This is a genomic window from Streptomyces sp. NPDC053665, from assembly GCF_055585285.1.
This window is the reverse complement of sequence record NZ_JBVJKK010000008.1, coordinates 1-114,081: the sequence shown is the minus strand read 5'-3', so window position 1 is coordinate 114,081 and position 114,081 is coordinate 1. Positions and strand designations below refer to the sequence as shown.

The 114,081-nt window shown below is 73.0% G+C and carries 97 protein-coding genes, 1 pseudogene and 1 riboswitch (1 of these 99 only partly in view); of the genes and pseudogenes, 70 read left to right on the top strand and 28 right to left on the bottom strand.

Annotated elements, in window-relative coordinates; all coding sequences use genetic code 11:
* The 12 genes from alaS to nusB form a co-directional block, all read left to right on the top strand.
* On the top strand, positions 1–2,018 hold the 3' portion of the coding sequence (gene alaS / locus ACZ6ZN_RS28530; protein ID WP_398110700.1) for an alanine--tRNA ligase. Its footprint begins 655 nt before the window's first position; only the last 2,018 of its 2,673 coding nucleotides appear in the window; the start codon falls outside the window, past its left edge; its stop codon occupies positions 2,016–2,018.
* Positions 2,019–2,033: 15 nt separating this feature from the next.
* A complete protein-coding gene (gene ruvX / locus ACZ6ZN_RS28525) occupies positions 2,034–2,498 on the top strand; it encodes a Holliday junction resolvase RuvX (RefSeq protein ID WP_451877218.1) in 465 nt (154 codons plus the stop codon).
* A 121-nt stretch (positions 2,499–2,619) separates the two neighbouring features.
* Positions 2,620–4,326 (top strand): endolytic transglycosylase MltG, encoded by a 1,707-nt coding sequence (gene mltG, locus ACZ6ZN_RS28520; RefSeq protein ID WP_469650655.1) that lies wholly within the window; start codon positions 2,620–2,622, stop codon positions 4,324–4,326.
* Positions 4,327–4,336: 10 nt separating this feature from the next.
* Positions 4,337–5,164 carry a shikimate dehydrogenase gene (locus tag ACZ6ZN_RS28515; RefSeq protein WP_451877220.1) on the top strand — a complete coding sequence of 276 codons (828 nt, stop codon included), beginning with the start codon at positions 4,337–4,339 and terminating at the stop codon, positions 5,162–5,164.
* A 51-nt stretch (positions 5,165–5,215) separates the two neighbouring features.
* The gene (locus ACZ6ZN_RS28510; protein ID WP_469650652.1) at positions 5,216–5,557 is read left to right on the top strand and encodes a hypothetical protein; all 342 of its coding nucleotides are present in this window, start codon (positions 5,216–5,218) and stop codon (positions 5,555–5,557) included.
* Positions 5,558–5,699: 142 nt separating this feature from the next.
* On the top strand, positions 5,700–6,884 hold the full coding sequence (gene aroC, locus ACZ6ZN_RS28505; protein WP_398110705.1) for a chorismate synthase: 1,185 nt from the start codon (positions 5,700–5,702) through the stop codon (positions 6,882–6,884).
* The gene (locus ACZ6ZN_RS28500; protein ID WP_469650648.1) at positions 6,881–7,396 is read left to right on the top strand and encodes a shikimate kinase; all 516 of its coding nucleotides are present in this window, start codon (positions 6,881–6,883) and stop codon (positions 7,394–7,396) included. Before aroC ends, ACZ6ZN_RS28500 begins: the two co-directional genes overlap by 4 nt.
* Positions 7,393–8,484, top strand: coding sequence for a 3-dehydroquinate synthase (gene aroB / locus ACZ6ZN_RS28495; protein ID WP_469650646.1), 1,092 nt, complete (start codon positions 7,393–7,395; stop codon positions 8,482–8,484). Before ACZ6ZN_RS28500 ends, aroB begins: the two co-directional genes overlap by 4 nt.
* A 165-nt stretch (positions 8,485–8,649) precedes the next feature.
* Positions 8,650–9,555, top strand: a complete 906-nt coding sequence (locus ACZ6ZN_RS28490; protein ID WP_469650643.1) for a Pro-rich N-terminal domain-containing protein — start codon at positions 8,650–8,652, stop codon at positions 9,553–9,555.
* Between the two features lie 100 nt (positions 9,556–9,655).
* Complete coding sequence (locus tag ACZ6ZN_RS28485; RefSeq protein ID WP_469650640.1) at positions 9,656–10,771, top strand: M24 family metallopeptidase; 1,116 nt, start codon at positions 9,656–9,658, stop codon at positions 10,769–10,771.
* A 49-nt stretch (positions 10,772–10,820) separates the two neighbouring features.
* Positions 10,821–11,387, top strand: a complete 567-nt coding sequence (efp, locus tag ACZ6ZN_RS28480) for an elongation factor P (RefSeq protein WP_333937441.1) — start codon at positions 10,821–10,823, stop codon at positions 11,385–11,387.
* 2 nt (positions 11,388–11,389) lie between these two features.
* Positions 11,390–11,824 carry a transcription antitermination factor NusB gene (nusB, locus tag ACZ6ZN_RS28475; protein WP_184981683.1) on the top strand — a complete coding sequence of 145 codons (435 nt, stop codon included), beginning with the start codon at positions 11,390–11,392 and terminating at the stop codon, positions 11,822–11,824.
* 193 nt (positions 11,825–12,017) lie between these two features.
* Here nusB and bldD read toward each other — a convergent pair whose 3' ends face one another.
* Positions 12,018–12,521, bottom strand: a complete 504-nt coding sequence (bldD, locus tag ACZ6ZN_RS28470) for a transcriptional regulator BldD (RefSeq protein WP_020938842.1) — start codon at positions 12,519–12,521, stop codon at positions 12,018–12,020.
* A 266-nt stretch (positions 12,522–12,787) separates the two neighbouring features.
* Here bldD and pyrR point away from each other — a divergent pair, with 266 nt between their 5' ends.
* From pyrR to ACZ6ZN_RS28400, 14 genes are all read left to right on the top strand, one after another.
* The gene (gene pyrR, locus ACZ6ZN_RS28465; RefSeq protein WP_469650636.1) at positions 12,788–13,354 is read left to right on the top strand and encodes a bifunctional pyr operon transcriptional regulator/uracil phosphoribosyltransferase PyrR; all 567 of its coding nucleotides are present in this window, start codon (positions 12,788–12,790) and stop codon (positions 13,352–13,354) included.
* A gap of 103 nt (positions 13,355–13,457) precedes the next feature.
* Entirely contained in the window at positions 13,458–14,435 is a 978-nt protein-coding gene (locus ACZ6ZN_RS28460) for an aspartate carbamoyltransferase catalytic subunit (RefSeq protein WP_451877227.1), read from the top strand.
* Between the two features lie 5 nt (positions 14,436–14,440).
* Positions 14,441–15,727 carry a dihydroorotase gene (locus ACZ6ZN_RS28455; protein ID WP_398110712.1) on the top strand — a complete coding sequence of 429 codons (1,287 nt, stop codon included), beginning with the start codon at positions 14,441–14,443 and terminating at the stop codon, positions 15,725–15,727.
* Positions 15,724–16,293 carry a PH-like domain-containing protein gene (locus ACZ6ZN_RS28450; protein WP_451877228.1) on the top strand — a complete coding sequence of 190 codons (570 nt, stop codon included), beginning with the start codon at positions 15,724–15,726 and terminating at the stop codon, positions 16,291–16,293. The genes ACZ6ZN_RS28455 and ACZ6ZN_RS28450 overlap by 4 nt, the downstream gene beginning before the upstream one ends.
* Complete coding sequence (gene carA, locus ACZ6ZN_RS28445; RefSeq protein WP_451877229.1) at positions 16,290–17,429, top strand: glutamine-hydrolyzing carbamoyl-phosphate synthase small subunit; 1,140 nt, start codon at positions 16,290–16,292, stop codon at positions 17,427–17,429. The genes ACZ6ZN_RS28450 and carA overlap by 4 nt, the downstream gene beginning before the upstream one ends.
* Positions 17,422–20,730, top strand: a complete 3,309-nt coding sequence (gene carB, locus ACZ6ZN_RS28440) for a carbamoyl-phosphate synthase large subunit (RefSeq protein WP_451877230.1) — start codon at positions 17,422–17,424, stop codon at positions 20,728–20,730. Before carA ends, carB begins: the two co-directional genes overlap by 8 nt.
* Positions 20,731–20,800: 70 nt before the next feature.
* Complete coding sequence (locus ACZ6ZN_RS28435; RefSeq protein WP_469650632.1) at positions 20,801–21,907, top strand: quinone-dependent dihydroorotate dehydrogenase; 1,107 nt, start codon at positions 20,801–20,803, stop codon at positions 21,905–21,907.
* Positions 21,904–22,749 carry an orotidine-5'-phosphate decarboxylase gene (pyrF, locus tag ACZ6ZN_RS28430; RefSeq protein WP_469650629.1) on the top strand — a complete coding sequence of 282 codons (846 nt, stop codon included), beginning with the start codon at positions 21,904–21,906 and terminating at the stop codon, positions 22,747–22,749. The genes ACZ6ZN_RS28435 and pyrF overlap by 4 nt, the downstream gene beginning before the upstream one ends.
* Positions 22,750–23,025: 276 nt before the next feature.
* Positions 23,026–23,349, top strand: coding sequence for an integration host factor (locus ACZ6ZN_RS28425; protein ID WP_003977346.1), 324 nt, complete (start codon positions 23,026–23,028; stop codon positions 23,347–23,349).
* 58 nt (positions 23,350–23,407) lie between these two features.
* The gene (gene gmk, locus ACZ6ZN_RS28420) at positions 23,408–24,001 is read left to right on the top strand and encodes a guanylate kinase (protein ID WP_467738607.1); all 594 of its coding nucleotides are present in this window, start codon (positions 23,408–23,410) and stop codon (positions 23,999–24,001) included.
* Between the two features lie 70 nt (positions 24,002–24,071).
* Entirely contained in the window at positions 24,072–24,344 is a 273-nt protein-coding gene (gene rpoZ, locus ACZ6ZN_RS28415; protein ID WP_003988945.1) for a DNA-directed RNA polymerase subunit omega, read from the top strand.
* A 107-nt stretch (positions 24,345–24,451) separates the two neighbouring features.
* The gene (gene coaBC, locus ACZ6ZN_RS28410) at positions 24,452–25,654 is read left to right on the top strand and encodes a bifunctional phosphopantothenoylcysteine decarboxylase/phosphopantothenate--cysteine ligase CoaBC (RefSeq protein ID WP_398110719.1); all 1,203 of its coding nucleotides are present in this window, start codon (positions 24,452–24,454) and stop codon (positions 25,652–25,654) included.
* Between the two features lie 238 nt (positions 25,655–25,892).
* On the top strand, positions 25,893–27,101 hold the full coding sequence (metK, locus tag ACZ6ZN_RS28405) for a methionine adenosyltransferase (RefSeq protein WP_398110720.1): 1,209 nt from the start codon (positions 25,893–25,895) through the stop codon (positions 27,099–27,101).
* A 194-nt stretch (positions 27,102–27,295) separates the two neighbouring features.
* Positions 27,296–29,449, top strand: coding sequence for a primosomal protein N' (locus tag ACZ6ZN_RS28400; protein ID WP_469650626.1), 2,154 nt, complete (start codon positions 27,296–27,298; stop codon positions 29,447–29,449).
* A gap of 263 nt (positions 29,450–29,712) precedes the next feature.
* On the opposite strand, the gene ACZ6ZN_RS28395 is transcribed toward ACZ6ZN_RS28400, so the two are convergent.
* The gene (locus ACZ6ZN_RS28395) at positions 29,713–30,258 is read right to left on the bottom strand and encodes a hypothetical protein (protein ID WP_469650623.1); all 546 of its coding nucleotides are present in this window, start codon (positions 30,256–30,258) and stop codon (positions 29,713–29,715) included.
* 259 nt (positions 30,259–30,517) lie between these two features.
* On the opposite strand from ACZ6ZN_RS28395, the gene fmt reads away from it, so the two are divergent.
* Positions 30,518–31,450, top strand: a complete 933-nt coding sequence (gene fmt, locus ACZ6ZN_RS28390; RefSeq protein WP_469650621.1) for a methionyl-tRNA formyltransferase — start codon at positions 30,518–30,520, stop codon at positions 31,448–31,450.
* A 641-nt stretch (positions 31,451–32,091) separates the two neighbouring features.
* A complete protein-coding gene (locus ACZ6ZN_RS28385; RefSeq protein ID WP_398110724.1) occupies positions 32,092–33,510 on the top strand; it encodes an RsmB/NOP family class I SAM-dependent RNA methyltransferase in 1,419 nt (472 codons plus the stop codon).
* A gap of 36 nt (positions 33,511–33,546) precedes the next feature.
* Here ACZ6ZN_RS28385 and ACZ6ZN_RS28380 read toward each other — a convergent pair whose 3' ends face one another.
* Positions 33,547–35,688: an MMPL family transporter gene (locus tag ACZ6ZN_RS28380; protein WP_469650618.1), complete on the bottom strand. Its 2,142-nt coding sequence runs from the start codon at positions 35,686–35,688 to the stop codon at positions 33,547–33,549.
* Between the two features lie 155 nt (positions 35,689–35,843).
* On the opposite strand from ACZ6ZN_RS28380, the gene rpe reads away from it, so the two are divergent.
* From rpe to ACZ6ZN_RS28345, 7 genes are all read left to right on the top strand, one after another.
* The gene (gene rpe / locus ACZ6ZN_RS28375; RefSeq protein ID WP_469650616.1) at positions 35,844–36,530 is read left to right on the top strand and encodes a ribulose-phosphate 3-epimerase; all 687 of its coding nucleotides are present in this window, start codon (positions 35,844–35,846) and stop codon (positions 36,528–36,530) included.
* Between the two features lie 78 nt (positions 36,531–36,608).
* Entirely contained in the window at positions 36,609–37,652 is a 1,044-nt protein-coding gene (locus tag ACZ6ZN_RS28370; RefSeq protein ID WP_398110727.1) for a sugar-binding transcriptional regulator, read from the top strand.
* A gap of 21 nt (positions 37,653–37,673) precedes the next feature.
* The gene (locus tag ACZ6ZN_RS28365; protein ID WP_469651052.1) at positions 37,674–38,027 is read left to right on the top strand and encodes a barstar family protein; all 354 of its coding nucleotides are present in this window, start codon (positions 37,674–37,676) and stop codon (positions 38,025–38,027) included.
* 108 nt (positions 38,028–38,135) lie between these two features.
* Entirely contained in the window at positions 38,136–39,578 is a 1,443-nt protein-coding gene (locus ACZ6ZN_RS28360) for a GuaB1 family IMP dehydrogenase-related protein (RefSeq protein WP_398110728.1), read from the top strand.
* Positions 39,579–39,918: 340 nt separating this feature from the next.
* Positions 39,919–41,388, top strand: coding sequence for an amino acid permease (locus ACZ6ZN_RS28355; RefSeq protein WP_451877239.1), 1,470 nt, complete (start codon positions 39,919–39,921; stop codon positions 41,386–41,388).
* A gap of 10 nt (positions 41,389–41,398) precedes the next feature.
* Positions 41,399–41,851 (top strand): Lrp/AsnC family transcriptional regulator, encoded by a 453-nt coding sequence (locus ACZ6ZN_RS28350; protein ID WP_104778814.1) that lies wholly within the window; start codon positions 41,399–41,401, stop codon positions 41,849–41,851.
* A gap of 138 nt (positions 41,852–41,989) precedes the next feature.
* Positions 41,990–43,180, top strand: a complete 1,191-nt coding sequence (locus ACZ6ZN_RS28345) for an MFS transporter (RefSeq protein WP_469650611.1) — start codon at positions 41,990–41,992, stop codon at positions 43,178–43,180.
* Here ACZ6ZN_RS28345 and ACZ6ZN_RS28340 read toward each other — a convergent pair.
* Positions 43,149–43,685: a Repetin gene (locus ACZ6ZN_RS28340; RefSeq protein ID WP_469650607.1), complete on the bottom strand. Its 537-nt coding sequence runs from the start codon at positions 43,683–43,685 to the stop codon at positions 43,149–43,151. The genes ACZ6ZN_RS28345 and ACZ6ZN_RS28340 overlap by 32 nt on opposite strands.
* Before the next feature lie 319 nt (positions 43,686–44,004).
* Between ACZ6ZN_RS28340 and ACZ6ZN_RS28335 the strand changes: the two genes are divergently transcribed.
* On the top strand, positions 44,005–44,793 hold the full coding sequence (locus ACZ6ZN_RS28335; RefSeq protein WP_469650604.1) for a carbon-nitrogen hydrolase family protein: 789 nt from the start codon (positions 44,005–44,007) through the stop codon (positions 44,791–44,793).
* A 48-nt stretch (positions 44,794–44,841) separates the two neighbouring features.
* Positions 44,842–46,539, top strand: coding sequence for a flavin monoamine oxidase family protein (locus ACZ6ZN_RS28330; protein ID WP_398110733.1), 1,698 nt, complete (start codon positions 44,842–44,844; stop codon positions 46,537–46,539).
* On the opposite strand, the gene ACZ6ZN_RS28325 is transcribed toward ACZ6ZN_RS28330, so the two are convergent.
* The 3 genes from ACZ6ZN_RS28325 to ACZ6ZN_RS28315 form a co-directional block, all read right to left on the bottom strand.
* Positions 46,536–47,249, bottom strand: a complete 714-nt coding sequence (locus ACZ6ZN_RS28325; RefSeq protein WP_469650602.1) for a DUF5995 family protein — start codon at positions 47,247–47,249, stop codon at positions 46,536–46,538. The genes ACZ6ZN_RS28330 and ACZ6ZN_RS28325 overlap by 4 nt on opposite strands.
* A 99-nt stretch (positions 47,250–47,348) precedes the next feature.
* Positions 47,349–48,728 (bottom strand): uracil-xanthine permease family protein, encoded by a 1,380-nt coding sequence (locus tag ACZ6ZN_RS28320; protein ID WP_469650600.1) that lies wholly within the window; start codon positions 48,726–48,728, stop codon positions 47,349–47,351.
* Positions 48,729–48,893: 165 nt separating this feature from the next.
* Positions 48,894–50,099: an MFS transporter gene (locus tag ACZ6ZN_RS28315; RefSeq protein WP_469650597.1), complete on the bottom strand. Its 1,206-nt coding sequence runs from the start codon at positions 50,097–50,099 to the stop codon at positions 48,894–48,896.
* 133 nt (positions 50,100–50,232) lie between these two features.
* On the opposite strand from ACZ6ZN_RS28315, the gene ACZ6ZN_RS28310 reads away from it, so the two are divergent.
* The 10 genes from ACZ6ZN_RS28310 (at position 50,233) to ACZ6ZN_RS28265 (ending at position 59,414) form a co-directional block, all read left to right on the top strand.
* Entirely contained in the window at positions 50,233–51,486 is a 1,254-nt protein-coding gene (locus ACZ6ZN_RS28310) for an ROK family transcriptional regulator (protein ID WP_469650594.1), read from the top strand.
* Positions 51,487–51,775: 289 nt separating this feature from the next.
* Positions 51,776–51,906: riboswitch (FMN riboswitch) on the top strand.
* Between the two features lie 143 nt (positions 51,907–52,049).
* Complete coding sequence (locus ACZ6ZN_RS28305) at positions 52,050–52,658, top strand: riboflavin synthase (RefSeq protein ID WP_398110738.1); 609 nt, start codon at positions 52,050–52,052, stop codon at positions 52,656–52,658.
* Positions 52,655–53,296: a nicotinamide mononucleotide transporter family protein gene (locus tag ACZ6ZN_RS28300; RefSeq protein WP_469650591.1), complete on the top strand. Its 642-nt coding sequence runs from the start codon at positions 52,655–52,657 to the stop codon at positions 53,294–53,296. Before ACZ6ZN_RS28305 ends, ACZ6ZN_RS28300 begins: the two co-directional genes overlap by 4 nt.
* Positions 53,293–54,585, top strand: a complete 1,293-nt coding sequence (locus tag ACZ6ZN_RS28295; RefSeq protein WP_451877249.1) for a bifunctional 3,4-dihydroxy-2-butanone-4-phosphate synthase/GTP cyclohydrolase II — start codon at positions 53,293–53,295, stop codon at positions 54,583–54,585. The genes ACZ6ZN_RS28300 and ACZ6ZN_RS28295 overlap by 4 nt, the downstream gene beginning before the upstream one ends.
* Positions 54,586–54,605: 20 nt before the next feature.
* Positions 54,606–55,091 (top strand): 6,7-dimethyl-8-ribityllumazine synthase, encoded by a 486-nt coding sequence (ribH, locus tag ACZ6ZN_RS28290; RefSeq protein WP_398110741.1) that lies wholly within the window; start codon positions 54,606–54,608, stop codon positions 55,089–55,091.
* 34 nt (positions 55,092–55,125) lie between these two features.
* The gene (locus ACZ6ZN_RS28285; RefSeq protein ID WP_028423093.1) at positions 55,126–55,398 is read left to right on the top strand and encodes a phosphoribosyl-ATP diphosphatase; all 273 of its coding nucleotides are present in this window, start codon (positions 55,126–55,128) and stop codon (positions 55,396–55,398) included.
* A gap of 45 nt (positions 55,399–55,443) precedes the next feature.
* Positions 55,444–56,292, top strand: coding sequence for an ATP phosphoribosyltransferase (gene hisG / locus ACZ6ZN_RS28280; protein WP_398110742.1), 849 nt, complete (start codon positions 55,444–55,446; stop codon positions 56,290–56,292).
* A gap of 13 nt (positions 56,293–56,305) precedes the next feature.
* Complete coding sequence (locus tag ACZ6ZN_RS28275; protein ID WP_398110743.1) at positions 56,306–56,761, top strand: PH domain-containing protein; 456 nt, start codon at positions 56,306–56,308, stop codon at positions 56,759–56,761.
* A gap of 248 nt (positions 56,762–57,009) precedes the next feature.
* Positions 57,010–58,341, top strand: a complete 1,332-nt coding sequence (locus ACZ6ZN_RS28270) for a hemolysin family protein (protein ID WP_398110744.1) — start codon at positions 57,010–57,012, stop codon at positions 58,339–58,341.
* A complete protein-coding gene (locus ACZ6ZN_RS28265; protein ID WP_469650588.1) occupies positions 58,338–59,414 on the top strand; it encodes a hemolysin family protein in 1,077 nt (358 codons plus the stop codon). The genes ACZ6ZN_RS28270 and ACZ6ZN_RS28265 overlap by 4 nt, the downstream gene beginning before the upstream one ends.
* Before the next feature lie 55 nt (positions 59,415–59,469).
* Here the strand turns inward: ACZ6ZN_RS28265 and ACZ6ZN_RS28260 are convergent, their stop codons facing one another.
* Together ACZ6ZN_RS28260 and ACZ6ZN_RS28255 are read right to left on the bottom strand one after the other, a co-directional pair.
* Complete coding sequence (locus ACZ6ZN_RS28260; protein ID WP_398110746.1) at positions 59,470–61,332, bottom strand: AAA family ATPase; 1,863 nt, start codon at positions 61,330–61,332, stop codon at positions 59,470–59,472.
* Between the two features lie 430 nt (positions 61,333–61,762).
* Entirely contained in the window at positions 61,763–62,419 is a 657-nt protein-coding gene (locus ACZ6ZN_RS28255; protein ID WP_469650586.1) for a uridine kinase family protein, read from the bottom strand.
* Positions 62,420–62,614: 195 nt separating this feature from the next.
* On the opposite strand from ACZ6ZN_RS28255, the gene ACZ6ZN_RS28250 reads away from it, so the two are divergent.
* The 3 genes from ACZ6ZN_RS28250 (at position 62,615) to ACZ6ZN_RS28240 (ending at position 64,967) form a co-directional block, all read left to right on the top strand.
* A complete protein-coding gene (locus ACZ6ZN_RS28250; protein WP_469650583.1) occupies positions 62,615–63,991 on the top strand; it encodes a peptidase C39 family protein in 1,377 nt (458 codons plus the stop codon).
* A 91-nt stretch (positions 63,992–64,082) separates the two neighbouring features.
* Complete coding sequence (locus ACZ6ZN_RS28245) at positions 64,083–64,235, top strand: SCO1431 family membrane protein (RefSeq protein ID WP_369198651.1); 153 nt, start codon at positions 64,083–64,085, stop codon at positions 64,233–64,235.
* A 75-nt stretch (positions 64,236–64,310) separates the two neighbouring features.
* Entirely contained in the window at positions 64,311–64,967 is a 657-nt protein-coding gene (locus ACZ6ZN_RS28240) for a TetR/AcrR family transcriptional regulator (protein ID WP_398110749.1), read from the top strand.
* A 48-nt stretch (positions 64,968–65,015) separates the two neighbouring features.
* On the opposite strand, the gene ACZ6ZN_RS28235 is transcribed toward ACZ6ZN_RS28240, so the two are convergent.
* Complete coding sequence (locus ACZ6ZN_RS28235) at positions 65,016–66,281, bottom strand: glycoside hydrolase family 18 protein (protein WP_469650580.1); 1,266 nt, start codon at positions 66,279–66,281, stop codon at positions 65,016–65,018.
* Positions 66,282–66,611: 330 nt separating this feature from the next.
* Here ACZ6ZN_RS28235 and ACZ6ZN_RS28230 point away from each other — a divergent pair, with 330 nt between their 5' ends.
* Positions 66,612–67,784: an acyl-CoA dehydrogenase family protein gene (locus ACZ6ZN_RS28230; RefSeq protein ID WP_469650577.1), complete on the top strand. Its 1,173-nt coding sequence runs from the start codon at positions 66,612–66,614 to the stop codon at positions 67,782–67,784.
* Positions 67,785–68,160: 376 nt separating this feature from the next.
* Here the strand turns inward: ACZ6ZN_RS28230 and ACZ6ZN_RS28225 are convergent, their stop codons facing one another.
* Positions 68,161–68,592 (bottom strand): hypothetical protein, encoded by a 432-nt coding sequence (locus ACZ6ZN_RS28225; RefSeq protein WP_398110752.1) that lies wholly within the window; start codon positions 68,590–68,592, stop codon positions 68,161–68,163.
* 268 nt (positions 68,593–68,860) lie between these two features.
* Between ACZ6ZN_RS28225 and ACZ6ZN_RS28220 the strand changes: the two genes are divergently transcribed.
* The 4 genes from ACZ6ZN_RS28220 (at position 68,861) to fxsA (ending at position 73,093) form a co-directional block, all read left to right on the top strand.
* Positions 68,861–69,301 (top strand): Lrp/AsnC family transcriptional regulator, encoded by a 441-nt coding sequence (locus tag ACZ6ZN_RS28220; protein ID WP_004002750.1) that lies wholly within the window; start codon positions 68,861–68,863, stop codon positions 69,299–69,301.
* 117 nt (positions 69,302–69,418) lie between these two features.
* The gene (locus ACZ6ZN_RS28215; protein WP_469650575.1) at positions 69,419–71,035 is read left to right on the top strand and encodes an amidohydrolase; all 1,617 of its coding nucleotides are present in this window, start codon (positions 69,419–69,421) and stop codon (positions 71,033–71,035) included.
* 533 nt (positions 71,036–71,568) lie between these two features.
* Positions 71,569–72,372 (top strand): polyprenol monophosphomannose synthase, encoded by an 804-nt coding sequence (locus ACZ6ZN_RS28210; RefSeq protein ID WP_469650571.1) that lies wholly within the window; start codon positions 71,569–71,571, stop codon positions 72,370–72,372.
* A 145-nt stretch (positions 72,373–72,517) separates the two neighbouring features.
* Positions 72,518–73,093, top strand: a complete 576-nt coding sequence (fxsA, locus tag ACZ6ZN_RS28205) for an FxsA family membrane protein (protein WP_398110755.1) — start codon at positions 72,518–72,520, stop codon at positions 73,091–73,093.
* A gap of 88 nt (positions 73,094–73,181) precedes the next feature.
* Here fxsA and ACZ6ZN_RS28200 read toward each other — a convergent pair whose 3' ends face one another.
* From ACZ6ZN_RS28200 to yczE, 4 genes are all read right to left on the bottom strand, one after another.
* Positions 73,182–73,556, bottom strand: a complete 375-nt coding sequence (locus ACZ6ZN_RS28200) for an RNA polymerase-binding protein RbpA (RefSeq protein WP_003977404.1) — start codon at positions 73,554–73,556, stop codon at positions 73,182–73,184.
* A 266-nt stretch (positions 73,557–73,822) separates the two neighbouring features.
* Positions 73,823–75,166: an MFS transporter gene (locus ACZ6ZN_RS28195; protein WP_469650568.1), complete on the bottom strand. Its 1,344-nt coding sequence runs from the start codon at positions 75,164–75,166 to the stop codon at positions 73,823–73,825.
* A 51-nt stretch (positions 75,167–75,217) separates the two neighbouring features.
* Positions 75,218–75,985, bottom strand: coding sequence for a glycerophosphodiester phosphodiesterase family protein (locus tag ACZ6ZN_RS28190; RefSeq protein ID WP_451877255.1), 768 nt, complete (start codon positions 75,983–75,985; stop codon positions 75,218–75,220).
* Complete coding sequence (gene yczE / locus ACZ6ZN_RS28185) at positions 75,982–76,635, bottom strand: membrane protein YczE (protein WP_469650565.1); 654 nt, start codon at positions 76,633–76,635, stop codon at positions 75,982–75,984. The genes ACZ6ZN_RS28190 and yczE overlap by 4 nt, the downstream gene beginning before the upstream one ends.
* A gap of 101 nt (positions 76,636–76,736) precedes the next feature.
* On the opposite strand from yczE, the gene ACZ6ZN_RS28180 reads away from it, so the two are divergent.
* Positions 76,737–78,236 carry an SCO1417 family PLP biosynthesis transcription factor gene (locus ACZ6ZN_RS28180; RefSeq protein ID WP_398110759.1) on the top strand — a complete coding sequence of 500 codons (1,500 nt, stop codon included), beginning with the start codon at positions 76,737–76,739 and terminating at the stop codon, positions 78,234–78,236.
* Between the two features lie 486 nt (positions 78,237–78,722).
* Here the strand turns inward: ACZ6ZN_RS28180 and ACZ6ZN_RS28175 are convergent.
* Both ACZ6ZN_RS28175 and ACZ6ZN_RS28170 read right to left on the bottom strand, forming a co-directional pair.
* A pseudogene (locus ACZ6ZN_RS28175) lies at positions 78,723–80,372 on the bottom strand (hypothetical protein); the annotation flags it as partial.
* A gap of 52 nt (positions 80,373–80,424) precedes the next feature.
* Positions 80,425–80,619 carry a hypothetical protein gene (locus ACZ6ZN_RS28170; protein WP_030843336.1) on the bottom strand — a complete coding sequence of 65 codons (195 nt, stop codon included), beginning with the start codon at positions 80,617–80,619 and terminating at the stop codon, positions 80,425–80,427.
* Between the two features lie 299 nt (positions 80,620–80,918).
* Here ACZ6ZN_RS28170 and ACZ6ZN_RS28165 point away from each other — a divergent pair, with 299 nt between their 5' ends.
* A complete protein-coding gene (locus ACZ6ZN_RS28165; protein ID WP_398110761.1) occupies positions 80,919–81,311 on the top strand; it encodes an ankyrin repeat domain-containing protein in 393 nt (130 codons plus the stop codon).
* A 300-nt stretch (positions 81,312–81,611) separates the two neighbouring features.
* Positions 81,612–83,030, top strand: coding sequence for a HEAT repeat domain-containing protein (locus ACZ6ZN_RS28160; protein ID WP_469650563.1), 1,419 nt, complete (start codon positions 81,612–81,614; stop codon positions 83,028–83,030).
* A gap of 329 nt (positions 83,031–83,359) precedes the next feature.
* On the opposite strand, the gene ACZ6ZN_RS28155 is transcribed toward ACZ6ZN_RS28160, so the two are convergent.
* From ACZ6ZN_RS28155 to ACZ6ZN_RS28135, 5 genes are read right to left on the bottom strand one after another with little or no spacing between them, the layout of a single operon-like run.
* Entirely contained in the window at positions 83,360–84,229 is an 870-nt protein-coding gene (locus tag ACZ6ZN_RS28155) for a 5-oxoprolinase subunit C family protein (RefSeq protein WP_469650561.1), read from the bottom strand.
* Positions 84,226–84,843 carry a 5-oxoprolinase subunit PxpB gene (gene pxpB / locus ACZ6ZN_RS28150; RefSeq protein ID WP_469650558.1) on the bottom strand — a complete coding sequence of 206 codons (618 nt, stop codon included), beginning with the start codon at positions 84,841–84,843 and terminating at the stop codon, positions 84,226–84,228. Before pxpB ends, ACZ6ZN_RS28155 begins: the two co-directional genes overlap by 4 nt.
* The gene (locus ACZ6ZN_RS28145; RefSeq protein ID WP_398110765.1) at positions 84,840–85,598 is read right to left on the bottom strand and encodes a LamB/YcsF family protein; all 759 of its coding nucleotides are present in this window, start codon (positions 85,596–85,598) and stop codon (positions 84,840–84,842) included. Before ACZ6ZN_RS28145 ends, pxpB begins: the two co-directional genes overlap by 4 nt.
* A gap of 17 nt (positions 85,599–85,615) precedes the next feature.
* Positions 85,616–86,443 carry a putative hydro-lyase gene (locus tag ACZ6ZN_RS28140; protein ID WP_469650555.1) on the bottom strand — a complete coding sequence of 276 codons (828 nt, stop codon included), beginning with the start codon at positions 86,441–86,443 and terminating at the stop codon, positions 85,616–85,618.
* Entirely contained in the window at positions 86,440–87,741 is a 1,302-nt protein-coding gene (locus ACZ6ZN_RS28135) for an MFS transporter (RefSeq protein ID WP_398110767.1), read from the bottom strand. Before ACZ6ZN_RS28135 ends, ACZ6ZN_RS28140 begins: the two co-directional genes overlap by 4 nt.
* Positions 87,742–87,911: 170 nt before the next feature.
* Here ACZ6ZN_RS28135 and ACZ6ZN_RS28130 point away from each other — a divergent pair, with 170 nt between their 5' ends.
* From ACZ6ZN_RS28130 to ACZ6ZN_RS28115, 4 genes are all read left to right on the top strand, one after another.
* Positions 87,912–88,607 carry a GntR family transcriptional regulator gene (locus ACZ6ZN_RS28130; RefSeq protein ID WP_469650553.1) on the top strand — a complete coding sequence of 232 codons (696 nt, stop codon included), beginning with the start codon at positions 87,912–87,914 and terminating at the stop codon, positions 88,605–88,607.
* 78 nt (positions 88,608–88,685) lie between these two features.
* Positions 88,686–90,212: a hypothetical protein gene (locus ACZ6ZN_RS28125; RefSeq protein ID WP_398110769.1), complete on the top strand. Its 1,527-nt coding sequence runs from the start codon at positions 88,686–88,688 to the stop codon at positions 90,210–90,212.
* Between the two features lie 106 nt (positions 90,213–90,318).
* A complete protein-coding gene (locus ACZ6ZN_RS28120; RefSeq protein ID WP_398110770.1) occupies positions 90,319–91,200 on the top strand; it encodes a hypothetical protein in 882 nt (293 codons plus the stop codon).
* A gap of 43 nt (positions 91,201–91,243) precedes the next feature.
* Positions 91,244–95,881, top strand: coding sequence for a hypothetical protein (locus tag ACZ6ZN_RS28115; protein WP_469650550.1), 4,638 nt, complete (start codon positions 91,244–91,246; stop codon positions 95,879–95,881).
* Positions 95,882–95,986: 105 nt separating this feature from the next.
* Here the strand turns inward: ACZ6ZN_RS28115 and ACZ6ZN_RS28110 are convergent, their stop codons facing one another.
* Complete coding sequence (locus ACZ6ZN_RS28110; protein WP_469650547.1) at positions 95,987–96,553, bottom strand: hypothetical protein; 567 nt, start codon at positions 96,551–96,553, stop codon at positions 95,987–95,989.
* 418 nt (positions 96,554–96,971) lie between these two features.
* On the opposite strand from ACZ6ZN_RS28110, the gene ACZ6ZN_RS28105 reads away from it, so the two are divergent.
* Genes ACZ6ZN_RS28105 through ACZ6ZN_RS28090 form a run of 4 tightly spaced genes read left to right on the top strand, consistent with a single transcriptional unit; the run spans position 96,972 to position 101,345 of the window.
* Positions 96,972–99,875, top strand: coding sequence for a nitrate- and nitrite sensing domain-containing protein (locus ACZ6ZN_RS28105; protein ID WP_469650544.1), 2,904 nt, complete (start codon positions 96,972–96,974; stop codon positions 99,873–99,875).
* The gene (locus ACZ6ZN_RS28100) at positions 99,872–100,306 is read left to right on the top strand and encodes a roadblock/LC7 domain-containing protein (protein ID WP_369198626.1); all 435 of its coding nucleotides are present in this window, start codon (positions 99,872–99,874) and stop codon (positions 100,304–100,306) included. Before ACZ6ZN_RS28105 ends, ACZ6ZN_RS28100 begins: the two co-directional genes overlap by 4 nt.
* A gap of 9 nt (positions 100,307–100,315) precedes the next feature.
* On the top strand, positions 100,316–100,711 hold the full coding sequence (locus ACZ6ZN_RS28095) for a DUF742 domain-containing protein (RefSeq protein ID WP_398110774.1): 396 nt from the start codon (positions 100,316–100,318) through the stop codon (positions 100,709–100,711).
* A 28-nt stretch (positions 100,712–100,739) separates the two neighbouring features.
* Positions 100,740–101,345, top strand: coding sequence for a GTP-binding protein (locus ACZ6ZN_RS28090; protein ID WP_451877269.1), 606 nt, complete (start codon positions 100,740–100,742; stop codon positions 101,343–101,345).
* Between the two features lie 71 nt (positions 101,346–101,416).
* Here the strand turns inward: ACZ6ZN_RS28090 and glpK are convergent, their stop codons facing one another.
* Both glpK and ACZ6ZN_RS28080 read right to left on the bottom strand, forming a co-directional pair.
* On the bottom strand, positions 101,417–102,937 hold the full coding sequence (gene glpK / locus ACZ6ZN_RS28085) for a glycerol kinase GlpK (RefSeq protein WP_469650540.1): 1,521 nt from the start codon (positions 102,935–102,937) through the stop codon (positions 101,417–101,419).
* A gap of 19 nt (positions 102,938–102,956) precedes the next feature.
* The gene (locus ACZ6ZN_RS28080; protein ID WP_398110777.1) at positions 102,957–103,754 is read right to left on the bottom strand and encodes an MIP/aquaporin family protein; all 798 of its coding nucleotides are present in this window, start codon (positions 103,752–103,754) and stop codon (positions 102,957–102,959) included.
* A 652-nt stretch (positions 103,755–104,406) separates the two neighbouring features.
* Between ACZ6ZN_RS28080 and ACZ6ZN_RS28075 the strand changes: the two genes are divergently transcribed.
* Together ACZ6ZN_RS28075 and ACZ6ZN_RS28070 are read left to right on the top strand one after the other, a co-directional pair.
* The gene (locus ACZ6ZN_RS28075) at positions 104,407–105,216 is read left to right on the top strand and encodes a M15 family metallopeptidase (protein ID WP_469650537.1); all 810 of its coding nucleotides are present in this window, start codon (positions 104,407–104,409) and stop codon (positions 105,214–105,216) included.
* A 47-nt stretch (positions 105,217–105,263) separates the two neighbouring features.
* On the top strand, positions 105,264–105,797 hold the full coding sequence (locus ACZ6ZN_RS28070; protein WP_469650534.1) for an NUDIX domain-containing protein: 534 nt from the start codon (positions 105,264–105,266) through the stop codon (positions 105,795–105,797).
* Here the strand turns inward: ACZ6ZN_RS28070 and ACZ6ZN_RS28065 are convergent.
* Positions 105,791–108,154, bottom strand: coding sequence for a glycoside hydrolase family 31 protein (locus ACZ6ZN_RS28065; protein ID WP_469650532.1), 2,364 nt, complete (start codon positions 108,152–108,154; stop codon positions 105,791–105,793). The two genes, ACZ6ZN_RS28070 and ACZ6ZN_RS28065, sit on opposite strands and share 7 nt — an antisense overlap.
* A gap of 211 nt (positions 108,155–108,365) precedes the next feature.
* On the opposite strand from ACZ6ZN_RS28065, the gene ACZ6ZN_RS28060 reads away from it, so the two are divergent.
* Together ACZ6ZN_RS28060 and ACZ6ZN_RS28055 are read left to right on the top strand one after the other, a co-directional pair.
* Positions 108,366–110,333 (top strand): acetoacetate--CoA ligase, encoded by a 1,968-nt coding sequence (locus ACZ6ZN_RS28060; protein ID WP_469650529.1) that lies wholly within the window; start codon positions 108,366–108,368, stop codon positions 110,331–110,333.
* Positions 110,334–110,472: 139 nt separating this feature from the next.
* Positions 110,473–111,366: a hypothetical protein gene (locus ACZ6ZN_RS28055; protein WP_469650525.1), complete on the top strand. Its 894-nt coding sequence runs from the start codon at positions 110,473–110,475 to the stop codon at positions 111,364–111,366.
* Positions 111,367–111,453: 87 nt separating this feature from the next.
* On the opposite strand, the gene ptsP is transcribed toward ACZ6ZN_RS28055, so the two are convergent.
* Together ptsP and ACZ6ZN_RS28045 are read right to left on the bottom strand one after the other, a co-directional pair.
* On the bottom strand, positions 111,454–113,124 hold the full coding sequence (gene ptsP, locus ACZ6ZN_RS28050; protein WP_469650522.1) for a phosphoenolpyruvate--protein phosphotransferase: 1,671 nt from the start codon (positions 113,122–113,124) through the stop codon (positions 111,454–111,456).
* Positions 113,125–113,203: 79 nt separating this feature from the next.
* Complete coding sequence (locus tag ACZ6ZN_RS28045; RefSeq protein WP_398110784.1) at positions 113,204–113,653, bottom strand: PTS glucose transporter subunit IIA; 450 nt, start codon at positions 113,651–113,653, stop codon at positions 113,204–113,206.
* Positions 113,654–114,081 lie beyond the last annotated feature (428 nt).

The window sequence follows — 114,081 nt, the reverse complement described above, 5'->3', positions numbered from 1 at the left end:
TCCTCGGCGAACTGCCCAGCAAGAACATCGACACCGGCCTCGGGCTCGAGCGCCTCGCCATGATTCTGCAGGGCGTGCAGAACATGTACGAGATCGACACCTCGATGGCCGTCATCGACAAGGCCACCGAGCTGACCGGCGTCCGCTACGGCGACGCCCAGGCCTCGGACGTCTCCCTGCGCGTGGTCACCGACCACATGCGCACGTCCGTGATGCTGATCGGCGACGGCGTCACCCCCGGCAACGAGGGCCGCGGCTACGTGCTGCGCCGCATCATGCGTCGCGCCATCCGCAACATGCGCCTGCTCGGTGCCACCGGCCCGGTCGTCAAGGACCTGATCGACACCGTGATCGAGATGATGGGCCGGCAGTACCCCGAGCTCGTCACCGACCGCGAGCGCATCGAGAAGGTGGCCCTCGCCGAGGAGAACGCCTTCCTCAAGACGCTGAAGGCCGGCACCAACATCCTCGACACGGCCGTCACCGACACCAAGGCCGCCGGCGGCACCGTCCTGCCCGGCGACAAGGCCTTCCTGCTCCACGACACCTGGGGCTTCCCGATCGACCTCACCCTGGAGATGGCCGCCGAGCAGGGCCTGTCCGTGGACGAGGACGGCTTCCGGCGCCTGATGAAGGAGCAGCGGGAGCGCGCCAAGGCCGACGCCCAGGCCAAGAAGACCGGGCACGCCGGTGCCGGCGCCTACCGCGAGATCGCCGACCAGGCCGGTGCCACCGACTTCATCGGCTACACCGACACCGAGAGCGAGTCCACGATCGTCGGCATCCTCGTCGACGGCGCCTCCTCCCCGGCCGCCACCGAGGGCGACGAGGTCGAGATCGTCCTGGACCGCACGCCCTTCTATGCCGAGGGCGGCGGCCAGATCGGCGACACCGGCCGCATCAAGGTCGACACCGGTGCCGTCATCGAGATCCGCGACTGCCAGAAGCCCGTCCCGGGCGTCTACGTCCACAAGGGCGTCGTCCAGGTCGGCGAGGTCACCGTCGGCGCCAAGGCCCACGCCGCCATCGACGACCGCCGCCGCAAGGCCATCGCCCGCGCCCACTCGGCCACCCACCTGACCCACCAGGCCCTGCGCGACGCCCTCGGCCCGACGGCCGCCCAGGCCGGTTCGGAGAACCAGCCCGGCCGCTTCCGCTTCGACTTCGGCTCCCCGTCCGCCGTCCCGACGGCCGTGATGACCGACGTCGAGCAGAAGATCAACGAGGTGCTCGCCCGCGACCTGGACGTCCGGGCCGACGTCATGGGCATCGACGAGGCCAAGAAGCAGGGCGCCATCGCCGAGTTCGGCGAGAAGTACGGCGAGCGCGTGCGCGTGGTGACCATCGGCGACTTCTCCAAGGAGCTGTGCGGTGGCACGCACGTGCACAACACCGCCCAGCTGGGCCTGGTGAAGCTGCTCGGCGAGTCCTCCATCGGCTCGGGCGTGCGGCGTATCGAGGCCCTGGTCGGCGTGGACGCCTACAACTTCCTCGCCCGGGAGCACACGGTCGTCGCCCAGCTCCAGGAGCTGATCAAGGGCCGCCCGGAGGAGCTCCCGGAGAAGGTCTCCGCCATGCTCGGCAAGCTGAAGGACGCCGAGAAGGAGATCGAGAAGTTCCGCGCCGAGAAGGTGCTCCAGGCCGCCGCCGGTCTCGCCGAGTCCGCCAAGGACGTCCGAGGCGTCGCCGTCGTGACCGGCCAGGTCCCGGACGGCACGACCGCCGACGACCTGCGCAAGCTGGTCCTCGACGTGCGCGGGCGCATCCAGGGCGGCCGGGCCGCCGTCGTCGCCCTGTTCACGGTCGTCAACGGCAAGCCGCTCACGGTGATCGCCACCAACGAGGCCGCCCGCGAGCGCGGTCTGAAGGCCGGTGACCTGGTCCGCGCCGCCGCCAAGACCCTCGGCGGCGGCGGTGGCGGCAAGCCGGACGTCGCCCAGGGCGGCGGCCAGAACCCGGCCGCCGTCGGTGACGCCGTGGACGCCGTCGAGCGCCTCGTCGCCGAGACGGCCAAGTAGGGGACGGGCCGGACCATGCGCAGAGGACGTCGGCTCGCGATCGACGTCGGGGACGCCCGCATCGGGGTCGCCTCGTGCGACCCCGACGGGATCCTCGCCACCCCGGTGGAGACGGTCCCCGGGCGCGACATCCCGGCAGCCCGGCGACGGCTGGGGCAGCTCGTCGAGGAGTACGAGCCCATCGAGGTGGTGATCGGCCTGCCGCGCTCCCTCAAGGGCGGCGAAGGCCCCGCCGCGGTCAAGGTCCGGGGCTTCGCCCAGGAGCTGGCCGGCATGATCGCCCCGGTGCCGGTGAGGCTCGTCGACGAACGGATGACGACGGTGACGGCCAGTCAGGGACTGCGCGCCTCGGGCGTGAAGTCCAAGAAGGGCCGGTCCGTCATCGACCAGGCGGCCGCCGTGATCATCCTCCAGCAGGCCCTCGAATCCGAACGGGTGTCAGGCAAAGCACCCGGTGAAGGCGTCGAAGTGGTCATCTGATCGCGATACGGTAACGTTCCGCGCGATGCGGCGGCGTTCGAACAGCCGCCGCACAGCAAGAGGCGGGACGGGAGCCGGGCCGGAAGCCGCGCGACCGCCGCCTCGCGGCTCTAGGGGATCGATGACTGAGTATGGCCGGGGCCAAGGCTCCGAACCGTGGCATCCGGAGGACCCGTTGTACGGGGACGGCGGATTCGGCGGCCCGCAGGCCCAGCAGGGTCACCCGTCCCCCTACGGAGGCCAGCCGCAGCACTACCCGCAGCAGCCGCAGCAGGGCGACTGGGGCAGCGGCGAGTACCCCGGCTACGGTCACGCGCACCAGCAGTACCCGTACGACCAGCAGCAGTACGCGGCCCAGGCCCACGGACAGCAGCAGTACCCCGGTCAGGGCCAGCCGCAGGACCCGTACCAGCAGCAGCCCTACGGCAACGGCGGCTGGGACACCGGCGCCCACCAGCAGGTCTCGTACCCGGGTGATCCCTACGGGCAGCAGAGCGACACCTACGGGACGGGCCCGCAGGAGTCCTACGGCACCCCCGACGCCTACCCGCCCTCCGAGCAGCCGGCCCCGCGAAGCACCGGGCGGAGCCCGGAACCCGAGGCCGAGACGGACTGGGACCCGGGCCCCGACCAGGGTGAACACGCCTTCTTCGCGGGCGGGGACGACGAGGACGACGGTGGCGACGGCGACGATCCGCGTGACCGGCGCGGCAAGGGCGGCGACAAACGCGGACGCGGCGGCAAGCCGAAGAAGCGCCGCAACGGCATGGCCTGCCTGCTGGTCGTCGTGATCCTCGGCGGCGGCGTGGCCGGTGCCGGCTACTTCGGCTACCAGTTCTACCAGGATCGTTTCGGCGACGCCCCGGACTTCGCGGGCGAGGGAACCGGCCAGAAGGTGTCCGTCGAGATCCCCGAGGGCGCGAACGGCTACGCGATCGGCCGGGCGCTGAAGGCCGCCGGGGTCGTCAAGAGCGTCGACGCCTTCGTCTCGGCCCAGGCGTCCGACCCGGAGGGCCGCAACATCCAGGCCGGCGTCTACACGATGCGGAAGCAGATGTCGGCCGCCAGCGCGGTCGAGCTGATGCTGAGCCCCGAGAGCCGCGACAACCTGATCATCGCCGAGGGCCGGCGCAACGCCGACATCTACCGCCTCATCGACAAGCGGCTGGAGGTCAAGGAGGGCACCACGGCCGCGGTCGCCGAGAAGGACTTCCGCAAGCTCGGTCTGCCCGCCTGGGCGCAGAATCACCCCCAGGTCAAGGACCCGCTGGAAGGGTTCCTCTACCCCTCGAGCTACGGCGTGACCGAGGGGCAGAAGCCCGCGGACGTGCTGAAGCAGATGGTCGGGCGGGCCACCGAGACCTACGACAAGCTCGGCGTCGAGAAGAAGGCCGCGAGCCTCGGGCTCGAGAACCCCTGGCAGCTGATCACGGTCGCCAGCCTCGTCCAGGCCGAGGGCACCAGCCACGACGACTTCCGCAAGATGGCCGAGGTCGTCTACAACCGCATGAAGCCCGGCAACCCCCAGACCAACGGGATGCTGGAGTTCGACTCCACCTACAACTACATCAAGAACCAGAGCAAGATCGACCTCAGCCTGAGCGAGCTGCGGAACTACGACAACCCCTACAACACGTACTTCCACAAGGGCCTGCCGCCGGGTCCCATCGACAACCCGGGCGAGGACGCGCTCAAGGGCGCGCTCGCCCCGACGGACGACGGCTGGTACTACTTCATCTCGCTCGACGGCAAGACCAGCAAGTTCACGAAGACGAACGCCGAACACCAGAAGCTGGTCGACAAGTTCAACGCCTCGCGCAACAACTGAGGAACCCTCCATGGCCGCACCCCGCCGGGCCGCCGTACTCGGCTCCCCGATCGCCCACTCGCTCTCCCCGGTCCTGCACCGCACCGCCTACCGGGAACTGGGCCTGGACGGCTGGACGTACGACCGGTTCGAGGTCGACGAGGCCGGGCTGCCCGCGTTCCTCGAGACGCTGGGACCCGAGTGGGCCGGGCTGTCGCTGACCATGCCGCTCAAGCGGGCCGTGATCCCGCTGCTCGACCGGATCAGCGACACCGCGGCCTCGGTCGACGCCGTCAACACCGTCGTCGTCACGGAGGACGGCCGCCGCACCGGCGACAACACGGACATCCCCGGCATGGTCGCCGCCCTGCGCGAACACGGCATCGAGCAGACCGACTCCGCCGCGATCCTCGGTGCGGGCGCCACCGCCTCCTCCGCGCTGGCCGCACTGTCCCGCATCTGCCCGGGCGAGATCGCCGTGTACGTGCGCAGCGAGGCCCGGGCCGCCGAGATGCGGCAGTGGGCGGAGCGGCTGGAGGTCACCGTGCGCATCGCCGACTGGGCGGACGCCGAGCAGGCCCTGCGCGCCCCGCTGGTGATCAGCACCACGCCCGCCGGGGTCACCGACGCGCTCGCCCGGTCGGTGCCGGAACGGCCGGCGGCCCTCTTCGACGTCCTCTACGACCCCTGGCCGACCGACCTCGCCGCCCGCTGGTCGGCGTACGGCGGAGCCGTCGTCAGCGGACTCGACCTGCTGGTGCACCAGGCGGTGCTCCAGGTCGAGCAGATGACGGGACGCGCCCCCGCGCCCCTGGACGCCATGCGAAAAGCGGGCGAGCGGGCCCTCGCGGGCCGCTAAGATCCGCTCTCGTTCCGCAGGGGGCGGAACAAGGGGAGGGGAACGTCCGTCATGTCCGCAAGCCTGCCGCAGGCGTCCGCGAAGTCCGAGATCTTCGAGGTCGTGCTGCGCTTCCTGCCCGACTGGGTGCAGTTCACGGTGCTCGCCCTGATCGTGCTCGCCCTCGTGGCGTCCTGGGCCGTCAAGATCACGCGCAAGATCGCCTACCGCCGTGCCGTCCGCACCGGCCGGCCGGTGCACGCCGCCGCCCGGTACGGGCAGGGGCGCGGCGCCGACTTCCTCGGGCAGTACACGCCGCAGCAGACGCCCGCGCCGCCCCGGCAGGAATCCGGCGCCGACTTCCTGGGGGCCTACGCCCCGCAGCGCCGCGAGGGCGACAGCGCGTCCGCCTGATGGACCGGCGGCCGGACACCGGGCCCGGGCGTGGGAGGATCGGAGGTGGCGGACCGGAGCCGCGCAGCCGGTCAGGCCGTCGCCGTACGCGAGGACGTGCGTACGCAAGGCAGTACCAGGGCGCGAGCACTGAGGAGCACCGTTGAGCAGGTTGCGCTGGCTGACCGCGGGGGAGTCCCACGGTCCCGCACTCGTCGCGACGCTGGAGGGCCTTCCCGCCGGCGTGCCGATCACCACGGACATGGTGGCGGACCATCTCGCGAGGCGGCGCCTGGGCTATGGGCGCGGTGCGCGGATGAAGTTCGAGCGGGACGAGGTCACCTTCCTCGGCGGTGTCCGGCACGGCCTCACGCTCGGCTCCCCGGTGGCGATCATGGTGGGCAACACCGAGTGGCCCAAGTGGGAGCAGGTCATGGCGGCCGACCCGGTCGACCCGGAGGTGCTGGCGGGGCTGGCCCGCAACGCGCCGCTGACCCGCCCCCGGCCCGGTCACGCCGACCTGGCGGGCATGCAGAAGTACGGCTTCGACGAGGCCCGGCCGATCCTGGAGCGTGCCTCGGCGCGGGAGACCGCGGCCCGGGTGGCGCTGGGCGCGGTGGCCCGCTCCTACCTGAAGGAGACCACCGGGGTCGAGATCGTCTCGCACGTGGTGGAACTGGCGTCGGCGAAGGCGCCCAAGGGCGTCTACCCGGCCCCGGCCGACGTGGAGCGGCTGGACGCCGACCCGGTGCGCTGCCTGGACGCGGACGCGTCGAAGGCGATGGTCGCCGAGATCGACCAGGCCCACAAGGACGGCGACACCCTGGGCGGTGTGGTGGAGATCCTGGCCTACGGCGTGCCCGTGGGTCTCGGTTCGCACGTGCACTGGGACCGCAAGCTGGACGCCCGGCTGGCCGGCGCGCTCATGGGGATCCAGGCCATCAAGGGTGTCGAGGTCGGCGACGGCTTCGAGCTGGCGCGGGTGCCGGGCTCGCAGGCGCACGACGAGATCGTGAACACCGGCGAGGGCATCCGGCGCACCTCGGGCCGCTCCGGCGGCACCGAGGGCGGGCTGAGCACCGGCGAACTGCTGCGGGTGCGGGCGGCGATGAAGCCGATCGCGACCGTCCCGCGCGCCCTCCAGACCGTGGACGTCACCACGGGCGAGGCCGCCCAGGCCCACCACCAGCGCTCGGACGTCTCCGCCGTCCCGGCGGCCGGGATCGTGGCCGAGGCCATGGTGGCGCTCGTCCTGGCCGACGCGGTGGCCGAGAAGTTCGGCGGCGACTCGGTGACCGAGACCCGCCGCAACGTCACCGCGTACCTCGACCACCTCGCCATCCGATGAGCGGGCCGCTGGTCGTGCTGGTCGGCCCGATGGGCGTGGGCAAGTCCACCGTCGGCCGGCTGCTGGCCGGGCGGCTCGGGGTCGCCTACCGGGACACCGACGACGACATCGTCGCCGGGCAGGGCCGGACGGTCGCCGAGATCTTCGTCGACGAGGGCGAGGCCGCCTTCCGGACGCTGGAGAAGGCGGCCGTGCGGCGCGCCGTCGCCGAGCACGACGGCGTGCTCGCGCTGGGCGGCGGCGCCGTCCTCGACGAGGACACGCGCGCGCTGCTCGCCGGGCAGCGCGTGGCGTACCTGTCGATGGACGTCGAGGAGGCCGTCAAGCGCACCGGCCTCAACACGGCCCGCCCGCTGCTCGCGGTCAACCCGCGCAAGCAGTGGCGCGAGCTGATGGAGGCCCGCCGGCACCTCTACGAGGAGGTCGCCACCGCCGTGATCGCCACGGACGGCCGTACGCCCGAAGAGGTCACCGAAGCCGCCCTGGACGCACTGGAGTTGAAGAAGGCATGAGCGAGGCAGTCACCCGCATCCAGGTCGCCGGCACCGCGGGCACCGAGCCCTACGAGGTCCTGGTGGGCCGTCAGCTGCTGGACGAACTCGGCGGGCTGATCGGCGACCGGGCCAAGCGGGTCGCGGTCATCCACCCCGAGGCGCTCGCCGAGACCGGCGACGCCCTGCGGGCCGACCTCGCCGGGCAGGGCTACGAGACCGTCGCGATCCAGGTGCCCAACGCCGAGGAGGCCAAGACCGCCGAGGTCGCCGCCTACTGCTGGAAGGCGCTCGGCCAGTCCGGCTTCACCCGCACCGATGTCGTCGTGGGCGTCGGCGGCGGCGCCACCACGGACCTCGCCGGGTTCGTGGCCGCCACCTGGCTGCGCGGGGTGCGCTGGATCGCCGTCCCGACGACCGTGCTGGCCATGGTCGACGCGGCCGTCGGCGGCAAGACCGGGATCAACACCGCCGAGGGCAAGAACCTCGTCGGCGCCTTCCACCCGCCCGCCGGAGTCCTGTGCGACCTGGCCGCGCTGGAGTCGCTGTCCGTCAACGACTACGTCTCCGGGCTCGCCGAGGTCATCAAGGCCGGCTTCATCGCCGACCCCGTGATCCTCGACCTGATCGAGTCCGACCCCGAGGCCGCCCGCACCCCGGCCGGACCGCACACCGCCGAGCTGATCGAGCGCTCCATCCGGGTCAAGGCCGACGTGGTCTCCTCGGACCTGAAGGAGTCGGGCCTGCGGGAGATCCTCAACTACGGGCACACGCTCGGCCACGCCATCGAGAAGAACGAGCGCTACAAGTGGCGCCACGGCGCGGCCGTCTCGGTCGGTATGCACTTCGCCGCCGAACTGGGCCGCCTCGCGGGCCGGCTGGACGACGCGACGGCCGACCGGCACCGCACCGTCCTCGAAGCGGTCGGGCTGCCCCTGCACTACCGCTACGACCAGTGGCCCAAGCTGCTGGAGACCATGAAGGTCGACAAGAAGTCCCGCGGCGACCTGCTGCGCTTCATCGTCCTCGACGGGCTGGCCAAGCCCACGGTCCTGGAAGGGCCCGACCCGGCCGTCCTGCTCGCCGCGTACGGCGAAGTCGGCCAGTAAGTCCTCCCGCGCGCCTGCCCGCCCCGAAGCGCCGTGCGCGTCCGGGCACTTCGGACCGCCCCCGGCCGTTCACACAGGGACGACCGGGGGCGGTACCGTTCGGTAGCAGCGGGTACCGCCCCCGCTGTCAGCGCCTATCGCCTGTACGAGACGGAGTGGCACCGGATGCAGCACGCAGTGGGTTCTCCGCTGCCGCCGCCCCATCAGCCGGGGCACGGACCGGCCGTCGGCTGGTCCCCGGCCGCACATCACCCGGGGCCGCAGCACCCCGGCGCGCAGCAGGGCCCCGCGCCCGTACCCCCGCCGCCCCCGGCGCCGGGCTACCCCGCGCCGCCTCCTGGTCCGGCCGCGCCGCCTGTTGGTCCGGCCGCGCCGCCTCCTGGTCCGGCCGCGCCTCCCGCGCAGGCCTCCGCGCCGGTGGTGCCGGAGACCACCGGCCATGTGCGGCTGCCGCCCGGCGGGCCCGTCGCCGTGCCGAGCGCCCCGCCCGCCGCGGCGGCCCCCGACCCTGCGGGCACGACCCTCGCGGTGCTGCTGATCGGCCCGGCGGGCGCGGGCAAGACCAGCGTCGCCAAGTACTGGGCGGACCACCGCCGGGTCCCCACGGCGCACATCAGCCTCGACGACGTGCGCGAATGGGTCCGTTCCGGCTTCGCCGACCCGCAGTCCGGGTGGAACGACAACTCCGAGGCCCAGTACCGCCTCGCCCGCCGCACCTGCGGATTCGCCGCGCGCAACTTCCTGGCCAACGGCATCTCGTGCATCCTCGACGACGCCGTCTTCCCCGACCGCCCGGTCGTCGGTCTCGGCGGCTGGAAACGCCACGTCGGCCCGGGCCTGCTGCCCGTCGTGCTCCTGCCGGGGCTGGACATCGTCCTGGAGCGCAACGCGGAGCGCTCCGGCAACCGCCGCCTGTCGGACGAGGAGGTCGCCCGCATCCACGGCCGCATGGCCGGCTGGTACGGATCGGGCCTGCCGATCATCGACAACTCCCAGATGGACGTGCCGGAGACGGCCCGGGTGCTGGACGAGGTCCTCGCCCGGTCCATAGCGAGCCCGCCCCAGTGGTAGCGCCACCCCGGGGCGGAGCCGTGCGGGCGGCACCCACCGCGCTGCCCCACTCGGCCTCTCCCGAACGGCGCCCGGCGGCCGAAGCTCATACGCTCGGTTCATGTCAGAGGTGTACGCGGCCCGCCGGACGCGTCTGAGGGAAATCTGCAACGCGGGCGGCAGCGCGGCGGCGCTCGTCTCCCGCCCCGCCAATGTGCGCTACCTCGCGGGTGCCGCCCCGCCCGGCGCCGCCCTGCTGCTGGGGCGGACCCCGCAGGAGGACCTCCTGGTCTGTGCCGGCCCGCCGGCCGACCGCCCCACCCAGGAGCGCCCCGACGAGGCGCTGCGCGTGCGGACCCTGCCGGGAGCAGCCGCGGGCGATCCGGCCGTCGCCGCGGCCGGCGTCGCCGCGGAGCACGGCACCGACTCGCTCGCCGTCGAGGAGCACCACCTCACCGTGGCCCGGCACCGGGCCCTCGGCTCGGCCGCCCCCGCCCTGCGCCTGGCCGATCTCGGCGGCGCGGTCGAGCAGCTCCGGGTCGTCAAGGACGAGGAGGAGATCTCCTCCCTCCGCATCGCCGCGGAGATCGCCGACCAGGCCCTCGGTGAACTCCTGGAGTCCATCCTGGTCGGCCGCACCGAGCGCCACCTCGCCCTCGAGCTGGAGAGGCGCCTGGTCGACCACGGGGCGGACGGTCCGGCCTTCCCCACCTCGGTGGGCACCGGCCCCCACTCGGGCCGCCCGGGTCACCGGCCCACCGACCGCCGGGTGGAGGAGGGCGACTTCCTCTCCGTGTGCCTCGGCGCGACGTACCGCGGCTACCGGTGCGAGATCGGCCGCACGTTCGTGATCGGCACCGCGCCCGCCGACTGGCAGATCGAGCTGTACGACCTGGTCTTCGCAGCCCAGCGGGCCGGTCGGGAGAGTCTCGTCCCCGGCGCCGCCTGCCGGGACGTGGACCGCGCGGCCCGCCAGGTGCTGGACTCCGCCGGGTACTCCGAGGGCCTCACGGCCCTGACCGGACACGGCGTGGGGCTCGAAATCGACGAGGACCCTCAATTGAGTCCCGCGGCCATGGGTAAACTGGACGCTTGCGTGCCGGTCACCGTCGAACCTGGGGTCCACCTCCCGGGCCGGGGTGGTGTCCGGATCGATGACACGCTCGTCGTCCGCCCCGAGGCGGACGGCGGACCCGAGCTACTCACCATCACGACCAAGGAGCTGCTCGCCCTGTAGGCAGGTGCGTGCCCCGGGGTCGTACGTCAGTCCAGGAGATTCCGCAACCGTGGCTTCCACGAACGACCTCAAGAACGGCATGGTGCTCAAGCTCGAAGGCGGCCAGCTCTGGTCCGTCGTCGAGTTCCAGCACGTCAAGCCCGGCAAGGGCCCGGCCTTCGTGCGCACCAAGCTCAAGAACGTGCTCTCCGGCAAGGTCGTCGACAAGACCTTCAACGCCGGCGTCAAGGTCGAAACGGCCACCGTCGACAAGCGGGACATGCAGTTCTCCTACATGGACGGCGAGTACTTCGTCTTCATGGACATGGAGACGTACGACCAGCTGCACGTCGACCGCAAGGCCGTCGGCGACGCCGCCAACTTCCTGATCGAGGGCTTCACCGCCACGGTCGCCCAGCACGAGGGCGAGGTGCTCTTCGTCGAGCTGCCCGCCGCCGTCGAGCTGACCGTGCAGGAGACCGAGCCGGGCGTCCAGGGCGACCGCTCCACCGGTGGCACCAAGCCCGCCACCCTGGAGACCGGCCACCAGATCCAGGTCCCCCTCTTCATCACCACCGGTGAGAAGATCAAGGTCGACACCCGCTCCAGCGACTACCTCGGCCGGGTGAACAGCTAACCGTGGCTGCCCGCAACACGGCCCGTAAGCGCGCCTTCCAGATCCTCTTCGAGGGTGACCAGCGCGGCGCCGACGTCCTGACGGTCCTCGCGGACTGGGTGCGGCTCTCCCGGGCGGACACCCGACAGCCGCCGGTCAGCGAGTACACGATGGAGCTCGTCGAGGGCTACGCCGAGCACGCGAAGCGCATCGACGAGCTGATCGCCCAGTACTCGGTGGGCTGGACGCTCGACCGCATGCCGGTCGTCGACCGCAACATCCTGCGGCTCGGCGCCTACGAGCTGATCTGGGTCGACGGGACCCCGGACGCCGTCGTGCTCGACGAGATGGTGCAGCTGGCGAAGGAGTTCTCGACGGACGAGTCGCCCTCGTTCGTCAACGGCCTCCTCGGCCGGCTGAAGGAGCTCAAGCCGTCGCTCCGCCGCGACGAGGTCTGAGGACCGAGCACACACGCCGGAGGGCCCGCAGCGGTGACGCTGCGGGCCCTCCGGCGTTTCCCCGGCCCGTCCTGTCGTCCCGGACGGCTCCACGGCCCCGTACGACACCGCCGGGGTGGCCGCGAACCATCTGGTTCCGGCCACCCCGGCGGCACGTTTCTGCTGTGGTCGGGTCCGCTGCCCCGGGGAGGGGTTAGGCGTCCTCGTGGGTCGCCACGGCGCGGCGCGCGTCCGCGTCCAGCACGCCCCAGCTGATCAGCTGCTCGGTGAGGACCGAGGGGGACTGGTCGTAGATGACGGCGAGTGTGCGCAGGTCGTCCTGGCGGATCGAGAGCACCTTGCCGTTGTAGTCACCACGCTGCGACTGGATCGTCGCCGCGTAGCGCTGGAGGGGGCCCGCCTTCTCGGCGGGGACCGTGGCCAGCCGCTCCAGGTCCAGGACCAGCTTGGGCGGCGGCTCGGCGGCGCCGCCCGGGGTGGTGCCCGGCAGCAGCTCCTGCACCGGAACGCCGTAGAAATCCGCCAGCTCGGCAAGGCGCTGCACGGTCACGGCACGGTCGCCGCGCTCGTACGAACCGACCACGACCGCCTTCCAGCGGCCCTGGGACTTCTCCTCGACACCGTGGAGGGAAAGGCCCTGCTGGGTGCGGATCGCCCGGAGCTTGGCCCCGAGCTGTTTGGCGTATTCGCTGGACATATAGCTCCCCGGCACTGTGTCGACGCGTCTGGCGTGGGTGCCAGCCCGCGCGGCTGGTAACTCACTGTGAGGTTACGCAGCGTTACTCTGCCGCGTCAAGCCGAATGGTCCGCACCGACTCTTCCGTGGTAGCGGCCGTGCATTGCGCCGGATGGGTGATCCATGGGGCCCGTTCGGGTGACGGCGGGGACCTGCTACCGTGGATGGCGCAATCCCGACGTCCTTTAAGGTCCGTCCCGTGAGGCGGAGAAGGAGGTCCGTTTCGTATGGACACGCACGACTCGCAGTCCGATGCCCGGCCCGTTCTGGAAGGGCCCGACATCGCACGGGTGCTGACCCGTATCGCCCACGAGATCGTCGAACGCGCCAAGGGCGCCGACGACGTGGTGCTCCTCGGCATTCCGACCCGGGGCGTCTTCCTCGCCCGCAGGCTCGCCGACAAGCTCGAGCAGATCACCGAGCGCAAGGTTCCGTGCGGCTCGCTCGACATCACCATGTACCGCGACGACCTGCGCATGCACCCGCCGCGTGCGCTGGCCCGCACCGAGATCCCCGGTGACGGCATCGACGGCAAGCTGGTCGTCCTCGTCGACGACGTGCTCTTCTCCGGCCGCACGATCCGCGCCGCCCTCGACGCCCTGAACGACATCGGGCGCCCGCGCGCGGTGCAGCTGGCGGTCCTCGTGGACCGCGGCCACCGCGAACTGCCCATCCGTGCCGACTATGTCGGCAAGAACCTCCCCACGTCGTTGCGGGAGACGGTCAAGGTCCAGCTCGCCGAGGAGGACGGTCGCGACACCGTGCTGCTCGGTGCCAAGCCGGCCGCCCAGTAGCACTCCGGGCGTACGCCGCCGCCGTACGCCGGTTCAGTGCGCGTGCCCGCGCGCCCGTCTGCCCCGAACCTCCCGTTTTGAACTGCCTTACGGAGCCTGACAGATGCAGCGTCATCTCATCTCGGCCGCCGACCTCACCCGCGACGACGCCGTCCTGATCCTCGACACCGCCGAGGAGATGGCCCGGGTCGCCGACCGGCCGATCAAGAAGCTGCCGACCCTGCGCGGCCGCACGATCGTCAACCTCTTCTTCGAGGACTCCACCCGGACCCGGATCTCCTTCGAGGCCGCCGAGAAGCGACTGTCCGCGGACGTCATCAACTTCTCCGCCAAGGGCTCCAGCGTGTCCAAGGGCGAGTCCCTGAAGGACACCGCCCAGACCCTGGAGGCCATGGGCGTCGACGCCGTGGTCATCCGGCACGGCGCCTCCGGAGCCCCCTACCGCCTGGCGAACTCCGGCTGGATCGACGCCGCCGTCGTCAACGCCGGCGACGGCACCCACCAGCACCCCACCCAGGCCCTGCTGGACGCCTTCACCATGCGCCGCCGCCTGATCGGGCCCGACGCCGGGCTCGGCCAGGACCTCGGGGGCAGGCGCATCACCATCGTCGGCGACGTGCTCCACAGCCGGGTCGCCCGCTCCAACGTGGACCTGCTGCACACCCTGGGCGCCGAGGTCACCCTCGTCGCCCCGCCGACCCTGCTGCCGGTCGGCATCGAGACCTGGCCGTGCGAGGTCTCCTACGACCTCGACAGCACCCTGACCAAGTCGGACGCGGTGATGATGCTGCGCGTCCAGCGCGAGCGCATGAACGCCGCCTTCTTCCCCACCGAGCGGGAGTACTCGCGGCGCTACGGACTCGACGGCGACCGCATGGCGCGGATGCCCGAGCACGCCATCGTGATGCACCCCGGGCCGATGGTCCGCGGCATGGAGATCACCGCCGAGGTCGCCGACTCCGACCGCTGCACCGTCGTCGAGCAGGTCGCGAACGGAGTGTCCATCCGGATGGCCGTCCTGTACCTGCTGCTCGGTGGCAACGAGCCCGCCGTCACCAACCCCCGCACCGAGGAGAAGTAAGACAGATGAGCAAGATCCTGATCCGTGGTGCGAAGGTGCTCGGCGGTGCCCCCCAGGACGTCCTGATCGACGGCGGGACCATCGCCGAGGTGGGGACCGGCCTGAGCGCCGAGGGCGCGGAGGTCGTCGAGGCCGAGGGCAAGGTGCTGCTGCCCGGCCTGGTCGACCTGCACACCCATCTGCGCGAGCCCGGCCGCGAGGACTCCGAGACCGTCCTCACCGGCACCCGCGCCGCCGCCTCCGGCGGTTTCACCACCGTCTTCGCCATGGCCAACACCTTCCCGGTCGCCGACACCGCCGGCGTCGTCGAGCAGGTCTGGCGGCTCGGCAAGGAGCACGGCTACTGCGACGTGCAGCCCATCGGCGCCGTCACCGTCGGCCTGGAGGGCAGGAAGCTCGCGGAGCTGGGCGCCATGCACGAGTCGGCCGCCGGCGTCACCGTCTTCTCCGACGACGGCAAGTGCGTCCACGACGCCGTGATCATGCGCCGGGCCCTGGAGTACGTGAAGGCCTTCGGCGGTGTCGTCGCCCAGCACGCGCAGGAGCCGCGGCTGACCGAGGGCGCCGAGATGAACGAGGGCGTCGTCTCCGCCGAGCTGGGTCTCGGCGGCTGGCCCGCGGTGGCCGAGGAGTCGATCATCGCCCGGGACGTCCTGCTCGCCGACCACGTCGGCTCCCGCGTCCACATCTGCCACCTGTCCACCGCCGGGTCCGTCGAGATCGTCCGCTGGGCCAAGTCCCGCGGCATCCAGGTCACCGCCGAGGTCACCCCGCACCACCTGCTCCTCACCGACGAGCTGGTCCGCTCGTACAACCCCGTCTACAAGGTCAACCCGCCGCTGCGCACCGAGCGCGACGTGATGGCCCTGCGCGAGGCCCTCGCCGACGGCACGATCGACATCGTCGCCACCGACCACGCCCCGCACCCGCACGAGGACAAGGACTGCGAGTGGGCCGCGGCCGCCATGGGCATGGTCGGGCTGGAGACCGCGCTGTCGGTGGTGCAGGAGACCATGGTGGACACGGGCCTGCTGGACTGGGCCGGCGTCGCCGACCGGATGTCCGTCAAGCCCGCGCAGATCGGACAGGCCGCCGGCCAGGGCCGTCCCGTCTCGGCAGGTGAGCCCGCCAACCTCACCCTGGTCGACACGGCATACCGTGGGCTGGTGGACCCCGCGGGCTTCGCCTCGCGCAGCCGCAACACCCCCTACGAGGGCCGTGAGCTGCCGGGCCGTGTGACGCACACGTGGCTGCGGGGCAAGGCCACGCTCGTCGACGGGAAGCTCACGTGACACCTGTACTCCTGCTGGCCGCCGAGAAGGAATCGGCGGAAGTGACCGACTGGGCCGCCCGCATCGGCTGGGTCGTCGGCCTCGCCCTGTTCGTCGCGCTCGTCTACTGGCTGATGCGCGAGGGCTGGAAGTGGCGCGGCACGCTCCAGGGCGACCTGCCCGAGCTGCCCACCGCCCCGGACGAGCCGGGCCCGGTTCGCCTGACCACGACCGGCCGCTACCACGGCTCCACCACCGCCGGGCAGTGGCTCGACCGCATCGTCGCCCGGGGCCTGGGCGCCCGCAGCCGCGCCGAGCTGACGCTGACGGACGCCGGCCTGGACGTCGTACGCCCCGGGGCGAGCGACTTCTTCGTGCCGGTGGCCCGGCTGCGCGAGGCCCGGCTCGACAAGGGCATCGCCGGCAAGGTGCTCACCGAGGGCGGCCTGCTCGTCGTCACCTGGGAGCACGGGGACCGGCTGATCGACTCCGGCTTCCGCTCCGACCACGCGGCCGGGCACCGCGAGTGGGTCGACACCATCAACGCCATGATCGAGAAGAACACCAGGGAAGGCGCCGAACGATGACCACCTCCACCAGGGGAGCCAAGACTCCCGCCGTGCTCGTCCTGGAGGACGGCCGGATCTTCCGGGGCCGCGCCTACGGGGCCGTGGGGGAGACCTTCGGCGAAGCGGTGTTCTCCACCGGCATGACCGGCTACCAGGAGACCCTCACCGACCCCTCCTACCACCGCCAGGTCGTGGTGATGACCGCCCCGCACGTCGGCAACACCGGCGTGAACGACGAGGACGCCGAGTCCCGGCGCATCTGGGTCTCCGGCTACGTCGTGCGCGACCCCGCGCGCGTGCCGTCCAGCTGGCGCTCCCGGCGCACCCTCGACGAGGAGCTGGACGCGCAGGGCGTCGTCGGGATCTCCGGCGTCGACACCCGCGCCCTCACCCGCCACCTGCGCGAGCGCGGCGCCATGCGCGTCGGCATCTTCAGCGGCGACGCCGTGCGGGACGACGCGACGCTCCTCGCGCGCGTGCAGGAGGCCCCGCAGATGAAGGGCGCCGACCTCTCCGCCGAGGTCGCCACCACCGAGGCGTACGTCGTCGCGGCCCAGGGCGAGAAGAAGTTCACCGTCGCCGCCGTGGACCTCGGCATCAAGGGCATGACCCCGTACCGCATGGCCGAGCGCGGCATCGAGGTGCACGTCCTGCCGGCCACCGCGAGCGTCGAGGACGTCTACGCCGTGAACCCGGACGGCGTGTTCTTCTCCAACGGCCCGGGCGACCCGGCCACCGCCGACCACCCCGTCTCCGTCATGCAGGGCGTCCTGGAGCGGGGCACCCCGCTGTTCGGCATCTGCTTCGGCAACCAGATCCTCGGCCGCGCCCTCGGCTTCGGCACCTACAAGCTGAAGTACGGCCACCGCGGCATCAACCAGCCGGTGCAGGACCGCACGACCGGCAAGGTCGAGGTCACCGCGCACAACCACGGCTTCGCCGTCGACGCCCCGCTCGACGAGGTCGCCGACACCCCGTTCGGCCGTGCCGAGGTGTCGCACGTCTGCCTGAACGACAACGTGGTGGAGGGGCTCCAGCTCCTCGACCGCCCCGCCTTCAGCGTCCAGTACCACCCCGAAGCGGCAGCGGGCCCCCACGACGCCGCCTACCTGTTCGACCGCTTCGTCTCCCTGATGGAGGGCCAGCGTGCCTAAGCGCACCGATATCCAGTCCGTCCTGGTCATCGGCTCCGGCCCGATCGTCATCGGTCAGGCCGCCGAGTTCGACTACTCCGGCACCCAGGCGTGCCGCGTGCTGAAGTCCGAGGGCCTGCGGGTCATCCTTGTGAACTCCAACCCGGCGACGATCATGACCGACCCGGAGATCGCCGACGCCACCTACGTCGAGCCGATCACCCCCGAGTTCGTCGAGAAGATCATCGCCAAGGAGCGGCCCGACGCGCTGCTGCCCACCCTGGGCGGCCAGACGGCCCTCAACACCGCGATCTCGCTCCACGAGAACGGCGTCCTCGACAAGCACGGCGTCGAGCTGATCGGCGCCAACGTCGAGGCCATCCACAAGGGCGAGGACCGCGACCAGTTCAAGGTGGTCGTGGAGGAGGTCCGCAAGAAGATCGGCCACGGCGAGTCCGCCCGGTCCTACATCTGCCACTCCATGGACGATGTCCTCAAGGGCGTCGAGGAGCTCGGCGGCTACCCGGTCGTGGTCCGTCCCTCCTTCACCATGGGCGGCGCCGGCTCCGGCTTCGCCCACGACGAGGAGGAGCTGCGCCGCATCGCGGGCACCGGCCTCACCCTCTCGCCGACCACCGAGGTGCTCCTGGAGGAGTCCATCCTCGGCTGGAAGGAGTACGAGCTGGAGCTGATGCGCGACAAGCACGACAACGTCGTGGTCGTCTGCTCCATCGAGAACTTCGACCCGATGGGCGTGCACACCGGCGACTCCATCACCGTCGCCCCGGCGATGACCCTCACCGACCGCGAGTACCAGATCCTGCGCGACATCGGCATCGCCGTGATCCGCGAGGTGGGCGTCGACACCGGCGGCTGCAACATCCAGTTCGCGGTGAACCCCGAGGACGGCCGGGTCATCGTGATCGAGATGAACCCGCGCGTCTCCCGCTCCTCGGCCCTCGCCTCCAAGGCGACCGGCTTCCCGATCGCCAAGATCGCGGCCAAGCTCGCCGTCGGCTACACGCTGGACGAGATCCCCAACGACATCACGCAGGAGACCCCGGCCTCCTTCGAGCCCACGCTCGACTACGTGGTCGTGAAGGCCCCCCGGTTCGCCTTCGAGAAGTTCCCCAGTGCCGACTCCACCCTCACCACCACCATGAAGTCGGTCGGCGAGGCCATGGCCATCGGCCGGAATTTCACCGAGGCCTTCCAGAAGGCCCTGCGCTCGCTGGAGAAGAAGGGCAGCCAGTTCACCTTCGTCGGCGATCCCGGCGACAAGCTCCAGCTCCTGGAGCAGGCGGTGCGCCCCACCGACGGCCGCATCAACACCGTCATGCAGGCCATCCGCGCGGGCGCCACGCCCGAGGAGGTCTTCGACTACACGAAGATCGACCCCTGGTTCGTCGACCAGCTCTTCCTGATCAAGGAGATCGCCGACGAGCTGGCCGAGGCCCCCGAGCTCACCGCCGACCTGCTGGCCGAGGCCAAGCGGCACGGCTTCTCCGACACGCAGATCGGCGAGATCCGCGGCCTGCGCGAGGACGTCGTCCGCGAGGTCCGGCACGCGCTCGGCATCCGCCCGGTCTACAAGACGGTCGACACCTGCGCCGCCGAGTTCGCCGCGAGGACGCCGTACTTCTACTCCTCCTACGACGAGGAGAGCGAGGTCGCGCCTCGCGAGAAGCCGGCCGTCATCATCCTGGGCTCCGGCCCGAACCGCATCGGCCAGGGCATCGAGTTCGACTACTCCTGCGTCCACGCCTCCTTCGCACTGAGCGACGCGGGCTACGAGACGGTGATGGTCAACTGCAACCCGGAGACCGTCTCCACCGACTACGACACCTCCGACCGCCTGTACTTCGAGCCGCTCACGCTCGAGGACGTGCTGGAGATCGTGCACGCCGAGCGGCAGGCCGGACCGGTTGCGGGCGTCGTCGTCCAGCTCGGCGGCCAGACCCCGCTGGGCCTGTCGCAGGCGCTGAAGGACAACGGCGTGCCGATCGTCGGCACCTCCCCGGAGGCCATCCACGCCGCCGAGGACCGCGGCGCCTTCGGCCGGGTCCTCGCCGAGGCCGGCCTGCCCGCCCCCAAGCACGGCACGGCCACCACCTTCGCCGAGGCCAAGGCCATCGCCGACGAGATCGGCTACCCGGTCCTGGTGCGCCCGTCCTACGTCCTCGGCGGGCGCGGCATGGAGATCGTCTACGACGAGACGCGCCTGGAGGCGTACATCGCCGAGTCGACCGAGATCAGCCCGTCCCGGCCGGTCCTGGTCGACCGGTTCCTCGACGACGCCATCGAGATCGACGTCGACGCCCTCTACGACGGCGAGGAGCTGTACCTCGGCGGCGTCATGGAGCACATCGAGGAGGCCGGCATCCACTCCGGCGACTCGGCGTGCGCCCTGCCCCCGATCACCCTCGGCGGCTTCGACATCAAGCGCCTGCGCGCCTCCACCGAGGCCATCGCCAAGGGCGTGGGCGTGCGCGGCCTGATCAACATCCAGTTCGCGATGGCCGGCGACATCCTCTACGTGCTGGAGGCCAACCCGCGCGCCTCGCGCACCGTCCCCTTCACCTCGAAGGCGACGGCGGTGCCGCTGGCCAAGGCCGCCGCCCGCATCTCGCTGGGCGCCACCGTCGCCGAGCTGCGCGCCGAGGGCCTGCTCCCGGCCACCGGCGACGGCGGGGAGCTGCCGCTGGACGCGCCGATCTCCGTCAAGGAGGCCGTCATGCCGTGGTCGCGCTTCCGCGACATCCACGGCCGCGGCGTCGACACGATCCTCGGCCCGGAGATGCGCTCCACCGGCGAGGTCATGGGCATCGACTCCGTCTTCGGCACGGCGTACGCCAAGTCGCAGGCGGGTGCCTACGGGCCGCTGCCCACCAAGGGCCGCGCGTTCATCTCCGTCGCCAACCGCGACAAGCGCTCGATGATCTTCCCGGCCCGCGAGCTCGTCGCGCACGGCTTCGAGCTGCTCGCCACCTCCGGCACCGCCGAGGTCCTCAAGCGCAACGGCATCAACGCCACCGTCGTGCGCAAGCAGTCCGAGGGCGTGGGCCCGAACGGCGAGAAGACCATCGTCCAGCTCATCCACGACGGCGAGGTCGACCTCATCGTCAACACCCCGTACGGCACGGGCGGCCGCCTCGACGGCTACGACATCCGCACGGCGGCGGTGGCCCGCTCGGTGCCCTGCCTGACGACGGTCCAGGCGCTGGCGGCGGCGGTGCAGGGCATCGACGCCCTCAACCGCGGCGACGTGGGCGTCCGCTCGCTCCAGGAACACGCGGAACACCTGACCGCGGCCCGCGACTAGCAGCCCCGAGGGGGACACCGGAAACGGTGTCCCCCTCTTCGTGAGGACGTCACGTCCTGGTGAGGACACCATGTACAAGATCTTCTTCCGTCTCGTCTTCAAGCGGCTGGACCCGGAGCAGGCGCACCACCTCGCCTTCCGCTGGGTCCGCCTGGCCGCCCGCGTGCCCGTGCTGCGCACCTTCCTCGCGGCCGCCCTCGCGCCCCGCTACAAGGAGCTGCGCACCGAGGCCCTCGGGCTGCGCATGCACGGCCCCTTCGGGCTCGCGGCCGGCTTCGACAAGAACGCCGTCGGCATCGACGGCATGGCCATGCTGGGCTTCGACCACGTCGAGATCGGCACGGTGACCGGCGAACCCCAGCCGGGCAATCCCCGGCAGCGGCTGTTCCGCCTGGTGGAGGACCGCGCGCTGATCAACCGCATGGGCTTCAACAACGACGGCTCGCTCCGCGTGGCCGCCCGCCTGGCCTCCCGCACGCCGGTCTTCAAGCCGGTCGTCGGCGTCAACATCGGCAAGACCAAGGTCGTCCCCGAGGAGGACGCCGTCGCCGACTACGTGAAGTCCGCGGAGCGCCTCGCGCCCTACGCCGACTACCTGGTCGTCAACGTCTCCTCGCCGAACACGCCCGGCCTGCGCAACCTCCAGGCCACCGAGGCCCTGCGCCCCCTGCTGAGCGCCGTCCGCGAGGCCGCCGACCGCACGGTCTCCGCCCGCCGCGTCCCGCTGCTGGTCAAGATCGCGCCGGACCTCGCCGACGAGGACGTCGACGCCGTCGCCGACCTCGCCGTCGAGCTCGGCCTGGACGGCATCATCGCCACCAACACCACCATCGCCCGCGAGGGCCTCGGGCTGAGGTCCGCGCCCGGCCTGGTCAAGGAGACCGGCGGTCTGTCCGGGGCGCCGCTGAAGGAGCGGTCCCTGGAAGTCCTGCGGCGCCTCTACGCGCGCGTGGGCGACCGGATCACCCTGGTGGGCGTCGGCGGCATCGAGAACGCCGAGGACGCCTGGCAGCGCATCCTGGCCGGCGCCACGCTCGTCCAGGGCTACAGCGCCTTCATCTACGAGGGGCCCTTCTACGCCCGCTCGATCCACAAGGGGCTCGCCGCCCGCCTGGCGACCAGCCCCTACGCCACGCTCGCCGACGCGGTGGGCGCCGACGTGAGGAAGACGGCATGAGTGCCCTGGAACCCTTCGGCGCGCGCCTGCGCCGGGCCATGGACGAGCGCGGCCCGCTGTGCGTGGGCATCGACCCGCACGCGTCCCTGCTGGCCGAGTGGGGCCTGAACGACGACGTCGCGGGCCTGGAGCGGTTCAGCCGCACGGTCGTCGAGGCGGTGGCCGACCGGGTCGCCGTGCTCAAGCCGCAGAGCGCGTTCTTCGAGCGCTTCGGTTCCCGGGGCGTCGCCGTCCTGGAGGCGTCGGTCGCCGAGGCGCGGGCGGCGGGCGCGCTGGTCGTGATGGACGCCAAGCGCGGCGACATCGGCTCCACCATGGCCGCCTACGCCGAGTCCTTCCTGCACAAGGACGCACCGCTGTTCTCCGACGCGCTCACGGTCTCGCCCTACCTGGGCTACGGCTCTCTCGCCCCGGCCGTGGAACTGGCCCGCGAGAGCGGCGCCGGACTGTTCGTGCTGGCGCTCACCTCCAACCCGGAGGGCGGCGAGGTCCAGCACGCCGTGCGCTCCGACGGGCGGAACGTCGGGACGACCATGCTCGCGCACCTGGCCGCCGAGAACGCCGGCGAGCAGCCCCTGGGCTCCTTCGGCGCGGTCGTCGGCGCCACGCTCGGTGACCTGTCGACGTACGACCTGGACATCAACGGTCCGCTCCTCGCACCCGGCATCGGGGCCCAGGGAGCCACACCGGCCGATCTTCCCCGGGTCTTCGGATCGGCCGTGCGCAACGTCGTGCCGAACGTCAGCCGGGGAGTGCTGCGCCACGGACCCGACGCGGTCGCTCTGCGTGACGCCTCGGAACGCTTCGCGGAGGAGATCCGTCAGGCCGTGACGTCCTCCTGAGGCGGTCTGGACCATCGGCGGGACCTCCGGTGGGCGGCCCGGGAGGCCGTTGAATCTGAATACATCCTCAAATCCAGGGCAGTATGTCCTAAATGTCCGTTCACCTGAAGGCTGACCAGGACTTTTCCGCTGTTCTCGCTGACTCCGGCGGACTTGCCCGCTAGTCTCCGACGAGAGAACGGGCAAGCGTGTGTTGCTCGTACCTCCCCAGGTGTGGGGCGACTAGGTTCCTCACCGGTCCGTATCCGACAGTTCGACATCCGAGGTGACGTAGGCGTGGCTCTTCCGCCCCTTACCCCTGAACAGCGCGCAGCCGCGCTCGAAAAGGCCGCCGCGGCTCGCCGGGAGCGGGCCGAGGTCAAGAATCGACTCAAGCACTCCGGCGCCTCCCTTCACGAGGTCATCAAGCAGGGCCAGGAGAACGACGTCATCGGCAAGATGAAGGTCTCCGCCCTCCTCGAGTCGCTGCCGGGCGTGGGCAAGGTCCGCGCCAAGCAGATCATGGAGCGACTCGGCATCTCCGAGAGCCGCCGCGTGCGGGGTCTCGGCTCCAACCAGATCGCCTCCCTGGAGCGCGAGTTCGGCAGCACCGGCTCCTGAACCGCTCACTCCGCGGAAGCGAGTCCCGGGCACTCCGGGATTGCTGGATAATCGCTGCATGGCTGTAACACCCCGGGGGACGTCCCCCGTACCCCCGGACGCACGTCCGCGGCTGACCGTGCTCTCCGGCCCCTCCGGGGTCGGCAAGAGCACGGTCGTCGCTCATATGCGCAAGCAACACCCCGAGGTCTGGCTCTCGGTGTCGGCGACGACCCGCAAGCCCCGTCCCGGCGAGCAGCACGGAGTCCACTACTTCTTCGTCACCGACGACGAGATGGACAAGCTGATCGCCAACGGCGAGCTGCTGGAGTGGGCCGAGTTCGCCGGCAACCGCTACGGCACGCCGCGCGCGGCCGTGCAGGAGCGCCTGGAGAAGGGCGAGCCGGTCCTCCTCGAGATCGACCTCCAGGGCGCCCGGCTGGTCCGGGAGTCGATGCCCGAGGCCCAGCTGGTGTTCCTGGCCCCTCCCTCCTGGGAGGAGCTGGTGCGCCGGCTCACCGGTCGCGGCACCGAACCGCCCGAGGTCATCGAGCGCAGGCTCGAGGCGGCCAAGACCGAACTGGCCGCGGAACCGGAGTTCGACACCACCCTGGTCAACACCTCCGTCGAGGACGTGGCGCGCGAGCTGCTAGCCTTGATGGACGTCGTGTGACCATCGCTGATCGATCCGGTCCTCGCTGATCACCCCGACAGATTCTTTCCCATCCATCGGAAGGTAGAGCGTGTCCTCTTCCATCTCCGCGCCCGAGGGCATCATCAACCCGCCGATCGACGAGCTCCTCGAGGCCACCGACTCGAAGTACAGCCTCGTGATCTACGCGGCCAAGCGGGCCCGCCAGATCAACGCGTACTACTCGCAGCTCGGCGAGGGTCTCCTCGAGTACGTCGGTCCCCTCGTCGACACGCACGTCCACGAGAAGCCGCTCTCGATCGCCCTCCGCGAGATCAACGCGGGGCTCCTGACGTCCGAGGCCGTAGAGGGCCCGGCGCAGTAAGTACGATCTGCAGCTTGACGCTGACTTGTCCACAGGCCCGGCAGGCCGACTGCCGGGCCTGTGGTGTGTGATGGGACGTGTAGGTCGCCGAGGTCCGGGGAGAGACAGTGGACAAGCCGAAGGTCGTACTGGGGGTCAGCGGCGGCATCGCCGCGTACAAGGCCTGTGAGCTGCTGCGGCGGCTGACCGAGTCGGGTCACGACGTGCGCGTGGTGCCCACCGCCTCCGCCCTGCATTTCGTCGGGGCCGCCACCTGGTCCGCCCTGTCCGGCAACCCGGTCTCCACCGAGGTCTGGGACGACGTCCACGAGGTCCCGCACGTCCGCATCGGGCAGCACGCCGACCTGGTCGTCGTCGCCCCGGCCACCGCCGACATGCTCGCCAAGGCGGCCCACGGCCTCGCCGACGACCTGCTCACCAACACCCTGCTCACCGCCCGCTGCCCCGTCGTCTTCGCCCCCGCGATGCACACGGAGATGTGGGAGCACCCGGCCACCCAGGAGAACGTGGCGACGCTGCGCCGCCGCGGCGCCCTGGTCGTCGAGCCCGCCGTGGGCCGCCTCACCGGCGTCGACACCGGCAAGGGCCGCTTCCCCGACCCGGCCGAGATCTTCGAGGTCTGCCGCCGGGTGCTGGCCCGCGGTGTGCGCGAGCCCGACCTCACCGGGCGGCACGTCGTGATCAGCGCCGGCGGCACCCGGGAGCCCCTCGACCCGGTCCGCTTCCTCGGCAACCGCTCCTCCGGCAAGCAGGGCTACGCCCTCGCCCGCACCGCCGCCGCCCGCGGTGCCCGCGTCACGCTCGTCGCCGCCAACAGCACCCTCCCGGACCCGGCCGGCGTGGACGTGGTCCCGGTCGGCACGGCCGTGCAGCTGCGGGAGGCGGTCCTCGCGGCGGCCGCCGGGGCCGACGCCGTGGTCATGGCGGCGGCCGTCGCCGACTTCCGCCCCGCGGCCTACGCCACCGGAAAGATCAAGAAGAAGGACGACCGGGAACCCGAGCCGATCACCCTGGTGCGGAATCCGGACATCCTCGCCGAGATCTCCGCCGACCGCCCGCGTCCGGAACAGGTGATCGTCGGCTTCGCCGCGGAGACCGACGACGTCCTGGCCAACGGCCGCGCCAAGCTCAAGCGCAAGGGCTGCGATCTGCTGGTCGTGAACGAGGTGGGGGAGCGCAAGACCTTCGGCTCCGAGGAGAACGAGGCGGTCGTGCTCGGTGCCGACGGCAGCGAGACCGCCGTTGCGCACGGCCCCAAGGAGGCGCTGGCCGAAATCGTGTGGGATCTCGTGGCCGAACGACTGGCCTGAAGCTGCCTCCAGCCTCAGCGCCGCTCGAAACCGGGTGGATCGGGGCGTGGCGCCTCTGGCCAATGCCGCTCGGAATTGGGCAGAATGCCCGTGCCGCAGGTCACAGCGCTCCCGAGGGACGAGACAGGGGGGCCGTGGCCGAAGCGTGACCCGTAAACTGTTCCACGGACGGCGCCGGGTGCAGCCCCCGCCGTCCGCCACTGATCAGCCAGCAGCCGCTGCAACCCCAGGGAGCGTTGTGTCCCGTCGCCTGTTCACCTCGGAGTCCGTGACCGAGGGTCACCCCGACAAGATCGCTGACCAGATCAGCGACACCATTCTCGACGCGCTCCTGCGCGAGGACCCCTCCTCGCGCGTCGCCGTCGAGACCCTGATCACGACCGGCCTGGTGCACGTGGCCGGCGAGGTCACGACCAAGACGTACGCGGACATCGCGACGCTGGTCCGGAACAAGATCCTCGAGATCGGCTACGACTCCAGCAAGAAGGGCTTCGACGGCGCCTCCTGCGGCGTGTCGGTGTCCATCGGCGCGCAGTCCCCGGACATCGCCCAGGGCGTGGACACGGCGTACGAGACCCGTGTCGAGGGTGACGACGACGAGCTCGACAAGCAGGGCGCGGGCGACCAGGGCCTGATGTTCGGCTACGCGACGGACGAGACGCCGACGCTGATGCCGCTGCCCATCTTCCTCGCCCACCGCCTGTCCAGGCGCCTGTCCGAGGTGCGCAAGAACGGGACCATCCCCTACCTCCGCCCGGACGGCAAGACGCAGGTCACCATCGAGTACGACGGTGACAAGGCGGTCCGTCTGGACACGGTGGTGGTGTCCTCCCAGCACGCCTCCGACATCGACCTGGAGTCGCTGCTCGCTCCGGACATCAAGGAGTTCGTGGTCGAGCCCGAGCTGAAGGCGCTGCTGGACGAGGGCATCAAGCTCGACACGGAGAACTACCGCCTCCTGGTCAACCCGACCGGCCGCTTCGAGATCGGCGGCCCGATGGGCGACGCCGGCCTGACCGGCCGCAAGATCATCATCGACACCTACGGCGGCATGGCCCGGCACGGCGGCGGTGCCTTCTCCGGCAAGGACCCGTCCAAGGTCGACCGCTCCGCGGCGTACGCGATGCGCTGGGTCGCCAAGAACGTGGTGGCCGCCGGCCTGGCCACGCGCTGCGAGGTGCAGGTCGCGTACGCGATCGGCAAGGCCGAGCCGGTCGGTCTGTTCGTCGAGACCTTCGGCACCGCCAAGGTCGACACGGACCGGATCGAGAAGGCGATCGACGAGGTCTTCGACCTGCGCCCGGCCGCCATCATCCGCGACCTGGACCTGCTCCGCCCGATCTACTCCCAGACCGCCGCGTACGGCCACTTCGGCCGTGAGCTGCCGGACTTCACCTGGGAGCGCACCGACCGCGTGGACGCGCTGCGCAAGGCGGCGGGGCTGTAGTCCCGACCGTACGTACGGCACCTGTGTGACGGGGCCCGGCACCCTGCGGGGGGCCGGGCCCCGTCGCGTCGGGTTCCGACGCGGCCGGTTCCGTCGCGTCCGGGCGGCGGGCGCCGGGGCGGGGTGCCGGGTGTCGCGCCCGCGGGGGACCCGGCAGCCGTCGGATGTCAGTGGTGTTTGGTAGGAATGCAGGCGTGAGCAGCGAGAACGAGCAGGTGGACGGCGAGGCGCAGGGCGCCCCGCCCGAGCAGCTCGCGCTCATCCGCGAGAGCGTGCGCAAGGCGAAGACGCCCCGGGCCAAGCCGCGGACCTGGCGTGGAGCCGCGCTCGCCAAGGAACTGCCGGTCGCCCGGGTCCTCGTCGACAAGGGCGTGCTCCACCTCGACCGCTACTTCGACTACGCCGTGCCCGAGGAGCTGGACGAGCAGGCCCGGCCGGGCGTGCGGGTCCGGGTGCGCTTCGGGGCCGGGCGGAACCGGGTGCGGGACGGACGCCGCGAGGGTGGCGGCCTGATCGACGGCTTCCTCGTCGAGCGGCTGCCCGAGTCGGACTACTCCGGTCCGCTGGCCGCCCTGGCCCAGGTCGTCTCGCCCGAGCAGGTGCTGAGCGAGGAGTTGCTCGCACTGGCCCGGGCGGTCGCCGACCGGTACGCGGGCAGCCTCGCCGACGTGCTGCAACTGGCCGTGCCGCCGCGCAACGCCCGGGCCGAGCAGCGTCCCTCCCCCGAGCCGCTGCCGCCGCCCGAGGCCCCCGAACCGGCCTCCTGGCAGCGCTACGAGCGCGGGGCGGCCTTCCTCCAGTCCCTCGCCTCGGGCGGCGCGCCCCGGGCCGTGTGGAACGCGCTGCCGGGTCCGCAGTGGAGCGAGGAGCTCGCCCGCGCCGTCGCGGCGACGCTGGCGTCCGGGCGGGGCGCCCTGGTGGTCCTGCCCGACGGCCGGGCGGTCGCCCGGGCCGACGCCGCGCTCACCGCCCTGCTCGGTGAGGGGAGGCACGCGGTCCTCACCGCCGACGCCGGCCCCGAGAAGCGCTACGCCCAGTGGCTCGCGGTACGGCGCGGTTCCGTGCGGGCGGTGGTCGGCACCCGCGCCGCGATGTTCGCGCCCGTCCAGGACCTGGGCCTGGTCGCCCTCTGGGACGACGGCGACGACAGCCACAGCGAGCAGCACGCCCCGCAGCCGCACGCCCGCGAGGTGCTGCTGCTGCGCGCCGCGCAGGACCGCTGCGGCTTCCTGCTGGGCGGCTGGGCCTGCACGGTGGAGGCCGCGCAGCTCGTCGAGACCGGCTGGGCGCGCCCGCTCGTCGCCGGCCGGGACCAGGTGCGCGCCGCGGCCCCTCTGGTACGGACCGTCGGGGACATGGACCTCGCCCGGGACGAGGCCGCCCGGGCCGCCCGGCTTCCCACGCTCGCCTGGCAGGCCGTCAGGGAGGGCCTGAAGCAGGGGCCGGTGCTCGTGCAGGTGCCCCGGCGGGGCTACGTGCCGCGCATGGCCTGTGCCCAGTGCCGGGCGCCCGCGCGGTGCCGGCACTGCTCCGGGCCCTTGGAGACGCGGGACGGTGGGGCGCTGTGCTGCGGCTGGTGCGGCCGTGAGGAGGCTGCCTGGCACTGCCCGGAGTGCGGGGGGTTCCGGTTGCGCGCCTCGGTCGTGGGAGCGCGGCGGACGGCCGAGGAACTGGGCCGGGCGTTCCCGGCGGTCCCGGTGCGGACCTCGGGGCGGGAGCACGTGCTCGACACGGTGCCGGGTGCGCCCGCGCTCGTCGTCAGCACACCGGGGGCGGAGCCCGTCGCCGAGGGCGGCTACGCGGCCGCGCTGCTGCTGGACGGCTGGGCCATGCTCGGGCGGCCCGATCTGCGGGCCGGGGAGGACGCGCTGCGGCGGTGGATCGCCGCCGCGGCCCTGGTCCGGCCGCAGTCGGCCGGCGGCACGGTGGTGGTCGTGGCCGAGCCGACTTTGCGGCCGGTGCAGGCGCTGGTGCGCTGGGACCCCGTCGGGCACGCGGTGCGGGAGCTCGCCGAGCGGGCCGAGCTGGGATTTCCGCCGGTGTCCCGGATGGCCGCCGTGTCGGGCCCGCCGGAGGCGGTGGCCGACTTCCTCCGGACGGCCGAACTGCCGTCCGAGGCCGAGGTGCTGGGGCCGGTGCCCCTGCCGGTGCCCCCCGCGGGACGACCGCGCCGGGCCGGGGCTCCGCCGCCCGGGGAGCAGTGGGAGCGGGCTCTGCTGCGCGTGCCGCCCGGCCGGGGCGCGGCCCTGGCGGCAGCGCTCAAGGCCGCGCAGGCGGCGAGGACGGCCCGGGGGAGTGGTCAGGGGACGGGTGTGTGGGTGCGGATCGACCCGGCCGACATCGGCTGAGACCCGTCGGGCCCGGACCTGGGGTTGGGTGGGGCCCGGGCGGATCCGGTGGGGGCCTGGACGGGTCCGGTGGGGGCTTGGGCGGGAGCGGGCTGTTCGGCGGAGGGGCGCGGCTGGGGGAGGGTGCCGCCCTTCGGCTGATGGCTGTCGAGGGTGTGTCGCCTGGGTTGGCGCGTTGGCCTGGACACGCGGCTGCCCTCCCGGAGGGGGCCGGGAGGGCAGGAGGGTGAGGCGGTGAGCCGTCGCTGGTCAGCCGTCGCGTGTCAGCCGTTGCGGGGGCCGGGGAAGGCCGTCGGCCGGACCTCTTCGCGCAGCGCCGGGCTCCCGGCGGTGGGCTGCGTCGGCATGGAGCGGGCCGCGGGGACGGTCGGCATCGTGGGGAGTCCGGCCGGCGCGTTGACCGTGCGCGTGCCGGACGGCTCCGGAGTGCGCTCCGGCTCGGCCGTGACCGTCTGCGCCGCCGCCCGGCGGGCGCCGTACCGGCGGTGCACGGCCTGCTTGGTGACACCCAGCGCGGATCCGACGGCGTCCCACGAGAAGCCGAGGGAGCGGTCGAAGTCCACGGCCGCCGTCACCAGGGTCTCGACGCTGTCCCGCAGCTCCTGGGCGAGACGTACCGTCGGGGCGGGTGCGCGTCCGTAGACGACGAAGCCCGTGGACGGGCCGGAGCGGCGCGGGCGGTAGACGTTGCCCAGCTGGGCGGTGAGGGTGCGCAGTGCGTCCACCTGCCGGCGGACCCGCTCGATGTCGCGCACCAGCAAGTGCAGGCTGGCCCGAGCCTGGGCGTCGTGGGTTGCGTGGTCGGCCATGAACAAGCCTCTCGAACCGGCGTTGAAAGGAACGGGCCGCGACTGCGGCCCTCTGTGGTCAACTCTGTCTTGACCAACGCGGATTCGCTCCGCTGGTCACGGTGCAGGGGCGTAGGGGCATATGCGTGCGCCTGTTTGCGCGGGGCGTGCGCCTCGCCCCCGGCGTTCGCCGGCCGCTGTCGGCGGCTTCCCGCGTCCGGCTCATAGACTGGGGCGTCGCCCGTCACCCGCCCCCGCCCCGAGAGGCCCCCAGCACCCCATGAAGCTCGTCTTCGCCGGTACACCCGAGGTCGCCGTTCCCGCCCTGGACGCTCTTCTCGCCTCCGGACGGCACGAGGTGGCCGCCGTCGTCACGCGGCCCGACGCTCCGGCCGGGCGGGGGCGCAGGCTCGTCGCGTCGCCCGTCGCCGAGCGGGCGGCGGAGGCCGGGATCGAGGTGCTGAAGCCGGTGAAGCCGAAGGACCCCGAGTTCCTGGAGCGGCTGCGGGAGATCGCGCCCGACTGCTGCCCCGTCGTCGCCTACGGCGCGCTGCTGCCCCGGATCGCCCTCGACGTCCCCGCGCACGGCTGGGTGAACCTGCACTTCTCGCTGCTGCCCGCCTGGCGGGGTGCAGCGCCCGTGCAGCACGCCATCATGGCCGGTGACGAGATCACCGGGGCGTCGACCTTCCTCATCGAGGAGGGGCTCGACTCGGGCCCGGTGTACGGGACGGTGACCGAGGAGATCCGGCCCACCGACACCAGCGGTGACCTGCTGACGCGGCTCGCGTTCGCCGGGGCCGGGCTGCTCGCGGCGACCATGGACGGGATCGAGGACGGCACGCTCAAGGCGGTGCCGCAGCCCGCCGAGGGCGTCAGCCTGGCGCCGAAGGTCAACGTGGAGGACGCGCACCTGGACTGGTCCGCGCCCGCGCTGCGCGTCGACCGGGTGGTGCGGGGCTGCACCCCGGCGCCCGGTGCCTGGACCACGTTCCGCGGCGAGCGGCTCAAGCTCATCCAGGTCACGCCGGTGCCCGACCGCACGGACCTCGCCCCGGGGGAGATCGCCGCCGGGAAGAACAGCGTGCATGTGGGTACGGGCTCGTACGCGGTGGAGCTGCTGTGGGTGCAGGCCCAGGGCAAGAAGCCGATGCGGGCCGCGGACTGGGCGCGCGGGGTGCGGATCGGGGAAGAGGAGCGGCTCGGAAGCTGACGCCCACCCGGCGGCTCGCCGGGTCCGTCAGCGCCGCCGGGTCCGCTGTCCGTCACCGGCCGAGCACCCCACTGCGGCCCACCCCGCCCGGCCCTGCGCCGGAGAACCCCGCCCCGGCCCCGCCGTCCGGCGGTGCGCCGCGCCTGCCTGCGCTGCGGCCCCGCCGTCCGGCGGTGCTCCGCACCTGCCCTCCCGGCTGCGGCCCCCCGCCGTCCGGCAGCGCGCCGCGCCGCCCGCGTCCTGCGCTGCGGTCCCGCCGTCCGGCGGTCCGCCGCACCTGCCCTCCGCTGTGGGCCAGCCGTCCGGCGCTACGCCGGCAACCTCGGCACCGGCGCCGCCGTCCGGCGGTCCGCCGCGCGTACCCTCCGCTGCGGGCCTGCCGTCCGGCGTTACGCCGGAAACCCGGCACCGGCGTCGCCGTCAGGCGCCGCGCCGCCCGCGTCCTGCGCTGCGGCCCCGCCGTCCGGCGGTGCTCCGCACGTACTCTCCGGGCCCGCCGTCCGGCCCTGCGCCGGAGATCCCCGCACCGGCCCCGCCCCGCCGCCCGGCAGTGTGCCGCACGTGCCCTCCGCCCCACCGCCGGACGGCACCCGGCGTAGGCTGGGGCGCGCATCTCTTCTCACACCCGGAGCACCTTTTTCGTGAGTGAACAGCCCCGCCGGCCCCGCACGTCCGGCAAGCCCTATCGCCGGCCCAAGAAGGACCCCGTCCGCATCCTCGCCTTCGAGGCGCTCAGGGCCGTGGACGAGCGCGACGCCTACGCCAACCTCGTCCTGCCGCCCCTGCTGCGCAAGGCCCGTGAGCAGGGCGACTTCGACGCCCGGGACGCGGCGCTGGCCACCGAGCTGGTGTACGGGACGCTGCGGCGGCAGGGGACGTACGACGCGGTGCTGGCGGCCTGCGTGGACCGGCCGCTCGGGGAGGTCGACCCGCCCGTGCTGGATGTGCTGAGCCTGGGGGCGCACCAGCTGCTCGGCACCCGCATCCCCACGCACGCGGCCGTCTCCGCCACCGTCGAACTGGCCCGGGTGGTGCTGGGCGACGGGCGGGCGAAGTTCGTCAACGCCGTGCTGCGCAAGGTCGCCCAGCACGATTTGGACGGCTGGCTGGAACGGGTGGCGCCGCCCTACGAGGACGACCCCGAGGACCACCTCGCCGTGGTGCACTCGCACCCGCGGTGGGTCGTGTCCGCGCTGTGGGACTCCCTGGGCGGCGGCCGCGCCGGCATCGAGGAGCTGCTGCGCGCCGACAACGAGCGGCCCGAGGTGACCCTGGTGGCCCGGCCCGGCCGCTCCGGCGCCGAGGAGCTGCTGGACGAGGACGCCGCCGTGCCGGGACGCTGGTCGCCGTACGCGGTGCGGCTGACCGAGGGCGGGGAGCCGGGTGCCGTCGCCGCCGTGCGCGACGGGCGGGCGGGAGTGCAGGACGAGGGCAGCCAGCTCGTCGCGATCGCCCTGGCCAACGCGCCGGTGGAAGGGCCCGACCGGCGGTGGCTGGACGGGTGCGCCGGACCGGGCGGCAAGGCCGCACTGCTGGGTGCCCTGGCCGCGCAGCGGGGAGCCCTGCTGGTCGCCTCCGAGAAGCAGACCCACCGGGCCGGGCTGGTGGCGCGGGCCCTGGACGGCAACCCCGGGCCGTACCAGGTGATCGCCGCGGACGGGACCCGCCCGGCGTGGCGGCCCGGCAGCTTCGACCGGGTGCTGGTCGACGTGCCCTGCACCGGTCTGGGCGCCCTGCGCCGCCGTCCCGAGGCGCGCTGGCGCCGCCGCCCGGAGGACCTGGAGGGGTTCGCGCCGCTCCAGCGCGGCCTGCTCCGCACCGCCCTGGAGTCGGTGCGCGTCGGCGGTGTCGTGGGCTACGCGACCTGCTCGCCGCACCTCGCCGAGACCCGGGCCGTGGTCGCCGACGTGCTGAAGCAGTTCCCGGACACCGATCTCATCGACGCCCGCGGGCTGCTGCCGGACGTGCCGGACCTGGGGGACGGGCCGGACGTGCAGCTCTGGCCGCATCTGCACGGCACCGACGCGATGTACCTGGCGCTCATCCGCCGGACCGGCTGACCCCCGCGGGCCGGCGGGCGTCCGCCCCGGCGCGTGTCACCCGTCGGGGCGGCCGGTCGCTGCTCCGGCGGGCTCCCCGGCCGGGGCCCTGCCGTCCTCCCGGGCCAGCCGGTGCGGCCACCACACCTTCGGGCCGATGTCCAGGAACAGGGACGTCACCAGCACCGAGCGCACGATGAACGTGTCGATGAGGACGCCGAGGGCGACCGTGAAGCCGATCTCGGCGAAGGCGACCAGCGGCAGGGTGCCGAGCGCGGCGAACGTCCCGGCCAGGACCAGACCGGCGGAGGTGATCACCGCGCCGGTGGCGGCGAGGCCCGTGACCACGCCCGTCCTGGTGCCCTGGCGGGCCGCCTCCTCGCGGATCCGGGTGGTCAGGAAGATGTTGTAGTCGATGCCCAGGGCCACCAGGAACACGAACACGAACAGCGGGAAGTCGGTCGCCTCGCCCGCGTAGTCGAAGACGTACCGGAACGCGAGCGCGCTGATGCCCAGGGCCGCCGTGAACGACAGGATCACCGTGCCGATCAGCAGCAGCGGGGCGACCAGGGCCCGCAGCAGGGCGCAGAGGATCAGCAGGACGACCACCAGCACCAGCGGGATGATCAGCACGTTGTCGTGCGTGGTCGCCTCGTCCATGTCCAGCAGGGCCGCCGTGCCGCCGCCCACCCGGGCGTCGGCGTCCGGCACCGCGTGCACGGCGTCGCGGACCCGCTCGACCGTCTGTTTCGCGGCCTCGCTGTCCGCCGGGGCCGTCATCGTCGCCTCGAAGAGGACCCTGCCCTCGAAGCCGGGTCTGGTGCCCGGCGGCAGCCCGAGGGACTGCGGCACCACGCCCGGGGTCCGCGCGACCGCCCGGCCCACGTCGACGGCCTGCTCCCGGTCGCTGACCACGACGAGCGGGTCGCCGCTGCCCGCCGGGAAGTAGCGGGCCGACACCTGCTGGCCCGTGATGGAGTCCGGCTCGCCCGTGAAGGCGTCCGCGTTGGGGATGCCCTCGGCCCGCAACTGGATCAGGCCCAGGGAGCAGACCGCCAGCGCGAGCGCGGTGACGGCCCAGGTGGTGCGCGGCCGGCGGGCGATCCGGCGGCCCGTGCGCGCCCAGAAGCCCCGCTCGGTCGGCTCGGCGGAGCCCAGGTGCGGGATCACCGGCCAGAAGATCCACCGGCCGCAGACGACCAGCAGGGCGGGGAACAGGCTCATCATGGCCAGCAGGGCGACGGCGACGCCGATGGCGGCGACCGGGCCGAGGCCCCTGGTGGAGTTCATCTCGGCGGCCAGCAGCACCAGCATGCTCAGCACCACGGTCGCCCCCGAGGCGAGCACGGCCGGTCCCGCCCGGTGCAGGGCCAGGGCCATGGCCTCGTGCCGGTCCTCGTGCCGGCGCAGCTCCTCCCGGTAGCGGGCGACCAGCAGCAGGGCGTAGTCCGTCCCCGCGCCGAAGACGAGCACCGTGAGGATGCCGGCGCTCTGCCCGTTGACCGTCAGGCCCGCGTGCGCGGCCAGGGCGTAGATCAGCGCCTGGGCGGTGAACAGGGCGCACACCACCGAGATCAGGGGCACCACCAGCAGGGTGAGGCTGCGGTAGGTGATGAGCAGCATGACGATCACGACGGTCATCGCCGCGAACAGCAGCGTGGAGTCGATGCCCTCGAAGGCCTCCGCCGAGTCGGCCGCCGTACCGCCCGGGCCCGTGACGTGCACGGCCAGGCCGCCCCCGCTCCCGCCGACGTCGTCGCGGATGGACTCCACCGCGGGGGAGATCCGCTCCCAGCCCTTCTCGTCCATGGTGATCGGCACGAACACCTGCGCGGCCCGGGGATCGGTGGCCCGGTCGAGGACCGGCCCGCGCGTCTGCGCGCCCCGGATGCCGTGGTCGCGCAACTCCCTCAGCTCGCGCACGTCCTGAGCGATCCGCGCCCGGTCCTGGGGCGTCAGCCCGCCGTCCCGCGCGTAGATCACCACCGCCGGGATCTGCTCCGGCCGGAAGTCCTCCGACTCCTGAAGCACCTGGGTCGACTCGGCGGACCCGGGCAGCCACGACGCCGCGTCGTTGTCCTGGGCGTCGGTCAGCTTCATGGCGAACGGGGCGGCGACGAGCAGGACGACCACCCAGAACACCAGCACGAGCCACTTGGCCCGCCGTCCGCAGACGAGGTGCGCGACGCCCTGCTTCATGTCGTCCCCCTCCGTGGAGACGCCCCGCGAGAGGCGCGGGGCCGTGACACGTGCGGCTCCGCCGCGCGGGCGCGACGAGCCAGGTGGGTCCCGCGGCCGGCGGAGCAGCTGGGTCCGGTGCCCACAACCCCCGCGGGGCATGGCAGTCTTAGGACATGGCCGTGCAGATCAACCCCAGCATCCTGTCCGCCGACTTCGCCCGCCTCGCGGACGAGGCGCAGGCCGTGCAGGGAGCCGACTGGCTCCACGTCGACGTCATGGACAACCATTTCGTCCCGAACCTCACGCTCGGGGTGCCGGTCGTAGAGTCGCTCGCCCGTGCGACGGACACTCCGCTGGACTGCCATCTGATGATCGAGGCCCCCGATCGGTGGGCGCCCCAGTACGTGGAGGCGGGGGCCGGTTCGGTCACCTTCCACGTCGAGGCCGCCGCCGCGCCGGTCCGGCTCGCCCGGGAGATCCGCGCCAAGGGCGCCCGCGCCTCGATGGCGCTGAAGCCCGCGACTCCCGTCGAGCCGTACGAGGACCTGCTCCCCGAGCTCGACATGCTGCTGATCATGACGGTCGAGCCGGGCTTCGGGGGACAGGCCTTCCTCGACATCATGCTTCCGAAGATCCGCCGGACCCGCGAGTTGATCAGCAAGCACGGGCTGGAGCTCTGGCTCCAGGTCGACGGCGGAGTCTCCGCTTCCACTATCGAGCGCTGTGCGGAGGCCGGAGCCGACGTCTTCGTCGCCGGATCGGCGGTCTACGGGGCGAACGACCCGGCAGAAGCGGTACGTGCACTACGCACCCAGGCCGAGGCGAACACCGCGAAGGCCACATGGGCGTGCGGCCACTGAGCCACAGCAAAGTGAACGGCTCTCATCAGGGCTGATCATCCGCGCCGGATCTGCAAGGATGAACGGCGAATCCAGAGTGTGAACAGCAGTGAGGAGATCGCCGTGTCGGGTATGTCGGCGGGCCGGTCAGCCATGCGGATGGGACCCGCTGAGCTGGTGCAGGCGGCGGCCATGGCCCGCCGCTTCTACCTCGAGGGCAAGTCCAAGATCCAGATCGCCGAGGAGTTCGGCGTCAGCCGCTTCAAGGTGGCCCGGGTCCTGGAGACCGCCCTCGAACGGGACCTCGTACGCATCGAGATCAGGGTGCCCGCGGAACTGGACGCCGACCGCTCGGACGCGCTCCGCGCCCGGTACGGCCTCCGGCACGCCGTCGTGGTCGAGTCGCCGGCCGAGGCCGAGGAGACGCCCGACCCCGAGAACCTGGGAGAGGTGGCCGCCGACCTGCTCGGCGAACTGGTCGACGAGGGCGACGTCCTGGGCCTCGCCTGGGGCCGCTCCACCATCCACATGGCGGCGGCGCTCGACCGGCTGCCGCCGTGCACGGTGGTGCAGCTGACCGGCGTGTACGACGCCGGGACCGCCGAACGCGGCTCGGTCGAGGCCGTGCGGCGGGCCGCCCAGGTCTCCGGAGGCGACGCCCACCCCATCTACGCCCCCATGCTGCTGCCCGACGCCGCCACGGCCACGGCGCTGCGCAACCAGACGGGCATCGCCCGGGCCTTCGAGCACTTCGACAAGGTCACCGTCGCCTGCGTCTCCATCGGGTCCTGGGAGCCGGGCATCTCCACGGTGCACGACATGCTCAGCGACGAGGAGCGCGCGCACTACGCCTCGCTCGGTGTCGCCGCCGAGATGTCCGCGCACCTCTTCGACGCGGAGGGGCGCCGGGTCGGCCGGGACCTGGGCGAGCGGTGCATCACCGTCAAGGCCGACCAGCTGCGCCGCATCCCCGAGGTCGTCGCCATAGCGGGCGGGCAGCGCAAGGGGCCGGCGATCGACGCCGTGCTGCGCTCCGGGCTGGTCACCAGCCTGGTGACGGACACCTCGGCCGCCGACTACCTGATGACCGCGGGCCCGGCCCCGAAGCCCGCGCTCAACCGCGCCGACCCGGACGGGGCCTGACCCATGGCCGGCCAGGTGCCCCTGCCGCACGACCCGGCGGGCCGGATCGTGCGCGTCCTCGACCTCGACGGGGTCACGGACAAGGCCGGCCTGATGGACCGCTGCGCCCGCGACCTGGCGCTGCCCGACTGGTTCGGCCGCAACTGGGACGCCCTCGCCGACTGCCTGTCCGACCCCGCCCTGTGGCCCGAGGGGGCCGTGGAGCGGGGTCTGCTGGTCGTCGTGCGCGGCTGGCGCGGCTACGCCGAGGCCCGGCCCGAGGAGTGGCAGGTCGCCGAGGAGATCTTCGCCGAGGCCACGGACCGCGGCCCGGGCCTGTTCGTGACCCTCGGCCTTGGAGCATCCTCCGAAGGAGGCCCTGACCAGGCTGGATGATTCGCCCGGGGTCGGGAGCGCCGGTGTCATGGGACAATGAAGTACGTGCTCTTTCCCCCTGGCCGGCCGGTCCGGGGGTCACCTCTGATCGACTGGGATGTGCAGCACGTGCGTTTCCTCAATGACATCCAGCCCGGGTACGACCTGACGTACGACGACGTCTTCATGGTGCCGAGCCGCTCCTCGGTGGGCTCGCGGCAGGCCGTCGACCTCAGCTCCCCGGACGGCACGGGCACCACCATCCCGCTCGTCGTCGCCAACATGACCGCCATCGCCGGGCGCCGCATGGCCGAGACCGTGGCCCGCCGCGGCGGCCTGGTGGTGATCCCGCAGGACATCCCGATCGACGTGGTCACCGACGTCGTGGCCTGGGTCAAGAGCCGGCACCTGGTGCTGGACACCCCGATCATCCTGTCCCCGCACCAGACCGTCGCCGACGCGCTGGGGCTGCTGCCCAAGCGGGCGCACGACGCCGGTGTCGTCGTCGACGAGCACCACCGGCCCGTCGGCGTGGTCACCGACGCCGACCTCTCCGGCGTGGACCGCTTCACGCAGCTCTCCGAGGTCATGTCCCGGGACCTGCTGCTCATCGACGCCGACAAGGACCCGGGCGAGGCCTTCGGCGTCCTCGACCACGCCAACCGCCGCTACGCCCCCGCGGTCCACCCCGACGGCACGCTCGCCGGCATCCTGACCCGCAAGGGCGCCCTGCGCGCCACGCTCTACACCCCGGCCACCGACGACCGCGGCCGGCTGCGCGTCGCGGCGGCCGTCGGCATCAACGGCGACGTCGCGGGCAAGGCCGAGCAGCTGCTGAAGGCCGGTGTCGACACGCTCGTCATCGACACCGCGCACGGCCACCAGGAGTCGATGATCAGCGCCCTGAAGCTGGTGCGCGACCTCGACCCGCAGGTGCCGATCGTGGCGGGCAACGTCGTGGCGGCCGCAGGCGTGCGCGACCTCATCGAGGCCGGCGCGGACATCGTCAAGGTCGGTGTCGGCCCCGGCGCCATGTGCACCACGCGCATGATGACCGGCGTGGGCCGGCCGCAGTTCTCCGCCGTCCTGGAGTGCGCCGCCGAGGCGGCGAAGTACGGCAAGCACGTGTGGGCCGACGGCGGCGTCCGCCACCCCCGCGACGTCGCCATGGCCCTCGCCGCCGGCGCGTCCAACGTGATGATCGGCTCCTGGTTCGCCGGCACCTACGAGTCCCCGGGCGACCTCCAGCACGACGCCCAGGGCCGCGCCTACAAGGAGTCCTTCGGCATGGCCTCCGCCCGCGCCGTGCGCAACCGCACCTCCGAGGAGTCGGCGTACGACCGCGCCCGCAAGGCGCTGTTCGAGGAGGGCATCTCCACCTCCCGCATGTTCCTCGACCCGGCCCGCCCCGGCGTGGAGGACCTGATCGACTCGATCATCGCGGGCGTCCGCTCCTCCTGCACCTACGCCGGCGCCGGCTCCCTGGCCGAGTTCGCCGAGAAGGCCGTCATCGGCGTCCAGAGCGCCGCCGGCTACGCCGAGGGCAAGCCCCTGCACGCGAGTTGGAGCTGACCGCCCGCCACCTTCCTGAACGGCCCCCGCCGACCCGCCCAGCGGGACGGCGGGGGCCGTTCCGCATGCCGGCCGCCGAGCGGGCGGGGACCCCGCCGGAGCCCCCGTGACGCGGGCCGGTGCAACAGTCGACAGCCGCCCTGCAACGAACGCTCACGGCGCCCCCGTCAACGCAATGATCTTGCGGGTATGCGCAAGGTTGCTGCATTTCGGGAGCAACGCCGATCCTCGTAGGCTGTCGCCTCGTACGTGGCGTGGCGGGGACTCCGCTCGGTGGGTCCCTGCTCAAGGGTGCCCGCGGTCCCTGCCGCCCTGACCGGCAGCGAAAAGGAGCCAGCGCGTGCTCGACCAAGGCGCACCCCCGCACAACCCAGGCCAGACAGCCGCCCCCGCGTCCCCCGGCATCGGCGCGCGCCTCATGCGCCGCAAGCCGGTGGAACGCCTGGTCGCGGAGGGTGGGCAGGGCGAGGGAGGATCGCTGCGCCGCTCCCTGGGGCTGTGGCAGCTCACCATGATCAGCATCGGTGCCACCCTCGGCACCGGCATCTTCGTGGTCCTCGGCGAGGCCGTCCCCAAGGCGGGCCCGGCCGTCACGCTCTCCTTCGTCATCGCCGGTCTGACCGCCCTGTTCTCGGCCCTGTCCTACGCCGAGCTGGCCGGCACCATCCCCGTCTCCGGCTCCTCCTACTCGTATGCGTACGCAACGATGGGCGAGCTGATCGCCTGGGTCTGCGGCTGGTGCCTGGTGCTGGAGTACGGCGTGTCCGTCGCCGCCGTGGCCGTCGGCTGGGGCGAGTACCTCAACGAACTGCTCGACGGGACCATAGGCGTCACCATCCCGGCGGCCCTGTCCGCGCCGCCCGGTGACGGCGGCGTGTTCAACCTGCCCGCGCTGATCGTCGTCCTGCTCGCCATGGCGTTCCTGCTGGGCGGCGCCCGCGAGTCGGCCCGCGCCAACACCGTCATGGTCGTCGTGAAGATCGCCGCGCTGGTGCTGTTCTGCGCCATCGGCGTCCAGGGCTTCCGCTCCGGCAACTACGAGAACTTCATGCCGCTCGGCATGGCCGGGGTCAGTGCCGCCGGTGCCACGCTGTTCTTCTCCTACATCGGCTTCGACGCCGCCTCCACCGCCGGTGAGGAGGCCAAGAACGCCCAGCGCGACCTGCCCCGCGCGATCATGCTGTCGCTGGTCATCGTCACCGCGCTGTACGTGCTGGTCGCAGCCGTCGCCGTCGGCGCCAAGCCCTGGAAGGGCTTCACCGACTCCGAGGCCGCCCTCGCCCAGATCATGCGCGAGGTCACCGGGCAGAGCTTCTGGGGCACGCTCCTCGCCTTCTGCGCCGTCATCGCCATCGCCAGCGTGGTGCTGACCGTGCTCTACGGCCAGACCCGCATCCTGTTCGCCATGTCCCGCGACGGACTGGTCCCCAAGGTGTTCGCCCGGGTCCACCCGAAGACCGGCGCGCCGCGCGCCAACACCCTGATCGTGTCGCTGTTCTGCGGCGTCCTGGCCGCCGCGATCCCGCTCGGGCAGCTCGCCGACGCCACCAGCATCGGCACCCTGTTCGCCTTCGCGCTGGTCAACATCGCCGTCGTGGTGCTGCGCCGGACCAAGCCGGACCTGCCCCGCACCTTCCGGGTGCCGCTCTCGCCGGTGCTGCCGGCGCTCGGCTTCGGCTTCTGCGTCTGGATGATGGGCAGCCTGTCCACCGTGACCTGGGTGGTCTTCGGTGTCTGGATGGCGGCCGGGCTCGTGTTCTACTTCGTGTACGGCTACCGCCGCTCCCGACTCGCACCATCCGAGAAGTGATCGACCCACAGTGCTGAACGATCTCGACGAACGCATCGTGCACGCCCTCGCCGAGGACGCCCGCCGCTCCTACGCCGACATCGGCTCGCTCGTCGGCCTGTCCGCGCCCGCCGTGAAGCGGCGCGTGGACCGGCTGCGGGCGACCGGGGCCATCACCGGCTTCACCGTACGGGTGGACCCGGGCGCCCTCGGCTGGGAGACCGAGGGGTTCGTCGAGATCTACTGCCGCGGCAACACCTCCCCGGAGACCATCCAGCGCGGTCTGGAGCGCTACCAGGAGGTCGTGGCCGCCTCGACGGTCACCGGGGACGCGGACGCGATCGCCCAGGTCTTCGCCTCCGACATGCGCCACTTCGAACGGGTCCTGGAGCGGATCGCCGGCGAGCCGTTCGTCGAGCGCACCAAGTCCGTGCTCGTCCTCTCGCCGCTGCTGCGGCGCTTCTCGTCCGGGTCGCCGACGTAATACCCGTGGCCCCCCGCGGGCCGACCGGCCTAGCCTGGGTGCCATGAACCGGCGACATTGATCCACCTGCCGTGCCTCCCGGGGACCGCCCCGGACGCCGTACCCCCGGCGTCCGATCGGTCCTGACGGGAAGGCCCCATGACACTCACGCCCCCGCGCGCGCCCGGCGTCCGCCGGCTGACGCGCACGCTGTACGGCTACGCGTTCCTCGACGACTTCGTCCTGCTCTACCCGCTGTACGCGCTGCTGTTCGCCGACACCGGCCTGCCGCTGTGGCAGATCTCGTCCCTCTTCGCGCTGTGGTCGCTGACCTCGGTGGTGCTGGAAGTGCCCTCCGGCGCCTGGGCGGACGCGGTGTCGCGCCGCGCACTGCTGTGGATCGGCCCGCTGCTCACCGCCCTCGGCTTCACGCTGTGGGTGGCCGTCCCCTCGTACGCGGCCTTCGCCGCCGGTTTCGTCCTGTGGGGGGCCGGTGGTGCCCTCGGGTCCGGCGCCCTGGAGGCGCTGGTCTACGACGAGCTGGACCACCAGGGCGCCGCCGGCGCCTACGCGCGGGTCATGGGCCGGGCCCGGGCCGCCCGGCTGCTGGGCACGGTCGCCTCCATCGGCCTCGCGGCGCCCGTGTTCGCCCGGGGCGGCTACCCGGCCGTCGGTGCCGCGAGCGTCCTGGCCTGCCTGCTGGCCGCCCTGACCGCGACCCGGTTCCCGGAGCACCGGGCCCGGCCGGGAGGCGGCGGCGACGGCTGGGCGGCGACCCTGCGGTCCGGGCTCGCCGGAGTTCGCGGGGACCGGGCGGTGCGCGGCGCGCTGCTGCTCGTCCCGGCCGTGGCCGCGGTCTGGGGCGCCCTCGACGAGTACACCCCCCTGCTGGTCCGGGACATCGGCGTGGCCGACGCCACCGTGCCCTGGCTGCTCATGCTGATCTGGGCGGGCGTCACCGCCGGCAGCCTGCTGACCGGACCGGCCGAGCGGCTCGGCACGGCCGGGCTCGCGGCCCTGCTGACGATCGGCGCGCTCGCCCTCGCCGTGGGCGCCGCGGCCCGGTCGCTCGCCGGGATCGTTCCGGTCGCCCTCGCCTTCGCGGCGTTCCAGCTGGCGGAGGTGCTCGCCGACGTCCGGCTCCAGCACCGGATCGACGAGTCGCGCCGGGCCACGCTCACCTCCGTCGCCGGCCTGGGCACCGAACTGGCGACGGTCGCCACGTTCGGCGTGTACGCGCTGCTCGGCACGGAGCTGGCGCACGCCACCGTCTTCGCCCTCCTGGCGATTCCCTACCTGGTCACCGCCCTGGCGCTGGTCAGAGCGCGGGCCGCCACGGCACGACCGTGAAGTCGCCCGTCCCCTTCCTGACCTTCTCGAAGGGGGCGGAGCTCACGCACTTGGGCAACCCGTCGGTCTCGGCGGGGCTGCCCGTGGCGGCCCAGCTGTAGCCGAGCCGGTCGTGGCGGCCCAGGTCGTGGACGGTGACGCCCACCCGCTTGCCCTCGGCGCCCGGCAGGTCGGACTCGGTGACGACGCCCGAGACGACGGCCACCCTGCCCCCCGTCACCAGGCAGTCGACCTCCACCTCGGCCCGGGCCCCGGAGCCGTCCCGATAGTGGCTGAACGTGAAGGTCCCGGTGGCCTTCGTCGGGTCGGCCCCGTCCGCCGCTGCCAGGTGCGCGTCGAACGTGAACGTGATGTCGTCCCCGGCCGAGCGGTACAACTCGGCGGTGCCGGTGAGCGCGGCGGCCTCCCGCTGCCGGGGCGTGCCGGAGGCCGTCGCGGCGGAGGCCGCCCCGGCGGTGAGCAGCAGTGCGGAACCGAGCACGACGATCTTCGTACGGCGCTTCATTGCGGTCCTTTCCGCAGGTCGTGTGGACGGTCCCCACTCTCCCGGCCCGTGCCCGCCGGGTCGTCGCGCCCAGGGCGGGACCCCGTCTCCGCCGCGCGGCGGGGCGGACGGGACGACCCCCGCCTTCCAGGACGACCCGGGCTCCTCCTCGGGTCGCGCAACGAATCGCCGCCCGGCCCCGGAGGCACGCAACGAACCGTTCAGCAGCGCGCAACGGCTCCTTCTTGTCCCCCCTGGTCAGCCGCCCGTACCGTCTACGTGGCCCCTTCAACGACCTCGTGGGCCCTTCGACCACCCCTCCGCCCCGTGAGGAACACGCATGCGCACCGCCCTGCTCCAGAGCTCCGGCCGCCCCGGCTCGACCGTCGAGAACCTCAAGGTCCTCGACGAGGCCGCGGGCCGGGCCGCCGCCGCGGGCGCCGGGCTGCTCGTCACGGCGGAGATGTTCCTGAGCGGCTACGCGATCGGCGACGACATCGGCCGGCTCGCCGAACCCGCCGACGGCGACTGCGCGGACGCGATCGCGGAGATCGCCACGCACCACGGCCTGGCCATCGCCTACGGCTACCCCGAGCGGGCCGGCGACACGGTGTTCAACTCCGCCCAGCTGATCTCCGCCGACGGCGCCCGGCTCGCCAACTACCGCAAGACCCACCTCTTCGGCTGCTTCGAGCGCGACCACTTCACGCCCGGCGAGCAGCCGGTCGTCCAGGCCGAGATCGACGGCGTGCGCGTCGGCATCCTCATCTGCTACGACGTGGAGTTCCCGGAGAACGTCCGCGCCCACGCCCTGGCCGGCACCGACCTGCTGATCGTCCCGACCGCGCAGATGCACCCGTTCCAGTTCGTCGCCGAGTCGATGATCCCGGTGCGGGCCTTCGAGAACCAGATGTACGTCGCGTACGTCAACCGGGTCGGCCGCGAGGGCGAGTTCGAGTTCGTGGGCCTGTCGACGCTCGCCGGCCCCGACGGGATCGCCCGCACCCGGGCCGGCCGCGGTGAGGACCTCGTCCTCGCCGACGTCGACCCCGCCTTCGTCGCCGCCTCCCGCAAGGCCAACCCGTATCTGAGCGACCGGCGGCCCGGCCTGTACCGGCCGCTCGTCTGATCCCCCCCCGAACCACCCGTCCGTACCCGTGCAAGGAGTCCGTACCCCATGACGTCCACCGTGCCCAACGCCGTCGAGCACGCAGACGCGCAGCAGCCGCCGATCACCATGTTCGGCCCGGACTTCCCGTACGCGTACGACGACTACCTCGCCCACCCGGCCGGACTCGGGCAGATACCCGCGACCGAGCACGGCACCGAGGTCGCGGTCATCGGCGGCGGGCTGTCCGGCATCGTCGCCGCGTACGAGCTGATGAAGATGGGCCTCAAGCCGGTCGTGTACGAGGCCGACCAGATCGGCGGCCGGCTGCGCACCGTCGGCTTCGAGGGGTGCGACGAGTCGCTCACCGCGGAGATGGGCGCCATGCGCTTCCCGCCGTCCTCGACGGCCCTGCAGCACTACATCGACCTCGTGGGCCTGCAGACGCGTCCGTTCCCCAACCCCCTGGCCGAGACGACCCCCTCGACCGTCGTCGACCTCAAGGGCGAGGCGCACTACGCCGAGACCATCGACGACCTGCCGCAGGTCTACCGGGACGTCGCCGAGGCCTGGGGCCGGTGCCTGGAGGAGGGCGCCGACTTCTCCGACATGAACCGCGCCCTGCGCGAGCGGGACGTGCCGCGCATCCGCGAGATCTGGTCCCAGCTCGTCGAGAAGCTCGACAACCAGACCTTCTACGGCTTCCTGTGCGACTCCGAGGCGTTCAAGTCCTTCCGGCACCGGGAGATCTTCGGCCAGGTCGGCTTCGGCACGGGCGGCTGGGACACCGACTTCCCCAACTCCATCCTGGAGATCCTGCGCGTCGTCTACACCGAGGCCGACGACCACCACCGCGGCATCGTGGGCGGCTCCCAGCAGCTGCCGCTGCGCCTGTGGGAGCGCGAGCCGCAGAAGATCGTCCACTGGCCGCTCGGCACCTCGCTGGCGACCCTGCACGAGGGCGGCGAGCCGCGCCCGGCCGTCACCCGGCTGCACCGCACGGCCGGCAACCGGATCACGGTGACGGACGCCCGCGGCGACATCCGCACCTACCAGGCGGCGATCTTCACCGCCCAGTCCTGGATGCTGCTGTCGAAGATCCAGTGCGACGACTCGCTCTTCCCGATCGACCACTGGACCGCGATCGAGCGCACCCACTACATGGAGAGCTCCAAGCTGTTCGTGCCGGTGGACCGCCCGTTCTGGCTGGACAAGGACGAGGAGACCGGCCGGGACGTCATGTCGATGACGCTCACCGACCGCATGACCCGCGGCACCTACCTGCTGGACGACGGCCCCGACAAGCCCGCGGTCATCTGCCTGTCGTACACCTGGTGCGACGACAGCCTGAAGTGGCTGCCGCTGTCCGCGAACGAGCGGATGGAGGTCATGCTGAAGTCCCTCGGCGAGATCTATCCCAAGGTCGACATCAGGAAGCACATCATCGGCAACCCGGTGACGGTCTCCTGGGAGAACGAGCCCTACTTCATGGGCGCGTTCAAGGCCAACCTGCCCGGCCACTACCGCTACCAGCGGCGCCTGTTCACGCACTTCATGCAGGACCGGCTGCCCGAGGACAAGCGCGGCATCTTCCTCGCCGGCGACGACATCTCCTGGACGGCCGGCTGGGCCGAGGGCGCGATCCAGACCGCCCTCAACGCGGTCTGGGGCGTCATGCACCACTTCGGCGGCGAGACCGACCCGACCAACCCGGGCCCCGGCGACCTCTACGACGAGATCGCGCCCGTGGAACTGCCGGAGGACTAGCACCACCGCGCGGGCAGGTCGAGGGGCGTGAGCAGCATGCGCCCCGCGAAGCCCACCGCCGTGTCCAGGCGTTCGGTGAACTCCCCGGCCACGTCGGGGAGTTCGCGCAGGGCCCACAGGGCGCGGGCCGCCGTCCAGGTGGCGTCCCGCGCACGGTCCAGGCTCCAGGAGCCGAGCAGGTGCGTCAGCGGGTCGGCGATCTGGAGGAGGTCGGGGCCCGGCATCAGGTCCTCGCGGATGCGCTCCTCCAGCGAGACGAGAAGATCGCCCACCGCCTCGAACTCGTCCTCCAGCTCGGCCGGGGCGCAGCCGAGCGCACGGCAGGTGTCCACGACGGCCAGCGCGAGGTCGTGGCCGATGTGCGCGTTGATGCCCGCCAGCGCGAACTGCAGGGGCCGCACCCCGGGATGGCGGCGGAACTGGAACAGCGGCCGCCAGCAGGCCGGTGGGCGCCGCTCGTCCAGGGCCGCCTCGACGGCGTCGAGATAGCGCCGCGCGAACCGCACGTCCAGCGTGACCGCCGCGTGCGGGTCGGTGAACCGTCCGGCCTCGACGTGGCGGTCGACCTCCTGCGTCACGGCGAGGTAGACGCGGTTGAAGACCGCCACGCCGTCGCGCGGGTGCAGGGCCGCGTCGAGGGCGCGCATCCGGTGGATCACGGCGTCGACCGGGGTGTCCACGGCTGGGGGGAGTGGTTCGCATCGCGGCATGCGGGCAGAGTCCCAGCTCCGGGCCGGCGGCAGTACCGGCGGGCCCGGCGCTTCCCCGAAACGGGGGAACGCGGCCGGGCGTCACGCGACCTCGGCGGTCTAGGACTTGGCGTCGCCGTAGGAGGAGGTGCCCTCGTCGAGCAGGGGCTGCTGCGTCTTGAGGTGGGCCGGGGCGAAGGCCCGCAGGGCGTGGTAGCCGGTGATCACCACGAGGGTGCCGAGCGCGATGCCGCTCAGCGAGAACGTGTCCGTGAACTTCAGCGACACGTTGCCGACGCCGATGATGATGCCCGCCGCCGCCGGGACGAGGTTCAGCGGATTGCGCAGATCCACCTCGGCGTTGATCCAGATCTGCGCGCCGAGCAGGCCGATCATGCCGTACAGGATGACCGTGATGCCCCCCAGCACCCCGCCCGGGATCGCCGCCACGACCGCGCCGAACTTGGGGCACAGGCCGAACAGCAGGGCGAAGCCGGCGGCGGCCCAGTACGCGGCCGTCGAGTAGACGCGGGTCGCGGCCATCACGCCGATGTTCTCGGAGTAGGTGGTGGTGGGCGGGCCGCCAGCCGCGGTCGACAGCATCGAGCCGACGCCGTCGGCCGCGATCGCCGTGCCCAGCTTGTCGTCCAGCGAGTCGCCGGTCATCTCGCCGACCGCCTTCACGTGCCCGGCGTTCTCGGCGACCAGGGCGATGACGACCGGCAGCGCGACCAGGATCGCCGACCACTCGAAGGACGGGCCGTGCAGGGTCGGCAGTCCGATCCAGTCGGCCTGGCCCACGCCGGACAGGTCCAGCCGCCAGTGGTCGGTGACCTTGCCGCTGCCGTCCGCCGAGTGGATCTTCCCGAAGGCCAGGTCGAAGACCCAGGAGACGGCGTATCCGAAGACCAGCCCGAGGAAGATCGCGATGCGCGACCAGAAGCCGCGCAGACAGACGACCGCGAGGCCGGTGAACAGCATGACCAGCAGCGCCGTCCACTGGTCCTGCGGCCAGTACGTCGACGCGGTCACCGGGGCGAGGTTGAAGCCGATCAGCATGACCACCGCGCCCGTGACGATGGGCGGCATCGCCACGTGGATGATGCGCGCACCGAACCGCCGCACGGCGAGGCCCACCAGGAACAGCGCGCCGCCCACCACGAAGACCGCGCCGGTGACGGTGGCGCTGCTGCCGCCCTGCGCGCGGATCACGGCCGCCACGCCGACGAAGGACAGCGAGCACCCGAGGTAGCTGGGCACCCGGCCGCGGGTGGCCAGCAGGAACACCGCGGTCGCGACGCCCGACATCATGATCGCGAGGTTGGGGTCCAGGCCCATCAGGACCGGGGCCACGAACGACGCCCCGAACATGGCCACCACGTGCTGGGCGCCCAGCCCGGCCGTGCGGGGCCAGGAGAGCCGCTCGTCGGGGCGGACCACGGCGCCGGGCGCCGGTACCTTGCCGTCGCCGTGAACTTTCCAGCGGACGCCGAGATCCATGGTGCGGTTTCGCTTTCGTCGTGCGTGCGAGTGTCCGGACCATTGTCGGGGTGCGCGGGGAGCGGTCGTGACCGGGGCTGACCAGGACGGTCCGTGCCGGTACCGGCCGGTGGGCGCCTGCGGCCGGCTTGACCCGGTGGGGCCGTACCGTGCAGGCCCGCCGGGTCAGGGGCGCGGGTCCGGCACTGCCGTCTCCCGCCGTCCGACCTTGGTCCGCTCACCGGGGCGCAGCACCCCCGCGAACGCCACCAGACCGCACGACAGCGCCGTCACCAGGCAGAACGACACCATCAGGCTGGTCGCCTGGGCCAGCATGCCGATCGCGCTCGGTGCGATGAGCCCCGAGGTGTACGTGATGGTCGCGACGCCGGCGATGGCCAGGCTCGGGTTGGAGTCGCTGCGGCCCGCCGCCGCGAAGCACAGCGGCACGACGACGGCGATGCCCAGCCCCATCAGCGCGAACCCGCCCATCGCCACCGCCGGGTGGTCGGCCACCACGATCAGCAACCCGCCCAGCACGGCGAACACACCGCTCGCCCGCACGGTCCGCACGGCCCCGAAGCGGTCCACGACCCTGTCGCCGGCGATGCGGGCCACCGCCATGGTGAGCGTGAAGCCCGTGGTGCACGCGGCGGCCAGGCCGGCCGAGGTCTCCAGCTGCTCGCGCAGGTACACCGCCGACCAGTCCAGGCTCGCGCCCTCGGCGAACACCGCGCAGAAGCCGATCGCGCCGATGAGCAGGGCGGAACGGGGCGGCAGGGCGAACCGCGGCGGCGGCTCCTCGTCCTCGGCGGGCTGGAGGTCGAGCACCCACTGGCAGGACAGCACACCGGCGGCGGTGAGGACCGCGGCGGCCAGGACGTGGTGCAGCCGGGCGTCCGAACCGAGGTGCGCGGCCAGCGTGCCGGCCGCCGAACCCACCAGGGCACCCGCGCTCCACATGCCGTGCAGGCCGGACATGATGGACCGGCCGAGACGGTTCTCGACCTCGACGCCCAGCGCGTTCATCGCCACGTCGGCCATGCCCGCCGTCGCGCCGTACACGAACAGGGCCAGACACAGCGTCAGCAGGTTCGGGGCGAGGGACGGCAGGACCAGCGCCATCGTCCACAGGGCGATCAGCCCGCGCAGCGCGTTGCGGGCGCCGAAGCGGTGACTGATGCTGCCCGCCAGCGGCATCGCGACCGAGGCGCCCAGGGCGGGGAAGGCGAGCGCGATGCCCAGCTGCCCGGCGCTCACCCCGGCGTGGTCCTGGATCCAGGGCACGCGGGTGGCGAACGAACCGGTGACGGCGCCGTGCACGGCGAAGACCGCGGCCACGGCGTACCGGGACCGCTTCACCTCGCGCAGTTCGTCGACCACGTTGCCCATTCTGCGGTCCCCCTCCGGCTCGCTGCCGTGCTCGTGTCGTGGAGGCGTAAACTATCAGGAACCCTGCCTGATAATAAGAGGGTCTCCGGCGCACCCGGCCGACGGGCGCCGCCGATCTGGGAGGATCCCCGGCATGCCCGCATCCCCGAGCACCGCCCGGGCCATCAACGACCGGCTCGCGCTGCGCCTGCTGCAGCAGGAAGGCCCGTTGACGGCAGGGCAGTTGAAGCAGCTGACCGGCCTGTCCCGGCCGACCGTCGCCGACCTCGTCGAACGCCTCACCGCCGCCGGGCTGATCTCGGTCGTGGGCGAGGCGGGGGAGCAGCGCCGCGGACCCAACGCCAGGGTCTACGGCATCGTCGCCGACCGCGCCCACCTGGCCGCGCTCGACGTCCGCACCGAGGGCGTCGCCGTGACGGTCGCGGACCTGCTCGGGCGGGTCCTGGCCGAGGCCGCGGTGCCCATCGGGGGCGACACGGGGACGGGGCCCGCCGTGGAGCAGGCCGTCTCGCTCGTGGAGCGCGTGGTGAAGGAGGCTGGGGCGGAGCGTCTGCACACCGTCGGGATCGGCGCGCCCGGTCTGATCGACCCGGCCAGTGGCGAACTGCGCGATTCCACCGGGCTGCCGGCGTGGCACCGCCGCCTGGCCGCCGCCCTCCAGGAGCGGCTGCCCGAGACCCGGGTGAGCGTGGAGAACGAGACCAACCTCGCGGCCCTGGCCGAGCAGCGCGACGGCGCCGCCCGGGACCGGGACACCTTCGTGCTGCTCTGGCTGGGCCACGGGACGGGTGCGGCCGTCGTCCTCGACGGAGCCCTGCGCCGCGGTGCCTCCGGCGGCACCGGGGAGATCGGCTTCCTCCCGGTGCCGGGCACCGACGCGCTGCCGTCGTCGACCGACTGCGAGGGCGGCTTCCACTCCCTGGCCTCGTCGGCGGCGGTGGTGCGGCTGGCGGCGGAGCAGGGGGTGCCGCCCGGACCGGGGCGGAAGGAGCCGTCCGCGGAGATGGCGCGGACCGCGGCGGACCTGGTGCGCGCGGCGGTGGAGGACGTACGGCACGAGGGGGGCGAGGCCGGGGGCGCGGTCACGGGGGAGCGGTCGGGTCCGGCCGCCTCCGCGCGGTTCCTCGACGCCCTGGCCGACCGGATCACCGTCGGAGCCGCCTCGGTCGTGGCGGTCCTGGACCCCGGCTGCGTGGTGCTCGGCGGTGAGATCGGCCAGGCCGGCGGCGAGGCGCTCGCGGCCCGCGTGCAGGACCGGCTCGCCCGGATGACACCGCTGCGGACGGAGGTCCGGCCCACCACGCTGGGCGGCGCCGCGGTCCTCCGCGGCGCCCTGCTGACGGCCCGCGACCGCGCCCAGGAGGAACTGTTCACCCCTCGGCGGTGACGTACGGGTCCGCGAGAGGGCTTGGGAAGGCCCGACGGCGGGCAAGGGCCGTCGTCACCGCCGCCGGGCCGGTTCGTGGGGGAGTGCCGACCCTGCGACGACCCTAGAAAGGACTAGACCATTGCGTCAATAGGTGCGGGTCGGCGGGCCCGTCAAGAGCGCTGAGCGGCGCGGGAGTTGCGGTGCCCGTCGCGCGGGGGAAGAGGGCCGGCACGCTCTGTGAGGCAGCCCACACCCTTCACCCCTCTGGACGCCGATCGGGCGTGGCACACTGGCCCTGTATCAACAGCAGCGCACTCCGGGGTCGGTGAAAGTCCGAACCGGCGGTTACAGTCCGCGACCCGATCGCTTCCAGCGACCGGTTGACCAGGTGAAATTCCTGGACCGACGGTTAAAGTCCGGATGGGAGGCAGTGCGCGGCGAGCGGGCATCCGTGCGCGCCGCCCGAGCAGTCCGTCCTGAGGGCGGACTCCGTCCGGCGTCGTCCCCGGTGTTCGTTCGTGTCATCTGTCGTCATCGACAGCCCCGGAGTCCGTGCCCGAAGAGGCAGGAGGACCCGGGAAGTGTTCACCGGAATCGTCGAAGAGCTGGGCGAGGTCACCGCCGTCGAGACCCTCGACGACGCCTGTCGCTTCCGCCTGCGCGGCCCCCTCGTCACCCAAGGCGCCAAGCACGGGGACTCCATCGCCGTCAACGGCGTCTGCCTCACGGTCGTCGACCACGAGGGTGACGAGTTCACGGCCGACGTCATGGCCGAGACCCTCAACCGCTCCAGCCTCGGGGCCCTCCGGCCCGGTTCCCGCGTCAACCTCGAACGCCCCATGGCCGTCGGGGACCGCCTCGGAGGCCACATCGTGCAGGGCCACGTCGACGGCACCGGCGAGATCCTGGAGCGCAGGCCCTCGGAGAACTGGGAGATCGTGAAGATCTCCCTGCCCGCCGACCTCACCCGGTACGTCGTCGAGAAGGGCTCCATCACCGTCGACGGCATCAGCCTCACCGTCGTCGACGCCGCCCCCGACCACTTCACGGTCAGCCTCATCCCGACCACCCTCGACCTGACCACGCTCGGCCACAAGCAGCCCGGCGACCCGGTCAACCTCGAGGTCGACGTCATCGCCAAGTACGTCGAGCGGATGCTCGGCGACCGCGCCCGGGGGGCAGCCGCGTGAACACGCTGAACTCCGAGGCCTTCACCCTCTTCGGCCAGCACATCAAGTGGGCCGACATGATCGGCAACCTCTTCGGCCTCGCCGCCCTCGCGCTCGGCTGGCGGCGCTCCCTCTGGACCTGGCCCGTGCAGTTCCTGGCCGGCCTCATCCTCTTCGGCGCCTTCTTCGGCCACCTCACCGGCAGCGCCGGCAAGCAGGCGGTCGTCATGATCGTCGCCCTGTACGGCTGGTGGCAGTGGCAGCGCGGCAAGGGACAGGGCGAGGACGGCCACATCGCCGTCCGGTTCGCCACCTGGCGCGAACGCGCCGCGATGGCCGCGGCGGCCGCCGCCGGCACGGTCGCGGTGGCGCTGCTGTTCACGGCCTACCCGAAGCTGTCCTGGGACCCCTGGCCGGACGCCTACATCTTCGTCGGCACCGTGGTCGCCATGTACGCCCAGGCCCGCGGCATGGTCGAGTTCTGGTTCGCCTGGCTGCTCGTCGACCTCGTCGGCGTGCCCCTCAACTTCGCCAACGGCTACGCCTTCTCCGGCTTCGTCTACGTCATCTACGGCGCGCTCGTCCTGTGGGGCATGCGCGACTGGTGGCTGCGCTCGCGTCAGGCCGCGCGGCCCACCCTGGAAGGAGCGCCGGCATGAGCACGGCACCGATCCTGTACAGCGCCGACGGCGAGTTCGAGGACCTCGCGCTCGACCCCGTCGAGCAGGCCGTGGCCGACATCGCCGCGGGCCGCCCCGTCGTGGTCGTCGACGACGAGGACCGGGAGAACGAGGGCGACCTCGTCATCGCGGCCGAGAAGGCGACCCCCGAGATCGTCGCCTTCATGATGAGCGAGTGCCGCGGCCTGATCTGCGCCCCCATGGAGGGCGACGAACTGGACCGGCTCGAACTCCCGCAGATGGTCGAGGACAACACCGAGTCGATGAAGACCGCGTTCACGGTCTCCGTCGACGCCTCCGCCGCCCACGGCGTGAGCACCGGCATCTCCGCCGCCGACCGCGCCACCACCCTCCGGCTGCTCGCCGACGGCGTGTCCGGCCCCGGCGACTTCGTCCGCCCCGGCCACATCTTCCCGCTGCGCGCCCGGCCCGGCGGCGTCCTCACCCGCAACGGCCACACCGAGGCCGCCGTCGACCTGGCCCGCCTCGCGGGACTGCGCCCGGCCGGCGCCATCGTCGAGATCGCCGGCGAGGACGGCCGCATGCTGCGCCTGCCCGAGTTGGTTCCCTTCGCCCGCAAGCACGGCCTGACGATCATCTCCATCGAGGACCTGATCGCCTACCGCCGCGACAGCGAGCCCACCGTCCGCCGCGAGGCCACCACCCGGCTGCCCACCGCCCACGGCACCTTCACGGCGCACGGCTACCGCTCCACGGCGGACGGCGTCGAGCACGTCGCCCTGGTGCACGGCGAGATCGGCGACGGCCAGGACGTCCTCGTCCGCGTCCACTCCGAGTGCCTCACCGGCGACGTCTTCGGCTCGGCCCGCTGCGACTGCGGCCCCCAGCTCGACGCCTCCCTGGCCCGCATCCAGGACGAGGGCCGGGGAGTGGTGGTCTACCTGCGCGGACACGAGGGCCGCGGCATCGGCCTGATGTCCAAGCTGCGCGCCTACGAGCTGCAGGAGCGCGGCCGCGACACCCTCGACGCCAACCTCGAACTCGGTCTGCCCGCCGACGCGCGGGACTACGGCGCGGGCGCGCGGATCCTCGCCGACCTCGGCGTGCGCAGCGTCCGGCTGCTGACCAACAACCCGGACAAGACGGACGCGCTCACCCGGCACGGCATCGTCGTCAGGGCGCGCGTGCCGATGCCGGTCAGCGCCGGCGAGCACAACCTCCGCTACCTGCGCACCAAGCGGGACCGGATGGGACACGACCTGCCCTGGCTCGACACGACCACCGTGCCGGCCTGCGGCAACCAGTAACAGAGCACACAGGGAGAGACGTGAGCGGCAAGGGTGCACCGGAACTGTCCGTACGCAACGTGGGGGACCTGCGGGTCGCCGTCGTCGCGGCGCAGTGGCACGAGAAGGTGATGGACGGTCTGGTCGACGGCGCCCTGCGCGCCCTGCACGACCTGGGCATCGACGAACCGACCCTGCTCAGGGTCCCCGGCAGCTGGGAGCTCCCGGTCGTCGCCAAGGTCCTCGCGGGCCGCGGCTACGACGCGATCGTCGCCCTCGGCGTCGTCATCCGCGGCGGCACCCCCCACTTCGACTTCGTGTGCCAGGGCGTGACGCAGGGCCTCACCCAGGTGTCCGTCGACACCGGCGTCCCCGTCGGCTTCGGCGTGCTCACCTGCGACACCGAGGAGCAGGCCCTCGACCGCGCCGGGATCGAGGGCTCCAGCGAGGACAAGGGGCACGAGGCGGTCACGGCCGCGGTGGCCACCGCGGCCACCCTGCGTTCAGTATCCGAACCCTGGCGCTGACGAAGGGCACCTGTGGCATAGGCTGAGCGTCACCATGTCCAAGAAGACGTTCGAGGAGCTGTTCACCGAGCTCCAGCACAAGGCCGCCCACGGCGACCCCGCCTCCTCCCGCACCGCCGAGCTCGTCGGGAAGGGCGTCCACGCCATCGGCAAGAAGGTCGTCGAAGAGGCCGCCGAGGTGTGGATGGCCGCCGAGTACGAGGGCAAGGAGGCGGCCGCCGAGGAGATCTCGCAGCTGCTGTACCACGTCCAGGTGATGATGGTCGCCCGCGGCATCAGCCTCGACGACGTCTACGCCCACCTGTAAGCCGCACCCGTCCCCGCCCGACCCCACACGAAGGAAGCCGACCTCATGCTGCGCATCGCCGTCCCCAACAAGGGTTCCCTCTCAGGACCTGCGGCGGAGATGCTGCATGAGGCCGGCTACCGGCAGCGCCGCGAGTCCAAGGAACTGCGGATCGTCGACCCGGCCAACGACGTCGAGTTCTTCTACCTCCGCCCCCGCGACATCGCGATCTACGTCGCCTCCGGCCAGCTGGACATCGGCCTCACCGGCCGGGACCTGCTGATCGACTCCGGCGCCCAGGCCGAGGAGATCCTCCCCCTCGGCTTCGCCCGCTCCACCTTCCACTACGCCGCCAAGCCCGGCACCATGAGCGGCCTGGCCGACCTGGCCGGCAAGACCGTCGCCACCTCCTACGAGGGGATCGTCGCCGGCCACCTCGCCGAGCACGGCATCGACGCCTCCGTCGTCCACCTCGACGGCGCCGTCGAGACCGCCATCCAGCTCGGCGTCGCCCAGGTCATCGCCGACGTCGTCGAGACCGGCACCTCGCTGCGCAACGCGGGCCTGGAGATCGCCGGCGAGCCGATCATGCAGTCCGAGGCCGTGGTGATCCGCCGCACCGGCGCGGACGCCGACGACCCGAAGGTCCAGCAGTTCCTGCGCCGCCTCCAGGGCGTCCTGGTCGCCCGGACCTACGTGATGATGGACTACGACTGCCGCGTCGAGCAGCTGGAGAAGGCCGTCGCCCTCACCCCGGGCCTGGAGTCGCCGACCGTCTCCCCGCTGCACAACGAGGGCTGGGTCGCCGTCCGGGCCATGGTCCCCGCCAAGGACGCCCAGCGGATCATGGACGACCTGTACGACATCGGCGCCCGGGCCATCCTGACCACGGCCATCCACGCCTGCCGTCTCTGAGGGGCGTACCTCCATGTCCGAGCTTCCCGCCCTCCCGGTCACCTTCCGGCCGGGCAGCACCCGTGCCGTGCTGCTCACCGCCGCCGTGGCGATCTTCGTGGTGATCACCGCCGTCGCGATGCTGCTGAAGCAGCTCAGCCCCGCCGAGCGGCTCAGCTTCGTCGTCACGGCCCTGCTGCTGGACGCCGTCCTGCTGCTCCTGGCGCGGCCCAAGGTCGTCGCCGACGAGGACGGCGTCACCGTGGTGAACCTCACGAACAAGCGCCGGCTGGAGTGGGCCGAGATCCTCCAGGTGACCCTCCGGCCCGGCGACGCGTGGGTGTTCCTCAACCTCAGCGACGGCACCAGCCTGCCCGCCCTCGGCATCCAGCCGGGCCTGGCCCGGCAGCGCGCCATCGCCGACGCGCGGGCCCTGCGGGCGCTGGTCGAGGCCCGCTCCACCGCGGACGGCGAGCCCTTCCGGGGCTGAACCCGAGCAGACCCGGATGATTGTCACGCCGGCCGCCACTGCCGCACCGGCCCGTGTCTTGTTTAACCTGGTGGCGGAGGCGCGACCCACGCGCCTTCGCCCCTGCTGCCCCGACCGGTGCGCAGAGGGCTCCTGCTAACCGAGGAGTGACTCCCTCCGGCGATGGACGGATCGTCCTGCAGTACCTGCGCCGCCCCCAGCCGACATAGCGCGGACCGTGTCCGCGACCGTGCCCGGGCGGCGGCATCATGACCACCCCTCTGCTGCTCCTGGCAGCCGCGTTCCTGCTGATTCTCGCCAACGGATTCTTCGTGGCGGCCGAGTTCGGACTCGTCACGGTCGAACGGCCCGAGGCCGAGAAGGCCGCCGCCGAGGGCGACCGGCGCGCCCACCGCGTCGTCGAATCGCTCAAGGAACTGTCCTTCCAGCTCTCCGGCACCCAGCTCGGCATCACCATCACCTCCCTCGTCGTCGGCATGCTCGCCGAACCGGCGCTGGCCGAGCTGCTGCACGGACCGTTCACCTCCATCGGCATCCCCGAGGGGGCCGTCTCCGGTGTCACGGTCGTCGTCGGCATGCTGCTGGCCTCCGCCGTGCAGATGGTGATCGGCGAACTCCTGCCCAAGAACTGGGCGGTGTCCCGGCCCTTGCAGGTCGCGCGGTTCGTCGCGGGCCCGCAGCATGTCTTCGCCCGGCTGTTCCGCCCGGTCATCGCCGGCCTCAACGCCGTCGCCAACCGGCTCGTGCGCGCCCTGGGCATCGAACCCACCGAGGAGCTGGCCTCCGCCCGCACCCCGGGGGAGCTCGTCTCCCTGGCCCGCCACTCGGCCCGGGCCGGCGCCCTGGAGCAGGACACCGCCGACCTGTTCGTGCGCACCCTGTCCCTGGGCGAGCTGACCGCGCAGCACGTGATGACCCCGCGCGTGAAGGTGAGCGCCCTGCAGTCCTCGGCCACCGCCGAGGACGTCGTCAACCTCACCCGCGCCACCGGCCTGTCCCGCTTCCCCGTCTACCGGGAACGGATCGACGAGGTCGTCGGCATGGTCCACCTCAAGGACGCCCTGGCCGTCGGTGTCCAGGACCGCCTGCGCACCCCCGTCGGCCGCATCGCCCGCCCGGCGCTGCTCGTCCCCGAGACGCTGCCGGTCCGGCCGCTGCTGACCCGGCTGCGCAGCGAGCAGCCCATCGCGGTCGTCGTCGACGAGTACGGCGGCACCGCGGGCGTCGTCACGCTGGAGGACATCGTCGAGGAGATCGTCGGCGAGGTCCGCGACGAGCACGACGGGCACGACCTGCCCGAGCTGGCCTCCGCGCCCCCCGAGGACGGCAGGCCCGCCTGGGACGTCGACGGCAGCTGCCGGGTCGACGTCCTGCGGCGCATCGGCCTCGACGTGCCCGAGGGCCCGTACGAGACGGTCGCGGGCCTGATCGCCGACCTGCTGGGCCGGATCCCGGCCGTCGGCGACAAGGCCGAGCTGCCGGGCTGGCGGCTGTCCGTGCGGCAGGTCGGCCACTACCGCGCCGAGCGGGTGCGGCTGGTCAGGCACGCCCCCGTCGCCGTGGCGGAGGTCGTGCGATGAGCGTGCTGCAACTGGTATTCGCGGGCCTCCTCGTGCTCGCCAACGGCTTCTTCGTCGGCGCCGAGTTCGCGCTCGTCTCCGTACGGCGGAGCCAGATCGAACCGCTCGGCACCGCCCGCTCCCGGCAGGTCCTGCACGGCCTGGAGCGGCTGCCGCAGATGATGGCCGCGGCGCAGTTCGGCATCACGATCTGCTCCCTCACCCTGGGCGCGGTCGCCGAACCGACGGTGGCGCACCTGCTGGAGCCGGTCTTCGCCTGGATCCACCTGCCGCACGCGATGATCCACCCGCTCGGGTACGTCATCGCCCTGGCGACGGTGGTCTTCTTCCACCTCGTCATCGGCGAGATGGTGCCGAAGAACCTGGCCATGGCGGCCCCCGAGAAGGCCGCCCTGTGGCTCAGCCCCGGCCTGGTGTGGTTCGCCCGCTTCTGCAAGCCCATCACCTTCGCCCTCGGCGCGGTGTCGCAGGGGATCCTGCGGCTCTTCCGCGTCGAGCCCAAGGACGAGGTCGAGGCCGTCTTCACCAGCGAGCAGCTCAACCGGCTGGTGGAGGACGCCGGCCAGGCCGGCCTGCTCGACCCGGAGGAGGCCGAGCGCCTGGAGGACGCCCTGGAGCTGGGCTCCCGCCCGGTGACGGACGTCCTGCTGAGGCGCGAGTCCCTGGTCACGGTCAGCCCGTCGGTCACGCCCGGCCGCATCGTCGAGCTGACGGCCCGCACCGGCTACTCGCGGTTCCCGGTCGCCGCGGACACCGGCGCCTTCATGGGCTACCTGCACGTCAAGGACGTCCTCGACCTGGAGGACTCCGACCGGGCCGTGCCGCAGCAGCTGTGGCGGCCCATGACGACCCTGCGGCCGGAACTGCCGCTGGACGACGCCCTGACGGTGATGCGCCGGGCCGCGACCCACCTGGCCCAGGTCGCCGACAGGTCGGGCAGGGTCCTGGGCCTGGTCGCCCTGGAGGACGTGCTGGAACTCCTCGTGGGGGAGGTGCGCGACCCCGCACACCGCCAGGTCCGCGAGGTCCGGCTGACCGAACCCAGGTCGGGCGAGGAGGTCCTGGCCACCTAGGGCCCGGCGTCCCGTGCGGCGTCGGGGCCCCGGCCTCGACGCCGCACGGGGACCGTCACGGTCCGGGCGGGTCCTGCGGCCCCCGCCCGGACAGCACCTCCCCGTACGCCTGCATCAGGTCCGGCAGCCTCAGGGTCGCCAGGTCCTCACGGCCCAGGACACCGGGATACACCGACAGCCGCAGGTCGCGGTACGCGCAGCTCTTCTCGTACAGCGTCCGCAGGAAACGCCCGTTGCCCAGCTCGTCGATCCAGCCCTGGTCCACCACGTGCCCGGCGATGGAGCGCAGTTCGTCGAGGGCCTCCTCGTCCCACACGTCCCCGTTCTCCGCCGCGAGCACCTTGCCGATCTCGGTGAGTTCCAGCGGCCGGTAGGACGGGAAGTCGACGCGGGTGGTGAACCGGGACGACAGCCCGGGGTTCGCGGCGAGCAGGCGGTCCATGCCCTCGGGGTAGCCGGCCAGGATCACCACCAGGTGGTCCCGGTTGTCCTCCGCCCGCTTCAGCAGCACCTGAAGCGCCTCGTCGCCGTAGGCGTCGCCCTTGCCGTAGCCCGAGTTGGACAGCGCGTAGGCCTCGTCGACGAAGAGCACCCCGCCGAGCGCGGAGTCGATCAGCTCGTTGGCCTTCACGGCCGTCTGCCCGAGGTACTCGCCGACCAGATCCGCGCGCTGCGCCTCCACCAGGTGGTCGCCGCCGAGCAGTCCGAGGGCGTAGAAGACCCGGCCCAGGATGCGGGCGACGGTGGTCTTGCCGGTGCCGGAGGGGCCGGAGAAGACGAAGTGGCGTTTCGGCGGCTGCACCGGAAGGCCCTGGCCGGCCCGCAGCCGGGCCATGTTGAGCTGCGCGGACAACGCCTTGACCTGGCGCTTGACCGGCTCCAGACCCACCATGCGCTCGAGCTGCGCCAGGGCCTCCTCCAGCAGGGCGGGATCGGTGGGGCCGGTGGGCAGGGACGGAGCCGGCCCGGTCCGCTCGCGGACCGACGGCCCGGTCACCGGCGGCAGAGGCACGGACAGGGGCGGCTCGGGGTCGGGCAGCCGCAGGTCGCGCCCCTCCGTGCCGAAGAACGCGTCGAACCCGTCCGGCCCGTCCACGCTGTCCTGTCCCGTGCCGGTGAGGGTGATCGCCGCGAAGTCGGCGGACTCGTCGAATCCGTCGCCCTCGGCGATGGCGGCGAGCCGGGCCGAGGTGTCCATGAACGCCGGGTCCACGCGGTGCACGGCCCGGTACAGGGGGAGTGCGGCGGCGCTGCGGCCGGTGCCCTCGTGCGCCCGGGCCAGCCAGTAGCGCAGTTCCTTGCGCTGCGGCTGCTCGCTGCGGCAGCGCATCAGCGCGGCGGACAGCAGCGGTTCGGCCTGGCCGTACATCTCCAGCCTGACCCGCGCCATGCCGCCGAACAAGCCGGCCTCGACGCCGAGCAGGGAGTCGTCCAGGAGCGGGTCGGTGTGACGGACCAGCTGCTCCCAGTCCTTGACCAGGTAGGCGCGGCAGGCGTGCAGGAAGCGGACCTGGTGGTCGGTGTCCACGGGCGGCAGCCCCGCCAGTGCCCGGTCCAGTTCGGGGACGTGCCGGCCGTCCAGCCAGTGGGAGGCGTGCGCGAGCAGCAGATCGCGCGGGCTCTCCAGCACCGGCTGCACCCACCAGCCGAGCCAGTACCAGGAGTTGAGGGCGCGCCGGTAGCGTGCGCGCTGCTCGCCGAAGCGCTCGCGGTGGCGGAACATCCGCAGCAGGGCCGTCGAGGTGTCGACGCGCAGCGCGTGCAGCCCGAGCCAGCCGTCGGCCATCCCCGGGTCCATGCGCACGGCGGCGCGGAACTCCTCCTCGGCCTGCGGATAGGCACCCATCGTGCAGGCGTCCACGCCTCGCAGCCAGGCGAGGTCGGCCGGGGCCTGAGGGCCCCGCGTGCCGAAGTCCATCCCGTCCCCCACGAACCGTGCCCCCGTCGGTATGCCAACGAGCCGTCCCCCGGCCGGCTGCCCACTCGAACCCCTGTGCCACGGACCGGAGTTGCGCCGTGCGAAGCGACCGTCCGCAGGTCGCGACGAGGGCATCGTACCGTCGGGGGACGCGCGTCCGTAGAGGGCCTCGAGGGCGCTTCCGGCGAGGTGGGAGCCGCTGCGCCGGCCGCGCGGACGGTGACCGAGGGTGAGCGTCGAACGCGTCGCGGGGGGACCGGGAACCGGGAGAGGGCAGAACGAAGCCCCCGATCACGGGGGAACAACCGGGGGCTTCGCGTCTGCGGGCGGCCCGCTGGGCCGCACATTGAGAACGTAAGACCTGTACGGCCCCCCGGTCAAGCCGAGTTGAGGCACTCCGGGAAGTTGCCTCGCAGGGCTCTTCACACGTTCAGCACACAGCGGGTGGTCCGTCACCCTCTGTGAAAAACTGGTCCGGTCCAGGTCTTGCCGCGGGCCCCTTGCGTACCTCGTATCCCGTCTCCCGCCCGCGCACCAGGAGGTCGGCGTAGGGCCGCGAGGGGTCCTGGGTGAAATGCTCCTGCTCCGCCGGGACCCACCCGTCCCAGAACGCGCGCTGCTCCTCCCCGTCCCGCGAGCGTCCCCGGGCCCAGGCCTCCTCGCGCGGCACGTCCATCCACAGCAGCAGCGCCAGATGCGGCCGCACGGCACGGCGTCCCGCGCCGACGCCCTCCAGGAGCACCACCGGTGCCGGGGGCAGGGGGCGCACCGGCCCGAAGCGGCGGGCCCGCCAGTCGTAGGGGGCGTAGTGGGCGGTCCGGCCCTGGGCGAGCGGCTCGATCACCTGCCGGTGCAGGCGCTCCGTCCAGGCGAACAGCTCCTCGTGGCTGGCGATGTCGTCCAGGCGCAGGACCGGGGCCCCGCCGAGGGCCGCCGCCACGTGCCCGGCGAACGTGGTCTTCCCGGAGCCGGCGTGCCCGTCGACGCCGACCAGCCGGACCGGGCCGCAGGAGGGGGACAGACGGGCGATCCGGGCGGCCAGGTGCCGGACTTCGGGCCCGGGCGCGGGGCGGGAGGAGGCGTTCATCTCGCGCAGCACTCTAGCGACGCGGTCCGGGGCGGGCGCCACTGGTCGACGCCAATATTGGTGGGCGCGGCGCGCGTCGAAGTGCTGGCAGTGTCCGGCGTGCTGTGCTCCTATGTGGCCCACACACGTGTGTTCACCGACCGTGCCACGGACCTGCCCTCTCCTGCCCGACTCCGACATCCGGGGGTCCCCGCCATGAGCAGAGCCGAACATCCGTCCCGCAGGACCGTCCTGGCCGCCGCGGTCGCCGCCGCCGTCGCGGCGAGCACGGGCCCGGCGTCCGCCGACCCCGAGAACGGCATGACGACCGACACAGCCGAACCCACCCGGGCGGTCCCGGGGACCGTCGACAACCGGGCCTGGTTCTCCCACCGGGACTGGAGCAGCGGCACGGCCAAGGGCACCCGGGCCGTCGCGGGCACCCACCCCGGCGTGGAGATCGCGAAGCCGGCCGGGACCACCTCCTACACCGACCCGCACACGGGCGTCACCGCCCGCTGGGAGTACGGCACCTGGACCTCGCCCACACACCGGCTCACCGTCCCCGCGACCGAGGCGATCGTCTCCTGGAACGCCCGCACCCCGGCCGGCACCTGGATCCAGGCCGAGCTCAAGGGCACCTACTCCGACGGCACCAGCACCTCCTGGTACGTGATGGGCCGCTGGGCCGCCGGCGACCGGGACATCCGGCGCACCTCGGTCGACGACCAGCGCGACGGCCGCAGCACCGTCTGGACCGACACCCTGGCCGTCGACGACCCGTCCACGGGCCTGCGCCTGACCGCCTACCGGCTCCGCCTGACCCTGTACCGCAAGCCGGGCGGCACGGCCACGCCCACCGTGTGGCGGCTCGCCGCCATGGGCTCCGACGTGCCCGACCGGTTCACCGTCCCGGCCTCCACGCCCGGGCTCGCGAGGGAGCTGGCCGTCCCCCGGTACTCGCAGGAGATCCACAAGGGCCAGTACCCGGAGTACGACAACGGCGGCGAGGCCTGGTGCAGCCCCACGTCCTCGCAGATGATCATCGAGTACTGGGGCGGCCGGCTCACCCCGGCCCAACTGGCGTGGGTGGACCCGTCCTTCGCCGATCCGCAGGTCTGCCACGCGGCCAGGTACACCTACGACCACCAGTACGCGGGCTGCGGCAACTGGCCCTTCAACGCCGCCTACGCCGCCACGTTCAAGGACCTCCGGGGTGTCGTCACACGGCTCGCCTCGCTGACCGACCTGGAGACCCTGATCGCGGCCGGGGTCCCGGCCATGACGTCACAGTCCTTCCTGAAGGAGGAGCTGACCGGGGCCGGGTACGGCACCGCCGGGCACCTGATGACGGTCATCGGCTTCACCACGGACGGCGACGTGATCGCCAACGACCCGGCGTCGGAGAGCAACGAGGCCGTGCGGCGCGTCTACCGGCGGCGCGAGTTCGAGAACATCTGGCTGCGGACCAAGCGCTACAACGCCTCGGGCAAGGTCGCCTCGGGCACCGGCGGCGTCTGCTACCTGTACTTCCCGGCGCGCCCGACCACCGCCCAGCGCAAGGCGCTGAACGCCGTGGGTATCCGCGTGTGACCAAGGTCTCGGCGGCAAAAGCCGCTCAAGGTGGCAAGGTGGACGCAGCTCGGGGGGATGTCCGACCGCACCAGCGAACCAGCGAGACACCATGACCGCGCACTCCGCCACCGCCTCCACCTCCGCCCCGCGCGCCCGCACCGGCGGCCCGCGGGAGGACGGACCGAAGATCGTCGAGCATGCCATGGGCTGGGCCCTGGTCGTGGTCGTCGCGATGCTCGTGACCCAGCTCGGCCTGCTGTGACCTGACCCACGGAGGGCGTGTGGGGCCTGCCATACTGCGGAGGTCCCACCCCCGCCCGTGAGACCAGGGTCGACCGTGAACATCAGCCCCCAGCCCGCCGCGCGCCCGCGAGCCCGCGGGACCGAGCGCTCGACGGCCCGTCGTGCCGAACTCATCGCCATCGGGCGGAGGTTGTTCGCCGACACCTCCTACGACGCCCTGTCGATGGACGACATCGCCCGCCAGGCGCACGTCGCCAAGGGGCTGATCTACTACTACTTCCAGTCCAAGCGCGGCTACTACCTGGCCATCATCCAGGACTCCGTCACCGAGTTGCTCACCCTGGCGGCCGGCGGCCTCGAACTGCCCCCGGTCGACCGGGTCCAGCGCACCATCGACAGCTACCTGCGCTACGCCGAGCACAACCAGGCCGCGTACCGCACGATCGTCAGCGGCGGCGTCGGCTTCGACACCGAGGTGCACGCCCTGCGCGACGGGGTGCGCGAGTCCGTCGTGACGACGATCGCCGAGGGCGCCTACGGCCGCGCCGACATCAGTCCGCTGGCCCGCATGGCGCTGCTGGCCTGGGTGTGCAGTGTCGAGGGCGCCACCCTGGAGTGGATCGACCGGCCCGAACTGGCCCGCGCGACCATGCGCGAACTGCTCGTGAAGACCCTGGGCGGTGCCCTGCGCGCGATCGAGGAACTCGACTCCGCGCACCCCGCCCCGCAGCCGGCCCGCCGCGGGGCATGAGCAAGGGGCGGAGGGTCCGCCACGACCCCTCCGCCCCTTGCCCCGGCCCTACTTGATGGCCTTGATCAGCTCACCGTTCGCGGTGTCGCCGCTCAGCTCCCAGAAGAACGTGCCGCCCAGACCCTGCTGGTTCTTGTAGTTCATCTTGGTCGCGATGGTCGCCGGGGTGTCGTAACTCCACCAGTCGCTGCCGCACTTGGCGTACGCCGTGCCGGCCACCGTCCCCGTCGCCGGGCACTTGGTCTTGAGCACCTTGTAGTCCTCGATGCCCGGCTCGTACGTGCCCGCCGCCGGGCCCGTGGCGGTGCCGCCGGGAGCCGCCTGGGTGACGCCGGTCCAGCCGCGGCCGTAGAAGCCGATGCCGAGCAGCAGCTTGGAGGCGGGGACGCCGAGTCCCTTGAGCTTGGCGATGGTCGCCGAACTGTGGTTGTCCGCCTTGGGGATGCCGGCGTACGAGGTCAGCGGCGAGTGCGGCGCCGTCGGTCCGGTGGCGTCCCAGGCACCGAAGAAGTCGTAGGTCATCGGGTTGTACCAGTCGACGTACTGGGCGGCACCCGCGTAGTCGGCGGCGTCGATCTTGCCGCCGGGGGTGGCGTCGGCGGTGATCGCCGCGGTGACCAGGTTCCTGGAGCCGAACTTGGCGCGCAGCGCCTGCATCACGTTCCTGAAGGCCGCCTTGCCGCTGGTGTCGCAGGTGGCGCCGCAGGCGTTCGGGTACTCCCAGTCGATGTCGATGCCGTCGAAGACGTCGGCCCACTTGGAGTTCTCGACCAGGTCGTAGCAGGACTGGGCGAAGGCGGCGGGGTTCTTCGCGGCCTCGCCGAACCCGGCCGACCAGGTCCAGCCGCCGAAGGACCACAGCACCTTGAGGTTCGGGTGCTTCTGCTTCAGCTTGCGCAGCTGGTTGAAGTTGCCGCGCAGCGGCTGGTCCCAGGTGTCCGCCTTGCCGTCGACCGACTCGGCGGCGGTGTAGGCCCGGTCGGTGGCGGCGTAGGCGTCGCCCATGGCGCACTTGCCGCCGGTGACGTTGCCGAACGCATAGTTGATGTGGGTGAGCTTGGCGCCCGAGCCGGACGTCTCGATGTTCTTGACATAGTACTTGCGGTCGTAGGTGCCCCATTCGGTGAAGTACCCGAGGACCTTGGAACCGGCGGCCTCCGCCCGGGCAGTGGCCTGCGAGCCGGCGGCGGCCTCCTGAGCCGAGGTCGCCGCGGTGGCGGAGGTGCCCGCGCCGGCCAGCAGACCGGCGCCCAGGACGGCGCAACAGGCCGCGGACACGATCGCCCGGAAGCGGGAGGGGTGGGGGGTGTGCATCCGTGTCTCCTCGTGGGGGAGAGGAACACGCGCTCATTGGCATGAACGCGGTGAGTCGGTGGAGCGAAACAGTAGGAGGACTAGACCAGTTGGGTCAATGGTGCGGACCAATTTCACCGCGCGGCCGACGCTCGGCCCTTTCTTGAAGTAAGCGGTCGTTAACTGGTGACGGGATGCCTCCGATCGGGCATACTCACAGCGCACAGCCGCTGGTCAGCAGCGTCCGCGACCCGGGACTGCAAGCATCGGCCAGGCACCAGATCGACCAGGCGGCGCCGCCCCCACCCTTGGGCCCGTCCGCCAGTGCCCGACAGGGAGGAGAGCGTCGCCATGCCCGACCGCGCCCCGCAGCCGGTGGACCGGCCACTGCCCACGGAGGAGGCCCGGGACCTCATCTCACTCGTCCGCGACATCGCGGCGCAGGAGATCGTCCCCCAGGCGGCCGAGGAGGAGGACGCCGGCCGCTTCCCGCGCGAGCTGTTCACCCTGCTCTCCCGCTCCGGCCTGCTCGGCCTGCCGTACGACGCGGAGTACGGCGGCGGCGACCAGCCCTACGAGGTGTACCTCCAGGTCCTGGAGGAGCTGGCCGCGGCCCGCCTCACCGTCGGCCTCGGAGTCAGCGTGCACTCCCTGGCCTCCTACGCCCTCGCCGCCTACGGCACCAAGGAACAGCAGGTCGAGCATCTGCCCGCGATGCTCGGCGGCGGTCTGCTGGGCGCCTACTGCCTGTCCGAGCCGCAGTCCGGATCGGACGCGGCGGCCCTGCGCACCAGGGCCGTGCGCGACGGCGACGACTGGGTGATCACCGGGACCAAGGCCTGGATCACCCACGGGGGTGTCGCCGACTTCTACACGGTCATGGCCCGCACCGGCCAGGAGGGCCCGCGCGGGATCACGGCCTTCCTGGTGCCGGGCGACGCCGAGGGCGTGAGCGCGGCGGCGCCCGAGAAGAAGATGGGCATGAAGGGCTCGCCCACCGCCCAGGTGCACTTCGACGGTGTCCGGGTCTCCGACGACCGGCGCATCGGCGAGGAGGGGCAGGGCTTCGCCATCGCGCTGTCGTCCCTGGACTCGGGGCGCCTCGGGATCTCCGCGTGCGCCATCGGCGTCGCCCAGGCCGCGCTCGACGAGGCGGCGGCCTACGCGACCGGGCGCCGCCAGTTCGGCAGGCCGATCGCCGACTTCCAGGGGCTGCGCTTCATGCTCGCCGACATGGCGACGCAGATCGAGGCGGGCCGTGCGCTCTACCTCGCGGCGGCGCGCCTCAGGGACGCGGGCCGGCCGTTCGCCCGGCAGGCGGCCATGGCCAAGCTGTTCTGCACCGACACGGCGATGCGGGTCACCACCGACGCCGTGCAGATCCTCGGCGGCTACGGCTACACCGCCGACTTCCCGGCCGAGCGCTACATGCGCGAGGCCAAGGTGCTGCAGATCGTCGAGGGCACCAACCAGATCCAGCGGATGGTCATCGCCCGCCATCTCGTGGGTCCAGAGGAACGCTGAACTGGTCGAGTCCCCGCCAGGGGGCCGCGAGCCGCATCCACTCCGGGTCGTGCCGGCCCGGCAGGGTGCGGCCGCCCTCGGCCCAGGTCCGCATCAGCTCGCGGAAGATCGGCGGGTCCTGGTAGCGCGGCGCGACGGGCCGAAGCGATTGCGCGGGCGGCGGGACGTACAGGAGGCGCTGACGCCCGGTCGCTGAGGAGATGGGGGTCATACCAGGGCAACGCGGCGGAGGCCGGACAGGTCACCGGGGCATGGATTCGGGCGTGCGTTCAGCCGCGTCCGCGAGACGCCCTCGCCCCGCACCACGGCGGTCGTACCGGTGCCGTGGTGCGGGGCGGTCGATGAACGGGAGCGAGCGGGCGGGAAGGGCCCGTGCTCAGGCCGCGCGGCGCATGACGGGGACCCGCATCGGGCGCGAGCCCGGGCCGCCGACGTGCGAGAACGGCTGCATCCGCCAGTCCAGTCCCTGAGGGAGCGTCAGCAGCAGGGCCGTGTCCTGCTCCTGGGGCTCCACCGACTCGTCGGCGGGGCGGGCGTCGGAGGCCCGGCGGCCGGTTCCGGCGCAGACCGTGAGCCCGAACGGGTTCCACGGCGAGGCGCACAGCGCGTGCTCCGGCAGCACCTCTTCGTCCGCCAGCAGGGCGATGGGCTGCGCACAGTCCGGGCAGACGACCCGGAACATCTCGAACGTGTCGTAGGCGTCGAGTTCGTCGTCGAAGGCGTCGGGTTCGACGCCCTCCGGCTCGGGCTCGACGACGGGCTGCTGCCGCTTGGGCGCGGTGCGACCAGGGCGCTTGAGACTCTGCATTGGGTACTCCCCCTCGGGCTGGGCCGTATCAGGCACTGCGGCCTCGACCACAGCAAGCACTTCCCGTCGCCCCCGCCCGGTAATCACGGGAACATCACGGAGACTGTTCGAGTGATGTGGCGTTCGTCACACCCATGGTCGGGGTGTCCGCTGCGGCGCATTTGTCCCCCGGAAGAGGGACCCCGCGCATCCCGCGCGGCGCGAACCGGCCATGACCTCGACTCCTCGGGTATCCGAGGAGATCAACCGACCTGTAGGTTCTAGCGCCATGGAGGAGCTGGACCGACAGATCGTGCAGCTGCTCGTCAAGGACGGGCGGATGAGCTACACCGACCTGGGCAAGGCCACCGGCCTGTCCACCTCGGCCGTGCACCAGCGGGTGCGGCGGCTGGAGCAGCGGGGTGTCATCCGGGGCTACGCGGCGGTCGTAGACCCCGAGGCGGTGGGGCTGCCGATGACGGCGTTCATCTCGGTGAAGCCGTTCGACCCCAGCGCGCCGGACGACATCGCGGACCGGCTGGCCGGAGTGCCGGAGATCGAGGCGTGCCACAGCGTCGCCGGCGACGAGAACTACATCCTCAAGGTCCGGGTCGCCACGCCGCACGAGCTGGAGGAACTCCTCGCCCGGCTGCGGTCCCTGGCCGGGGTGTCCACCCGTACGACGGTGGTCCTGTCGACGCCGTACGAGGCGCGTCCGCCCAGGATCTGACCCGCCGGTTCCCCCCTTGCCCGCCACGCGGGAGAAGGCGGGGCGCCCCCTTGCGCGCCCCTGCGCGTGCGGCCCCTGACCGACTCGGCGGACCGCCCCCCTGTGACACTGTTGTCCATGAGTGAGTCCCCCGTGCCGCCGAAGACCGTCCTGCTCCGTCGTGGAGAGGTCCACAGCCCCGCCGATCCCTTCGCCACCGCCATGGTGGTGGAGCGCGGGCAGGTCGCCTGGGTGGGTTCGGAGGGCGCCGCCGACGCCTTCGCCGACGGGGTCGACGAAGTGATCGACCTCGACGGCGCGTTGGTCACCCCCGCCTTCACCGACGCACACGTGCACACCACCGCCACCGGCCTCGCCCTGACCGGGCTCGACCTGTCGGATGCCCCCTCCCTCGAAGCCGCCCTCGCCCGGGTGCGCGAGTTCGCCGCCGCCCGGCCGGACGACCGGGTGCTGCTGGGGCACGGCTGGGACGCCGCCCGCTGGCCCGGCGGCCGGCCTCCGACGCGCGCCGAACTCGACGAGGCCACCGGGCACCGCCCCCTCTACCTCAGCCGGATCGACGTGCACTCGGCGGTCGTCACCACGGCCCTGCTCGACCTCGTCCCGTCGGCCGGACAGCAGGACGGCCTCCAGGGGGACGGACCGCTCACAGCCGACGCCCACCACGCCGTCCGGGCCGCCGCGTTCGGCGCCGTCACCGAGCGGCAGCGCACCGAGGCGCAGCGGGCCGCGCTGGCGCACGCCGTCTCCCTCGGCATCGGCACCGTCCACGAGTGCGCCGGACCGCAGATCTCCTCGGAGGAGGACTTCACCGGCCTGCTGGGCATCGCCGCCCGGGAGAGCGGCCCGCGAGTCGTGGGCTACTGGGCCGAGCAGGACGTCGCCAAGGCACGGGAACTGGGGGCGGTGGGCGCCGCGGGTGACCTGTTCGTCGACGGCGCCCTCGGCTCGCACACCGCCTGCCTGCACGAGCCGTACGCCGACGCCGCGCACACCGGCCGGGCGTACCTCGACGCCGCCGCGGTCGCCGCGCACGTCGTGGCGTGCACCGAGGCGGGCCTGCAGGCCGGCTTCCACGCCATCGGCGACGCGGCTGTGGACGCCGTGGTCGAGGGCGTGCGCGCCGCAGCGGAGAAGCTCGGCCCGGCGCGTGTCCGCGCCGCCCGGCACCGCGTCGAGCACGCCGAGATGCTCACCCCGGAGTCCGTCGCGGCCTTCGCCGAACTCGGTCTCACCGCCTCCGTCCAGCCCGCCTTCGACGCCCTCTGGGGCGGCGACGAGGGCATGTACGCCCAGCGGCTCGGAGCGGAGCGCGCCCGGACGCTGAACCCGTTCGCGGCCCTGCTGCGCGCCGGAGTACCGCTCGCCTTCGGGTCCGACAGCCCGGTCACCCCGCTCGACCCGTGGGGCACGGTCCGCGCGGCCGCCTTCCACCGCACACCCGAGCACCGCGTCTCCGTGCGCGCCGCGTTCACGGCGCACACGCGCGGCGGCTGGCGGGCGGTGGGCCGCGACGACGCCGGCGTCCTGGTCCCGGGCGCGCCCGCCGACTACGCCGTGTGGCGCACCGGCGAGCTGGTGGTGCAGGCGCCGGACGACCGGGTCGCCCGCTGGTCCACCGACCCGCGCTCCGGCACCCCGGGTCTGCCCGACCTGACCCCGGGCCGTGAGCTGCCGGTATGTCTGCGCACCGTCGTCGGCGGTCGCACGGTCTTCGTACGGCCGGGCGAGTGATCTACGGGGGTGGCGCGCGGGAAACCGTGCGCCGCACCCCCGGCGCGCGACCTGCGCGTCCTCGGTCCTGACCAGGGCCGCGACGCAGAACGAGCAGGTCGGGCGACTGTTGACAGGCAGCCGCAGCGTGCCGGTAGGTTCTGCAAAGTCCACCACCGGACGCCCGACCGGGGAACGTCCGAGCACTCGCCGCGGCACCGCCGGGTCAGGGACGGTGTGCCGCACCGGGGCACCGCCACTGGGAGCCAGGCTCAGGCCGGAGCAGCGCCGAGGGAACGTTCCGGCGGGTCGGGGAGGTGTGACCCGGGTGGGGCCCGGGCGCTCAGTAGACAACGGCTTCCGGTCGATCCGCAGCCGGCGGATCCCGGGCCGGCCCGAAGGGCGCCGGGCCCCCATCCGCCGTACACGACCTCCGGAAGGGACCTTCCCGCCCCGTCCCGCGGGTGCAACACCACGATTCGAACGTCCGGTCACGTCAGCGCAGGCCGGGCGCACTATGGTGGACCCCTGCATATGGACATGAAGGGGCATCAGTGAACGACGGCGACGGAACCCTCGCGGCAGGAGCCCAGGAGAGGAAGTTCGGCCCGCTCGGCACGGCCTTGGTGATCATCCCGACCTACAACGAGGCGGAGAACATCAAGAGCATCGTCGGCCGGGTGCGCAGGGCCGTCCCCGAGGCGCACGTGCTCGTGGCCGACGACAACAGCCCGGACGGCACGGGCAAGCTGGCCGACGAGCTGACCGTCGAGGACGACCACGTCCACGTGCTGCACCGCAAGGGCAAGGAGGGCCTCGGCGCCGCCTACCTCGCGGGCTTCCGCTGGGGTCTGGAACACGGCTACGGCGTGCTGGTGGAGATGGACGCCGACGGCTCCCACCAGCCCGAGGAACTGCCCCGGCTGCTCACCGCCCTCAAGGGCGCCGACCTGGTGCTGGGCTCGCGCTGGGTCCCCGGCGGCAGGGTGGTGAACTGGCCCCGCTCCCGCGAGGTCATCTCCCGGGGTGGCAGCCTCTACTCCCGCCTGGCGCTCGATCTGCCGCTGCGCGACATCACCGGCGGCTACCGGGCCTTCCGCCGCGAGACCCTGGAGGGCCTCGGCCTCGACGAGGTGGCCTCCCAGGGCTACTGCTTCCAGGTCGACCTGGCCCGCCGCGCGGTCAAGGCCGGCTACCACGTCGTCGAGGTGCCGATCACCTTCGTCGAGCGCGAGCTCGGTGACTCCAAGATGAGCCGGGACATCCTCGTCGAGGCACTGTGGCGGGTCACGGCGTGGGGCGTGGGGGAGAGGGTCGGCAAGGTCACGGGCCGCGGCGGCAAGCCCACGAAGCCCTAGCGGCTGCGGTACGACCGGAGCACTGCGGTGCCCGGGCGGCTCGGCGGCCGGCCGCGGGTGGAGACGTCCGGGTGGGGCCGCCCCGCACGGGAAGCCTGATCGGGCGCTTATCCCGTGCTGAGCCGGGGCCAGGCACACTGGAGGCATGACGACTGGCGCTCAGACCCCCCACTCCGCCCGGCCCCGGCGCTCCCGGCTGCGCACGTTCCTGCCGCTGGGCGTCGCCGTGTGGCTCGTGCTGGAGATCTGGCTGCTCACGCTGGTCGCCGGGGCGTCGAGCGCGCTGGTGGTGCTCCTCGTCCTGCTGGCCGGACTCGTCGCCGGCTCGGTGGTGATCAAGCGGGCGGGGCGGCGCGCGTTCCGCAACCTCTCCGAGACGCTGCAACAGCAGCAGAGCGGGACGGCGCCCGCGGCGGCCCGGCCGGCCAGTGAGGGCAACGGCCTGATGATGCTGGGCGGCCTGCTGCTGATCATCCCCGGGCTGCTGTCGGACGCCGCCGGTCTGCTCCTGCTGCTGCCGCCGGTGCAGAAGGCGGTGAGCCGCTCCGCCGAGCGCACCTTCGAGCGCAAGCTCCGCGAGGCCGACCCGGGGACGCTGGGCGGGGTCTTCCGGCAGGCGCGCATCCATCAGCCCGACGGCAAGGTCGTCCAGGGCGAGGTCATCCGCGAGGAGCCGGGCGGCGACGCCCCGCAGCAGCAGCGTCCCCCGCTGACGCACTGAGGGCACGCAAAACCGAGGGCGCCGTACGAACCGTACGGCGCCCTCGGTTACCGATGTGCGCTGATCAATCCGACCAGGCCGGGTCGGGTCAGGCCGACTTGCGGCTGTCCCGGGGATGAACGGCGATGTTCATCGCACCGGAGCGCAGTACCGCCAGACGCTCCTCGAGGACCTCTTCGAGCTCCTCGCGGGTGCGCCGCTCCATCAGCATGTCCCAATGCGTACGCGCGGGCTTGGCCTTCTTCTCTTCCGGGCCGTCGCCGTCCACCAGGAGTGCCTGGGCCCCGCAGACCTTGCACTCCCACTCCGGCGGGATCTCCGCCTCGACCGAGAAGGGCATCTCGAAGCGGTGCCCCTTCTCGCATGCGTACTCCACGGCCTGGCGCGGGGCCAGGTCGATGCCGCGGTCCGTCTCGTAGCTGGTCACCACGAGGCGCGTGCCGCGAAGAGCTCGCTCACTCATGAATCGTGCCTCCCGGGCTTGTCGCCCACAGGACAGGTGTCGCTGTCGTCGTCATCCGGTCAACGTCCGGTCGGCGGTAAAGATTCCCGTTCCGAGTCCCGTTCCGGGTCATGCGTCGCCGTCGTAGCCGCCCTTGTTGTACCCACCAGCGCCCGGTTTGTCACATCTGATACCAGATGTAACCCAGCGTTTCGATATCTTTGACGCGCAGTAACGGTACGCCTGGCAGGCCAAACGCGTACACTACCGCCCTTTCGCGCTCAGTGCTAAATCCGGTCCGGAACCGGGTTCCCCGCTTCCTCGATCGCACGCCGCACCGGGACCCGTGCGAGCAGCACGAACCCGAGCACGAAGAAGGCCACCAGGGAGATGATCGCGTCCCGGTAACTGCCCGTGAGCTGGTAGGTCAACCCGAACAGCAGCGGCCCCAGCCAGCTCATGCCGCGATCGCTCACCTCGTACGCGGAGAAGTACTCGGCCTCCTTGCCGGGCGGGACGAGATGGGAGAAGAGGGAGCGGGACAGCGCCTGGCTGCCGCCGAGGACCAGCCCGATCCCGCCGGCCAGGACGAAGAACCACACGGGCGCCCCGGCGGGCAGGAAGTATCCGGCCGCCAGGGTGAGCGTCCAGGCGATCAATGAGCCGAGGATCGTCCGTTTGGCACCGTAGGTGCGGGCCAGCCGGCCCATCGCCAGCGCCCCGGCCACCGCCAGCACCTGCACCAGGAGGACCGCGCCGATGAGGGTCGACTGCCCGAGGCCCAGTTCCTTCGAGCCGTAGACCGAGGCCTGGGAGATCACCGTCTGGACGCCGTCGTTGTAGACGAGGTAGGCGAGCAGGAAGGCGAGGGTCAGCGGGTGGCGGCGCATGTCGCGGACGGTCGCCGCGAGTTGCCGGAAGCCCGGCAGCGCCGCCTCGCCCCGGGCCGTGGCGCGATCGCGCAGCCGTGTCAGCGGGATCAGGGCGAAGGCACCCCACCACAGGCCCGCCGACGCCAGGCAGATGCGCACCGCCGTGCCCTCGGAGACGCCGAAGCGCTCGTGCCCCGTGTAGAGGACCAGGTTGGCGACCAGCACCAGCGCGCCGGCCGCGTAGCCGAAGGCCCAGCCCCGGGAGGACACCGCGTCCCGCTGCTCCGGCGGGGCGATCTGCGGCAGGTAGGAGTTGTACAGCATCATCGCCACCGACTGCGCCGCGTTGGCCACCACCAACAGCGCGCCGCCGAGCAGATAGCGGTCGCCGTCCAGGAGGAACATGGCCGTCGTCGCACCGGCACCGGTGTAGGCGGCGGCCGCGAGCAGGGGCTTCTTGCGGCCCGTGCGGTCGGCGGCGGCGCCCACCAGCGGCATGATCAGCACCGCCACGATCACCGAAAGCGACACCGAGTAGGCGAAGAACGAGCCGGCGCGCACCGGGATGCCGAGCGGGTGGACGTAACCATCGGCGTCGGCGGCCGACTCGGCCACCGACGTGAGATACGGGCCGAGGAAGACGGTGAGCACGCTGGTGGAGTAGACCGAGCACGCCCAGTCGTAGAAGTACCAGCCGCGCTGCTCGCGTCGGAGCCCCGCCCCGTCGGCCGGCGGTGTCCGCACGGTGTCCGTACCCACCGGTGCCCTCGCTTCCCCGTGAGACGCGCGCAGCCGGCCGAGCCCGGGGTCTCAGACCCAGACGCCGCGGTCCTCCATGACCTTGCGCAGTGTGTCGATGTGATCGGTCATGATGCCATCCACACCGAGGTCCAGAAGCCGGTGCATGCTCTCCGGTTCGTTCACGGTCCACACGTGCACCTGGAGCCCGCGCGCGTGGGCCGCGCGCACGAAGCGGCCGTCCACGACCTGGATGCCGGACTGCATCTCCGGCACCTGCGCGGCGACCGCCGACCGGCGCACCGACGCGGGCAGTCCCCAGGAGCGCAGCCGCAGACCGAGCACCCCCCGGGTGCCGTACGAGGTGGCCAGGCGCGGGCCGGCCAGTCGCTGGGCGCGCACCACGCGCGCCTCGGAGAACGAGCCGAGGCAGATCCGGTCCCAGGAGTCCGTGCGGCCGACCAGGTCGAGGAAGGGCAGCAGGGCGGCCTCCGACTTCACGTCCACGTTCCAGCGCACGTCGGGGAAGGTCTCCAGCAGTTCCTCGAAGAGGGGGAGGGGTTCCGCGCCCGCCACCCGGGCCTGCCGTACCTCCTGCCAGGGCAGGTCGGCGATCCGGCCCGCGCCGTCCGTCATCCGGTCCAGGGTCGCGTCGTGGAAGGCGACGACCTTGCCGTCCCGGGTGGTGTGGACGTCGGTCTCGATGTACCGGTAGCCCGCCTCGACGGCGCACCGGAACTGGCGCACGGTGTTCTCCAGGCCGTCCGCCGCCCCGCCGCGGTGGGCGAAGGCGATCGGGCCGGGATGGTCGAGGTAGGGGTGGCGTATCCGCGGGGTCACGGACGCAGTATCGCCCGCCGGGGTTGACCGGTGGCAACGACCGTGCTGCCGGCGGGTGCCTCGGGGACGGCGAACACCCGCAGGAACACCTGCGCCAGCGGGCCGATCGCCAGGGCGTACAGCAGCGTCCCGTTCCCGACCGTGCCGCCCAGGGCGAAGCCGGTCGCGACGACGGTGAGCTCGATGCCGGTGCGCACCAGGCGGATCGAGACGCCCGTGCGCTGGTGCAGCCCGGTCATCAGACCGTCGCGCGGGCCCGGGCCGAACCGGGCCGCGATGTAGAGGCCGGTCGCCGCCCCGTTCAGCACGATGCCCCCCACCATCAGGCCCACCCGCAGCGCCCAGCCGTGCGCGTCGGGCACCAGGGCCAGGGTCGCGTCCATGGCCACGCCGATCACGAGGACGTTCGACACCGTGCCCAGGCCCGGGCGCTGACGCAGCGGGATCCACGCGAGCAGCACCGCGGCGCCCACGATCGTCAGGACGACGCCGATCGACAGCCCGGTGAGCTCCGCGAGGCCCTGGTGCAGCTCGTTCCACGGTTCCAGACCCAGCCCGGAGCGGACGAGCAGCGCCGAACTCCCGCCGTACAGCGCGAGTCCGGCGTAGAGCTGGACGAGCCGCCGGGTGAGATGCCCCCGCGTGGCCATGATGTGCCCCCCTGGTGGTGGAAATGGACTGGCACGTGACACCCTGTGGCGTGGATGGAGTGGCCATCCAGGGCCAATCCGGGGAAGGTGGACTGATTCCGATGGCACAGTGGACCTCGGCCGTAGGGGCGGCGCAGCTCGCCCGGCTGCTCAACTCGCAGCAGGACCGCCCCGCGGGGCCCGGCACCCGCCGCCCCCCGGCCTACCGTGCCCTCGCCGACGGCATCCGCCTGCTGGTGCTGGAGGGCCGCGTCCCGGTTGCCGCCCGGCTGCCCGCCGAGCGGGAACTGGCCCTGGCACTGTCCGTCAGCCGGACGACGGTGGCCGCGGCCTACGAGGCGTTGCGCAGCGAAGGGTTCCTGGAGTCCCGGCGCGGCGCGGGCAGCTGGACCGCCGTGCCCGCCGGGAACCCGCTGCCCGCCCGGGGACTGGAGCCGCTGCCGCCGGAGGCGCTCGGCTCGGTGATCGACCTCGGCTGCGCCGCGCTGCCCGCGCCGGAGCCGTGGCTCACCCGGGCCGTGCAGGGCGCCCTGGAGGAACTGCCGCCCTACGCGCACACGCACGGCGACTACCCCGCCGGGCTCCCGGCCCTCCGGTCCATGATCGCCGAGCGCTACACCGCACGCGGCATTCCCACCATGCCCGAGCAGATCATGGTGACGACCGGCGCCATGGGCGCGATCGACGCGATCTGCCACCTGTTCGGCGGCCGCGGCGAGCGCATCGCCGTCGAGTCGCCGTCCTACGCCAACATCCTCCAGCTGATGCGCGAGGCGGGCGCCAGGCTGGTGCCGGTGGCGATGGGCGAAGGGCTCTCCGGCTGGGACATGGACCGCTGGCGGCAGGTGCTGCGGGACGCGGCACCGCGCATCGCCTACGTCGTGGCCGACTTCCACAACCCCACCGGGGCGCTCGCCGGCGAGGACCAGCGCCGGCGGCTCGTCGACTCGGCCCGGTCCGCGGGGACCGTACTGATCGCCGACGAGACGATGAGCGAGCTGTGGCTCGACCCCGGCGTGGAGATGCCGCGGCCGGTGTGCGCGTTCGATCCGGCCGGGTCCACGGTGATCACGGTCGGCTCGGCCAGCAAGGCGTTCTGGGCCGGCATGCGGATCGGCTGGGTGCGCGCCGCGCCGGACGTCATCCGCAGCCTCGTGGCGGCGCGGGCCTACGCCGACCTCGGCACCCCGGTGCTGGAGCAGCTCGCCGTCAACTGGCTCTTCGGCACGGGCGGCTGGGAGCAGGCGGTACAAGTGCGGCGCGAGCAGGCCCGGTCGAACCGGGACGAGCTGGTGGCCGCCGTGCGGCGCGAGCTGCCCGGGTGGGAGTTCGACGTCCCGCAGGGCGGGCTGACCCTGTGGGTGCGCACCGGCGGGCTCTCGGGATCGAGGCTCGCCGAGGCGGGGGAGCGGGTCGGCGTACGGGTGCCGTCCGGGCCGCGGTTCGGCGTGGACGGTGCGTTCGAGGGGTATGTGCGGCTGCCGTTCACCGTCGGCGGCGCGGTGGCCGAGGAGGCGGCGGTACGACTCGCCGCGGCGGCCGCGCTGGTGGAGTCGGGCGGGGCCGGCGGCGCGGAGCCGCCGCGCACGTTCGTGGCCTGACGACGCGGAGAGCGGTTCCTCCCTGGAGGAGCTCCATGGAGGAGGAACCGCTCTCAGCCCGCTGGGGGGCGGCTACGGGCGGTCCGGCTGCTCCGGTTGCGCCAGCGCGGGGACCGGGTTCGTCAGCGGCTCCCGGGCCGCGACCGGTGCGGGAGCGGGCCCGGGCTCCTCACCGGAGGGGGCGTGCGCCGGGACCGGCGCGGAGGGCGCGTCCTGGGCGGGAGCAGGAGCAGGAGCGGGAGCGGGAGTGGGGCGTCCCGCGTCCGTGGGAGCGGGGTCCGGGGAGGCGGGGGTGGCCTCCGCCGGGGCGGCGTCCCGGGCGGCGTCCGAGGTGGCCGCGCCCGTCCGTGCGGGGAGCGCTGCCGGTACGGCCCCCTTCGTCATCACCTGGACGGCCGTCGGCAGGGGGCCCTTCGCCACCACCTGCACCGGGGTCGGTGCCGGGCCCTTGGTCATCAGCCGGACCGGAGCCGGCGCGGGCTCCTTCGCCGGCACGGCCGCGGGTTCGCCCTTCCGCTGCGCGGGCTCGGCCGGTGCCGCCACCGGCTTCTCGTCCAGGTCCGCGGGCAGCGGCTCCGGTGTGCCGTCCGCCCCGTCCGGCTCGGGGACCGTCTCCCCGTCCGCCGGTGTCGTCCGGGGCGGCAGGAGGGCGAGCACCGCCTCGCGGTGCGCCTCGGGGGCCGCGTCGTCGAAGGGGTTCGGCGTCGCGGGGACCTGGAGGCGGTGGACGGGGCCGCTGCCGAGGCGGGCGTAGCCGCGGCCGGGCGGGGCCTGGTCGACGGGGGTGGACCGGGGCGGGGCGCCCAGGGCCGTCTGCAACTGGTCGGCCGTCGCCGGGCCGAGGACCATGCGGGCACGGGTGTGCTGGCGGACCGGTTCGGCCAGGGCGTCCAGCGCGTCGAGCTGGTCGGCGACGACCACCGTCACGTTCGCCGGCCGGCCGTGGCGCAGGGGGACCTGGAGCAGGGTCTGCGGATCCTTGCGGTCGTCGGCCGCGGCCAGGTGGGTGAAGGCGGTGGGGCGGTCGACGAGGACCCAGAGCGGCCGCCTGGTGTCCTCGGGCGGCGGGTGCCCCGCCTGGTGGGCCCGGTTGGCGGCGATGAGACGGCGTTCCGTCTCGGTCGCCGCCCACTCCAGGCTCGCCGTGGCGCCGGCCAGTCCGCACTCGACGGCCAGCACGCCGTCGCGGCCGGTCAGGCAGGCGTACTCGCCGGTGCCGCCGCCGTCCACGATCACCACGTCACCGTGCTGGAGGGCCTGCAGGGCGATGGACCGCAGCAGCGTGGAGGTGCCGCTGCCGGGCTGGCCGAGGACCAGCAGATGCGGCTCGGTGGAGCGCAGGCCGGTGCGCCAGACCACCGGGGGGACGTCGCGCTGCCGCTCGCCGGAACCGACGGGAAGGGTGCGCCGCACCTGCGCGGAGTCGGTGAAACCGAGGACGGTCTCGCCGGGTGCGGTGACGAAGCGCTGGGCGGTGATGTCGACGGGGAGCGGCGGCAGCACCCCGAGCGTCAGCTGGTTGCCCTCCTCGTCCCACGTGAAGTGGTACTCGCGGCCCCGGCCGGACTTGGCCGCGAGGAGGTGCTCGATGCGCGCCCGGGACTCGGCCTCGCCGTCGGTGAAGTACGCCGGGTAGCGCACCACCAGCTGGGAGACGCGGCCCGCGCCGTCGAAGGCGTAGGTGGGGAAGGCCTTGTCCCACGCCCCGCCGTGCGCGTACAGCGGCTCGGGGTCCTCGGCGGTGGAGAAGTACGGCACCAGCGCCTCGTACAGCGACTTCAGGCGCTGGGTCTGCGACTCGTCGGGCCCGTCGGGTGCCGCCGGTGTGCGGTCCCTGCCCTGCCAGGCCGCGGCCGCCATCAGGGTGATGGCGGCCAGCAGCGGCCCGTACGGCACCAGTGCCACGACCAGGACGACCGAGGCGACGAGGAACAGCAGCGCTCCCCGTCTCTCCTTTGGTGTCTGCGCCCACCTGCGCCGCCCGGCTCCGGCCAGCCGGCGCAGACCGCGCGCGATCGTGATCAGCGGATGGAGGACGTCCGTGGCGCTGTCGGCGGCCGTCCGGGCCAGCTCCCGGCTGCGGGCGAGCTGCGCGCCGCCGTTGCTCAGGATGCGGGGGAGGGGGCGCCGGGCCACTACTGCCTCCAGTGGGTGCGTACGGGCGGGATGCGTACGGGGAGCGGGGTCGTCAGAACTTGATTCCGCCGAGGAGGCTCGCCAGGCTCTCGCCGCCCGCCTTGATGCTCGGCGCGATGGCCGTGCTGGCGAGGTAGAAGCCGAAGAGCATGGCCACCACGGCGTGTGACGCCTTCAGTCCGTCCTTGCGGAAGAAGATGAAGACGACGATGCCGAGCAGGACCACGCCTGAGATCGAGAGGATCATGTGAGTTCTCCTGGTTCGCGGGGACAGTCACCATGAGTACTTCCAGGCTCACAGCATGTATCCATACGATAAAAGGTGCAACTGGGTGAAAACTGGACTATTTCCCCCGGTCGGCGGAGTGGTCCCCGGGCGCGGGCGAGCCGGGCTGTTGCGCCGCCCGCCGTCTGCGGTGATCTTTACCTCGGGCACATCGGGTCATGTGCCGCGCGAGCCAGTACCCTGGCGATTCACTCGTACGGCTGCGGCACGCGCAGGCGTACGCACCCGATGTGACGCGTAGTGGAGAGGCGGTCCGACCGATGACCGAAGTCCCCGACCCCGAGGTCGTGGAGCTGGCGACCAAGATCTTCGATCTGGCCCGGCGGGGACGGACCGAGGAACTCGTGGCGTACGTCGACGCGGGCGTCCCGGCCAACCTCACCAACGACCGCGGCGACTCGCTCGTGATGCTCGCCGCCTACCACGGCCACTCCGACGCCGTGCGCGCCCTGCTCGGGCGCGGCGCCGACGCGGACCGGATCAACGACCGGGGCCAGACACCGCTCGCCGGAGCGGCCTTCAAGGGGGAGACGGACGTCGTCAAGGCCCTCCTCGAAGGCGGAGCCGACCCGTCCGCCGGCACCCCCTCGGCGGTCGACACCGCGCGCATGTTCGGCCGGACGGAACTGCTCGAACTGTTCGGCGAGCTGTGACACGACCGGTCTGACCTGGAACGACACGGAAAACGGGGGAGGCGGTACGAGGCCGCCGAAATTTCGGTCGCGGCGGACGGAAGCGCCGGGTCATCATGACGACGTGGTTCACGGACGTGATGGCTGGGCAGGAGTTGCCGCACCGCGCGGGCCGTGACGCGGTCCGCAGGGGCCACCGACGAGAGGCAGAGGAAGATGGCTTACAGCAAGCAGGAAACGGCGGGCACTCCGACGTGTTGTCGCGCGGCCAGGTAGTACACGTCCCCGGTTGCGTCGACGCTTGATGTGAGGCTGTTTCCCATGTTCGATCCGGTCATAGCGCCCAGCGGTACGCTGCTCGGCCTGCTCCAGCGGGGCCGCGGCGACGGCACACTGCACGCGCTCACCGCCCCGCGCCCCGAGGCGCTCGCGGCACTGAACCACTGCGTGCTGCGCGATCCCCGCCACGACTGGCAGGTGGAGAACCGCTCCCTCTACTACGCCCGCCTCTACCTCGACCTGAACGGCGAAGTGGACGAGATCGAGGCGCACCTCTTCGGTGCCGAGGACGTCCTGGACACCGAAGAGTCCCGCACCGGGCTCGCCCTCGCCGTCCTCGGGCACCTCGCCTCCTACGGCCGGCGCGACGCGCTCCACCTGCTGCGCCGGTACGCCGCCCACGGCTCCAACTGGGCCTGGGCGCTCGACGAGCTGGCCCTCAGGGACGACGACGCGGGTCTGCGCGCCCTCGCCGCCCCCGTCCTCGCCCGCTTCGCCACCGACCCGGAGGGCGAGGCCGAGCTGGCCGCCACCGTCCGGGACGCCTTCGAGCCCCGCCCCTGGCGGTTGTGGGCCGAGGATCCCCGGGAGTCCGTCTCCGCACGCGTGCGTGCCGCCCACGAGGCCGGCAGTTTCGACCGCTGGCAGCGCCAGCTGCGGCCGACGGGACCACGCCCCGGGTGGAGCGTGCAGGCCGTCTTCGACTGGGCCCAGCAGGGCATCGACCGGGGCGCCGCACTCCATGTGCCGGCCGCCCGCTGCCTGAGCGCCGTCGCGGGGCCCGAGGACCGTGCCGAGATCCTCCTGGCGGCCGAGGCCGGCGGCGACGGGGCCCGCTGCACGGCCCTGCGCTACCTCGCCGACACGGGCGACCCCGACGCCCTCGACCTGATCGAGAAGGCCGTGTCCTGCGGGACACCGCTGGTCGTCGACGCCGCCGTCGACGCCTTCGAGCGCATGCGCACGCCCGTCGCCGTCGACCGGGCGCGCGGCTGGGCCCGGCGGCCCGACGCGCTGGGCGCCGCCGCCGGGCGCGTCCTCGCCTGCCGCGGCGGCACCCGGGACCGCGACCTCGTCCTCGCCGCACTGCGCGAGGCCGTACGGGGCGAAGGCCCCGACGCCCCCACCCTGTGGACCCTCGTCGACGGCACCGGACGGCTCGGCATCGCCTGCGCCGCCCCCGTGCTGCGGCACATCTACCGCGAGACCGCCTCCTCCCACCTGCGCGGCCGGGCCGCCCGGGCCCTCGCCGCCACCGACCCCGCCTTCGGCACCGGCTTCGCCGTCGAGTGCCTGTGGGACTGCGAGGAGACCACCCGCGAACTCGCCGCCCGGCACGCCGAGACCGGCGACGCGCGCGTCGTGGAACGCCTGCGCCGGCTCGCCGCCGACCCGGCCGAGGAGGCCGAGGTGCAGACGGCCGTCCGCAGCCGGATCGGTCCCGGGGAGACCACGGTGTAGCCCCTCCAGCACCACACCGGGGCCGCGGCACGCCGCGCGGATGCCCGTCCGGTGGCTTCCTGGCCCCCCCCTGATGTGAACGGCGCGGCCCCCTGCGCGCTCCCGATCACACGCCGCGCCGCCGACCGCAGCCGCGCCTCCCGTCGGCGTCGCCCCGGGCCCGCGCCCGGCGGCAGGCCCCCCGCGCCCGTGTCGTGCCCGGTCGCCCCCGCACCGCTCCGGCTCCCCGCAGGTCCGGGACGCCCTCGCCGGACACTGTGCCGCCGACCTCATGACGAGTTGACCGCCGGTCATCTCGCCCCTCAGAGACCCCGACCATCCCGGGCGACTCAGCGGCGGCGTACCGCCACGAAGCGGACCGGTATACCGGGAGACGCCTGGGCGGCGGCCGGGAGGTCGGCCGTGCGGACCACGGCGATCACCGGGTAGCCGCCCGTGGTCGGATGGTCGGCCAGGAACACCACCGGCCTGCCGTCCGGCGGGACCTGGACGGCGCCCAGCACCATCCCCTCGCTGGGCAGCTCCCCGGCCCGGGCACGCTCCAGGGCGGGCCCCTCCGTGCGCAGCCCGATGCGGTTGCTCGCGGAGGACACCCGGTACGGGCGGGAGAGGAAGGTGCGGACGGCGTGCGGCGTGAACCAGTCGTCGCGCGGCCCCGGCGTCACCCCGAGGACCAGTTCGGCCGGCGGCGCCGGCTGCGGGGCGACGTCCACGCGCGCGTGCACGCCCGTCGGCCGCCCCAGGGGCAGTACCGCCCCGTCCGTGAGCGGCGGCGGACCGAGCCCCGACAGCAGGTCGGTCGAGCGGCTGCCGAGCACGCGCTCGACCGCGACGCCCCCGCAGACGCCCACGTAGGTCCGTACGCCGGTCAGGGCCCGGCCGATGTCCAGCAGCGCGCCGGCGGGCACGCGCAGCGGCGCGCCCCAGGCCGCGGGCCGCCCGTCCACCGTGACGCGGCAGGGCGCACCGGCCACGGCCACGGTGACGTCCGAGCGGGGCCGCAGCGCGCAGCCGTCGAGGGTCGTCTCCAGCACGGCCGCCCCGGGCGGGTTCCCGGTCAGCCGGTTGACGAGGTCCGCCGCGGGACGGTCCAGGGCGCCGGAGCGCGGGACGCCGAGGTGGGCGTGGCCGGGCCGGCCGAGGTCCTGCACGGTCGTGAGGGCCCCGGCCCGTACGACGGCGAGCGCCCGGTCGGTCATGACCCCGCCTCGGGGACGAACCGCACGCGGGTGCCCGGCGCGAGCAGCGCGGCCGGCACGCGCGCGTGGTCGAACAGCACGGCGTCGGTGGTGCCGATCAGCTGCCAGCCACCGGGCGAGGAACCCGGGTACACGCCCGTGTACGGCCCCGCCAGCGCCACCGACCCGGCCGGGACGGCCGTGCGCGGGGTGGCGCGGCGCGGGACGTCGTAGCGGGACGGCAGCCCCGTGAGGTAGCCGAAGCCCGGGGCGAAGCCGCAGAACGCGACCCGGAACTCCGTCCCGGCGTGGATGCGGGCGACCTCCGCCTCGGACACGCCCCAGTGCGCGGCGACGTCGGCCAGGTCCGGGCCGTCGTAGCGCACCGGGATGCGGACCACCTCGCGCGCGGGCGGGGGAGCGGGCGGCAGATCGGCGGCGGTGAGTTCGGCGGCCAGCCGGGCGGGGGAGTCGAGGCCGTCCAGCAGGACCGTACGGGCCGCCGGCACGATCTCGCGGGCGGACAGCGAGCCCTCGGCGCGGCGGCGCAGCAGCTCGGCGTGCAGGGCCTGGGCCTCGTCGACCGAGGAGACCTCGACCAGCAGCGCGTCCTCGCCCGCGGGCAGCACGTTCATGCGAAGGCCTCCACGTCGACCCCCGAGGCCTCCAGCCGCCGGCGGACCCGGCGGGCCAGGTCCACCGCGCCGGGCGTGTCGCCGTGCAGGCAGAGGGAACGCGCGCGTACCTCGATGCGCGTGCCCGAGCGGGCGACGACGCCGCCGGCCCGGGCCAGGTCCACCGACCGCGCGACGACCTCCTCGGGGTCGCTGACCACGGCACCCTCCTCGGTGCGCGGCACCAGGGTGCCGGCGTCGGTGTAGGCGCGGTCGGCGAACGCCTCGGTGACGGCCGGGAGTCCCGCCTTCGCGGCCAGGTCCAGCAGGCGCGAACCGGGCAGGCCCAGCACCGGCAGGGTGGCGTCCGCGAGGAGCACGCCGTCGACGACGGCGGCGGCCTGCTCCTCGTCGTGCACGACCCTGTTGTAGAGCGCGCCGTGCGGTTTGACGTAGGCGACGCGGGCGCCCGCCGCGCGGGCGAACACCTCCAGGGCGCCGATCTGGTAGGCGACTTCGGCGGCCAGTTCGGCGGGCGGCACGTCCATCGCGCGCCGCCCGAACCCGGCCAGGTCCCGGTAGGAGACCTGCGCGCCGATCCGGACCCCGCGCGCGGCCGCCAGCTCGCACACCCGGCGCATCGTGACCGGGTCCCCGGCGTGGAAGCCGCACGCCACGTTGGCGCTGGTGACGACGGACAGCAGCCCTTCGTCGTCGGTGAGCCGCCAGCGGCCGAAGCCCTCGCCCAGGTCGGCGTTCAGATCGATGCAGGCCATGGTTCCAGTGTCTCCTCTCAGAGCACGCGGTACTGCTCGTCACGGGCGTCGGTGAGGAACATCTGCCCCGGCGCGTGGGTCAGGGCGAACGGCGGGCGCGAGGCCATGACGGCCGCCTGCGGGGTCACCCCGCAGGCCCAGAACACCGGGATGTCGTCCGGCTCCGCGTCCACCGGGTCGCCGAAGTCGGGACGGCCCACGTCGCGGATGCCGAGCCCCGAGGGGTCCCCGCAGTGCACGGGAGCGCCGTGCACCGCCGGCAGCAGGCTGGTCTCCCGGATCGCCGCCGCCAGGTGCCGCGGCGGCACCGGCCGCATCGACACGACCAGCGGGCCGTGCAGCCGCCCCGCCGGCCGGCACTGCCGGCTCGTCACGTACATCGGGACGTTGCGCCCCTGCTCGACGTGGCGGATCGGCACGCCGGCCTCGCCCAGCGCCGCCTCGAAGGTGAAGCTGCACCCGATGAGGAACGACACCAGATCGTCCCGCCAGTGGGCGCGCACGTCGGTCGGCTCGTCGACCAGCTCGCCGTCCCGCCACACCCGGTAGCGCGGCAGGTCCGTGCGCAGATCGGCGCCCTCGGCCAGCACGGTCGTCCAGGAGCCGGCGTCGGTGACGTCGAGGACGGGGCAGGGCTTGGGGTTGCGCTGGCAGAACAGCAGCATGTCGTAGGCCCAGTCGGCGGGCACGGAGATCAGGTTGACCTGGGTGTGGCCCGCCGCGACCCCGGCCGTGGGCCCGGTCAGGCCGTCCCGGAAGCGGGCCCGGGCCGCTGCCGGGCTCCACGCGCGCGCGTCCTCGTCGACCAGGAGCAGGGGACGGTCCTCGGTGCTCGTACGGTTCATGTCAGCTCCGTCCCGCGCGTCTCCGGCAGGCCCAGCAGGGCCAGTGCCGCGATGCCGTAGCCGATCGCGCCGAAGACCAGCGCGCCGCCCACGCCCCAGCTGTCCGCCAGGAAGCCCACCGTCGTCGGGAACACGGCACCCACCGCGCGCCCGGTGTTGTACGTGAAGCCCTGCCCGGTACCGCGCACCGCCGTCGGGTACAGCTCGCTCAGGTAGGAGCCGAAGCCGCTGAAGATCGCCGACATGCAGAACCCGAGCGGGAAACCCAGCACCAGGAGCAGGGTGTTGGCGCCGCTGGGGATGTTCGCGTACGCCAGGATGCACAGCGCCGACAGCAGCGCGAAGAGCCAGATGTTGCGCCGCCGGCCCAGCTTGTCGGTGAGGTAGCCACCCGTCAGGTAGCCGATGAAGGCACCGGAGATGAGGAACGTCAGATAGCCGCCGGTACCGACGACCGACAGGTCGCGCTCGGACTTCAGGTACGTCGGCACCCAGGTCGCCAGCGTGTAGTAGCCGCCCTGCACACCGGTCGAGAGCAGTCCGGCGAACAGCGTCACCCGCAGCAGGCCCGGCTTGAAGATGGCCGTGAACGACCCCTTCTCCGCGCTCTGTTCACGGGCGGCGGCCGCCTCGGGCGCGTCGTGGACGCTGCGCCGCAGCCAGATCACCAGCAGCGCCGGCAGCGCCCCGGTCCAGAACATGATCCGCCAGGCCAGGTCGTCACCGGCCAGGGAGAACACCACGGTGTAGACGATCACGGCGAGCCCCCAGCCCACCGCCCACGAGCTCTGCACCGCGCCCAGCGTGCGGCCCCGGTTCCGGGCGCTCGCGTACTCGGCGACCAGGATCGCGCCGACCGCCCACTCGCCGCCGAAGCCGAGGCCCTGCAGGGCGCGGAAGACCAGCAGCGTCTCGTAGTTGGGCGCGAAACCGCAGGCGACGGTGAACACCGCGTACGTGATCACGGTGATCATCAGCGCCTTGACCCGGCCGACGCGGTCGGCGAGAACGCCCGCGAGGGCGCCGCCGACCGCCGAGACGACCAGGGTGACCGTCGTGAACAGGCCCGTCTGGCCGCTGTCCAGGCCGAAGTACGCGGACAGCGCGACCATGCTCAGCGGGAGCGTGAAGTAGTCGTACGAGTCGAGGGCGTAGCCGCCGAAGGCGCCGGCGAAGGCGCGGCGGCCGCGCGGGCCCAGGGCGCGCAGCCAGCCCAGCGCTCCGGCGTCCGGGCCGGGTCCGGCGGCCCTGCCGGGCGGGTCGTCGGTCAGTGCCTGCGGTGGAGGGGTCGTGCTCATGGGCACCTCGCAGAGTGAGGACGGAGGGTGCTTCGGGAGTGAGCCGTGCCGTGCGAAGCGGTCGGCGCCGGGGTGGGGCCGCGGCGCCTTGTCGAGCACCGTAGAGGATTGTTCAACGATCCCTCAATACCCATGTTGGTTGTTCCTGTGATGTGCGATTGAATTCCGGCATGGCAGAGCAGTTGAAGGACCTCGCCGACGACCGGGCCCTCCTGGGGCGCACCAGCACCGCGGAACGCGTCTCGGACATCCTCAGGAGCCGCATCGCCGAGGGCTACTTCCCGCCCGGCACCCGGCTGTCGGAGGACAGCATCGGCGGCGCGCTCGGCGTCTCGCGCAACACGCTGCGCGAGGCGTTCCGGCTGCTCACGCACGAACGCCTGCTCGTCCACGAGTTGAACCGGGGGGTCTTCGTTCGGGTGCTGACCGTGGAGGACGTCGAGGACATCTACCGCACCCGCCGGCTCGTCGAATGCGCGGTCGTGCGCGGTCTCGGCGACCCGCCCCACCCCCTCGACGGCCTCGCGGGCGCGGTCGAGGAGGGGCAGGCCGCCGCCCGGGAGGGCGACTGGAAAGGGGTGGGCACGGCCAACATCCACTTCCACCGGGAACTGGTCGCCCTGTCGGGGAGCGAGCGCACGGCCGAACTGATGCGCAGCGTCTTCGCCGAACTGCGCCTGGCCTTCCACGTGGTGGACGAGCCGCAGCCCCTGCACGAACCGTACATCGCCCGAAATGTCGCCATCCTGCACGCCCTTCAGGACGGCGACCGCGACAAGGCCGAGAGCCTCCTCGCCGGCTACCTCGACGACTCGCTCCGGCGCGTGGTCGAGGTCTACCGGCGGCGGGTCGGCGACGACGGCTGAGCCCCGGCCGCCCCGGCCGCGGGGGAGGCGTCCGCGTCGTTTGGGCCGATGTCAGACACAGGACCTAGTCTGTGCACCGTGACTTCGCCTGCATCGACGGACAGCGTTCCGCCCCAGCTCAGCGCGGGGCCGCGTCCCGCTCCGGGGCCGGCCGCCGACGAGGGCCTGGCGCGGCGCCTGCGCGCGCTCGCCTGCACCGCGCCCCTGCACGACCTGGACGCGCGCAAGGCCAACCTCGCGGGTGAGTACTCGGTGTACGGCATGGCGGAGGTGGCCCTCGCGGCCATCGACCTCGTCACCCTGAACATGGACTTCGACACGGGCGCCGACCACGACCAGATCGTCGCCCGTCTCGTCCCGCGCATTGCCGCGCAGGCCCCGCGGCGCCCCGCCGCCGAGCACGAGCGGGTGGCCCGCTGGGTCCTGGAGAACCTGATCAACGTCGGCAGCGTCGACCGCGGCTTCCGCGCCGTGTACGGCACGTTCGGCGCGGACGGCACGTACGTGCGGCGCGACTACGACTTCAAGCTGATCGAGGAGGTCCCCGGCCCGGGCGGCACCGTCTACCTCCGCACGACGGACGAGGCGGTCAACGTCCTCGTCGGCGCCCTCGACACGGACGTCACCAGCGCGCAGATCGCCGCCGAGGTCAAGCTGGAGGTGCTGATCAGCCGCGGCCGGCTCGCCGACGCCCAGCTCGCCGCCGAGCAGGCCCGCTACCGCACCGTGCAGTACTCCGAGACCCTGCGCCGCGCCCTGGAGGCCACCCGGCGCAACGTCCGCGCGGTCGACTGGCTCACCGCCGTGCCCGACATGATCGCCGAGGCCCTGGAGCACGTCGCCGACCGCTACCGCCACGAGAACGCGATCCTCACCAACATCCGCAAGGCGCGGGACGAGTCCGAGGACCCGGAGAACAAGCGCCGCGCCGCCGAGCTCGTCGACATCGTCAAGGACTGCATCCGGCGCCACACCCAGCTGCAGTCCCGGCTGCTGGAGGCCGGGCCCCTGTTCCGCGCCGAGCAGGACCGGCAGGCCTTCGCCACGCCCGCGGCCGGCTCCGGCACGGACCTGTACGGGCACCTCGTCGTGCCCGTCCTGCCGCTGCCGCTGGAGCAGGCCGTGCGGGTCACGGACGCCTTCTTCGGCCGGGGCACCGGGCTGCGCACGCCAGTGTCCGTCCGGGTCACCGACCTGGTCGACATCCTGCTCACGCCGCCGGTCGAGCGGGAGCACCTCGGTGCCGAGATGCCCGAGCCGGACCTCATCGCCACCCCGGACGACAGCCGGTTCAGCGAGGAGCAGATGGCAGCGGCGCAGGAGCTGCTCGACCTGCCGGCCGACGCGCCGCGCCGGCTGTCGGGGCTGCTGGCCGAGGCCCGCCGCCGCGACCCCGACCTGCCCTACCTGGTCGCCCTGCTGGCCGTGCACGCGGCCAGCCCGCCGGTCGGCACCGCCTACCGGCAGGGCGAGCAGAAGCTGCTGTTCGCCGTGGACGACGGCACGGAGCTGGAGGACGAGGAGTTCGGCGGGGCGGACCTGATCGTCGGCACCGCCCTGCTGGACGCGGCGGGGATGGCAGCGGACCGGACGGAGGCCGCGTGATGCCTCCCCCGGTGGCCGGCTGCGGCGCCGTCGTGGCCGGCCGCGCAGTTCGCCGCGCCCCTGAGGGCGTAACCCGTCTCGTCTACCAGGTCAAGGAGTTCACGCCGTGAGCGAGCACGTCGAGTGGAGTGCGCCGGACGGTCCGGCCCCCGCGGCCACCGCCCCCGTCACCCCCGCCGACGCCGCCGACGCGGCGCGGCTCGTGTCCTTCGGACTGCAGCCCAAGCTCCAGCCCGCCCGCGACCAGGAGTACGCGGACCTGCTGCGGCGCTACCGCGAGGACCCGCCGTTCGCGCGGCTCGCCGACGCCGTGGCGACCGGGCTCGGGCTCATCGTGCTGGAGGTCTCCCCGCGCGCCGGCATGGCCGTGACCGCCGCCGAGGACTCGGTGTTCGCCGTCCGCATGGGCGACTACGCGCGTCGCACCTCCGCCGACGGCGGCGACCGGTTCCTGCACGGACTGGCCCATCTCGCCGTCGCCGCCATGGCGTTCCCGCGCCCCGAGGACCTCGCCGACGACGGCTACATCGGCCGCGTCACCGTCAACGGCGTCGACGCCTTCGTCCGCCAGGCCTGCCACCGGCTGGAGGAACGCGCCGCCGAGCAGGGCGAGAACACCGACCCGGTCACCGACGCGCCCGGCCTGGAGGCCGCCTGGCGGATCTGGGCCCGGCGCAGCGCCACCGGCGCCACCAAGGACGCCCGCCGGCTCGCCGGCTCGACCACCGGCATCGTCGCCAAGGCCGTCGCGTTCCTCACCGACTCCGGTTTCCTCCAGCGCACCGGCGACGACAACGGCGGCACCTACCGCACCACCGCCCGCTACCAGCTCCAGGTCCGCGACCTGGCCGGCAGCGCCGCGCTCGCCGAACTGCTGGAGCTGGGCATCGTCCCCGTCACCGACGGCACCCCGACGCTCCTGCCCCCCGAGGAGGGCGACGACCTGGAACTGGTCGCCGACGCCGGACTGCCCTTCCACTCCTCCTGACCGACACCCACCCCCCACTCACGAAGACTTACGAGAGTCCGCCATGTACGAGCTGTCCCGGGTCCGCCTCTACTCCATCGGGCCCGCCGGCGCACGGTACGCCGACACCGTGCTCGACCTGCGGGGCGTGGGCGACATCGTGCCCGACCCCGCGCCCACGCAGGCGGAGTTCTTCGAGGAGGAGCCCGTCGGCCCGCCCCGCCGCCCCGCCCCCGCGGGCGTGCTGTTCCTGGAGAACGGCGGCGGCAAGTCCGTACTGCTCAAGCTGATCTTCTCCGTGATGCTGCCGGGCCACCGCAACACCCTGGGCGGCGCCAGCTCCGGCGTGCTGCGCAAGTTCCTCCTCGCCGACGACTGCGGTCACGTCGCGCTGGAGTGGCAGCACGTGCTGACCGGCGAGTGCGTCGTCGTCGGCAAGGTCAGCGAGTGGCGCGGACGGCAGGTCTCGAACGACCCGCGCAAGTTCGCCGAGGCCTGGTACTCCTTCCGGCCCGGGCCGGGGCTGAGCCTGGACAACCTGCCCGTCGCCGAGTCCACCGCCGTACGGGCCCCCGCCGAGGGCCAGTCGGGCGCCCGCGGACGACGCCGCACGATGAAGGGGTTCCGCGACGCCCTCACCGAGGCCGGCAAGACCTACCCGCACCTGGAGGTGCACTGGGAGGAGATCCACGACCGCTGGATCGAGCACCTGGGCGACCTCGGCCTCGACCCCGAACTGTTCCGCTACCAGCGGGAGATGAACGCCGACGAGGGCGAGGCCGCCGGCCTCTTCGCGGTGAAGAAGGACGCCGACTTCACCGACCTGCTGCTGCGTGCCGTCACCGACACCCGCGACACCGACGGCCTCGCCGACCTGGTCAGCGGCTTCGGCAACAAGCTGGGCCGGCGCGCCGAGCTGATGGCCGAACGGGACTTCACCGCCGGGTCGGTGGACCTGCTCGGGCGGATCGTCGAGGCCGCCGACGCCCGCGCCCGCGCACGTGACGTCCACGCCGGGGCCGAACGCCGCACGCGCACCCTGGCCCGCCGGCTGTCCGCCCGGGGCGTACGGGAACGGGCCCGGGCCGCCGACCTGGCCCAGCGCGTCACGGCCGCGGCGTACGCCGTCACGCACGCCGAGTCGGCCCGCGAACGCAGCGCCCTGATCTCCGCCGAACTCGCCTACCGGCACGCCTCCCTGGCGCTCGCCGCCGCCGAGAAGTCCGCCGCCGCGCAGAAGCGCGAGCTGGCCGACGCCCGCACCCTGTACGCGGCCTGGCAGGCCGCCGAAGCCGTCCTGCGCCACCGCGCGGCCTCCGACCGCGCCGCCCGCGTGTCCGCAGCGATCCAGGAGGCGGAGCGGGACGCGGCCCCGGCGCTGGCCGCCCGCGCCAAGGCGGCCGTCGACCTCGTACGGGCCCTGCACGCCGCCGCGGAGAGCGCCGAGGGCCTCGCCAACGAGGAGGAGGAACGCTCCGCGGCCCTCCAGGAGGTCAGCGACGCGGCCTACCGCGACTCCACCGCCGCCGCCACCCAGGCGCAGCGGGCCCGCAGCGAGATCGGGCACCTCAAGCAGCGCCTCGCCGAGGTCGAGCAGGAGACCGCCGAAGCGGTCCGGGCCGGCTGGCTCGACGACAGCGCGCCCGACGCCGACCCGGCCCGGGCGGCCCTCGCCGCCAGCGACGCGGAGAAGACCACCGTCGCCGCCTGGGACTCCGCCCGCGAAGCCGCCCGCCGCGCCGCCGAACACGCGCGCGAGGCCGCCGCCACCGAGTCCCGCGCGGAGCTGACCGCCGCCCGCGCGGCCGACGCGGCCACCGCGGCGGAGCGCTCCTACGACGCCGAGCGCCGCACCGCCGAGGCGCTGGCCGGGGAGGAGCGGCTCGCCGCCCTGCTCGGCCTGGCCCCCGAGGCCCGCCCGGGCATCCCGCAGCCCCGCCACGGCGCCGACCACGAGCCCGCCCCCGCCGCCCCGCAGGGCGAGCAGGGCCTCACCACCGAGGAACTCGACCGCTCGGCCGAGGACCTGCGCGAGCTGCTCGACGACGCCGTCTCCTCCGCCGAACGGCAGCTGTTCGACCTGCGGACGGCCGCCGCCGACGACGCCCGCATCCTCGGCGCCCTCGGTGACGGCGGGCTGCTGCCGCCCGGCCCCGACGTGCTCGCCACCGTCGAGTTCCTCGGCGAGCACGGCATCCCCGCGCTGCCCGGCTGGCGCTACCTGGCCCAGGCCGTCGACCCGGCGGACCACGCCCGCGTCCTGGCCGCCCGCCCCGAACTCGTCGACGGCGTGATCATCACCGACCCCGGGTCCCACGCCCGCGCCCGGGAGGCCCTGGGCGACGCGGCGCTCCTGCCGAGGTCCGCCGTCGCGGTCGGCACGGCCGCCGCCCTGCTCGCCCCGACGCCCGCCCCGGACACCGACGACGGCGGCGTGTTCCTCGTCCCGCCGAACCCCGCCATGCACGACGAGCACGCCGCCGACGAGGAACGGCAGGCACTGCGCGCCCGCGCGGCCGAGCGCGACGAGGAGATCCGCACGCTCGCCGCCCGGCTCGGCAAGGACCGCGAACTCGCCGCCCGGCTCGCCTCCTGGCGCACCGGCTGCCCGGCCGGCCGGCTCGCCGAACTGGCCCGCGCCGCGCACGACGCCCGCGCGTTCGCCGAGGAGTCGGAGGCCGAGCTGGCCGAGGCACGCACGGTGCGGGCCGAGGCCGACGAGACCGCGGCGGAGGCCGCGCGGGTCCGCGACGAGCGGCAGGAGGCCGCCCAGAAGGCCCGCCGCTCCGCCGACGCCCTGGCCGGTCTCGCCTTCCGGCTCCGCGAGCGCGCCGGCTGGCAGGTGAAACTGCGGGAACTGGCCGACGAGGCCGCCGAGTCGGAAGCCGGCGCACAGGCCTGCCTGGACCGGGCGAGGGCCGCCGACGAGGACCGGCGCGGCGCCCAGCGCGCCGCCGACGACGCCCGCCGCACCGCACGCGCCCTGCGCGCCGAGCGCGCCGAGATCGCCGGCGCCCCGGACGACGTGCCCGAGGACGGCACCCACGCCCCGAAGGCGTCCCTGCCCGCGCTGCGCGAGGCCTACCGGGCCGCCTCCCAGCTGTACGAGAAGGTTGGTGTCGGGGCCGACCTGCGGGCCGAGCAGGCCCGCGCCGAGAGCGACGAGAGCGCCGCCCGCGCGGAGCTCGACCGGCTCAGCAACAAGGTCCGCACGCGCGCGGAGCAGCTCCTCGAATCACCCGACGGCTCCGACGGCCCCAGCCGCCAGGCCGCAGCCGCCCGTGCCGAGGAACTGGTGCAGCTCCTGGAGACGCGGATGTCCACCGCGAGCGAGCAGCTCGGCCGGCTGCGCGGAGAGGCCGAACGCCTCGCCCCGCAGGACGGCGACACCCACACCGACCTGCCGGAGGAGCTCCAGCCGCGCGACGCCGAGCACGCCCAGACCCTGCTGCGCACGGCGACGGCCGAACTCGCCTCCCGCACCGAGGCGCTGGACCGCGCCCGCGACGCCCACGCCGAACTCCTCGGCGCGCACCGCGCCGCCGAGGACGCGGCGAGCGGCTTCGACGAGATCGCCGCCATGCTCCGCGACCTGCTGCGCGAGCACGGCACCGAGGAGGAGCAGGAGGAGACGGAACCGTACCCGGGCAGTCCCGAGGAGGCCCGGCAGGCCGCCGCCGAGGCCCGCCGCTCGCTGCGCGGCTGCGCCGCCGACCTGTCGGCCGCCGAGGCCGCGGTCCGCGAGGCCAGTGACGTCCTCGTCCGGCACGCCAACTCCACGCGCTACGAGCAGGTCCGCACCCCGGCCCGCCAGCAGATCCGCGAACTGCCCGCGTCCGCGCTGCCCGAGCACGCCCAGAAGTGGGCGGACGCCTTCGCACCCCGGCTGCGGGTCCTCACCGACGAGCTGGAGCAGCTGGAGCGCAACCGCGAGTCGATCGTGGACCGGCTGCGCGGGCTGGTCGAGTCGGCGCTGGCCACCCTGCGCTCCGCCCAGCGGCTCTCCCGGCTGCCGGAGGGGCTCGGCGAGTGGTCGGGCCAGGAGTTCCTCCGCATCCGGTTCGAGGAGCCCGACCAGGCGACCCTCACCGAGCGGCTCGGCGAGGTCGTCGACGAGGCGACCCGTGCCGCCGTCCGGAAGAACTCCGATCTGCGGCGCGACGGCATGTCGCTGCTGCTGCGGGGTGTCGCCGCGGCCCTGCAGCCCAAGGGCGTCGCCGTCGAGATCCTCAAGCCGGACGCGGTGCTGCGCGCCGAGCGCGTCCCCGTCGGGCAGATGGGCGACGTCTTCTCCGGCGGCCAGCTGCTGACCGCCGCCATCGCCCTGTACTGCACGATGGCCGCGCTGCGTTCGAACGACCGCGGCCGCGACAAGCACCGGCACGCGGGCACGCTGTTCCTCGACAACCCCATCGGCCGTGCCAACGCCACCTACCTGCTGGAGCTCCAGCGGGCGGTGTCGGACGCCCTGGGCGTGCAGCTGCTGTACACCACGGGTCTGTTCGACACGACCGCGCTGGCCGAGTTCCCGCTGGTCATCCGGATGCGCAACGACGCCGACCTCAGGGCGGGCCTGAAGTACATCAGCGTCGAGGAGCACCTCCGCCCGGGCCTGCCGCAGCAGCCCCAGGCGGGGGAGGCGGTCCGCAGCGAGATCACCGCGACCCGCATGTACAAGCGGCCGGCGCCCACGACGTCCTAGCGGGGCCGGACCCGCGCGGCCGGACCCGCCGGTCGCGCGGTCCAAGCACGGCTCCCCGAGGGTGCGAAACACCGGCGGGGAGCCGGCCGTGGACGGCGCGTCAGTTCACGAATGCGACAACTGCCCGGCCGCCGCACCGCGTCGGCGTATCCGCCCCTGGGCCCGCTCGGCGACGCGCGCCCGGCGCCGGGCCAGGCGCCGCTCCCGCCGCAGCGCCCGTGCCGTGCTGCTCGGTACGGAGACCACGCCGTGGCGCTGGTTCCAGACCTGGCGCGTCACCCACACGTCGAGGGCGCCCCAGGTGGCCGCGATCGTGCTGACCACGCTGCTGATCACCATGGGGAACGCGAGCCAGGAGCCGGCCATCGTGCACAGGAACGCCACCATGGCCTGAAGCAGCGTCACGGCGATGAGCAGCACCGCCCGGACGGCCGCCGTACGGACCGGATCCGGCAACCTGCGCCGCCGCGCCGGCTCCTCGACCCACAGCGGCCGGTAGGCGGACTGGCCGGGTGCTTCCCGAGTCCGTTCCCCGGCGCGGGTGCCGGTGCCGGACGCCGCCGTCCCGGCAGCCGGGACCGGATCGTCGCGATCGATCAGCCCGGGGGCCGGATGCCCCGTCACCTGCGCCCTTGCGACCTCGGGCGCCTCGCGCCGTTCCGCCGTGCCCATCACCGTGTCACTCCCCACCGCCGGCAGCCCTCTCACCCGCATCCGAAGACACGTACTCCCCAGTGGCTGCCCGGCTTGCGCTGTATTACGCCGCCCGGGTCCGGGATGCGGCCTCAGCGGCCGATTCCGTCCCCAATTCACGTAGAGAAGGACGAACGACCCGTCACGAAGATTCCCGGAACCGAAAAATTCCGGCCAACCACCTTGGCCGAGTGGGGGGATGGCCCGGACCGTCACCGCCGGTTCCGGGGAGACAACTCCCGCAATGGCCGGACAACTCCCCATGCCGGGCACGGGGTGTGGAACTTCGGCCTCCGGGCCGGTCTTCGAGTTCCCGCCGCAGCGGTAGTAGGCTCGCGCCGTTTGTTGACGCACACGTGTACCCCCGGTAGCCCCGGGGGCCGAGCTGGGGGAGGCCATGCGCTTTCGCGGGAAGTCCATCCGCCGGAAGATCGTGGCGCTGCTTCTCGTGCCGCTGGTGTCCCTGACCGCGATCTGGGCCTTCGCCACGATCCTCACGGGGCGTGAGGCGAGCGACCTGTTCCAGGTGTCGACCGTGGTGGAGGAGATCGGGTACCCGATCGAGGACACCGTCCGCGTCCTCCAGGAAGAACGCCGTCAGACCCTGGTCCACCTGGCCGACCCCCGGGCCTCCGACGGGCTCGCCGCACTGCGGCGCAGCCGCACCGCGACCGACGAGGCCGTCGCCGGCATCCGCGGCAACGCCCGCGACCCGGACGTGCGCGACGCGATGGGCGCGGACACCCGCGAGCGGCTGACCGCGGTGCTGGACGCCTTCGAGGGCATCGACTCGCTGCGCCGCAGCGTCGAGGACGGCACCGTCGACCGCGCGCAGGCCCTCGACCTCTACAACCGGCTGGTCGACCCCTGCTACGTCCTGCTCACCAATCTGCACGTCGTCGACAACATCGAACTCGACAAGCAGTACCGCGCCCTGGTCAACCTCGCCCGCGCCCGCGAACTGCTCTCCCGCGAGGACGCCCTGCTCGGCTCCGCCCTCGTCGTCGGCCGGATCTCCCGCGCGGAGAGCCGCGACGTCTCCGACCTCGTCGCCCAGCGCGCCCTGATGTACGACGTCAACCTCCAGCTGCTGCCGGTCGCCGAACGCGACCGCTACGACCGCTTCTGGAAAAACGCTTCCTCCGCCCCGCTGCGCGTCGCGGAGGAAGCCGCCCTCGAACCGGGCGCCGGAACGCCCCGCGGTGTCACCGCCAAGAGCTGGGACAGCGCGGCCGGCCACGTGCTGGACGAGCTCGCCACCCTCAACGACCAGGCCAACGACCGCTATCAGGACCGCGTGCACCCCGTGGCCGTGGGCGTCATCGCCAAGGCCGTCATCGCGGGCGCGCTCGGCCTGATCGCCCTGCTGCTCTCCCTGTTCCTGTCGGTGCGCGTCGGCCGCTCCCTCATCCGCGACCTGCGCCAGCTCCGGCTGGAGGCGCACGAGGCGTCCGGCGTGCGCCTGCCCAGCGTGATGCGCCGCCTCTCCGCGGGCGAACAGGTCGACGTCGAGACCGAAGTGCCGCGCCTGGAGTACGACAAGAACGAGATGGGGGAGGTCGGCCAGGCCCTCAACACCCTCCAGCGCGCCGCCGTCGAGGCCGCCGTCAAACAGGCCGAACTGCGCGCCGGCGTCTCCGAGGTGTTCGTCAACCTCGCCCGCCGCAGCCAGGTCCTGCTGCACAAGCAGCTCACCCTGCTCGACGCGATGGAGCGCCGCACCGAGGACACCGAGGAACTCGCCGACCTGTTCCGCCTGGACCACCTGACGACCCGCATGCGGCGGCACGCCGAGGGCCTGGTGATCCTCTCCGGCGCCGCGCCCTCCCGCCAGTGGCGCAAGCCCGTCCAGCTCATGGACGTCGTCCGGGCCGCCGTCGCCGAGGTCGAGGACTACGAGCGCATCGAGGTGCGCCGGCTGCCCCGGATCGCCGTCACCGGCCCGGCCGTCGCCGACCTCACGCACCTGGTGGCGGAACTCCTGGAGAACGCCACGGTGTTCTCCCCGCCGCACACCGCCGTGCAGGTGGTCGGCGAGCGCGTCGCCAACGGCTTCACCCTGGAGATCCACGACCGCGGCCTCGGCATGGCCGCCGAGGCGCTCCTGGACGCCAACCTCCGGCTCGCCGAGACACCCGAGTTCGAACTGTCCGACACCGACCGGCTCGGCCTGTTCGTGGTCAGCCGCCTCGCCCAGCGGCAGAACGTCCGCGTCTCCCTGCAGCCCTCGCCGTACGGCGGTACGACCGCCGTCGTGTTCATCCCCGACGCGCTGCTGACGGACGACGTGCCCGACACCAACGGCCTGGGGTTCCGGCTCGACCGCCCCCGGATCGCCCCCGAGAGCGAACCGCAGGACGCGCGGCGCGGGGCGCTCTCCCCGGCCTCCGCGCAGCGGCCGGGCCTGCCGGCCTCCCTGCTGGACGGGCCGATCGAACTGGAGGCGCCCGTCGGCCTCGATGGCTTCCCCGGTGCCCTGGACGAGGACGGCGAACAGGGCGGTCTGTTCCGGCCCCGCCGCCACTCCCTCGTCCGGGCCGAGGACGACCTCGCGGACGGGACTGCCGACCCGCACCAGCAGGGCGCCGACGCCCGGGCGGCGCGGGAGCGCACCGACGCCGGCAATGAACTGGCCGCCCCCGTCCCGCTGTCCCGCCGGCACACCCCCAAGCTGGTCAGTTCCCACGGCCGTCCCGTCACCGACCAGCGCCCCCGGCGCGCCCGGACCGACGACGACCCCGGTGCGAGCCGGAACGACCCCGCGACGGCCCTGCCCGCGCGGCGCCGCACCGACGGCCCGCGCGGCGAGGCGCAGCCGGACACGCCGCCGCCCCTGCCGGCCCGCCGCCGGGGCGCGGACTCCGCCCGCCGGGGCATCGGCGCGGCGGCCCGGGGCGAGGACCCCGCCGCGGCACCGGCTCCGCCCCCGGGCGACCGGTCCGAACCGTCCGCCCTGCCCCGGCGCGCCCGCCGCCCGGACCCCGCCGCGCCCACCGGTCCCGCCGCCGACGGCGGTGACACCCGCGGCACGCGGGACGTGCCCGGCACGGGCGACGTCCCGGGCGCCACGCCCCTGCCCCGCCGGGTCCGGCAGGCCAGCCTCGCCCCGCAGCTCAAGCGGAGCGCCGAGCCCCGCGCGGAGGACGGGGCCGGGCCCGCCGAGCGGGACGCCGAGGAAGTACGCAGCCGTATGGCCTCGCTCCAGCGCGGCTGGCAGCGCGGCCGTCAGGAGAACGCCGCGGGCGACGCCGCCGACGGCGGCACAGCACCGCAAGGAACGACAGAGGGGGACGGTCGATGACCGCACCGAAGCCGACCGGCCACACCGCGACCGACAAGGGCGAGCTGAACTGGCTCCTCGACGACCTGGTGGACCGGGTCGCGAGCATCCGCAAGGCGCTCGTCCTCTCCGGCGACGGACTGCCGACCGGGGTGTCCAAGGACCTGACCCGGGAGGACAGCGAGCACCTGGCGGCCGTGGCCTCCGGGTTCCACAGTCTCGCCAAGGGCGTGGGCCGCCACTTCGAGGCCGGCAACGTCCGCCAGACCGTCGTCGAGCTCGACGACGCCTTCCTGTTCGTGACCGCCGCCGGCGACGGCAGCTGCCTGGCCGTCCTCTCGGACGCCGACTCGGACGTCGGCCAGGTCGCCTACGAGATGACACTCCTCGTCAAGCGCGTGGGTGTGCATCTGGGCGCCGCCCCACGCACCGATCTGCCCGCAGGCGGGTAGTGGGATGACATGAGCGCTGACGGTCAGGGAAGAAAGCACTGGTTCGACGACGAGGCCGGACCGGTCGTCCGCCCGTACGCCATGACCCGCGGCCGCACCAGCAGCCAGGGCCAGCACCGGCTGGACCTGATCGCGGTCGTGGTCGCGGAGCCGCAGGCGGACGACCCGGAAGCCGACCACATGCTCTCCCCGGAGCACGTGGACATCGTCGAACTGTGCCGTGAGGACCCGCAGTCGGTCGCCGAACTCGCAGCGGAACTCGACCTGCCGATCGGGGTCGTACGGGTCCTCGTCGGAGACCTCGTGGACGCGCGGTTCGTCCACGTGAACCGGCCCGTGCCCCCGGCCGAGCTGCCGGACGAGAGCATCCTGCGCGACGTGATCAGCGGTCTGCGGGCCCTATGAGACCCCCATCGAGCTGGAGAGAAGACCGATGATCTTCGGGCGTTCCGAGCGTGGCAGGCCCCCGGTCGAGCCCGTCACGCTCAAGATCCTGGTGGCCGGCGGATTCGGCGTGGGCAAGACCACGCTCGTCGGCGCGGTGAGCGAGATCCGACCGCTGCGCACCGAGGAACTGCTCACCGAGGCCGGGCGTCCCGTGGATGACGTCAGCGGTGTGGAGGACAAGCACACCACGACCGTGGCCATGGACTTCGGCCGCATCACCCTCCGCGAGGACCTCGTGCTGTACCTCTTCGGCACGCCCGGTCAGGAGCGGTTCTGGTTCATGTGGGACGAGCTCTCCGAGGGCGCCCTCGGAGCCGTCGTCCTGGCCGACACGCGCCGCCTGGAGGACTGCTTCGCCGCCGTCGACTACTTCGAGCGGCGCTCGATCCCCTTCGTCGTCGGCGTCAACTGCTTCCAGGGCGCCCCTCGTTACCCGGTCGAGGACGTCCGCCGGGCCCTCGACCTCGACGACGACGTGCCGCTGCTGATGTGCGACGCCCGAGACCGGGAGTCGGTCAAGGAGACGCTCATCGGCGTCGTCCAGCACGCCATGGCCCAGGCCGCCGAGCACCGCCGCGCGGTCACCACCTGAGACCCCCGCCCGGGGAGGAGCCCCCGGGCGGTGATCCCACAGGGACGGACGGCCGGGCCACGCGCGTGTGGCTAGTCGTCCTCGCTCTCCTCCCAGCCGAAGCTCTTCTCCACGGCCTTGCGCCAGTTGTGGTACTCGCGGTCCCGCACGGACGCCTCCATGGACGGCGTCCACTCGACGTCCTTCTGCCAGTGGGCCTTCAGCTCGTCCAGGTCGTTCCACACGCCCGTGGCGAGACCGGCCGCGTACGCGGCGCCCAGGCAGGTCGTCTCGGAGACCTTGGGCCGCACCACCGGCACGTCCAGCACGTCCGCCTGGTGCTGCATCAGCAGGTTGTTCTTCGTCATGCCGCCGTCGACCTTCAGGGTGGTGATCTGCACCCCGGAGTCCTGGTACATGGCGTCCACGACCTCGCGCGTCTGCCAGCTCGTGGCCTCCAGCACCGCCCGCGCCAGGTGCGCCTTGGTGACGTACCGGGTCAGACCGGTGACGACACCCCGCGCGTCGGAGCGCCAGTACGGCGCGAACAGCCCGGAGAACGCCGGGACGATGTACGCCCCGCCGTTGTCCTCCACGCTGGCCGCGAGGGGCTCGATCTCGTCGGCGGTGCGGATGATGCCGAGCTGGTCGCGGAACCACTGCACCAGCGCGCCCGTGATGGCGATCGACCCCTCCAGGCAGTACACCGGCGCCTCGTTGCCGATCTTGTACCCCATGGTCGTCAGCAGGCCGCTCTTCGACGGCACCGGGCGGTTGCCCGTGTTCAGCAGCAGGAAGCTGCCCGTGCCGTAGGTGTTCTTCGCCGTGCCCACGTCGTAGCAGGCCTGGCCGAAGACCGCGGCCTGCTGGTCGCCGAGGGCGGAGGCCACGGGAACGCCGGACAACTGGCCGACGGCGGTCCCGTACACCTCGGCCGAGGAGCGGATCTCCGGCAGCATGGCCTCCGGGATGTTCATCGCCGAGAGGATCGAGGAGTCCCATTGGAGGGTCTCCAGGTTCATCAGCATGGTGCGTCCGGCGTTGGTCACGTCGGTGACGTGCTGCCCGCCGTCCGTGCCGCCGGTGAGGTTCCAGATCAGCCAGGAGTCCATCGTCCCGAAGGCGATCTCCCCGCGCTCGGCCCGTGCCCGCAGGTCGGGCACGTTCTCCAGCAGCCAGGCGGCCTTGGGCCCGGAGAAGTAGGTCGCCAGCGGCAGCCCCGTCTGCTCGCGGAAACGGTCCTGCCCGTCGGAGCCGCCCAGCTGCCGGCACAGCGCCGCCGTCCGGGTGTCCTGCCAGACGATGGCGTTGTGCACCGGCTTGCCCGTGGTGCGGTCCCACAGGAGGGTCGTCTCGCGCTGGTTGGTGATGCCCATGGCGCTCAACTGGTCGGCCCGCAGCCCGGCCTTGGCCAGCGCCCCGGCCACGACCGCCTGCGTCTTGGACCAGATCTCGGTGGCGTCGTGCTCCACCCAGCCCGGTTTGGGGAAGATCTGCCGGTGCTCGCGCTGGTCCACGGCGACGATGGCGCCGGCCTCGTCGAAGACGATGCAGCGGCTCGACGTGGTGCCCTGGTCGATGGCGGCGACGTACTTCGCGGCGTTGTCCGTCATGGCTACCTCTCGGGCTGGTTCAGAAGGCTGCGTTGTAGATGACGCCACCCAGCAGTCCGCCGATCAGCGGGCCGACGACCGGGATCCACGAGTAGCCCCAGTCGGAGGTGCCCTTGTTCGGGATCGGCAGGATGGAGTGGATGATGCGGGGTCCCAGGTCGCGCGCCGGGTTGATGGCGTAGCCGGTGGGACCACCCAGGGAGAGGCCGATGCCGACGACCAGGAAGGCGACCAGCATGATCGCGATACCGGACCCGTAGATGCCCTCGGACTGGCCGACGATCTGCCCGATGCCTATGCCCTCGACGTGCCGGTTGCTGCCCACCAGGGCGAGCAGCGGCAGTACCAGGGCGATCGTCGCGAGGATCTCGGTGATCAGGTTGGCCACCGGGTTACGGATCTCGGGGATCGTGGAGAAGATGCCGAGCGTCGGGACCGGTTCGTCGACCGTTCCCTCGGTGGTGCCGCCCTTGCGCGTGTTCGCCTGGAACTGCGCGAAGTACACCAGGTAGGCCAGGACGGCTCCGAGCATGGCACCGGCCATCTGCCCCAGGATGTAGATCCAGACCTTGTCCCACACCCCGGTGTCCACGGCGAGGCCCAGGGTGACGGCGGGATTCAGGTGCCCACCGGAGAGCGGGGCGGCGGTGTACGCGCCGGCCAGCACGGCGAAACCCCAGCCGAACGCGATCACGATCCACCCGGAGGCCCGGGCCTTCGAGAACCTGAGGGTGACGGCGGCGCACACGCCGGCGCCGAACAGGATGAGGATCGCCGTACCGATCAACTCGCCGAAGAAGATGTCTCCGTTACTCATGGCGGCTCCTAGGCCGTGACCCGGGACGGACCGCCCGGGCCTCACGTGCAGGGTGCGTTTCCCATGGCTACTTCCGCCGGAGGCAGGGAGATCCCGCGCCCCGCCCGGCATCCGTGACGAGCGTGCCGTCGCAGCCGAACCGCCCGTGGGGGAAGGGGCCCTGGCGCCGGCGCACCATGCGCCGCTGTGCCGGATTGCGCCGCCTTTGGACGCGGATGTCGACTGACACCGGAAGTGTTCACCGGCACCCGGAGGGCGTCAAGGTCGCCGACCGCAACGGTGACGGCCGACCGACGGCCGCCAGGCGACTGCCCGGCGACGGCCGGGCCGAGCGGCCGGTCGTCGGCCCGGGCGGTGCCCGGTCGGGTCGCTGTTCAGGTCTGTTCGCAGGTCGCGCTGGACGATTGTGTCGGGGTCCGCACGGCCCTGGCTGGACCGGGCGGCTCTGCGGTATCCGGCCACGGCCGAGCGTCGCCGCTGGCGACTCCCAGCCCCACCGACTCGTCGCTTGCTCAGGTCCAGGATCCACCTGACCTGGAGGTTTCTCAACCGCAGGAGGCAGGGCGGCACGAAAGGGGTCTGTCGCCGGCAGCCGGCCGTTTCCGGGCTCCTCCTTCCCACCGCCCGCCTACCCCTGATAGACGCAAGGGCCATGACACGACTCACCACCGTGGCACGCGCCCTGATCACCGCGGTCGCGGCATTGCTGACGGCCACCGCCGCCACCGCCCCCGCCCAGGCCCGGCCCGAACCCCGGGCACCCGAGGACTTCGTCGCCCTCCGCAGCGTGGATCCGACCATCCTCCAGGAGATGCGCTACGCCACCGCGCACAACTTCGTGGGCGAGCGCATCGACGGCTACCGCCGGCCCCTGTGCATCCTCACCCGGCCCGCCGCCGAGGCCCTCCACCAGGCCCAGCGCCGACTCCTGCGCCAGGGCTACACCCTCAAGGTCTACGACTGCTACCGGCCGCTGCGCGCGGTCGACCACTTCGTCCGCTGGGCCGAGGACCTCGACGACGAGGCCATGAAGGGCGAGTTCTACCCGAACGTCGACAAGACCCGGCTCTTCGCCGACGGCTACATCGCGGAGAAATCCGGCCACAGCCGCGGATCGACCCTCGACGTCACCCTCGTCCGGCTGCCCGCGCGGCCGACCCGGCCCTACCGCCCCGGCGAACCCCTCGTCCCGTGCTTCGCACCCCGACGCGAGCGGTTCCCCGACAACTCGGTCGACATGGGCACCGGCTTCGACTGCTTCGACACCCTCTCGCACACCCTCGACCCGCGGATCCAGGGTCCCCAGCGCGCCAACCGGCTGCTGCTCAAGTCCACCCTCGAAGGCCTAGGCTTCGTGAACCTCGCCGAGGAGTGGTGGCACTACACCTTCAAGCCCGAGCCCTACCCCGACACCTACTTCGACTTCCCCGTGTCCAGCAGGTCGCTCCCCGGCCCCCGTTGAGCCGCCCGCCCGCACCGCCCTCCACGTGATCGGCTACAGTCCGCCGCGTGTCCGAAACTCAGCACTCCGTTCCCAACTCCGCGCCGTACTCCCACTGTTCGAGCTGCGGCGCGCCCTACGGAGAGGGCGTCTCCGGCTGGCCCCGCACCTGCCCGGCGTGCGGGGCCGTCGCCTACCGCAATCCGCTCCCTGTGGCGGTGGCCCTCCAGCCCGTCTACGACACCCAGGGCACCGCTCTGGTCGTCATCACCCGGACCGTCGCACCCGCGCGCGGGGGCATCGCCCTGCCCGGCGGGTTCGTCGACCACCGGGAGGACTGGCGGCACGCCGTCGTCCGCGAACTGGAGGAGGAGACGGGCATCGGCGCCGCCGGCCGTGACGTACGGCTCGCCGACGCCATGAGCTCACCCGACGGGCACCTGCTGCTGTTCGGTCTCCTCCCGGCACGCCCGGCGGAAGGACTGCCGGTCTCCGCCGCCACGGACGAGACGGAGGGCTGGCACCTCCTGCGCAGGCCGCAGGAACTGGCCTTCCCCCTGCACACCCTGGCCGTACGCGCCTGGTTCGAGGGCCGCTACTGACCCCGCCGGTCCCCGGCCCCGCGCACCCGCACCGGGAAGGGCGGCTCACCCCCGCCCTCCCCGCCCTGCCACTCGACGACCACCCGCGGGCCCACCCACCGCGCGGTACAGCGCTGGATCTCCGGCTCGTCCCACCCGTCGCCCCCGTCCGGCACGACCAGCCCGCCGCCGGTGCGCCCCCGGGCGGGCGCCCACACCTCCAGTTCCAGCCCGCCGTCCACCCCGCGCACCGGCAGCACGGCACCCGCGCGCGCCAGCACCGGGATCCGGGACAGCGGCGCGTCGACGCACACCCGCCCCGGCCCTTCGTACGCCTCCTCGGTCACCACGTCGTACCAGCGCCCGCGCGGCAGCTGCACGGCGCGCCGGTCCGCACCCGGCTCCAGCACCGGAGCCACCAGCAGGCAGTCGCCCAGCAGGAAGGCGTCCCCGCAGTCCCGCAGGATCCGATCCTCCGGCGCGCTCCACCACAGGGGCCGCACATAGGGCGCCCCGGTCCGCCGGGCCAGATGCGCCAGCGTCACGAAGTACGGCAGCAGCCGGCGCCGTTCCAGCAGCGCCACGCGCGCGTGCTCCAGCACCTGGGGACCGAACTCCCACGGCTCCCGCCGCCCCGCGCGGGTGCGGAACAGCGGCAGGAAGGCACCCAGCTGGAGCCACCGCAGATACAGCTCGGGCGACGGCTCCGCCCCGGAACCGCCGATGTCCGGCCCCGAGTACGGCACACCGCACAGCCCCAGCCCCAGCACCAGCGCCAGGGACGCCCGCAGCCCGGGCCAGCCGGTGGCCACGTCCCCCGACCACGCCCCGCCGTAGCGCTGCATCCCGGCCCAGCCGGACCGGGAGAACAGGAAGGGCCGCTCGTCCGGTGCCAGCCCCAGCAGCGCCTCGAAACCGGCCCTGGCCATGCACAGGGCGTACACGTTGTGCGCCTCGCGGTGGTCGCCGCCGCGCCCCTCCAGGGAGTGCCGCGCCGACCGCGGCAGGGTGGTCTCCCCGAAGGCGGTGAACGAGGTCGGCTCGTCCATGCCGTGCCAGAAGCCGGAGAAGCCCTGGGCCAGCCGCTCCTCGTACAGACCACCCCACCACTCCCGCACGCGCGCGTGCGTGAAGTCCGGGAACACCGCCTCCCCGGCCCGAGCCACGCCCTCCACGACCTCACCGGCCGCGTCCCGTACGAACACGTCCCCGGCCGCGCCCGCGTCGTACACGGCGTTGCCGGGCCGTGCCGGCACGGCCGGTTCGACGACCGACACCAACCGGACGCCGTCCCGGCGCAGCTCCTCGGCCAGCACGGGCAGCTTCGGGAAGCGGTCCGGGTCGACGGTGAACACCTGGTGGGCGTCCAGGTGGTCGACGTCCAGGTGCAAGGCGTCCAGCGGCAGCCCGTGCTCCAGATGGCCCGCGACGACCCGCCGCACCTCCTCCTCGCCGCCTGACCCCCCGCGCGCGTGCTGGTGGCCCAGCGCCCACGCCGGCGGCAGCGCGGGCGCCCCGGTGAGCGACGCCCAGGCGAGCAGCACGCGCGCAGGGGTGCCCACCGTCACCCAGCAGCGCAACGGACCGCCCTGCACCCGCAGCTCGCTCGTCCCGGCCCGGTCGTGCCCGGACCCCGCGCCCTCCTCGCCCTCCCGCAGGGTGACCGTGCCGTCCCACGCGTTGTCGTGGAACACCAGATGCGACCCGCCGTCGGCCACCACCAGCTGCACCGGCATGGTCAGGTGCAGCGGATCGTCGGCCGGCGTGAACGGACGGCCGGGATCGGTGTTCCACAGCCGGTACCTCCCGTCCCGGAGCCGGGGACCCGAGGCGCGTCCGCCCAGCCCGAAGAACCGGGCGTCGGCGGCCACCTCCGACCGCTGCGCCCACCGCGCGGGACCACCGCCGACCGGTTCCCACCAGCGCGGCGGCAGATCACGCCGCAGCAGCACCCCACCGGGCGTCTGCACCTCCACCGCCCCGTGCCGCGACACCACGACCGTCACCCGCTCCGCCACCACCCGCCAGCCACCGTCGGTGTCCGGCTCCAGCACCGCCCGCGGATCCGGCTGCGGGCACCGCCCGGCCAGCGCGTACGACGGCTCCGGCCCCGCCCCTTCCCAGCCGAGGAAGACGGCCCCGTTGACCGCCACCAGGACCCGCAGCTCCGACCGGCCGAACCGGACGACACCGCCCCCGGGGCCCGGCTCCACGTCCCGCACGGTCCCGGGCACCCGGGCCCGCTCCGCCCCCCGCGGCGGCAGCCCGGTGGCGTCGACGCGCCGCCTGCGCCACGCTGCCCGTACGGTACGCACACCCTGCGCCGCCCCCACCGAAGCCACCGCTCTCACCGAACGCACCAGGTCACGACCGTTCATGCTGCTCACCCTGCCACTGACGGCCCCGCGCGGACGTGTCGTTCAACTGCCGTTCACCCGTGCCAAGACCACATCTTCACGACACGGACTATGTGGGGCGCACCCTGGTGTCGAAGTCGATCACGTGGCATTGTCCGTGCCAGCCGCTCACGCGCACACCCCAGCCCGTGCGCGGAGGACGCACACGACGCGCACAGTCCGGGAGCCGACCATGTCGACCGCAAGTCCCCAGCCGCTCTGGCAGCCCGACCCCGAGCGCATCGCCCGGGCACGGATCACCAGGTTCCAGACCTGGGCCGCCGAACACCACGGAGCCCCCGCCGACGGCGGCTACGCGGCCCTGCAGCGCTGGTCCGTGGACGAACTGGACACCTTCTGGAAAGCCGTCACGGAGTGGTTCGACGTCCGCTTCTCGACGCCCTACGCGCGCGTGCTGGGCGAGCGCACCATGCCCGGCGCCCAGTGGTTCCCCGGAGCCACCCTCAACTACGCCGAACACGCCCTGCGCGCCGCCGCCACCCGCGCGGACGAACCGGCCCTGCTGCACGTCGACGAGACCCACGAACCGCGCCCGGTGACCTGGGCGGAGCTGCGACGCCAGGTCGGATCCCTCGCCGCCGAGCTGCGCGCACGCGGAGTGCGCCCGGGGGACCGCGTCAGCGGCTACCTCCCCAACATCCCGCAGGCCGTGGTCGCCCTGCTGGCCACGGCGGCCGTCGGCGGCGTGTGGACCTCCTGCGCGCCCGACTTCGGCGCCCGCAGCGTCCTCGACCGCTTCCAGCAGGTCGAACCCGTCGTCCTGTTCACCGTCGACGGCTACCGCTACGGCGGCAAGGAACACGACCGGCGCGAGACCGTCGCCGAACTGCGCGCCGAACTGCCCACCCTCCGGGCCGTCGTCCACATCCCGCTCCTGGGCACCGAGGCACCCGAGGGCGCCCTCGACTGGTCCGCCCTCACCTCCGCCGACACGGAACCCGTCTTCGAGCCGGTCCCCTTCGACCACCCCCTGTGGGTGCTCTACTCCTCCGGCACTACCGGCCTGCCCAAGGCCATCGTCCAGTCCCAGGGCGGCATCCTCGTCGAGCACCTCAAGCAGCTCGGCCTGCACTGCGACCTCGGCCCCGAGGACCGCTTCTTCTGGTACACGTCGACCGGCTGGATGATGTGGAACTTCCTCGTCTCCGGCCTGCTCACCGGCACCACGATCGTCCTGTACGACGGCAGCCCCGGTTACCCGGACACCGGCGCCCAGTGGCGCATCGCCGAACGCACCGGCGCCACCCTGTACGGCACCTCGGCCGCCTACGTGATGGCCTGCCGCAAGGCCGGCGTCCACCCCGCACGCGACTTCGACCTTTCCACCGTCCAGTGCGTCGCCACCACCGGCTCGCCCCTGCCCCCCGACGGCTTCCGCTGGCTCCACGACGAGGTCCGGGCCGACCTGTGGATCGCCTCCGTCAGCGGCGGCACCGACGTCTGCTCCTGCTTCGCCGGAGCCGTCCCCACCCTCCCGGTGCACGTCGGCGAGCTCCAGGCCCCCTGCCTCGGCACCGACCTGCAGTCCTGGGACCCCGCCGGCAACCCCCTCACCGACGAGGTCGGCGAGCTGGTGGTCACCAACCCGATGCCGTCCATGCCGATCCACTTCTGGAACGACCCCGACGGCAGCCGCTACCACGACAGCTACTTCGACACCTACCCCGGCGTGTGGCGCCACGGCGACTGGATCACCGTCACCTCACGCGGCTCCGTCGTCATCCACGGCCGCTCCGACTCCACGCTGAACCGCCAGGGCGTCCGCATGGGCTCCGCCGACATCTACGAAGCCGTGGAACGCCTCCCCGAGATCAGGGAGTCCCTCGTCATCGGCATCGAACAGCCCGACGGCGGCTACTGGATGCCCCTGTTCGTCCACCTGGCGCCCGGAGCGGTCCTCGACGAGGCCCTGCTGAACCGCATCAAGCAGACCATCCGCGAGCAACTGTCCCCGCGCCACGTCCCCGACGAGATCATCGAGGTGCCCGGAGTCCCGCACACCCTCACCGGCAAACGCATCGAGGTCCCCGTCAAGCGCCTCCTCCAGGGCACCCCGCTGGAGAAGGCCGTCAACCCGGGTTCCATCGACAACCTCGAGCTGCTCGGCTTCTACGAGGACATCGCCCGCAAGCGGGCCTGACCCGCACGCGGCCCCCGCAGCACGCAGCCCCCGCCTGCACGGATGCCCCGGCCACCCACCGGCCGGGGCATCCGCCGCTCACTGTCAGTGCCGCCGGTTACTGTGAGTGAGCATTGATCGACATGCAACAGGGGGAACCATGGCGCACACCGACATCCGGACCATGCGACGCGTCCTGCGCCGCGAGATCGCCGGCACCATCGGCCTGCTGACCGACGAACACGACTTCCGCGCCATGCGGCGCTACCGCACCTTCACCTTCGACGACCACGCGGCCTACCTCAAACAGGTCGAGGGCCTCCTCAGGTCCCGCGCCCGGCAGGGCGGCCACACCACCGTCGCCCTCTTCGACCCCGAGGAGTACGCCGAGTTCTGCACGCGCCAGGGCCTGGACCCCGACCACCCGTCGAGCCGCGCCCGCTTCACGGCCCGACTGGCCGTCACCGGCCCCACCCTCCCGTACGAGGGCCAGCCCCTGGCCGACCTGCTCGCCTCCCTCGTCGACGAGGGAATCCGCCAGGCCACCTGGGAGTACGCCACGACCCTCCTCGCCCGTCTCGGCGCCTGCACGGCCTGCGGCGAGGACATCGGACGCGCCGCCTTCACCCGCGCCTCCGACCTGCTGGCCCGCATCCTCGACACGGCCCCCGCCGGCGACCGCCACCTGGTCTGCAGCGTCACGGGACCGCCCGAGACCCTCGTCGCGGCCCTGCACGCCACCCGGGACGGCGACTCCCTCGCCCTGGACGAGACCGAGGCGCTCGAATTCACCACCGTCCTGGCCCTCGGCCTGGCCACCGAGAGCCCCGGCGGCCTCGTCCTCCGCACCACCGCACCGCACCGGCCCGACCGCGTCTACGGCTGGCGCCTGCGCGACCACGGACTCCGCCCCCTCACCGCCGGCGAGGTCTTCGACGCCTACTGCACCGACGTCGAATCCGGAGACCTCATCCCGCCGGAATCCAACGTCGACTACAGCGCCCCGCCCGACCTGGGCGACGACGACGCACCCACCCACGAACACCGGCACTGAACCCGCCGGCCACCCACAGGCGCGCAGAAGGGGCGCCCCGCCTCGGCGGAGCGCCCCTCCCGACCGGTCCGGCGGACCGGCCCCGGCCTACTCGCCGGACAGCACCGCCTGAGCCGCGCTGCGCGCGTCCTCCGCGCTGTCCGTCGCCCGGGCAGCGGCGGCGGCCCGCTCGCACTGGGCCAGCGTGTACTTCGCCAGCGTCGCCCGCACGTATGGGATCGACGCCGCACCCATCGACAGGGAGGTGACGCCCAGACCGGTCAGCACACACGCGAGCAGCGGATCCGAAGCCGCCTCACCGCAGACGCCGCAGCTCTTGCCCTCGGCCTTGGCCGCCTCGGCGGCCAGCGCCACCAGGTCGAGCAGCGCGGGCTGCCACGGGTCCTGCAGACGCGAGACCGCACCGACCTGACGGTCGGCGGCGAAGGTGTACTGCGCCAGGTCGTTCGTCCCCAGCGACAGGAACTCGACCTCCTGGAGGATCGAACGGGCCCGCAGCGCTGCCGACGGGATCTCGACCATCGCACCGAACTTCGCCCGCAGCCCGGCTTCCCGGCACGCCTCCGCGAACGCCCTGGCGTCCGCACGGTCCGCCACCATCGGCGCCATGACCTCGAGGTACACCGGCAGACCCTCCGCCGCCCGGGCGAGCGCGGTCAGCTGTGTACGCAGCACCTCCGGGTGATCGAGCAGCGTCCGCAGACCCCGCACCCCGAGGGCCGGGTTCGGCTCGTCCGCCGGCGTCAGGAAGTCCAGCGGCTTGTCCGCACCCGCGTCCAGCACACGCACCACGACACGCCCCTCGGGGAACGCCTCCAGCACCTGCCGGTACGCGGCGACCTGCTTCTCCTCGGTCGGCGCCTGCTTGCTGTCGTCCAGGAAGAGGAACTCGGTGCGGAACAGACCGACACCCTCGGCCCCGGCCTCGACCGCGGCCTCGACGTCCGAGGGTCCACCGACGTTGGCCAGCAGCGGCACCTTGTGACCGTCGGCCGTGGCACCGGGACCGGTCGACGCCGCCAGCGCGGCCTTCCGCTCCGCGGCGGCCGCCTCGAGCTGCGCCTTCTTGTCCTCGCTCGGGTCCACGAAGACCTCGCCGGTGCTACCGTCCACCGCGATCATCGTGCCCTCTGCCAGCTCACCGGCACCGGGCAGCGCCACCACGGCGGGCACTCCGAGCGCCCGGGCCAGGATCGCGCTGTGACTGGTGGGGCCGCCCTCCTCCGTAACGAAGCCCAGCACCAGCGTCGGGTCCAGCAGCGCGGTGTCCGCCGGCGCCAGATCACGGGCCACCAGGACGTAGGGCTCGTCGCTGTCCGGCACGCCCGGCATCGGCACCCCGAGCAGCCGCGCGACGATACGGTTGCGCACATCGTCCAGGTCGGCCACCCGCCCGGCGAGGTACTCACCGGCACCTGCCAGCAGTTCCCGGTACGAGGCGAACGCGTCGTACACCCCGCGCTCGGCCGTGCTGCCCACGGCGATCCGCCGCTCCACATCGGCCATCAGCTCGGGGTCCTGCGCCATCATCGCCTGCGCCTCGAGCACGGCCTGGGCCTCGCCCCCGGCCAGATTGCCCCGCGCCATCAGGTCGGCCGCCACCGCCTCCACGGCCTTGCGGGCGCGCCCCTGTTCGCGCTCCGCCTCGTCGGCCGGGATCTGCTTCGCGGGCGGCTCGAGCACCGCCGTTCCCATGTGCCGAACCTCGCCGATCGCCACACCGTGGCTGACACCGACGCCTCGCAGCGTTGTCTCCATCTCACCCGTCTCCGCTAGTGCGGCGGCTACCCGCCCCCGCGTTGGTTGTCGTACCCGCCGTCCCGGGACGGCGCTGACGTCAGTTCCAGAGGAAGAGACTGTCGCCGGCCTTCACATCGCCGTCCTCGCGAAGCTCGGAGAGAGCCTCGGCCGTGGCCTCGAGTGCCACGACCGGACAGATGGGGGACTTGCCGGCGGCCTCGACGGCGGCCGGGTCCCAGCGCACGACGGCCTGACCGCGCCGGACCGTGTCGCCCTTGTTCACCAGGAGCTCGAAGCCCTGACCGTTGAGCTGCACGGTGTCGATGCCGAGGTGGGTGAGCACACCGTGGCCGCTCTCGTCGACGACGACGAAGGCGTGCGGATGCAGGGAGACGATGACGCCGTCCACGGGGGAGATCGCCTCGGAGGGCTCCCGCACGGGATCGATCGCGGTGCCCGGGCCGACCATGGCCCCGGAGAAGACGGGGTCCGGCACGGCAGCCAGTCCGATGGCGCGTCCGGCGAGCGGGGACGTCACGGTGGTCATGGGAAGCCTCCCAGGGGTGGAGATCGGTATGGCCGTCCCTGTAGGTACCGGACGGCACACTGTTCAGCAGCGTATGTCACCTGAAGTGCCGGTTCCGTGCGGGCACCCCGAAGTGGTCTAGACCATACCTCACAGGGATTTGCATGCGCTCCGCGGCCGCGTGTACAGTCGTAACCCTGCTTGGGGCTGAACGACGCGGTCTTCGCGCACCGGCCCGGCAGCAACCAAACTGATCAGATCCCATCTTGGATCATCTTCTGCATGCCTGCAGGACGGTGGTCAAAGGGCCGGAAAAACACTGATAGAGTTTGGAACACCGAAGGGAAGCGCCCAGAGGAAAGCCCGAGAGGGTGAGTACAAAGGAAGCGACCGTTCCTTGAGAACTCAACAGCGTGCCAAAAGTCAACGCCAGATATGTTGATACCCCG

Excerpts from the sequence above, each read along its gene's own strand:
- ruvX (WP_451877218.1), top strand. The coding sequence starts at position 2,034 with ATGCGCAGAGGACGTCGGCTCGCGATCGACGTCGGGGACGCCCGCATC.
- mltG (WP_469650655.1), top strand. The coding sequence starts at position 2,620 with ATGACTGAGTATGGCCGGGGCCAAGGCTCCGAACCGTGGCATCCGGAG.
- ACZ6ZN_RS28515 (WP_451877220.1), top strand. The coding sequence starts at position 4,337 with ATGGCCGCACCCCGCCGGGCCGCCGTACTCGGCTCCCCGATCGCCCAC.
- ACZ6ZN_RS28510 (WP_469650652.1), top strand. The coding sequence starts at position 5,216 with ATGTCCGCAAGCCTGCCGCAGGCGTCCGCGAAGTCCGAGATCTTCGAG.
- ACZ6ZN_RS28500 (WP_469650648.1), top strand. The coding sequence starts at position 6,881 with ATGAGCGGGCCGCTGGTCGTGCTGGTCGGCCCGATGGGCGTGGGCAAG.
- aroB (WP_469650646.1), top strand. The coding sequence starts at position 7,393 with ATGAGCGAGGCAGTCACCCGCATCCAGGTCGCCGGCACCGCGGGCACC.
- ACZ6ZN_RS28490 (WP_469650643.1), top strand. The coding sequence starts at position 8,650 with ATGCAGCACGCAGTGGGTTCTCCGCTGCCGCCGCCCCATCAGCCGGGG.
- ACZ6ZN_RS28485 (WP_469650640.1), top strand. The coding sequence starts at position 9,656 with ATGTCAGAGGTGTACGCGGCCCGCCGGACGCGTCTGAGGGAAATCTGC.
- bldD (WP_020938842.1), bottom strand. The coding sequence starts at position 12,521 with ATGTCCAGCGAATACGCCAAACAGCTCGGGGCCAAGCTCCGGGCGATC.
- pyrR (WP_469650636.1), top strand. The coding sequence starts at position 12,788 with ATGGACACGCACGACTCGCAGTCCGATGCCCGGCCCGTTCTGGAAGGG.
- ACZ6ZN_RS28460 (WP_451877227.1), top strand. The coding sequence starts at position 13,458 with ATGCAGCGTCATCTCATCTCGGCCGCCGACCTCACCCGCGACGACGCC.
- ACZ6ZN_RS28455 (WP_398110712.1), top strand. The coding sequence starts at position 14,441 with ATGAGCAAGATCCTGATCCGTGGTGCGAAGGTGCTCGGCGGTGCCCCC.
- carA (WP_451877229.1), top strand. The coding sequence starts at position 16,290 with ATGACCACCTCCACCAGGGGAGCCAAGACTCCCGCCGTGCTCGTCCTG.
- ACZ6ZN_RS28435 (WP_469650632.1), top strand. The coding sequence starts at position 20,801 with ATGTACAAGATCTTCTTCCGTCTCGTCTTCAAGCGGCTGGACCCGGAG.
- pyrF (WP_469650629.1), top strand. The coding sequence starts at position 21,904 with ATGAGTGCCCTGGAACCCTTCGGCGCGCGCCTGCGCCGGGCCATGGAC.
- gmk (WP_467738607.1), top strand. The coding sequence starts at position 23,408 with ATGGCTGTAACACCCCGGGGGACGTCCCCCGTACCCCCGGACGCACGT.
- ACZ6ZN_RS28395 (WP_469650623.1), bottom strand. The coding sequence starts at position 30,258 with ATGGCCGACCACGCAACCCACGACGCCCAGGCTCGGGCCAGCCTGCAC.
- fmt (WP_469650621.1), top strand. The coding sequence starts at position 30,518 with ATGAAGCTCGTCTTCGCCGGTACACCCGAGGTCGCCGTTCCCGCCCTG.
- ACZ6ZN_RS28380 (WP_469650618.1), bottom strand. The coding sequence starts at position 35,688 with ATGAAGCAGGGCGTCGCGCACCTCGTCTGCGGACGGCGGGCCAAGTGG.
- rpe (WP_469650616.1), top strand. The coding sequence starts at position 35,844 with ATGGCCGTGCAGATCAACCCCAGCATCCTGTCCGCCGACTTCGCCCGC.
- ACZ6ZN_RS28345 (WP_469650611.1), top strand. The coding sequence starts at position 41,990 with ATGACACTCACGCCCCCGCGCGCGCCCGGCGTCCGCCGGCTGACGCGC.
- ACZ6ZN_RS28340 (WP_469650607.1), bottom strand. The coding sequence starts at position 43,685 with ATGAAGCGCCGTACGAAGATCGTCGTGCTCGGTTCCGCACTGCTGCTC.
- ACZ6ZN_RS28335 (WP_469650604.1), top strand. The coding sequence starts at position 44,005 with ATGCGCACCGCCCTGCTCCAGAGCTCCGGCCGCCCCGGCTCGACCGTC.
- ACZ6ZN_RS28330 (WP_398110733.1), top strand. The coding sequence starts at position 44,842 with ATGACGTCCACCGTGCCCAACGCCGTCGAGCACGCAGACGCGCAGCAG.
- ACZ6ZN_RS28325 (WP_469650602.1), bottom strand. The coding sequence starts at position 47,249 with ATGCCGCGATGCGAACCACTCCCCCCAGCCGTGGACACCCCGGTCGAC.
- ACZ6ZN_RS28320 (WP_469650600.1), bottom strand. The coding sequence starts at position 48,728 with ATGGATCTCGGCGTCCGCTGGAAAGTTCACGGCGACGGCAAGGTACCG.
- ACZ6ZN_RS28315 (WP_469650597.1), bottom strand. The coding sequence starts at position 50,099 with ATGGGCAACGTGGTCGACGAACTGCGCGAGGTGAAGCGGTCCCGGTAC.
- ACZ6ZN_RS28310 (WP_469650594.1), top strand. The coding sequence starts at position 50,233 with ATGCCCGCATCCCCGAGCACCGCCCGGGCCATCAACGACCGGCTCGCG.
- ACZ6ZN_RS28295 (WP_451877249.1), top strand. The coding sequence starts at position 53,293 with ATGAGCACGGCACCGATCCTGTACAGCGCCGACGGCGAGTTCGAGGAC.
- ACZ6ZN_RS28285 (WP_028423093.1), top strand. The coding sequence starts at position 55,126 with ATGTCCAAGAAGACGTTCGAGGAGCTGTTCACCGAGCTCCAGCACAAG.
- hisG (WP_398110742.1), top strand. The coding sequence starts at position 55,444 with ATGCTGCGCATCGCCGTCCCCAACAAGGGTTCCCTCTCAGGACCTGCG.
- ACZ6ZN_RS28275 (WP_398110743.1), top strand. The coding sequence starts at position 56,306 with ATGTCCGAGCTTCCCGCCCTCCCGGTCACCTTCCGGCCGGGCAGCACC.
- ACZ6ZN_RS28270 (WP_398110744.1), top strand. The coding sequence starts at position 57,010 with ATGACCACCCCTCTGCTGCTCCTGGCAGCCGCGTTCCTGCTGATTCTC.
- ACZ6ZN_RS28265 (WP_469650588.1), top strand. The coding sequence starts at position 58,338 with ATGAGCGTGCTGCAACTGGTATTCGCGGGCCTCCTCGTGCTCGCCAAC.
- ACZ6ZN_RS28260 (WP_398110746.1), bottom strand. The coding sequence starts at position 61,332 with ATGGACTTCGGCACGCGGGGCCCTCAGGCCCCGGCCGACCTCGCCTGG.
- ACZ6ZN_RS28255 (WP_469650586.1), bottom strand. The coding sequence starts at position 62,419 with ATGAACGCCTCCTCCCGCCCCGCGCCCGGGCCCGAAGTCCGGCACCTG.
- ACZ6ZN_RS28250 (WP_469650583.1), top strand. The coding sequence starts at position 62,615 with ATGAGCAGAGCCGAACATCCGTCCCGCAGGACCGTCCTGGCCGCCGCG.
- ACZ6ZN_RS28245 (WP_369198651.1), top strand. The coding sequence starts at position 64,083 with ATGACCGCGCACTCCGCCACCGCCTCCACCTCCGCCCCGCGCGCCCGC.
- ACZ6ZN_RS28235 (WP_469650580.1), bottom strand. The coding sequence starts at position 66,281 with ATGCACACCCCCCACCCCTCCCGCTTCCGGGCGATCGTGTCCGCGGCC.
- ACZ6ZN_RS28230 (WP_469650577.1), top strand. The coding sequence starts at position 66,612 with ATGCCCGACCGCGCCCCGCAGCCGGTGGACCGGCCACTGCCCACGGAG.
- ACZ6ZN_RS28225 (WP_398110752.1), bottom strand. The coding sequence starts at position 68,592 with ATGCAGAGTCTCAAGCGCCCTGGTCGCACCGCGCCCAAGCGGCAGCAG.
- ACZ6ZN_RS28220 (WP_004002750.1), top strand. The coding sequence starts at position 68,861 with ATGGAGGAGCTGGACCGACAGATCGTGCAGCTGCTCGTCAAGGACGGG.
- ACZ6ZN_RS28215 (WP_469650575.1), top strand. The coding sequence starts at position 69,419 with ATGAGTGAGTCCCCCGTGCCGCCGAAGACCGTCCTGCTCCGTCGTGGA.
- fxsA (WP_398110755.1), top strand. The coding sequence starts at position 72,518 with ATGACGACTGGCGCTCAGACCCCCCACTCCGCCCGGCCCCGGCGCTCC.
- ACZ6ZN_RS28200 (WP_003977404.1), bottom strand. The coding sequence starts at position 73,556 with ATGAGTGAGCGAGCTCTTCGCGGCACGCGCCTCGTGGTGACCAGCTAC.
- yczE (WP_469650565.1), bottom strand. The coding sequence starts at position 76,635 with ATGGCCACGCGGGGGCATCTCACCCGGCGGCTCGTCCAGCTCTACGCC.
- ACZ6ZN_RS28180 (WP_398110759.1), top strand. The coding sequence starts at position 76,737 with ATGGCACAGTGGACCTCGGCCGTAGGGGCGGCGCAGCTCGCCCGGCTG.
- ACZ6ZN_RS28170 (WP_030843336.1), bottom strand. The coding sequence starts at position 80,619 with ATGATCCTCTCGATCTCAGGCGTGGTCCTGCTCGGCATCGTCGTCTTC.
- ACZ6ZN_RS28165 (WP_398110761.1), top strand. The coding sequence starts at position 80,919 with ATGACCGAAGTCCCCGACCCCGAGGTCGTGGAGCTGGCGACCAAGATC.
- ACZ6ZN_RS28160 (WP_469650563.1), top strand. The coding sequence starts at position 81,612 with ATGTTCGATCCGGTCATAGCGCCCAGCGGTACGCTGCTCGGCCTGCTC.
- ACZ6ZN_RS28155 (WP_469650561.1), bottom strand. The coding sequence starts at position 84,229 with ATGACCGACCGGGCGCTCGCCGTCGTACGGGCCGGGGCCCTCACGACC.
- pxpB (WP_469650558.1), bottom strand. The coding sequence starts at position 84,843 with ATGAACGTGCTGCCCGCGGGCGAGGACGCGCTGCTGGTCGAGGTCTCC.
- ACZ6ZN_RS28145 (WP_398110765.1), bottom strand. The coding sequence starts at position 85,598 with ATGGCCTGCATCGATCTGAACGCCGACCTGGGCGAGGGCTTCGGCCGC.
- ACZ6ZN_RS28140 (WP_469650555.1), bottom strand. The coding sequence starts at position 86,443 with ATGAACCGTACGAGCACCGAGGACCGTCCCCTGCTCCTGGTCGACGAG.
- ACZ6ZN_RS28135 (WP_398110767.1), bottom strand. The coding sequence starts at position 87,741 with ATGAGCACGACCCCTCCACCGCAGGCACTGACCGACGACCCGCCCGGC.
- ACZ6ZN_RS28130 (WP_469650553.1), top strand. The coding sequence starts at position 87,912 with ATGGCAGAGCAGTTGAAGGACCTCGCCGACGACCGGGCCCTCCTGGGG.
- ACZ6ZN_RS28115 (WP_469650550.1), top strand. The coding sequence starts at position 91,244 with ATGTACGAGCTGTCCCGGGTCCGCCTCTACTCCATCGGGCCCGCCGGC.
- ACZ6ZN_RS28110 (WP_469650547.1), bottom strand. The coding sequence starts at position 96,553 with ATGGGCACGGCGGAACGGCGCGAGGCGCCCGAGGTCGCAAGGGCGCAG.
- ACZ6ZN_RS28105 (WP_469650544.1), top strand. The coding sequence starts at position 96,972 with ATGCGCTTTCGCGGGAAGTCCATCCGCCGGAAGATCGTGGCGCTGCTT.
- ACZ6ZN_RS28100 (WP_369198626.1), top strand. The coding sequence starts at position 99,872 with ATGACCGCACCGAAGCCGACCGGCCACACCGCGACCGACAAGGGCGAG.
- ACZ6ZN_RS28095 (WP_398110774.1), top strand. The coding sequence starts at position 100,316 with ATGAGCGCTGACGGTCAGGGAAGAAAGCACTGGTTCGACGACGAGGCC.
- ACZ6ZN_RS28090 (WP_451877269.1), top strand. The coding sequence starts at position 100,740 with ATGATCTTCGGGCGTTCCGAGCGTGGCAGGCCCCCGGTCGAGCCCGTC.
- glpK (WP_469650540.1), bottom strand. The coding sequence starts at position 102,937 with ATGACGGACAACGCCGCGAAGTACGTCGCCGCCATCGACCAGGGCACC.
- ACZ6ZN_RS28080 (WP_398110777.1), bottom strand. The coding sequence starts at position 103,754 with ATGAGTAACGGAGACATCTTCTTCGGCGAGTTGATCGGTACGGCGATC.
- ACZ6ZN_RS28075 (WP_469650537.1), top strand. The coding sequence starts at position 104,407 with ATGACACGACTCACCACCGTGGCACGCGCCCTGATCACCGCGGTCGCG.
- ACZ6ZN_RS28065 (WP_469650532.1), bottom strand. The coding sequence starts at position 108,154 with ATGAACGGTCGTGACCTGGTGCGTTCGGTGAGAGCGGTGGCTTCGGTG.
- ACZ6ZN_RS28060 (WP_469650529.1), top strand. The coding sequence starts at position 108,366 with ATGTCGACCGCAAGTCCCCAGCCGCTCTGGCAGCCCGACCCCGAGCGC.
- ACZ6ZN_RS28055 (WP_469650525.1), top strand. The coding sequence starts at position 110,473 with ATGGCGCACACCGACATCCGGACCATGCGACGCGTCCTGCGCCGCGAG.
- ptsP (WP_469650522.1), bottom strand. The coding sequence starts at position 113,124 with ATGGAGACAACGCTGCGAGGCGTCGGTGTCAGCCACGGTGTGGCGATC.
- ACZ6ZN_RS28045 (WP_398110784.1), bottom strand. The coding sequence starts at position 113,653 with ATGACCACCGTGACGTCCCCGCTCGCCGGACGCGCCATCGGACTGGCT.